Here is an 86,677-nt window from a genome sequence, read left to right on the forward strand (position 1 = left end):
CCACATCTGCCGCTGCTCCGCAGCCGACGGATGAATTCGCTGACCTGTGCTCATCGTCAATTAACACCTCGATTCGTCTTTGAAGTGTTGCATCGACGGGTTGAGCCCGCCCCTCCTTGATTTCGCTGCGGGGAACACCCAATGCCCTCGGCCCAAGAAACGCCGCGTTTTGCTGGCAGTTCAACCATTGCCGTGACGGATCGCGTCGGCGGTGTGCCCAGCGCAGCGAAATCAAGGAGGAGCCGGCTTGCCGCAGGCTGACGGCGGGGGACATTCGCGGATCAGGGCACACCGTCGGCGTGATCCCGCCCACTGGCCACAAACACGCCACGCGTCCAACGCTGCATCGCCGGTGAGCTGAGCCGTCTCAGACAGTTTCTTCATAAGCAAGCAAGAAGTCAGTTGTTCCCGTATGGGAAGCCCGTCCTTAAAGTGGTGGTTTCGCCTCGCACCATTGACTCGTACATGTCGGCTGCCCAGTCTTTCAACGCCCCTGCCCAGAATTTCGAAATCAGGCCCTTCGACGCCCCGGTCGGCGCAGAGATCGTCGGCCTCGACATCTCCAAACCGATCAACGACGCCGACTTCGCGCGCATCCACCGCGCGCACCTCGACCACCACGTGGTGGTGTTCCGCGAACAGGACGTCTCACCGGAAGCGCACATTGCGTTCAGTCGCCGCTTCGGGCCGCTCGATGTGCATGTACTGCACCAGTTCCACCTGAAAGGGCATCCGGAGATCCTCATCGTTTCGAACATCAAGGAAAACGGCGAGCCCATTGGCCTTGGCGATGCGGGCGCTTATTGGCACTCCGACATCTCGTACAAGGCCGAACCGAGCCTTGGCTCCCTGCTGCATGCGCAGGAGTTGCCGCAAGAGGGTGGCGACACGCTGTTCGCCGACCAGCACCTTGCATGGGAAGCGCTGAGCCCGGCATTGCAGCAACGCATCCTGCCGCTCAAGGCCGAGCACAGCTACCTCGCCAAGTACGAGGAACTGCGCGCAAAGAACCCGTGGCGCCCCAAGCTCTCGCAGGAGCAGATCGACAAGGTCGCGCCTGCCGTGCAGCCCGTGGTGCGCACGCATCCGGAGACGGGCCGCAAGGCGCTCTTCGTGAGCGAGCATTTCACGACGGGCATCGTCGGCCTGCCAAGGGAAGAAGGCGATGCATTGCTCGCTGAGTTGTTCGCGCACAGCGTTCAGCTGCAATTCGTCTATCGCCATCAGTGGAAGCCGCACGACCTCGTGTTCTGGGACAACCGCTCGCTCATGCACCTGGCGGCTGGCACGCCAGACCACCTGCGCCGCAAGCTCTATCGAACCACCATCCAGGGCGACACGCCTTTCTGAAGAAAAGAAAAATGAAGCAACTCACTCGCAAAACCGCCGCCTTCGTGGCCGGCCTGGGCCTCGCGCTCTCCAGCCTCGCGGCGCATGCCGAAGGGCAGATCCGCATCGCCGAGCAGTTCGGCATCGTCTACCTGCTGCTCAACGTGGCGCAGGAACAAAAGCTCATCGAGAAGCACGCGAAGGCCGCGGGCATCGATGCCAAGGTCGAGTGGGTCAAGCTCTCGGGCGGCTCGGCCGTCAACGATGCACTCTTGTCCGGCAACATCGAGATCGCTGGCGCCGGCGTCGGCCCGCTGCTCACGCTGTGGGACCGCACCAGGGGCAAGCAGAACGTGAAGGGCGTGGCCTCGCTCGGCAACTTTCCCTACTACCTGGTCACCAACAACCCGAATGTGAAGTCGATCGCGGACTTCACTGACAAGGACCGCATCGCGCTGCCCGCCGTCGGTGTGTCGGTGCAGTCGCGCGTATTGCAGTTCGCCTCGGCCAAGCTGTGGGGTGACAAGGAGTTTGCGCGCCTTGACAAGATCAGCGTTGCCGTTCCGCATCCGGATGCGGCAGCAGCCATCATCAAGGGCGGCACCGAGATCACCGGGCACTTCGGCAATCCGCCCTTCCAGGAGCAGGAACTGGCGGCGAATCCGCAAGCGCGCATCGTGCTCAATTCGTACCAGGTGCTGGGCGGTCCCGCGTCGGCGACGGTGCTGTATGCGACCGAGAAATTCCGCAACGAGAACCCCAAGACCTACCAGGCCTTTGTCGAGGCCCTCAACGAGGCGGCGCAGTTCGTCACCGCCAACCCCGAGAAGGCGGCCGACATTTACATCAAGGTGAGCAACGCGAAGATCGACCGCGACCTGCTGCTCAAGATCATCAAGAACCCGGATGTGCAGTTCAAGACCACGCCACAGAACACCTATGCGCTGGCCGAGTTCATGCATCGCGTGGGCGTCATCAAGAACAAGCCGGCGTCGGTGAAGGACTATTTCTTCGACGACGCGCATCTGGCGGCTGGCAACTGACGCGGGTCGGCGAGGTTCATGACGATGTTCAGTCCCAGCCTGCGCCTGGCGCGTGACACGGCGCCGCATCGTGTGCCCGAAACGCCGGTGCGGCTTCCCCCAAGCCGGCATGCTTTCCACAGGGAACCGGTGGCGCAGACCAGGCAATCTGCGTTGTTGCACGTCGATGGTGTGAGCCTCGAATACCGCACGCCCGAGCGCGTGGTGCGCGCCACCCACCGCGTGAGCTTTGACCTCTACGACGCGGACCGCTTCGTGTTGCTCGGCCCTTCAGGCTGCGGCAAATCGACGCTGCTCAAGGCCGTCGGCGGATTCATTGCGCCGGTCGAAGGCGAGATCCGTCTCGACGGTCGCGTGGTGACGGGGCCGGGCCCGGACCGCATCGTCGTGTTCCAGGAGTTCGACCAGCTTCCGCCTTGGAAGACGGTCAGGCAGAACGTGATGTTTCCGCTGCTCGCCTCGCGCACACTCGGGCGCAAGGAGGCGCAAGAGCGCGCGATGTACTACCTCGACAAGGTCGGCCTCGCACCCTTTGCCGACGTGCATCCGCATCAGCTGTCGGGCGGCATGAAGCAGCGCGTGGCCATCGCGCGGGCATTGGCCATGCAGCCGCGCGTGCTGCTGATGGACGAGCCCTTTGCCGCGCTCGATGCGCTCACGCGCCGAAAGATGCAGGAGGAGTTGCTGGAGTTGTGGGACGAAGTGCGTTTCACGCTGCTCTTCGTCACGCATTCCATCGAGGAGGCGCTGGTGGTGGGCAACCGCGTTGCGTTGCTGTCGCCGCATCCGGGCCGCATGCGCGCCGAGATCAACAGCCACGGCTTCACGCTGGAAAGCCAGGGTGGTGCGGAATTCCAGGCGGCAGCGCAGCGCATTCATCGCTTGCTGTTCGAAGAATCGACGACCGGCGAAACGACCGCCGAGGGCGTGGCGTCATGAGTGCCGTCCTGCATCCGCCGGTGCGCCCTGAATACGAGCGCCGGCTCGAGCCATTCACCGAGGTGCCTGTCGAGCGCACGCTGCCCTTCGCCACGCGCCTCTGGGCCCACGGCTGGCTGCGCAAGGGCTTGATCCTTGTCGTCCTCGCCGCGCTGTGGGAAGTGGCCGCGCGCTGGCAGGACAACGACCTGCTGCTGCCGACCTTTCTTGCCACCGCACGCGCGCTGGTCGAAGGGCTCGCCAGTGGCGAGCTGATCGAGAAGGTGCGCATCTCGCTGGCCGTGCTGCTGCAAGGCTATGTCGCCGGCGTGCTGCTGGCCTTTGCGCTCACCACGCTGGCAGTGTCGACGCAGATCGGGCGTGACCTGCTGGGCACGCTCACGTCGATGTTCAACCCGCTGCCTGCCATCGCGCTGCTGCCGCTGGCGTTGCTGTGGTTCGGCCTGGGGCGCGGCAGCCTTGTCTTCGTGCTGATCCATTCGGTGCTGTGGCCGCTGGCCCTCAACACCTATGCGGGCTTTCAGGGCGTGCCCGACACGCTGCGCATGGCGGGCCGCAACTATGGCCTCAAGGGCCTGCGCTATGTGCTGCAGATCCTGGTGCCGGCAGCGCTGCCGGCGATTCTCTCGGGCCTGAAGATCGGCTGGGCCTTTGCCTGGCGCACGCTGATCGCGGCCGAACTGGTGTTCGGTGCGTCATCGGGCAAGGGCGGCCTGGGCTGGTACATCTTCCAGAACCGCAACGAGCTCTACACCGACCGCGTGTTCGCAGGGCTTGCGATGGTGGTGCTGATCGGGTTGGCGGTGGAGAGCCTGGGGTTTGCGACGCTGGAGCGGTTGACTGTGCGCAAGTGGGGGCAGCAGCGTTGAGGGTGGGCGGCTTGTCGCGCCGCTGTGAGCTTGTCAGGCCGGGGTGGATTCGCTCGGCAGCAGTTCGAGAACCCGCCCATCCCCCACAAACGCTTCCCCCACCAGCATCCGGAAAGCGGCCTGCGGCTGGAACTTTTCCAACGCCAGCGTCGGCGTCAAAAACTCCATCTGCACAGCGTGCGCCTTGCCGCGCAACACCTTTTCGCCGGGCCGCACAAACCAGCGCGCCGAAAACCCGTCGCTGGCGATCACGAGTGCGCAACGGTGTTCACCCACGGGGATCGGCACGTCCTCGCTCGGCAGCTTTGCCGCGCGCAATGTGAGTTCGACCAGCGCATGCGGTTGAAAGGTGTCCGGCGCACCGAAAGTCTCAGGCTCCGGCGCGCTCGGCCGCCGCATGCGCGCGACAAGCCAGGCGATGATGTTGCCAATAATTGGCAGCCACAGCAGCATCAGCAAGGTGCCGACGTCGCGCAGCGTCGATCCCCGGGCCGCGAACTGCCGTATCAGTGCGCCCGCAACCGCGATGCACAACAGGACGATCACGATGATCCGACGGCGGATTTGAATCTTTGTCATGCACGGATCGTATCGGGCTCGCCGATCTTCGATCCGCAAGGCGAATCAGCACCAGGCCACCGGTTGTCACACCAAGCCGCTCACCCGCCAACGCTGGAACTCATTGACCAGCCGGTGCCCGCCAGACGATGTCGCGCACATTGATCTTGCGCGGGATGATGCCCAGCGACAGGAAGGTGTCGGCCAGTTGCTGCTGCTGCGCGACGTGGGCATCGGTGACCGGGCTCCACGAGAACTCGGCGCGCGCAAATGCGGCCGACCACGACTTCGCGTCGATGCCGGTGGCCTCGGCCGCCAGCGCCGCAAGCTCGTCGCGGTGCTGGCCGGACCATGCAGTGACCTTTCCGATTTCGTCGAGCACCGTGCTGAGCACCACGGGGTAGCGCGTCGCGAAATCCCGGCTGGCGATGTAGTAGGACGCGCTGGCCAGGCGCTTGTCCGTGGTGTCGGCGATCACGCGTGCGCCATAGCGTTCTTCGGCAATGGCGTAGTAGGGATCCCACACCACCCAGGCGTCGATGTTGCCGCCGTTGAATGCGGCCGTGGCATCGGCCGGCGACAGGTAGGTCGGCACGATGTCCTGGAAGCCCAGGCCGGCCGTGGCCAGGGCCTTGATGGTCACATTCTGCGCGCTGGAGCCCTTGCCAAAGGCCACCTTCTTTCCCTTGAGCTCAGCCACCGTCTTGATGGGTGAGTTTTTGGGCACGAGCACCGCATGCTGCGCCGAGGGCGTGGCCGCGGCATAGACCAGGTCGGAGCCACCGGCCTGCGCGAAGACGGGCGGCGTGTCGCCGACCGATCCGAGATCGATGGCGCCGGCACCCAGCGCCTCCAGCATCGGCGGGCCGAACTGGAACTCCACCCACTTGACGCTGGTCACGCCCAGTGCCTTCAGGCGCGTCTCGATCACCTGTTGCTTGCGGGCCAGCACCAGGATGGCCGAGCCCTTCTGGAAGCCGATCCTCACCTCCTTGGGCGGCGGGGTCTGTGCCCAGGCGGACGTGCCCGAAGCCCAGCTTGCAAGCGCCAACAGCGCGGGGGCGACGTGCCGGCGGCGCAGGCTGAATGGGAGGTCGGTAGGCAAAGGAGGCTCCTTGAAATCGATGATGAAGGGCATCGAGCGTAGGCGGGTGCCCCAGGCACCGTCCAATACGTTCTGCGTGCTTGCATATGCGTTTTTGAATCCGCGCGGTGCGCAGCCGAACCCGTGGCGCTACACGCAGGAGCCGAAGCCAATGAGCGGCCACTTCCAAGGGGCATCGCGGAGGTCGCTGGGTGATGCGGTGCCACTGGAGCGCCACTTTGCGCATAAGCAAATGCGAATTCAGTTGCGCCGGTCGCGCCGCCGGCAGTACCTTCAGCACCCCTTCATCGACTTTGGAGTTCCGCATGTCCGTACTTCCCGAAGTGCTTGCAGCCAACCAGCGCTATGTCGCCGGGTTCGGTGACAAGGGGCAATTGCCGCTGCCACCCGGCCGGCGCTTTGCCATCCTGACCTGCATGGACGCGCGGCTCGACCCCGCAAAATACGCAGGGCTTTCAGAGGGCGACGCGCACGTCATCCGCAACGCGGGCGGACGCGCGAGCGACGATGCGATCCGCTCGCTGGTCATCTCGCACAAGCTGCTGGGCACGCTCGAATACTTCGTCGTCCATCACAGCGATTGCGGCATGCTGCTGTTCACCGACGACGTCATCTCGGGCCTGCTCGAAAAGAGCCTGGAGACGGCCACCATCGATGCGCAGGGCTGGCACGACGTGGGCGCGGGGCCGGGCTCGCCGGCCGGGCGCTATGTGCGCTGGCTCACCATCGGCGACCCGCGCAAGGCGGTGCTGGAAGACGTGCAGCGCATCCGCGAACATCCGCTGGTGGCGCGCGACATCCCGATCTACGGCTACATCTACGACGTGAAGACCGGCCGCCTCGTGGAGGTTGCAGAAGCGACGGCGGCGGGGCGCGTCTCGGCGCACTGAGGCAAAGACGGATTGCTTCGTTGCTTGTGCGGAGCGATCCATCTGCGTGGAGCCCAACGAAAAGCGCATCTGCAAACTCGCATTCGTTCGTTGGCCTGCGCGCGGCGGCTGCGCAGAATGGCCCATCGCAGATCACAACGCCTTGCTCATCATGTCGCTTTGCAATCCTGCAGTCCCGGCCCCGAGCGCCCTTGGGAAGACTGAATTGACCCCCGCCGTGCGCGCCCGACGCGTCATCGAACTGACGACGGCAGCCTGGGAGATTGCGCCGGCTTCGCCACAAGAGGTGGCGCGACGTGCGCCCCATGGCTATGTGCCGGCGCGGATCTTGCGGCGTATTCGGGCGGCGGTGGCCGCGCCGCCCAACCGGGCGCTGCTTTCTCATTCCTGGTGAGTGTTGTTTGTCTCCTCGTCGTTCCAGAGCGACGATTGCGGGCCCCTCGGGGCCTGTTTTTTTGACGGTACGAGCAGCGCAGGTCGCGCGGGCGGAAACAGGCGGCTGCGGCGAGATTCGTGGGCGCAACGCCGACTGCTCCTACAACGCATGGGCCCGCGTGCTGACGCCAGAGAAGCTCCCGCCTGCCACCATCCGTATGACTCGCCGCCTCCGCAAGGCATGGGCGCGCAAGACCGACAGATTTCAAGCAAAGAGGAACCCTGATGAATTCGATCCCCAACCACGCGACCCCCACCATCGCGGATGACGTCAGCACGGTCATCGACGACGATCAGGTGATCGCCAAAACGCTTCCCGTCATCCGGTCGACTTCGACCGCGGGACAGATCAAGGATCAGCTGAACCACGCGCTCGACGTGTCAAGGGGCTACGTGACCGACAACCCCGTGCACGCCGTGTTGATCGCTGCCGCCGGCAGTGCCGTGCTGACGGCGTTGCTGGTGATTTTCATGCGCGGCGACGATGTAGGCGCCGCAGACTTCGCGGGCTAGCCGCACGCCAACGCGGAAGATTGGAGTGGCGAGCAATCAGGCATGCGTGGCAAGATACTCGCGCACCCTTTCCGCATTCGGTCCAATCGCAAGGACAGCGCGGCGCAGGTCAACTTCAGTGCAGGCGAGGGATCTGCACCAAGCTGCGACTTGATGCGGATCGTCGAGCGCGATTTGCGCCTGCTCAGCCGCGCTCGTGACGGGAGTTGCAGGCTGGCGGGGATCTTCGGTCATGGCGTTGTTCCTCGGTCTTCGAGCTTCGGATATCAGTCCGAAGCTCATATCTCCGTCGCGTGCTTCAAATGGGCCTTCAGGGTCGGGAGCGTCGCGTCGATCCACGCCTTGATGTCGGGCGTGCGCGTTGCGCGACTTGCCGACTCGAAGAGCTTGATGTCGGCCTCATGGTCCTTCAGGCCTACTTCCTGGCGGAATGCGGCGTCGAAGTTCTTGCCCGAGAGGGATGCAAGCCGGTCAAGGGTCGCTTGCTTGTCGGCAGGCACCTTGTCCGGCAGCGGGTAGTTGTGACTGACCGATATGGCCTTCAGGCCCTCGAGTGCCTTCGCATGGTCGCGCGCCAGCATGCCGGCGAATTCCTTGATGCGCGGGTCGGTGGCGCGGCTGGAGGCGAGCTTGGCCGCCTGGATTTCGAAGAGGTTGCCGGCCGCCGCCTTCGTCACGAAGGAACGGTCGGCCTTGCTGATGCGCGCCGGCGCCGATTTGGTGAGCCCTTCGCCTTCCGGATTGTTGTTCCGCGCGCCGGGCTCCTGCTGCGTCGTGCGCTGGCTCGGCGCAGTGCCTTCGGCGGCATTGACAAGGCTTGAAGGCAACAGGGCGATGGCGCCAACCACCAGCGCGAGGCACAGGGGACGATGAGATGTGGTCGCATGCTTTTTCATGCGACCGAGTCTGGTCGCATGCTTTTTCATGCGACCGAGTCTTTGACGCGCAATACGTCCGCAGTGTGGGACAACGCGCCTTGAGAACCCGGAATTTGCAGTATTCGGTCGTAGCGCAATTCGTGCGGCGTTTCAGCTGAAGTCCCGCTGATGACAGCCCTTCAGGCCGCAAGCCGTTTCGGCGCCTCCACCGCATCCGCTTCCCGCGCCCGGCGCGCGTCGTAGCTCTTGACCTGCGCGTAGGCCACCGGCAACAGCAGGGTGTCCGCGGTGGACCAGCGCCCGCGCCGCAGCAGGTCACCCAGGATGTGCTCGCCCTCGGTCGGTGCACCGCGTTCGATGTCCTGGAACATCGAGCCTGTCAGTCCCGAGCCCGCCGTGCTGAGCGCCGAACGCGTTCGCGCAATCGCCTGTGCCCGCGGCGCATGCGCGTTGAAGGCGGCGATTCGGCAGCACTCGTCCAGCAGGTCCAGCGCCAGGTGATGCGCACCGGCGCGCACGATGTCGCCGACGTTGGCGCGCAGCAGGGCGGTGATGCCGGCCAGCGCGGCGATGTGGATCCATTTCTCCCACATGTCCTGGACGATTCATCGCTTTGCCGCGCGTCGAATCGCGCTGCGGCGAAAGCCCGTGATATCCGTCCGATACGCGCGGTGCGCTCGCCGTCGAGTTCTCCGAAAAGCATCGTGTGTTCCGTGCCCGAATGCTCTACTTCGCCATCTTCGTCGAGCGCCGCTGCGATGACGCACGCGCCGCCCAGCACGCTGCGCCGACCGAAGCGCTCCACCAGCAGGTCGAGATGACGCATGCCGTTGAGCAGCGGCAAGATGGCCGTTTCTGGCCCGACGGCCGGGGCAAAAGCGGTCATGGCATGTTCGAGGTCATAGGCCTTGCACGCGACCATCACCACGTCGTACGGCGACTTGATCTGGTGGGTCAGCACGGCAGGCGGCCGCGGCAAGTGCAAGTTGCCCGCAGGGCTGCGGACCACCAGGCCGTTCGAGGCAAGCTGTGCTGTGCGGTCGGGCCGCAGCAGGAAGGTGACGTCGTTGCCGGCATGCAGCAGGCGGCCGCCGAAATAGCCGCCCACCGCACCTGCGCCCACCACAAGAATTCGCATGCAGCGTTCCCCTTTGCCCAGGTTCAGAAGGCCGGCACCAGAGAGCCGTTGAACCTGGTCTCGATAAAGGTCTTCACCTCCGGCGAGTGGTAGGCCTTGACCAGTTGCTGCGCCCATGGCTTGTCCTTGTCGGCGCGGCGTACCGCGATGAGGTTGGCATAAGGCCCCTTCGGTGATTCCTTGATTACCGCGTCTTTCGCGAGCGACAGGCCCGCCTTTTCGGCGTAGTCGTTGTTGATGGATGCAATGGTCAGGTCATCCAGCGAGCGCGGCAGTTGCGCGGCGTCCAGCGGCACCAGCTTGAGTTTCTTCGGATTCGACACCACGTCGAGCGGCGTGGCGTTGTTGTTCCTCACTGCTTCGGGCTTGAGCGTGATGAGCCTGGCTTCCTGCAGGAGCAGCAAGGCGCGGTTGCCGTTGGACGGATCGTTCTGGATGCCGACCGTCGCACCATCAGGCAGTGCGTCGATCGACTTGATCTTGCGCGAATAAAAGCCCAGCGGCGCCGTGATGGTCAGGCCCACCGGCACGATGTCGAAGCCGCGCGCCTTGTTCTGGTTGTCCAGGAAGGGCTGGTGCTGGAAAGCGTTCGCGTCCAGGTCGCCGGAAGCCAATGCCGCGTTGGGCAACTGGTAGTCGTTGAACACGATGACGTCGAGCGTCAGGCCGTCGCGCGCAGCCACCTTCTTGACCACTTCGAAGATCTGTTCACCGTTGCCGACGGAGACGCCGACCTTGACGGCCTTCTTCTCCTGGGCATGAAGGGGCAGGGCGGCAGCGATGAAGAGTGAGAGGGCGGTGATGGCGGTGCGGCGGCGAAAGGGCAGGGACATGTTGGGCAAGGCAAGTGAATGGGGAGTGACCACTTTGCCTGGCGCCGGCGTGCGCGTGAACGAAGATATTCGCGCACCGATATGCGAAAAATGGCGGTGCTCCCTCGGGCCATCTTTCGGCTGAAAGCCACCTGTAGCACAGCGGTGCTACAGTCAGCCGTTGAAGAAGGGCCACTCCATGCCAACGACGACCATCCGGATTGACGACAGCCTCAAGGACCGTATTGCCATCGCTGCCGAGCGAGCCGGTACGACGTCGCACGCCTTCATCGTCGATGCCATCGCGCAAACCGTGGCACGAGTTGAAGCCGATGAAGAGCTTCATCAAATCGCTGACAAGCGCTGGGCGAAGGTCTTGGCCACCGGAAAGACGGTGCCTTGGGACGAAGCCCGCAAATACATCGTCGGCCGGGCACGCAAGGAGCCCGTCTCCAAGCCGGCACCGCGAAAGATCGGCACCTGAGGCTTTGGATGACGCGAATTGAGCTTGTGCCAGAGGTTCTGGGGGATTTTGATCGCTTCGTCGAGCACATGGAGCGCTTCGAGGTCCCGGACGCCGCAGCTCGTGTGGGTGAAATCTTGCAGGCCATCGACATCCTTGTTCACAGCCCGATGATCGGACGGCCGGTGAAAGGTGGAAAGCGCGAGTTGCTGATCGGCCGGGATTCGCGCGCCTACGTGGCCCTGTACAGGTACGTGCCTGAAATCGATATCGTGTTCGTGCTCGCCCTGCGAAGCCAGCGCGAAGCAGATTTCAAGCGCTGATCCTGATCGTGCGCACGCCTTATGCGCTGACCAAATAAGCACCGGCCAATTCCGTCGTTCCCTTTGCGAAGGTGGCTTCGCATACTCGCGGCTTTGCCCGGCCTGCACAGCGCAGGACCGCACGTTCATGACTTCCCATTCATCCGCCGAAGCACCACCCAGCAGCACCCATCCGGTCATCCGACTCGAATCCGTCAAGAAGTCCTTCTCACTCCCCAACGGCCAGGTATTCGACGCCGTACGTTCCCTCTCGCTCGACATCCACGAAGGCGACATCTTTGGCCTCATCGGCAAGAGCGGGGCGGGCAAGTCGACCTTGCTGCGCCTCATCAACCTGCTGGAGCGTCCCGACGCCGGCAAGGTGCTGGTGGCAGGGCGCGACCTCACGACCTTGTCGCGGCGCGAGTTGCGCGACACGCGCCAGTCGATCGGCATGATCTTCCAGCAGTTCAACCTGATCCAGAACGCGACGGTGTTCGACAACGTCGCCTTTCCGTTGAAGATCCACGGCCGCCATTCGCGCGAAGAGATCCGCGCACGGGTGCGCGAGTGCCTCGAACTCGTCGGCCTCGCGGAGAAGATCGACAGCTATCCGGCGCAGTTGTCGGGCGGCCAGAAGCAGCGCGTGGCCATCGCCCGTGCACTGGCGCCTCGGCCCAAGGTGCTGCTGTGCGATGAACCCACCTCGGCCCTCGACAGCGAGACCACGCGTGCGTTGCTGGAGACGCTGCGCGACATCAACCAGAAGATCGGCGTGACCATCGTCATCGTGACGCACGAGTTGTCGGTGGTCGATGCGCTGTGCCGCCATGTGGCCATCCTGGAGCAGGGGCGGCTGGTCGAGCAGTTCGAAGTCGATGCGCCATCGGAAGAACGCGCTACCGCGCTGGGCCGCGAGATCGACGAACTGGTGCGCCGCCGTGGGGAGCGTGATGCGACGGGGACACGCATCGTCGCCCGCAGCGCGCCACGACACGCGCCGGCACGGCCCATTGCAGCATCGAACGGAGTGGCCTATGCCTGAGAACATCGCAGCCATCCTGCCCGAGCTGGGCGTTGCCGTGGGTCAGACCTTCCTGATGCTGGGCATCGGCCTCACGGCCGCGCTCGCCATCGGCGGGCCGCTGGGCATCCTGCTCTTCCTGCTGAGCCCCGGCCAGTCGCTGGAGAACAGGCCGGTGTTCCTGGTGCTCAACTGGATCGTGAACACCGTGCGTTCCTTTCCGTTCATCATCCTGCTGGTGGCGCTGGTGCCGTTCACGCGGGTGATTGCGGGCACCTCCATCGGCCCGCTTGCCGCTGCCGTGCCGCTGTCGGTCGCGGCCATTCCCTACTTGGCGCGACTGGTCGACCAGTGCTTGCGCGACGTGCCGCGCGGCGTCATCGAGGCGGCCCACGCGATGGGTGCATCCGAGCTGCAGATCATCTGGCGCGTGCTGATCGTCGAGGCGCGTTCGGGCTTGGTGCTGGCATTCACGGTGCTGTCGGTGAGCTTTCTTTCCTATTCGGCCATCGCGGGCGTGGTGGGCGGTGGCGGCATCGGCGACCTGGCGATCCGCTATGGCTACTACCGCTTCCAGACTGACGTGATGGTGCTCACCGTGGCGTTGCTCGTCGTGCTCGTGCAGATCCTGCAGTTCGTCGGCAACACGGCGGCGCGTCGGCTCGACAAGCGTTGAAAAACCCCGGCGGCCTGCGCGCCGCCATCCCCTGATTTCACTTCTGACTTCTCCATGAAAACTTCGATCATTCGCCGTTCCGTTCTCGTCATCTCCCTGGCCGCGTTGTCGCTCGGCGGCCTCTCGTTGCACGCGCAGGCCCAATCGGCCGGCAAGAAGGATCTCGTGATCGGCGGCACGGCCGGCTCCAACATCGACCAGCTCAAGGCCGGCATCGTGCCCATCCTTGAGAAGAAGGGCTACAAGATCAAGCTCGTCGAGTTCAACGACTACGTGCAGCCCAACCAGGCGCTGGCCCAAGGCTCGCTGGATGCCAACTTCTTCCAGCACCGCGTGTACCTGCAGAAGTTCGCGACCGACCAGAAGCTCGACATCGTGGAACTGGTGCAGGGCCCGATCGCGCCGCTGGGCATCTACTCGAACAAGCGCAAGACGCTGGCCGAGGTGAAAGAGGGCGACCGCGTCACGCTGCCAAATGACCCGAGCAACCTCGCGCGTGCGTTGGTGCTGCTCGAGCAGAACAAGCTGGTGGCGCTCAAGCCCGGCATCGACCCGATCCGCGCGACCGAGAAAGACGTGGCGGAGAATCCGCACAAGCTGAAGTTCATCCCGCTGGAAGCGGCCCAGCTGCCGCGTTCGCTGGGTGACACCGACTACGCCATCGTCAACGGCAACTTCGCCATCTCGTCCGGCCTGAAGCTCACGGAAGCCGTTGCGCTGGAGAAGACGCCCGACTACTACCTCAATGTCGTGGCGGTCAAGCGCGCCGACAAGGACACGCCGTGGGCCAAGGACCTCGTCGAGGCCTATCACTCGAAGGACTTTCGGACGGTGGTGGACAGTAAGTTCCAGGGCTATGCGAAGCCGACCTTCCTGCAGTAGGGCGACACGCTGGACCTTGCGCGAACGCACGGTGCCAGCATCGAGTTCGAAACAAAAGCACGAGATGTGGATGCTGCTGCACGCCCCGCGGTGCTGGCCGAGACAGCCTGAGGCTCAACGCCGGTTCACCACTTCGGATGAACCGGCTCGAACACCGGCCGAAACAGAAAGCGCCGCGCAATTTCGCCATATCCGCGGTAGTAGAAGTGACCATTTCCGCGCAGCACTTCGGCGCGATGCTTGCGGAAGTAGAGCGGGATCTCGTACCAGGGCATGCTCGGCGCGCGGTGGTGCACGTGGTGCAGGTTGTTGTAGAGGTACATGAGCCCGACCCACCAGTTCGACTCCACGATGGCCACGCGCGCATGCGGCGTGTCGCTCCAGCGGTGTTCGGTGAAGCTGCGCAACAGGCCGAGCATCATGCCGGGATAGACGAAGCACAGCAGGTAGGTCGCGACCGGCATGCCGCCCACGCCGGTGACAAGGGCCAGCACGCCCGCCACGCCGAGCGCATGGACCAGCCACATCCACACGTGCGAGAAATCACCGGATCGCAGGCGCAGCAGTTCGCCACGCGCCAGCGTGCAAAGGCGCAAGACCGGCCCGGCCAGCAGGCGGAATGACAGCAACTGGTTGGCGCAGTACAGGCGCCGCCGCAGCGGCCCGTAGCTTTGCCACGCCGGCGCGGAGTGGTAGTTGCTTTCGGTGTCCTTGTCGGGATGCGTGAGGTGGAAGTTGACATGGTGCGCGCTGTGCCCCCGGTGGTAGAGCGCATAGGGCAGCCACAGGTTGAGCGGCGGCCACACGATGGCCCGGCGCAGCCAGCGCGGCAGGTTGCGCATGGCGTGGATGCTCTCGTGCTGCAGGGAAGAGTGCAGTTGCGCAACATAGCCGCCGAGCACGAAAAGCAACCAGCCCGGGATCACCGCATGCCACCAGACAAGCGCGGCCCACGCGCCATAGCACGCGGCTGCCAGCACCAGCGTCGGCGCTTCGTAGTGGCGCCACCAGGCGAGTCGTGCAGGGCGGGCCAGGCGCGAGGAAGAAATGGATGCGGTCGTCATGTGCGAAGAGGGGAGACGCGAGAAAGGGTTGGCGATTCGCGCGAAGCTGCGCGGGCTCGATGGTAGGAAGACCTGCTCCGCTTGCATGCGACCGTTGCGCATGTGGATATGCGCAAATCGCTCGACCGATTTGTGCCATCGCCCCTAGAGTTCGCATGTGCTTGAATTCGATGAACCCGCGACCACGGCCACGCGCCGCCAAGGGCCGACGCGCGCCATCGGGCCCGAGACCTTGCATGCGCTGCTGCTCGGCGATGACGAACTGGCACTGCTCGACGTCCGCGAGGCGCGTGCCTTTCATGCGGGGCATTTGAACCTTGCGCGCTCGGCGCCGTTGAGTTCCCTGGAGTTGCAGGTCGGCGCCTTCGTACCGCGCCGTGCCGTGACGGTGGTCCTGTACGACGATGCCGGTGAGGCGGGCGCCGCCGCCATGCGTGCCGCGGCGCTGCTGGAGCGATTGGGCTATGGCGATGTGAGGCTGCTGCAGGGCGGTCTGCGCGCCTGGACGGAACATGGCCTGCCGTCGATCGACGGGTGGAACACGCTGGTCAAGACTTTCGGCGACCTCGTGCGGAAGCGCTACGCCACGCCGGTGCTGCCCTTGGCCGAGCTTCATGCCCTGCGAGAAAGCAAGTCGCCGCTTGCGCTGGTCGACGTGCGTCCGGCCGATGAGTTCGCCTTCCTGTCCATCGAAGGTGCCCGCAATCATCCTGGCGTCGAGTTGGCGCTGCGCGACTTCTCCAGCGCTGAGAAAGATGCCGAGCCCTTGTGGGCGATCAACTGCTTCAGTCGCACGCGCGGCATCTTGGGGGCCACCACGCTGTCGGTGCTCGGTCACCCGCGTGCCGCATTCGTCGAGGAGGGCGTGATGGCCTGGAGCCTTCGCGGCGGGGCCGTAGCGAGCGCAGCCCGCGCCTTGCCTGGCCTGACGCAGGCACCGCCCGAAGTGCTCACACAGCGAGCCGGTCAACTGCGCGCGCGAGCCGGTATTGCCACCATCGACGGCGTGCAGCTGGAACGTTGGCGCGCCGATCCGTCGCGCACCCTCTACATTTTCGACGTGCGCCCCGAACCCGGCGCGGCCAGTGCCGCCGCGGCCGATGTGCGCCATGTGCCGGGCGGGCAGGTGCTCATGCATTTCGAACAGCTCGTTGGCACGCGCAACGCACGCTTGGTGCTGGTCGACGATGCGCACGGACTGCGCGCTGCAGTGACGGCCTTCTGGTTGCAACAGTTCAACCAGTGCGAGGTGGCTGTGCTCGACGGCGAGGCACCGCCGTGGTCTGCCCGAGTCGATGAGGAACGACATGTCGATGAACCGGCAGTGCGAGCCGTCGGCGCCCACACCTTGCGTGCGTGGCTTGCGAAGGGCGATGCCGTCGTGGTGGACGTTGGCCCCAGTGAAGACTTCGAGCGCGGCCATATCGTCGGCGCGCGCTACCTGCTGCCCGCTTCGATGTCGCCGCTCGCGCCGCTGGTCACGCGGGGCCGCAAGCTTGTCTTCACATCGCCCGATGGTGCTGCAGCGCGCATCGCGGCGCAGGAAGCAAGACGCGAGTGGCCCACGGCAGTGAATGCGTTCTGGCTCGAAGGCGGCACGCAAGGCTGGGTTGGTTCGGGCGGGCTCACGACATCCAGCTATACGCCGCAAGACCTGCTCACGCCCTTTGATGACGACTGGGGATCGACGATGCGCGTCGGGCCTTCGCGCCGCGAAGCCGTATGGCGCGAATACCTCACGTGGGAGCGCGCGCTGTCAGACCGCGTGGTGCTCGACCCCACCGTCCGCTTCAAGCTGCTCTATCCGCCAATCCAGCGCTGAGATTGCATTGACGCGCAGGCGCGAACAGCAGGTTCACGCAGGCTTCAACAGCGTGCGGCTAATGCGCGGCACTCGCAATGGCTTCCGGCCGCGAGCTATGCGCCAGCAAGGCGGCAACGGCATCGTCCGGTACGACCTCGCCTTCGTCACCGCTGGCCGCACCCAGCGCCTCTTCAACCACGGAACGCGGCAGTGTCGGCGCAAAAGATTCGATGAACGAGTACACGTAGTTGCGCAGATAGGTGCCGCGGCGCACGGCCAGCTTGGTTTCGTTGATGCCGAACAGGTGGCCCGCATCGATGGCGCGCAACTGCGTGTCGCGTTCCGCCTCGAAGGCGATGCCGGCGACGATCCCCACCCCCATGCCGAGTTCGACATAGGTCTTGATGACATCCGCGTCCATGGCGGTGATCGCCAGATCCGGCTGCAGGCCGGCCTGCGCGAAGGCATTGTCGATGCGCGTGCGGCCGGTGAACCCGGAGTCGTAGGTGACCAGCGGATACGCGGCCAATCGCTCGACCGTGAGCGGTCCGTCCAGCAGTGGATGGCCAGGTGGCGCAATCACGGAATGCGTCCAGCGGAAGGAGGGCAGGGCGACCAGTTGCGGGTAGTCGCTCAAGGCCTCGGTCGCGATGCCGACGTCGGCTTCGCCATCCAGCAGCATCTGCGCAATCTGCTTGGGCGAACCCTGCCGCAAGTGCAGCCGCACGCTGGGGAACCTGCCGCGAAACTCCTGCACCGCCATCGGCAGTGCGTAGCGCGCCTGCGAATGCGTGGCCGCGACCGACAGCAGCCCATCTTCCTGCGCGAGAAACTCACGGCCGGCCTGGCGCAGGTTGTGGCTCTCCAGCAGCACCCGCTCGATGATGGGCAACAGGTGGTCGCCCGGCGCCGTCAGCCCCGTGAGGCGCTTGCCGGCGCGCGAGAACAGGGCGATGCCCAGTTCGTCTTCGAGTTCGCGGATCTGCCGGCTGACGCCGGGCTGGGATGTGTGAAGCGCATTCGCCGCTTCGGTGAGGTTGAAGCCGCAACGCACGGCCTCGCGCACGGATCGCAGTTGTTGGAAATTCATTGAAAGCCAGACCCATAGCAGTTCCATCTGGAACACAGTGGCTGATTCTGGATTCGCAGCTTCGATTCGCGAACTACCGATTCGTTGCTTCCAAATAAGCGAATCATCTGAGGGGTTGGCGCATATCTGTTTACCGGATATGCATGCGACCAATTCGATGCGTGGGCAGGTGCGGTTCCCGATAGCATTTTTGCGATCGGCGCGCATCCATTGCGCCACAGCGAGAGCCTGCACTTGTCCCTTCATTCACAGCCGAAAGCTTCAGTTGCCGCACCCCGGCACGCAGCCGCGCACCGCCGATGCGCCAAGCGGTGCGCATCGTAGCAATGGGAGTCGTCGCATGCGCTTTCGGGTCCGCTCTTTCACCGATCACTTTTCTCCATCACAAGGACTTCTCATGACAACACTTCGCCTGGGCGACATCGCTCCCAACTTTACGCAAGACTCCAGCGAGGGCCCCATCGACTTCTACGAATGGGCGGGCGATTCGTGGGTCGTGCTCTTCTCGCACCCGGCGGACTTCACGCCGGTGTGCACCACCGAGCTGGGCAAGACCGCGTCCCTGGGCGCCGAATTCGCCAGGCGCGGCGTCAAGCCGATTGCCGTGAGCGTCGATCCGCTCGACAAGCACCACGAATGGATCGGCGACATCAACGACACGCAGAACACCACGGTGAACTTTCCCATCCTGGCGGACGCCGACCGCAAGGTTGCCAACCTGTATGACCTGATTCATCCGAATGCGTCCACCACGGCGACGGTTCGCAGCGTCTTCATCATCGATCCGAAAAAAGTGATCCGCACGACCATCACCTATCCGGCGAGCACCGGGCGCAACTTCGACGAGATCCTGCGCGTGATCGACTCGCTGCAACTCACGGACAGCCACAAGGTGGCCACGCCGGTCAACTGGCAAGACGGTGATGACGTGGTCATCGTGCCGAGCCTGCAGGACCCGGCGGAAATCGCGCAGCGCTTTCCGAGGGGGTACAAGGCGGTGCGGCCCTATTTGCGCATCACGCCGCAGCCGAACAGGTGAGCGCTTCAGTGCCAGTTCATCGCGTTCCCGGCGCCGGCTCCCTGCGCGCATAGAACTCGGCGACCTGGGTGATTTCCTCGGCCGTCATCGGACGCACCATGTTGCGCATTTGCCCATGGCTGTCGTTGCGCCGCGCGCCTGAAGCGAAAGCCTTCATCTGGCCGAGCAGGTATTCCCTGGGCATGCCTTCCAGCCACGGTGCACCGATCTTGTGATCGATGCCGCCATGGCAGGACACACAGGGAACGATGTTGCGCATCGGGTCGCCCACGCGCACCAGCGCAGGCGCGCCGGGTTCGTCGGCGCGCACCGGCTGCGCGCGTGCCTTGGGCAGCGAGTCGTAGTACGCCGCGATGTCCTGGATGTCGCGGTCTGACAGTTTCTGGGCAATGGTCTGCATGAAGGCGCTGGAGCGGGCGCCGTTCTTGTAGTCATGCAACTGCTTGATGACGACCTCCGGATATTGCCCGGCCAGGTTCGGCGAATTGCCATCGCTCATGCCTTGCGCCCCGTGGCACATGCTGCACTGCTGCACCGCGATGGTCGCGCCGCGGCCGACCGAATCGCCAGCGCCCGAGCGCGTCATGTCGCTCGTCAACACGACATTCGTCGTTCCCTTGCTGGCCTTTGGCCACGTCGTCCCGGTGTCCCATTGGTTGGGGACGCCAGCCGCGCGGCAGATGCTGTCCCAAAGGCCTTTTGCCGTGAAGTCTGCATGCACCGACGGTAGCCAGACGAAGCCAACGAGTATCGAGGTCGCGGCGAGCGCAAGCAGGCCGAGTACGCTCCTGCGAAACCAGGGATTGCGCCATGCGTAAAGGCCGGGTTCCTGCATCACCGTCCCCCGATGGGAATGGCAGGCACCGAAGTGCCCTTCAAGGTCGCCAGTTGCACGATGGGAAAGCCGTAGTTCACCACCGTGAGCGCAATCATCAGCGACACCCACAGGCCAAAGCCGTTCAAGGCCAGCACAGGGGTCTTCGGCATGTGGACTGCCGTGCTGAAGGTGTAGGGTGCAGGCGTGGTTTCGCTCTTGCCCGCGCGCGCAAGGATGTAGATGAAGATGAAGGCGGAGATCACCAGCATGAGCCCACCGATGGTTCCTGCGACCAGTGTCCATCCCTGTCCGGCCAACGCAGGGTTGGTGAAGTCGAAGTACGCCATGCGCCTCGGCATGCCGAGCAGGCCGACCCAATGCCACGGGAAGGTCATCACGATCATCCCGACGAACCACAGCCAGAGCTGTGCTTTGACCAGCGAGGCGGGCAGCGCCTTGCAGCCCGTGAGCTGGGGCCACAGGTCATAGGCCACCATGAAATACATGATGACGATGGCACCCGCAAAGATGAGGTGAAAGTGCCCTGTCACCCACTGGGTGTTGTGGATCGTTTCGTTGAGCTGGAAGCTCATGTTGATGAGGCCGCCCGCGCCGCCGAAGCCCAGCATGATGAAAGAGAAGGTGACAGCCAGCATCATCGGATTGCCCCAGGGCAGCGCCTTGACCCAGCCGAAAAGTCCCTTGCCGCCGCGCAGCCGCGCAGCGATCTCGACCGATGCAACGATCGTGAAGACGGTGAGGAATGTCGGCACCGCCACCATCGCCGTGAACACCGCATGCAGGAACTTGAACCCTGCACCCACTTGCGGATCGGCGAAAAGATGGTGGATGCCGATCGGCATCGAGAACACGAGAAACAGCACGAAGGCGACGCGCCCCATCGTGTCGCTGTAGAGCCGCCCGCCGATGGCCCGGGGAACGATCGTGTAGAACGCGATGTATGCCGGCATGAGCCAGAAATAGACGATGGCGTGCAGGGTCCACGAGAAGAAGACGCGCGCCAGGCCTGCGTCGATGGTGTCCTTCAAGCCCAGCGCGGCCGGAAGGATCAGGAACAGAATCTCGATGGCAGCACCGACGGAAGTCCATGCCCAGAGATAAGCCCCGGCCACATTGCCGAACATCGCCAACGGCACGGGCTTGCCCGGATTTTTGGACTTCCACGCCTTCAGGTTCACCGCCATCAGTGCCACCCAGATCCATGAGCCCACGACGACCAGCACGACCCCGAGGTAGTAGAAGGGGCTGCCGATCATGGGTGGATAGAAGGTGAACAGCACCGAGGCACGCCCCAGCGCGATCGGCGTTGCCGCCATCACGGTGCCGACGATGGCGAGCCAGAAGCCGGCCCACGCCCAGCGCAATCCGACCAGCGGTTGCTTCAGCGACAGCTCGACGATGGCGTAGCCAAAGCCCATCGCCACCAGGGTCGGCAATACATAGCCCATGACCGTGCCGTGGCCGGTCACCGAGCGGTAGTAGTACTCGGGGTCGTTCACCCACGCGCTGAGCGGGCTGCGCACGTACATCTGCCACTCGCCGAGCACGATGGCGGCCGCGAAGGCCACGAAGGCAATCCAGAAATGCGCGAGCACGAGTCGTTTAGCGAGGAACACAGCTCATCCTCTCTCCGCCTTTGGCCTTGGCGAGGAATTCTTCGGCCGCCATCACCTGCACGCGGCCCCACATCCCTTCATGTCCCGTGCCGCAATACTCGTGGCAGGGCATGACGCGCTCGCCCGCCTTGTCGAAGGTGGCGGTGAAGGTCGCGACAAAGCCGGGGATCAGCATCACGTTGGCGTTGGTCCTGTCGACGAGAAAGCCGTGGATGGCGTCGGTGCTGGTCGCGCGGAAGGTGACCGGCACGCCGGCCGGCACGACCAGGCATTGCGGCTCGAAGGAGTACTGCTGGGCGATCAGGCGAACCGTGACCTTGCCGTCCGCGCTCACCGTCGTGCCCAGGTTGTTCTCGACGAATTCGCCCTCCACGTGAAGCTTTCGCGGGTCGATGGTCTCCACGCGCGAAGGCGGCATCGACGCCCAGTGAACGCCCGTGAAAATGATCATTGCGAGCAGCATGACGATGATGAGGACGACAACGATCGCCCAGCGTCGCTCCGCCTCGACGGCGACCGCTTCGGACGCATGGGGAGCGCCGGTGTCCATCGAGGTCACTGGATGGCCCCTCGCGGCAGGAAAACGAGAAAGTAGAAGATGACGAAGATCGCCACGACGATGAAGGTGGCAAGCCCGGCCACCGCAAATGCGCCGGACGGTCCGCGCCGCAGGATCTCCTCCACGCGCTCGTCTTCGTCCGCGAGACTGGGTTCGTTCGCTGCGGCGGAGTCCACGTCATGTGTTGCCATCGTGCGGGCCTCGTCTATTCCGGAATGAGCGGGCGCAACTCGCTGATCTGCGCCGGTGCCACGGGCGTCCCGCTGTTCTCCCACGCCACGCGGATGTAGGTCACCACAGCCGCGACTGCATCGTCGTTGAGGATGTGGGAGAAGGGTGGCATGCCGTGGGGCTGCGGGTTCTTCTTCGTGCCGGGTGCATAGCCGCCGTTGAGCACCATGCGGATCGAGTTCACCGGCGACGACATCGTGATCGACTGGTTGCCGGCCAGCGGCGGGTAGGCCGGTGGGTTGCCCTTGCCCTCGCTGCCGTGGCACATGGCGCATTGCGTCGCGTAGATCTTGCGGCCCAGTTCCATGACATTCGGGCTGACCAGCCGCGCGCTGCTGGGCGGCGGCGCTTCCGAATCCCGCTGCGGCAGTTCCTTCAGATAGACCGCCATGGCTTCGACGTCCGCATCGCTGAGGTATTGAAGGCTGTTGTAGACCACCTCGGCCATCGGCCCGTACACGGTCGCCCGATGCGACACGCCGACTTGCAGCAAGTCGGTGATTTCCTTGATGCTCCAGTTGCCGAGGCCCGCCTCGCGGTTCGACGTGAGCGAGGGCGCATACCAGTTCTGGTTGGGGATCATCCCGCCCTCGAACTCCTGCGACGTCTTCGAGCCGCCGAGCCGGTTGATCGCGGTGTGGCACATCGCGCAATGCCCGAGGCCTTCCACCAGATAGGCGCCGCGATTCCATTGCACCGATTTGCCCTTGTCCGGGACGTACTCACCTTCCTTGAAGTAGAGCGTGCGCCAGCCGATGAGCAGGTCGCGCTGGTTGAAGGGAAAGCGCAATTCGTGCGGACGGTTCTTCTGGTTCACCGGCGGCACCGACATGAGGTAGGCATAGATGGCGTCGGAGTCCTCGCGCGTGACTTTGGTGTACGAGGCAAAAGGCATCGCCGGATAGAGCAGGGTGCCGTCGCGCGAGAGGCCGCTGTGCATCATCCGGTAGAAGTCGTCGGCCGTCCATTTGCCGATGCCGGTCTCATCGTCACCCGTGATGTTGGGTGCGTAGAGGTTGCCGAAGGGCGTGGGCATCGGCCGGCCGCCCGCAAACTGCTTGCCGCCGGGGTTGGAGTGGCACGCGACGCAGTCGCCGGCGCGCGCCAGGTATTCACCCTTCTCGATGGTCTGGGTCGTCGGGTCGGTGGCCACCGCGCCGGGGACGACCGGCAGGTAGCCGGGCATGAAGTACGCGATGCCGCCAGCGATGAGCAGCGCCACGACGACCGCGGCGACCAGCAGGTTTCTGGTGCCTTTTCGCATGGCGGCTACATCTGGCTGCCGCAAGACAGCGGCATGCGTTGGAGGTTGGCCTTGCCGGGCGACAAGTCGGTCGGCGGGTCTTGCGTGGCAAGCCAGCTGGCCACCGCATGGACATCAGCCTCCGACAGGCGATCCGCGATGCGCTTCATGCAATCCGGCTGCGCTGCTTGCCGGTTGCCCGTGCGCCACCGCGTGAGCTGCGCGACGATGTACGACGATCGCAGGCCGACCAGACCCGGAATGCCCGGCTCCATGCCGGTGAGGCCCGGACCATGGCAGGTGATGCACGCCGGCACCTGCTTGCTTGCATCGCCCGAGATGGCCAGCGTGGAGCCGCGCTGGATCACCTCCGGCCCGGCCGCATTCGGTTGCTTGGCTTCGAAGGCCGGCCGCTGCTTGGCGAAGTGCTCGGCGATCTCGCGCAGATAGGCGTCCGGCAGATACGCCACCAGGTAGTTCATGGGCGGGTACACGCGCTTGCCATCGCGAAATGCCACGAGCTGGTTGTACAGATAAGCGGCCGGCTTGCCGGCTATGCGGGGAAAGTACGCGTTGCTCGTGCCTTGGCCGCTTTGCCCGTGGCAGGTGACGCAGCCCTGCATGCGTGCCTCCATGGAATCGACGCTCTTGAAGGCAGGAATCGCTGAATTGTCTTGTGCACTGGCCGCAATGGCCCAAGTGAACAGACTCGCCGCGACCAACGTCTCGACTGCCCATCTGGATGTGCGGCCGGGACGGCGCGGAAGTCGACGGTCAGTGGGCGTGGGGCGCCCTTGGACCGCGAGATTGGCGGTAGCCATCATTTGCTCGCATTGTTAGCCGAGGGTGGAGGGGCGTCAATTGCCGCTGATCGGCCCAATGAAAAAGGCCGTCAGCTGTTTCTCCTGACGGCCTTTGAATTCAAATGATGGTCGGGGCGAAAGGATTCGAACCTTCGACCCTCTGGTCCCAAACCAGCCCGCACTTCAATTAGATCAAGCACTTAGGGCATTTTTGTCTACGGCAACCAATGCTTTCTGGGCGAGCTGCCCAATGGTGAGTTTTTCGCGCGTAGACACCTTTTTAGCGTCTGGCCAAGTCACCTCCCGTTCAGCGAGCGGGCGATCGCGTAGCGGGGTTCTGCGCTAAGGCTGACGGCTTTCAGCGATGCGGCAGCAGGTCGTCAATTCGGCTGGCCGGCTGCGTTGGCAACCGCTCGAGAACGTCCTTGAGGTACGCATATGGCTCGTGCCCGTTGTTGCGCGCCGAGCGCACTAGGCTCATGATCGCCGCCGCCCGAATGGCTGCGCGCAAGCTGCCGGCGAACAACAAGCTCGATCTGCCCAGCGCTATCGGTCTGATGTGGTTGACGATCCGAACCAGCGCACTCCAGGGCACCCAGTCGATCCATCTCATCGAGAACCTCGCGCTTGCGCGTCTTCTTCGTCGACAAATTCAGGCTCAGCCCGAGCTGATCGAGGGCGTCACGCGGTTGGCAAACATGGTTCAGATCAGGCGAGGGATGGGCCTGTTTTTTGCAGACCATCCCTAGTTACCATTCATCGAACCGACCCTTACCATGTGACTCGCGTTCATAGCGGAATGAGGAACATGGAGAAACCGAAGAACAGATTGCCGTCCCCAAAACTATTGGGCAACCGGATCAAGCCTCCGACCGGCAAGAACCCGTGGAACTCGTTGGAGGCTGCCAAGCTGATGGCGGCCATGTTCGTTCCGCTTTCAGTCGCCTTCGCAACCCTCGCTATCAACTTCAACTTGCGAAAAGTCGAAGAAGCGAGGCAAAGGGACGCTTTCTTTGCCGAGTATGCAGAAGCCGTCGGAACCCATGCCACGGCGGTCGATGAGTTTGTGGTGTGGGCAATCCTCTACTACGAAAAAGCGAGCGAAACCGATCGATCAGCTCGAGCGGCAACCATGGCGGCGGCCGACCGAGTCTATTGGTTGCGCAGCCACCCGAAATTGCAACGACAAGTTGAACGATTGCTCGAAGAGAGCAAATCAGCTTTCGCCACCGAAGCCATGCGGGAAGCAACCGCAGTACGAGAAGCTTCAAGTTGGTGTCTAAACGGCCGGGACGCGGCGTCGAATTTCACTGTCGAGACCAAGTGCAGAGCCCTAGTTGAGCGAGCTAGAACCTGCTCGAGAGTGAGTATCGAATTGGTCTCGGAACTTAGTCGGAGGGGGGAAGTGAGCGACCGGGCAGTAGCCTCGATTGTCCGGAAGCCCATCATCCTTTTGTGCGCAAGTCAGGAAAGTGATAGCGCTATGCAGAAGAAGGCAGGCGAAGTGATTAAGGGGGAAGCGCCTGGCTGAAACGATTGGGCATTCGGATACGCCACAGTCTCCCCAAAGTCACTTAACGCACGGATGAAGAAGGCCTCCCGTGAGCCCTTTGCTTTCGCAGGCGACATTGTCTAGCAGAAGCACAGGACATCCCCCAAGTCCAAGCAGCCCAGATGAACCTCCATTGCCATCTCCAAGGCGGCTCCAGGAAGGCTGCACTTCGCAACGAGTTCACGTGGCTTGTGACCACCGGCGCTCGGGCCTATGGGGCCACGACGAAAGTCCTGCGTCGCTCTGTATCGAATGCGACCCATGGGGTGCCTTTCGGGCCATATCGCCGGCGGCTTTCGGTCACCTCGCCCATTTGGGGCGCACTCATTTCTTAGCGCGTGGCGCTGACCTTTTTTGCCTTCTTGTGGCGGATGTAGTCGGCCGTTTGCGTCTGCGTCGAGTGGCCTCCCATGCCCTGCGCATCCTTGATATCGCGTTTGTCGTCCACGTCCGTCAGCGCCTTGGCGCGCAGATCGTGAAAGTGCGCATTCTGGACGCCGGCGCGATCGCGTGCGCGCGTCCACGCGGTACTCGCGCCGTCATAGGTGTACGGCTTGCCCTTGAGCGTGGTGAAGACGTGTGTGATGCTTACGGGCTTGGCCTTGCCCTTGGTTGTCGGCTGCGGAGGCGGGTTCTTCAAGCGCGCAACCACGTCGCGCAACTTGGGCGTCCATTGGATCAGCACGCGCACCTGAGTGCTGTCTTCGAGCTTCGACGGCTCGAACAGGATGCCGTCCTTGCCGATCTGGCTCCACTGCAGACGCAACAGGTCACCAAAGCGTTGGCCAGTCAGGTAGGCCATGTCGATGAAGCAGCATAGCGTGTGCCCTGCTCGGGTGCGCTGGCCGTCCTCGCCGTAGTTCGCGGCCACCTTGATGCGGCGCAGCTCGCTGTCGGTGATGTAGCGCGTACGGGCCTTCACGGTCATGGTGGGGATGGAATCAACCGGGTTGCTGCCGGCCTTGCGAAGGCCTTTTGCCTCGGCGAAACGCATGCGCTCGCGCAGCGCGGCCCGGTAGGCGTTGTAGCTCCGCGGCTGCTTCGCCCAAGTTGCGAGGAATGTGGTCACGTCGGGCGGCTCGATCTGCCCTGCGCGGAAGTCGCGGAAGGCGTTGGTGATGGCCTTGTTGTGGGTGCGGTCGTCGGCTTGAGTCTTTTCCGAATGCTTGGAGCCGACTTCAAGCATCCAGTGCGCGACCAGCGTGGGCATCATGTCCTCCAGGCCGCTCTTGTCGGTCGTGAGTTCGGCGAGCGCGAGGTACATGGCAGGCACGCCGGATTTCACGCGACAGAGCTTGGTCCACTTGCGCTTGCCGTCGATTGTTGCGACGTGCCAGTAGGTGCCGTGCTTGATCGACACCAATGGAGGAAGGGTCCTTTTCTTCAACGTGCGCTCCTTACTTGAGGCCGTGAATATGCGTCGTTGGCTGGCATGTTGCCCCCTGCGCATACGGCTTCGTAGTGGGGCCGCTCCAGGATGATGGCGCCGGTGGTGGGCGACCGCCGGGCACGGTAGAAGCCCTGACGGCGCAGCTCGTCGAGTTGCTCGGATGCCCGGCGATAACCGGTCAGGAGTCGCAACTCGGCGGGCTCCAGGATGGCGTTCGGTCGATCGTTCATTTGGTCTTGATGGGCGTGTCGGTCATAAGCAAGTGCGACATGGTGTTAACTCAACGTGGGTCGGGTGGCCGGCGCCGGGTACAGGTACTCCGGCTCGCCGTCGCCTTGGTCATCGGGCAGCAGCTTCATGCCCTGGCACTGGCCTTCTTCGGTCTCGCCGCCGGATCCATCGCGTCCCGTACGATCGCGGTCATGGCCTTGATGGCCAGGGCGTCCCCGTTGCCGGCCCGGCTGGAGATGTAGCGGCGTACAGCCGGCACGTGGGGGGGAACGGCTTCGCGAACCTGATCGGCAAGAGCTGGAGGGCGCTCGAAGATCCATCGAAAACGCGGCACAGCATCCAGCCCTGTGAGGCGGCGATCGCCGCCTCATCCGGTGTAAATAGATCTAAATTAGACATTAGAACGCATGGGCGAATTAAGGCCCCGAAGGGCCGAAGAGATGAAAGCTGGTTGGGTCCTCAGGTTTGCCTGATCGAGATGACGCAGTGGGGCATCGTGATGGTGATCACTTTGCCTTCCTCGGTGATCATCAGCGCCGCCCGGTCGGCAATGATGTGCGGGGCGTACTCGATGCCACCGGTCTTGGCCTGGGCCGCGGCGCCTTTCTTGCCGGACTGCTTCCACTCGTAGGTATACCTAGCGCGGGACGTCTCAGTTTTCGCCGCGACATGGCGGATCACTAGGCCCTTACGCCACAACCCTCCCAGATAGTCCGACACCCGGTTCGGCGAAGCGGCGTGCGCCTTCACTTCCTTCATGTCGAACAGCTGGTTGCAATCCATCGGTTCGCCGGACTCTTTGAGGATTTTCGTCAGGACCGGGAACAGTCCGTCTTCGGTGTAAGGCATTGGTGCTCTTTCTTGCGTAGTGATTGATGTGCCAAGCGCTCCTTCATCTAACGACGCCTGACAGATCAGGCAGCGATAGTACCCAAGCCAAACGCGCACCATAGGGAGTTCATCCCCACAATCGCACGATCCATCGAATTTAGAAGGAGCCTTCTCTTTACGACGGGCGGCCGCAATCCCGGCCTCGATGCATCCTACCGGCCGCTGTAGAAGTCGGCGATGACGTCGCTCACGTACTTGGCGTGCTCGGTGTTGATGGTCGCGAGCTGGGTCTTCAGGTCGGCCTTGGCGGCCTTGCGTTCAGCGGGGGTCAGGGCCGGTGCGGCCTTAGCTTTTGCCATGGAATTTCTCCTTGAGTTGGCGGTTGTAGGAAATCTCATTGAGCCGGACGGCCCGTGCGATAAGCCGCTCGATGACGGAGCGGCGTCGCCTCGTGGTGCTCTCCAGCTGGAGGGCTTCGAGCACCTGTTCGTGCGTCAAGTCGTTCAGCACGGCAACCAGCGCTGGAAACGAATCCAGCGCGCGCGTGACCTGCCAGGACGCTTTGACGGTCACGTGCATCCCTTAGCGGCGGGCAGCCACCGCCTTGCGCGCAGCGGGGCGTGCAGGGGCCTTGGCGGGGGCTTGGGTGCGCTGGGTGAGGTCGGGCTCGGCGTTGACCATCTCGCGCGCTTCTTCCTGGCGGGCGAAGTGCACCGCGACGTTCTCGTTGGGCTGCGGATCGCCGAAGCGCAGCGTCGGGTAGTCAGCGTTGGGGTCCAGGCTCACCGTGGTGACGACGCCCACCGGCGAGGTGCCGATGGTGCGCGCCACGTTGTTGACGTAGCCGTCGAAGCTCTTGAGGCCCGTGGGCGAGACCTTCAGGGTCCACATCGGGGTGTCATCGTCCGCATCCGGGGGCAGCACGGCGAGCATGCGCACGTTCTTGCACGCCTTGCCGTTGCCGGCCGAGCCGAACACGTTCATCGGGCAGGCGCTGCAGCCGTCGGGCGACTGGTTGGCCGGCGAGTTCTCGCTGGGGACCAAGGTCTTGGGGTTGTCGCCGATCGCAAAGCAGACCGGCGGGACGATGTTGTCCTTATCGAAGTTGTTCTCGTAGAACTCGTTGCGCGACGCGAAGTCCACGATCACGAGATCGAGCGGGCCGGCGGTCTTGGTGCCGTCGGGCAGGAGAAATTCCTTGCCCTTCATGCGGATCATGTTGCCCGTGGCAGGCTGGGTGCGGCCTGCCATGAGCGCGGCTTGCGCCTTTAGCATGTCCTGGATGTTGACGACGGAGGTGGAGGCCTTCTTCACGGCAACCGCGGTGCTGGCGGTGGTCGTGGCCTTCAGGGGCTGCGAGGTCTTGGGCTTCTTAGGGGTGGCGGTGGCCATGGTTTTTCCTTCGTGGGTGGGGATCAGGCGGCGCCCGAGTTGGAGCGCAGGTTCAGGCGGCGCTTGGTGAACGCCTCGGTGCCGGGCAGGGGCTTCAAGCCATCCTTGGTGAGCTCGCGCCAGGCGGGGTCCGCGACGCGGCGTTGCAGCAGGTGGCCGGCTTTGTTCTTGTGGATGTAGGCGTGGAAGGCGTCCCAGTCGATGACGTTCGCCACCACCGTGCTGGTGATGGATACGCTGGCCTTGGAGCCGCTCGCCTTGTCCATGCCCTGGGCTTTCATCTCGGTCATGAGGCGCTCTTCGATCGAAGCGATTTCGTCTTCGATCTTCTTGGTTTCGGTTTCGAGGTCGCGCTTCTTTTCGCGCAGCTTCCACATCCAGTCGATGCTGCCACCGATGGTCGGTTCCCCCCTGAGGCGCTTGGCTGCGCGCTTGTTGCGTTCTTCAACGACTGCGTCCATGTGCATGTCCTTTTACTGAATGAATCATACTGCTATCTAAGATAAATCTAACTGCGAAGTTAGATCACGGCACAAGGGAGAAACCCTCGGTGGCTTCTTCCTCTTGCTCTTCGGCGTCCGGGTCCACCAGCTCTTCGGCGTAGCAGTCCAGGATGATTTCGACGACCTTGTCATCGCTGGTGAGGTAGTCGTGCTCCTCCTCCAGGTCGTGGTACAGCTCGCGCATCAGGGCGCGGCACGCCTCGATGTACTGCTCCTCCAGCACGCGGTACTCGATGCGCTCCAGCAGCTGCTGGAAGGCGTGGTGGCGAACCGGGTCCTTCTCCGCGTCGATGACGTTGCAGGGGTCGAGGTCGAAGTTCGCGTCGACGCTGTGCTCGTGGCAGTAGTTGTGGCCGCTCGCGCGGCGCTCGATCTTGAAGGTCCAGCCCGGCCAGTCGCCGTCGCCGCTGGCCATGGCCGCCAGGAGCAGGTCGGTCTCGCCCACGTGGTTCAGGAACAGGCGCCAGTTGTCGATGCGGCCGGTGAAGCTGGCGCCGTCGCCCTGGCTCCAGAAGCCCGAGAAGCGGATGTCGTTCACACCAATGCCGATGTCGGCGCAGTCCACCTTGAAGTCCTCGTACAGGTGCTCCCACCACTCGAAGTGCTCCACCTCGATGTTGCGGTACTTCTCCAGCAGCTTGTCCTGGCGATACTTGGACAGTGCGAGCCAGCGCGGATCTTCGAACGCAACGGAGGTCATGGGGTGCCTTTCATTTGCTGTAGTTCACGTCGAACCCGCCTTCGGCGTTCAGGGGCTGGTCCAGGCACTAGGGCAGGGCTTGGTCATGCACTTGAACATGTGGTCGAAGGTCTTCTGGGCCTGCGCAGCCTTGGGGTGACCTCGGCGGTGATTGCTTTCATGCCATCTCCTTGGTGATGGTGCCGAACAGGTCCAGCAGGTTGGTCATGCGTGCGTCTTTGGTGAGCATCGCGTCGTAGACCTTCTCGTCGATCGTGCCGGGGGCGACGATCACGATGTTCTCGGTCTTCTGGGTCTGGCCGATGCGGTGCTGGCGCTTGGAGCCCTGCTTGAAGATCTCCAGGTCGTAGGTGGGGCTGGACCAAATCGTGGTGTTGCCCTTCGTGAACGTGTAGCCGTGCGCCGTCGACTTGGGGTGCGCGAAGAGCGTCTGGTACTTGCCCAGCTGGTAGGCCGTGACGATGCGGTTGCGTTCCGCATCCGACACGGTGCCGTCGATGACAGCGAAGGAGATGCCGCGCTTGGTGGCTTCCTTGACAAGGAAGTCCTTCTGGTGCGTCCAGTGGAAGAACACCAGCGAGTGCGCGCGCTGCTCGACCAGGTCGAGGATCAGCTCGTAGCGGCCAGTGTCCACCAGGTGGTACTTGCCCTCGCTCTCGTAGACGGCACCCGAGGCGATCTGCAGCAGCTTGGTGGCCACCGCCGCGGCGTTGATGGCGGTGACCGTGGCGTGCGCAGGGATCGGCACGCCGGGGACCACGCCGGGGCGCAGCAGGACCTTGTTGGTCAGGCGCGCGGCCGCACTCGCAGCGGTGTGCTTGTGCAGCGTCATGATCTGCGTGGCCTCCATCTGCGCGTAGGCCGTCATCTGCTTTTTGGTCAGGTTGTAGGGCACCGTGTACTGGTGCAGCGCCGGGATGTCCACGCAGTCCTCGAACTTGTGGCGGATCACGATGTCCGACAGCAGCCCGAACACGGCCTCCTCGGCACCTTCCTTGTCTTCCCACTGCACGGCGCGCGGATCGCGCCCGACCTGGCGCGGCGCGCACACGCTGCCTCGAAAGCCGTAGAAGCTCGGGCCCAGGCGGTGGCCTCCGTCCAGCAGGTAGACCTGGTGCCACACGTCGGTGATGGAGCGCCCGTTGGGGGTGCCGGTCATGCCGGCGCGGTACGTGAAGTGGCACGCGATCTTGGCCGCCGCCTTGGAGCGCTGGCTGGTGTGGTACTTGTAGGCGGTGATCTCGTCCACGTCCAGCGTGTCGAACTTCACGAAGAAGTTTTTCTTCTGCTTGGCCAGCCACACGGCCGCGTCCAGGTTCGTCACGTACACGTCGGCGTCCTCGGCGAACGCCTCGGCGCGGTTGTCGGCGGTGGCCACCACGACCTTCATGTCGGGGGCGAACTTCTTGTAGTCGTTGAACCAGACGCTGGTCAGAAGCGACTTGGGGGCGAGGACCAGCGCGCAGCCGCCGCCCTTGCGACGGCGCCGGGCGAAGGCCAGGATGCGCACCAGGGTCTTGCCGGTGCCGGGGTCGGAGGTGTCATAGACCACCTCATTGGCCGCGGAGAATTTCAGCGACAGTTCTTGATGTGCGAACGGCGTCACTGTAGGCGCGACGCGCTTGAGCATCGAGGGCTTGGTCTTGGGCGATGTGGAGGGCATTGTGGAATTCGCCATGGGGGTGGGTCGGGTCGAAGTGGGCGAGGTCGGGCCAGGTGCCGGTCAGGCGTGCGTAGGCGCGCCGGCGCTGGATTTCGGGCTTGGCGACGCGCACGAGGCGCCGCCGCTGCTTGCTGTTCATGGGGGTTCCGAGCAGGAGAGGGGAATGGGGGTGGCCGGCTGTGCGTTCCTTGCCGGCCGCAAGGTCGAGGAGTGGGCTTGCCCGAAGAAGCGCTGTCGCCAGGCAGGCAAGCCCCCTGGCCACTTCGCGACGCACCGCTGGGCAGCCAGGTCAGCAAGTCGCCTGGCTTACGTTTTCTTCACGCCCACCGCGCAGTGGTTGGTGCCCCAGGGTCCGTACGCGCACCACTTGCACGAGAACACGTTGGGGTTGGGCGGAAAGGCCGTGCAGCTGGTGAGCTCCACGCCCTTGATGTTGAAGTTCTGCCGGAAGCGCAGCCCCTGCATGCGGGTGAACACGCGATCGGTGACCTCGTCCTGGTCGAAGTACCACAGGGCCGCATGCACGCGCTCCAACTGGGGGTAGCGCAGGAACGCCACGAGCTGGTAGAGGTTCAGCTGCTCCGCGTGCTTGACCTCGTTGCCGAACTTGCGCCCGGTCTTGTAGTCGATGACGGTGGCCTCGGTGGGCGAGTGAAAGACGATGGCGTCGAGCTTGAGCCGCAGCCAGGCGCCTTTCCACTCGGTCACTTCCCAGTTGGTGTCCATGCCCCACTCGCCTTCCAGGGACACGGCGCCCTCGGCGTAGAGCATGCGCAGCCAGTCCAGGCGCGAGCCGAAGAACTTGTCCGCCTCGGGGCAGAGGTCATCGCTGCGGCCCGACACGTACAGCTCGCAGTTGTCGTGCACGCGCGTGCCGCGATCGTTGGCGTGCTCGGTCTTTCCTGGGGGCAGGGGGCGCTCGGGCTCGGGGATCTTCTGGTCATGCTTGAGCCAGAACATCTTCTTGCACGTATCGAAGTCGCTTCGTTTGCTGAAGCTCCAGGACGGGACCATCGGATTTACCTTCGTTAGATCGAAGTTAGAATTTAGATTAGAAAGCGGTCAAGTTGACGCCGGGGTGGGGTCGGGCAACCCCCAGGGTGCGTCGTCCCAGCCCGGCAGGAGGCGGTCCTCGACCACGCTCGGGTGGCCCACTTGGGCACGCGCGAGCGCAGTGATGGATTGGCTCAGCTTGTAGGCCTTGGTCGCCTCCCAGTCCGGGCGCTCGCAGCTTTGGTAGTCGTAGCAGTGGCTGGCCTTCAGGATGACGATCGGCGCTGGCAGGTCGGCCACCGGCTTGAACACGAAGCCCGTGCACTTGGCGCGCTCGTTGTAGCGGTAGTTCACGGAGCGCACGTTGCCGCGGAACAGCTCGTCGGCCGTGGCCTGCTCGGCGCCGGCGGCGATGATCCCGTGCGCGAGCGCGAAGCTCACCAGGGTGTTGATGTGGGTGTCCGTCACGATCCAGCGCTCATGGGGTTCTCCTTCAGTCGTAAAGGCAGTCAATTGTTCGGCTGACCGGGCACAGCTCGTAGCCTTCGTCGCCGAAGTCTGAATGTTCGGCGTCGTTTTCTTCCTCGCCGACGCGGGACCAGGCCCCATTGAAGGCGGCTTCGGGGGTGCCCTCGTCGGCGCCGTCTTGCACCCCCTCGAAATGGGAGTACAGCGCGTTCATCATCTTGACGTCCTCGAAGTCGGGATACCACTTGACGTCACTGGCGGCGTACTTCAGGACCAGCAGTTGGTCGGGGTCGTCATCGGACTTGGGGTAGATGTGCTGGATCTCCCTGAAGAGCTCTTGTTGTTCCTTGCCCATCGGGAAGCACATGCGGAAGGCGGCGAGCTCGCGCTTCATCGCCTCGGGTTCGCCGGCCAGCATGTAGACGACTTCGGAGCGGTAGCCCATGTCAGCTCTCCTCGGGCAGCTCGATGCCGTCCAGCTTGGAGGTGCGCAGCAGCACGTTGTGCAGCTTGGCGATCTGGCGTTGCAGCTTCTTGACCTGCGCCGGCGGGGGCGGGCGCGTGTACGCGTTGAAGTAGTAGTTCATCGTGCCGTCGCAGCCGTGCGCCTGGCGCAGGGCCGCGAGCGCGATCTCCGCAGCTGCGGTCTTGTAGGTGTGTCCGCCGATCAGGGGCATGGTGGTTTCCTCGGGTGGTCGGACGTGCTTGCCAAGCCCGAACATGAAATCAAAGTGGTCCTCGAGCCACTCCTCGCTCTTGCCGGGGTGGTCGGCCATGGCATCACTCCGGTGCTTGTGTTGCGAAGTCCGCCAGCTCCAGCGCGCGGTTCATCGTGAAGCGGAACTGCCCCACTTCGCCGCGCACGTCGAGCGCGGAGGCGCAGCCGTTCTTGTCGAGCTCCATGCGCTGCTCGGGGTCGAAGCGCTTCGTGCGCTCTTCCTGCATGCCCAGGAACAATTGCGTCGTGCGGCGCGTGAAGACGAAGCCCTCGGGTTCGTTGCCGCCCGAGACGGTCGAATGCGTGACGCGAGAGCCGTTGACGAAGACGTGGTCCGCCGTCTCGACGGCTTCGCGCAGGGCGAGGGTGATGGCCATGTCAGGGTCCTTCCTTCTTGGGCAGCGCCTCGCCGAGCGCCCAGTGGTAGCCGCCGGCGCTCGACATGACCAGGGGCACGACGTGGCGCGGCGCATAGTGGCAATGCGGGCAGCGGTAGGTGCGCCCGGGCTTGTAGTCCCAGCTGTAGTCGTCCGCGGCGATGCCCAGCGCCTCGAAGATGTTCACCGGCTGGTTGCAGCCCGGGTTCGGGCAGGGCGAGGGGTGCGAGTGCATCACCACGATGTAGCGGTGCTGCTGCTCAATGCGCCCGAGCAGCTTCGGGTCCGTCGCCAGGAGGTCGGTATTTGTCTTCACACCTTGATCCGAATCGTTTCGCCAATGGGCCCCTTGACGTCCGTGGTGGCGCACCACAGGACGGGGAAGTCCACGTGCGACGGAAAGCCGCCGTACATGTCGGTGAGGTAGACCAGGCACTCGGGCTCGTGGCCCTTGTCGCGCAGCCAGTTGAAGGGAGGGTTGAAGTCGGTGCCGCCACCGCCGTGCATGTCGAAGTGCAGCACGTCGTTCGCGCCGAACTCGTCCACGTGGTTCACGCGCGCGTCGCAGTAGATGACGAAGAGCTTCTCGGGGCGCACGGTGGCGTGGATCGCGGTGATCTCGCCGCCGAAGGCCGTGAGGGTGGGCTTGTCGATCGAGCCCGAGGTGTCGATGGCCACGGCCATCACGCCCATGTTCTCGCTGTACAGGGTGGGCAGGTAGAAGCCCTGGCTCAGGTGGCGCTTGTTGGGGCGCATCCAGCTGTAGTCGTTCTTGGAGATCTGCGTCACGAAGCGCTGCAGCTGCTCGCGCCAGTTGACCTGCGGCGCGGTGAGCTCGTCGATGAAGCGCTTCATCGCATCGGGCAGGGTGCCCTGCGCCTTGGCGGCCTGCGCGGCCTGCACGGTGGCCACCTTCCACTCGACGTCCTGGAGGTCCTGGTCGGCCGGGTCGCCGTCCATCACGTCGCACAGCGAGTCGTCGTCGCCGTCGTCACCGTCGGGCAGGAGGCTGTAGATGTGGTCGGCCGACATGTTCTTGAAGGCCGGCTCGATGAGCCAGCCCTTGCCCAGCTCGAAGCCCGAGTCTTCCAGCACCTGGTTGATGACGTAGTCGCCGGCGCTGTTCCACTTGCCCGGGTTGCGCCCGTTGCGCCGTCCGATGTGCTCGAACACGCAGTGCATGACCTCATGCGCGAGGGCCGACTTCGTGACGGCCGGGGTCATCGACAGGATGAACGGGGGGTCGTAGAAGACGCGCTTGCCGTCCACCGCCAGGGTGGGCGTTTTCTTGCGCGCGATCAGGCGTGCCTTCATGTCCTCGGGCATTTCCTTGAGCTCCAGGCGCAGCGCGAGCATGCCGAAGAAGCCGTGGTCCAGGATCAGGCCGGAACGCGCGTGGGTGATCTGCGTGAGGGATTCTCGATTCATGGGTTTTTCCTTAGATCGTTTCACGTGAAACGTTAGAACTTAGATTAGTTGGCGAGCTTGAGCTTGCGCGCCTTGGCGAACACGGCCTCCGCGGCCTTGATGGCGGCGGTGAGCTCGGGCCCGGGTGTCTCGGGGAAACTCATCAGCGTGGCGGCGTTCCACACGGTGTCGTGGAAGTGCAGGCGTTTCGGTTCGGGGTCTTTGGCGGGCATGTCCTCGCGACCCGTTGCAGGTCGATCATAGAGCGAAGATAGAAGTTAGAACAAGAGGCCCTAGTTGTCGAATCAGATGGGCGCTTGCACCAGGGCGCGCTGCACTCCACTCGGGGTAGTGCGCGCGCAGCAGCAGCGTGATCTCGTCGATCTCTTCCTGGCGCGGTTGCAGGCAGTTGTAGCGCGGGTTGTTTCGCTCTTGCATCAGGCCGTGAGCTCCAGCTCCATGCCGTCTTGCTTGAAGACGGCGCCGGGGTTTGCCTTGGCGAAAGCCAGTGCGGCCGGGCGGTCCGTGGTGTCGTACACCACGGTTCCGTTCACCTCGACGGTGAAGACCCGGTCGTGGAAGTCGTCGCTCTGCGCGAAGAAGGCGGCGGAGACTTCCTTGAGCTTGGCGACGAACTCTTCGTCGGAAGCGTTGAGGTTCTGCGCCACCCACACGCCCACGACCTCGGTCACTTCGTAGGCGTACACGCCCGGGAAGTCCTGCTCCTTGTCGAGGGTCTTGAGGTAGTCGTACACGAGCACCGCCTTCTGGGCGCACAACTCGGTCAGGGCCATGTGGCCGCCGATCTCGTCCAGCATGCCGGCGTTGCCGCCGCGGTTCATCATGTTCAGGTAGCTGTCGGCGCCCTGCACCAGGTAGACCGCATTGAAGGCGACCTCCCTGGCGAGGTCGTTGGCATCGTCGCGGTTCATGCGTTCTCCGCCGCAAAAGGCATGTTGGCCAGGATGGCGTCGGCCGCGTCGGCGATCTTCTTGCGCGCATCGGGCGAGTCGCGCAGGGTCTGCGGATCGACCAGCATCGCGGCCACTTCCTGTTCGAGGCGCGTGATGTCCGGGTCGTTGGTGATGTTCAGGCCCGACAGGACGCCCACCAGGTCGCGTGCGTTCTCGATCAGGGTGTCGTAGATGCGCGGCTTTTCCTTGCTGCAGGTCTCGCTGATGCGCTTGACCACCTCCTGCACGCGCGAGTAGCAGTCCTTGACGGCCTTGGCCTGGCGCTGGCTCACGGCCTGCGTGATCGACTTCTGGATCTCGTCCTTGGCGTCCTCGGCCAGGTCGACGCGGAAGTCATGCGCGGCGGGCACCGGCATGAACTCGATGTCGATCGAGAACTTGTCGGCGATCTCGTAGGCCTTGGGGTAGTCGTCGGGCTTGAACATGGTGTTCAGGCGCACGCTCGCGTCCTGCACGAGCCTGGGGTAGATGGCCAGGAAGTCCTGCACGCGCTTGCTGAACTCGGCCTTGAACTTGCGGATCTCGGCGCTGTACTCCATGAAGAGCATGGAGGGGAGGAGCCGCTGGCCCTTGTCGGTCCACGGCAGCGTGCGCTGGTAGTGGTAGGTGCGCAGCTCACCGGCGAGCTTCATCAGCGGCTCCAGGTGGGCCTTGTCGATGAGCGCCTTGTTGAAGCGCCCGGCGTCGTGCGCGCCGTGGCTTTTCTCGACCTCGGCCGAGACTTTCTTGTCGTGCTTCTGGGCGGTCCAGATCGAGATCGACAGGTCCGCAAGCATTGCTTTGGCTTGGATCATTTGCTCTCCTTCGGGTTGTAGGTTTCGGGTTTGCGACGGCCCATCAGGCGCTCCACCGCGTACCACTGGCGGAACTCTTCGAGGATCTCGGGGTGGTTCAGGCAGTTGGCGATCGGGTAGGTGTAGGCGCGCTGGTTGCGTTGGCGCCAGGCCACGAACGCGGTGGACATGTCCGGGGTCCAGTTGGGGATCGGGCGGCTCATCGCGTGAGCCTCTTCTCGCCCCAGTACCGGAGCCAGTCTTCCCACTGGTTGAAGGCCAGCGGCACGCCCTTCTGCGCGAGCTTGCGGCAGCGCTTGTAGTCGTGCTCGACCATGTCGACGTGGCGCGTCACGCAGTAGTCGGCCACGAACGCGTTCCAGGCGCGCAGCAGCTCCAGCGCGCGATCGAAATCCATCGGGGCGGTCATTGGGTCAGCCTCCGGTAGGCCTTGTAGGTCTCGAAGTCGGCCAGCAGCACCTTGGCGGCCGGCATGCCCTTCTGGGCGTCCTTGCGCACCTCGTCCAGCGGGTAGACGAAGTCGTTCCACAGCTCTTGCTCGCGCTTTTCCTTGGCGCGCTCGCGGGCGTAGCGCTGCCAGAAGTCGGTGCCCGCCAGGATCGGGATCTGGATCATTTGCCGGTCAGCCTCTTGATGGCGTAGTGCACCTCGAACTGCTCGCGCCAGTAGGCGAAGTTGTCCGGGAAGTTGGCGATGAAGAAGTAGTCATTGGGCGGGCGGTGCGCTGTTGGGACGCCGGTGATGTTCACGCTCTGGGCCCAGCGCTTGTACGCCCGTGCCTTGCGCAGGTAGCCAGTCGGATCGCTTGCGGGTGTGGTGTTCATCGCGTCATGCGCCGGTAGGCGAGTTCGGTGCGAAAGCGCGTCATCTGCTCGATGCCGTCGGCCAGCCCCGCTTCCTCGCGCGCTTGCGCAAGGGCGATCTGGAAGCCCGCCGTCTGCGCGCCCATGAGCTGGTTCCACACGCTGCAGTGCTCGGTCTTGTAGACGCCGGATTTCAGGATGTCCAGGGCGCGCGTCGTGAGCCAGTTCTCCCCGTGTGCGATGGCAGTGGCCACGTCGTGGTTCGACGGGTTGCCGGGCATGGTGAAGGGCTGGTCCACGGCGTGTCCTTACATCAGCACCGCTTGGTTTTCCGCCACCCACTTCGTGAAGGCGGTGGTCTGCGCGACGTCGGGCTTGGCCAGCAAGGTCGAGCGCAGGAAGAGGACCTGGTACTCGGTGGTCATGCGGGTCACGTACTTCAGCACGCGGTCGACGTTTTGCGGCGTGGTCTTCTTGTCGAGGGCCGTGCAGATGGCGTACATGGCGGCCGGCGAGGAGGGCAGGTCAGTGCGTTCGGGCGCGATCAGGATCTGGTCGATCGAGGGCAGGTCCTTGGCGAGCTTGACGAAGGACTGGAACTCCGCGGCCGCGCCGTCGCCCACCGTGCCCTTGATGAGCTCGAACTCCACCAGGGGGTCGAGCTTGGAGTCGTAGATGCGGTCGACGAAGGCCCAGGTGCGGGGCGTCGGGAAGGCGCGCGGGTTCTGTGTCGCGTCGAATGCGTGCAGCAGGTTGGGCCGGAAGCGCATGAAGGCGCGCAGCATCGGCGAGATGTCGTGCTTGGTGGCCCAGTCGTACCAGTCGTCCATGTTGACGTCGAAGTCCAGGTGCACGAAGCGGTTGGCCAGCGGCGCTGGCTGCGCATGCACCACGCCGCGGTCGGTGGCGCGGTTGCCAGCGGCCACGATGGTCCAGTTCTTCGGGAGCACGTAGTCGCCGATGCGGCGGTCCAGCGTGAGCTGGTAGCCGCCGGCCTGCGTGGCCTGCAGGGCGGTGTTCATCTCGTCCAGGAACAGCACGCCGTAGCTCTCGTTGGCCACGACCTTGTTGCCCTTCTTGACGTGCATGGGCGGCAGGAAGTTGGGCGGCACCCATTCCATGACGTTGAGCTCCTTGTTCACCACGGGGAAGCCCTTCATGTCCACCGGGTCCATCAGCGACAGGCGCGTGTCGCGCAGCTCGTACTCCATCTCGGCGGCGATCTGGCGCATGACGTCGGACTTGCCGGCGCCGGGCGGGCCCCAGATGAAGCAGGGCTGCTGGATGGCGATCAGGTGCTTGACCGCGCTGATGATTGACGAAGGCTTCATGTGTCCACCTTAGATAGAAGTTAGAGGTTAGATTAGAAAGGACAGGGCGCACCTTGCGGGTGTGCTTGCGCCCGGGGTTCGCCCAGGAGCTCGTCCCAGTCCCGGCGGATGCAACCACCGGAGCCGGGGCGATGGGGGAAGTGGTAGCCGTGGCCGCAGTCGCACACCTTGTGGCCGGTCTTGGCAACGTGCTTGAGCATGGCGATCCAGCTCACGCGCCGGGTGCGGCATTCGGGGCATCGGACCATGGCAGCTCCTCTTGCTGGCCCCACATACCGGGCCAGTGGTTGTTGGACTTTCGGATGTTCTCCACCAGGGGCAGCACGCACAGGTTGTTCTGCACGTGCAGGCCGCACACCAGCGGATGGTTCATGGGCACGATGTGGTCCATGCTGTACTGCACGCCCGTCTCCAGGGTGAGGAACATGCGCGCCTTGTAGAGGTAGCTGACGGCGCCGCGGTCGTACCAGGGCGGGCGGCGGCTCTCCACCATGTCGCGCCGCTCCTGGCCGTTGTGCGGCTTGGGGGCGCGGCGCTTGGGGGTGGGTGCGAACAGGGGCCCTGAGCAGTGGCCGTCGAGCCCGAGCTCGAACTGGATCACTTACTTGAAGTGGCGGTGGTCGGGGCCGTAGGTGATGACGTACACGAGGCCGCCGCCGGCTTGCGCGTTGCGTGCGTCGCGCTCCTTGCGGGCATCGGGTTTCGCACTGAAGAAGAGTTCGGCGACGGGCTTGTTGGTGCGGGTGTCGCGCAGTGCGAACAGACGAAGTTTCATGGAATCCACTTGTAGAAATCGAATTAGATCGAAGTTCGATATTAGATCACGGCTTGGGCCGAAGCGTCCTTGGGGCTTGGCGTGACGGCCATGGCGTTGTTGATCGAGGGTGCCAGGTCGACCACCTGCTGGCACCGCGCGTCGGACATCGTGATGTGGCATTGCGCTTTGGGGAGGCCCATCGCCTTGGCCAGCATCACGTAGGCGGTGCGACAGCAGGAGCGCAGCAGCCAGATGCAAGTGCGAGCCGCCATTGAACCGTAGCTTCCACGATCACGACGTCCTGGGCACTCGATCAGCGCGCGGTCTCGCCTTGGATCCCATTAGACGGGGTCCTTGATCTGGGCGAAGACGCCCTGAAAGCGTCGGTTGCTCGCTGGATGGACCTAAGGGGTATCCGGATAGCTCCAGCTTCGGGCAGCACTGGATGCGCACACCCCAGCGCAGGTGGTCGGTGACGAACAGTCGGCGCGGGCACTCTTCACCGTGCGACAAACCAGCCGTTCACGTGTCGGCCTACTGCAGAATCTGGCGACCTCAAACGAAGCAGTTGGGATCCGATCTCGCGGCATACGAAGTAATGTTCGCACTGATTCTGGAGCGTGCCGCTTCGCCCGTCCCGGCCATCGATGTCGCAGAGAGCCAAAAGTCGGAGAGTCGGGCGACTCAACACATTTGTGGACGCGAGACGTCGCGGATTTGCGCTACCTTGAGAAAGGTGAACGCCGAAACTTCAAATAGCGGATAGCCTTCTGCCCGAGCGTGTACGCTATCTCTTCCGTCGTGCTTTTATGGAAGAATTGCATCCCATTTGCGGTGCCTGTGGTGGTCCACTCTAGGGCAATTCGGAAGGTGCCATGCCCCTTGGCGGCGAAAGCATGGAACGAGCCGCGACGGCAGCGAGCTCCACAAAGTGACGCCAATTTTGACACATTCAGCGCCAGTGCTTCGTCCGTTAGCCCCAATGAGCTAGAGTTTGCGCTATGACAGGAACTGGGATACCGCTCCTTGGGCTCAATCCCACATGTTACTGGTGGGCACTTAAATCACGAAGAGCGTGCGTTTAGTTGTGCGTCGTTAGACATGGTCGGAAATATGAGGGTCTCGTAAATGTCGACACCTGAAGAACTGTTTAGGCGATACACAGATGTTCTCGAAACGGGGTTTCGAGATCGATTGCAAAGCCTAGAGGCAACTGCAAACTCTCTCGAGGCAAGGATCCAATTGGAGGAAAGCTCTCGCGCCCAAGCGATTGCCTCCGAAGTCAAATCAATCAAAGAAGAGTTGGAAGGGCGTTTGCGTATTTGGGAGCGTTGGATCATTGGCATCGCCATCCTCTTCCTCGGCGGAACCGGCGCGGCTCTCTATACGGCCGCTACGCAAGAGGCCACTCGCAGAGCCATAGATGAAGCGCGTACGATGGTGTCGAGAGAAATCAATAAGAGAACTGAGGAATTCGATAAATATCAAACTGCTGCGCGTGATAGCGCCGCACAAACGGCTAGCAAGGCTGAAACCGCAATCGAGGTGACGAAAACTCGCTCTCTACAAGCCCAACAAGAAATTGATCGACTGCTGGCACGGACTGACGCGGTAAATATTGATCAAATTAGGAAGCTGAATAGTTTGCTCGGAGGTTTGCAAAACAATTTCGATAACTTGGCAAGGAAGCTAGCAGACGATCCGTCGTGGCAACGTTCAATAGCAGGTCGGCTCGATCCGTTGCCCGCCGGTGCAGTCGTCCTCTTCAGTGGTGCCGGGTGCCCGCAAACTGGAGGATGGAAATTGGTGGAAACTCTGAAGGCGGCGGGTCGGGTCGCTTGCTTACGGGAACCCGGCTGAAGGAAGCTTTCGTGGAAAATCAAACAACAGCGGCGGAAACGCCCATTAAAAATAAAACACTCACTCCGCCGCGCGGGCTATGGTTTGCAGGTATTGCAATCATTGCGCTGATCGCTGCTTTCCTTCTCGGAACACTAAATGGAGGTGCGCTATGGAAGTATGTCCAGGGGGCGGTGCCATCGCCCATAGTCTTAAATACTGCGGAGTTGACTCGCGACATGGAAATCGGGGCACTTGATCGCGACCTCGAACTCCCAGAGACGATCGTTACGAACGGATTTGCCTTACATCTGCGTGGTCGCCACGTCACTAGCAAGCACGGGACGGTACTAATTACTTCTTATAAGAATAGCGCCTCTGATGGTGGGGCGGGAGAACGCGGGCAGACGGGGCGAGATGGCGGTATTGGACAAGATGGACAGACGGGCGCCCCGGGAGGTGCCGGAACTGACGGAAGGATGGGTGCCACGGCGGGCGATATCTCAGTCGTCGCGCAACGGATAGATAGCAATTTAAGAATCGCGAATGGAGGTCAAGATGGAGGCAAGGGAGGCCGCGGAGGTGATGGTGGCGACGGTAGTAATGGAGGTCAAGGGTTGCCGTCTAAGAGTGGCGTGGGATTTCTTGGGCTTGGCAATTGCGAATCCGGTCCAGGTCGGGGCGGCGCCGCGGGACGAGGTGGTGACGGTGGACGCGGCGGAAATGGTGGGAATGGCGGGTCTGGCGGCGCCGTCAGGGTGGACGTCCAAGAGCCGCTGCGGGTTCGATTGGAGATTCTCAGTCGTGGTGGCGCGGGTGGTGCCTTGGGCTCGGCAGGCGCGCCGGGTAACCCTGGATCGGCCGGTGCCGAGGGCGCAGCTGTCGGCTATTGCCGCTCAGCAAGCAGAACTGGCCCCACCGCCGGACCAGGAAATCCTGGTCTAGATGGGAAGCCAGGAGAAAATGGTCGAAGCGGCAATATCCAACTTCGCGTTGACGGTAAAGAAGTTGTCGCGGAGGGCTCGTTCTCCAGGTGATATTGGAGTGCTGCGGCGCCTCGGGGAAACTCCGTAGACTCATTCACCGCGCTGATTTGTTTGGCTACCGGCCGAAGCGGCATGGAGCCGCTGAATGCACCCTCACGAAATACTTGAGCCAACTCCTAGACCGGGGCAGCGACGGTGTACGTGGTGCACGGCGTATGTGGCCGGTGAGGGTCCAGAGCGGCGGCGAGCGGCCTCTCTCTGACAGGCACATTGAATAGCTGGTGATGGCCAATTGTGTTGAAAAACTCGGAGGCAACACCGTCTCGTGCTTGATTTCGACCCAAGAACCCTCGGTGATGCGTGGGTGCTCCGCAGGACCAGCCTCAATGGAAATCCCGGTAGAGACCCGTTGCGCGGCTCTGACGGCCATCGATGCATCACGCGGGCGATGCGACTTGCAATTGGGTCATGACGCGCGTCCTGCCTCAAACGAGTTTTTCAACACAATTGGCCGTCAGCCTGCGCAATCTTCGCCAACGTCCTTAAGTCGCCGGCCCGGCGCCCATGACGCCGCGATTGCTTCTGCTACACCTGCTACTTTTACTGCGCACGCGGGCTTGAGACGGCGAGCTGTCGCAGCAGTAGCAGTAGCACCACATCGGACGGGCGCGTCGCGAGCACGCAGCCTAGGTCGCGGGCGGTTTGAATGACTCGGTCAACGAGCGCATGCGCGCCAGTTCGATCGAGGTGGTCTTTGCCGCGGCCGGTGAAGCGCGTCCGACGTTGTATGGCGCCGAAATCCCCCCGCACACCAGACGCAGTGTCGGCAGTCCCACGACGTTGCTGGGATGCGTTTCGCGGTTCGTCATGGCCTTGATCGTACGCGTCACCGGCGAATCCACAGCGATCCTTTCGTACCGCGTTTGTCACGGCGTGCACGGCGGGGCCTGTGTGCGCCCGTCCTAGCATGACGGCCCTGGGCGGTGAAGTGCATGCTGCTACTCGGTCCGCCCGAAGATCTCGCCTTGGCCTCCCCGTAAAGCTAACGCCATCGCTCTCGGCGTCCCTGAACGCGCTCGCGGCGTCCCCCGCTTGCTGCATCTGGCCACCCTGAAAGGTGCGCGGGCGCCGCGTTGGCGTCTCGGCTTATCATGGAGGCGCGCGCCCGTGATGAGCGGGACGTTTGCAAATACCTGCGGGTCAGCCAACGATCAGGACGAAGCATTACGGCATGCACTGCGACTGTAGGCAGCAAACGGCACCTTCGGGTGCCGCTTGTCTTTTGCTGACCAGCGGCGGGCGCCTGCGGCTCCGCGGGCTCCCGCCCCTGTCCACGCGAAACGCGCTGTGCTCGCTGCCGCAGGGGATGCGGCGCACCACCTCCTCGGGGGCGTAGCGCACGATCTCCACGAACCAGTCCTTGCGGAACGGCGCGGTGAGCGCGTGCTCGGCGATGACGGCGCGCAGCGGGTCGGTGCGCTCGCCCAGGACCTCGTGGGGGGTGGGCAGGTTGTTCAGGTCAGCCATGGGCTGTCACTCCTACGGGGGTTATGCCGCCAGTTTTTTGTGCCTGGCGGGCTTCAGGGCCTTTGGTGGCGCGGCCACCGGGAAATGCTCGGCCTGGTACTTGGCGAACTGCTTGAAGTCCTTCCAGTCCGCCTTGGCGCCGTTCACGCTCTTGGGCGGAATCCACACCACCTTCAGGTGCATGCGGTGGTGCTTGAGCAAGGACGTGAACTTGTGTGGCGAGCTGGGCATGCCACCCACCACGTACTCGAACATGGCGCGCAGTTCCTCGCGCGAGATCGAGCACGAGCCGTTGCTGGTGTCGGTGCGGGTCAGGATGGTCTTGAGCACATCCTTGTAGTCCTCCACCTTGTTCTTTTGCAGCGCGTTGCGCTCGTAGCTCTGGTCGGCCGGCAGCTGCTCCAGGAAGAAGCCGAAGTTGCCTTCGATGAGGGCGTTGGCCACCGTGTCCACGCTGAGCTCGGAGATCGAGATCATGGTGTCGCGGTCTTCGGTGTGCAGCACGGTGCGCGCCTTGGGGATGTCCAGCGGGTAGAACGAGAGGTAGTCGTGGAAGGCCTGCAGCTCTTTTTCCAACTGCTCGATCTCCGCGTCGGAGATCACGAGCTTTGCTTTCTGGTACTTGGCCACGTTGAAGCGCCGGTCGTCCTTGTCGATGGACACGGGGTCGCTCATGTTCGAGGCGAAGATCCAGTTGGTGTAGTTGCGCGCTTCCTTGGGGGAGGCGTACATCTCGCGGATGGTGATGAACTCCTCGGTGATGAAGTTCTTGAGGTTGGCCATCACGCCGCGTTCGTTCTGCAGGGCCTTGGTCTGCACCTCGTCGACGAAGACAATGAAGGACTGGCTCATGAAGCCGTTGTACTTCTCGTTGAACTCGTCCATGCGGCGCGCGGCCGTGTGGTGCAAGCTAAAGAGCGGGCGCAGGATGTTGTTCATCATGATGCCCTTGCCGGTGCCGGGCACGCCGTGCAGCACCCAGGCGGTCTTGGTGCGGTCCCTCTGCTGGACGATGAAGGCCAGCCAGTTCATGAAGTGCTCGGTGATGGCCTTGTCGCTGCCCAAGGCGTTGTGGATCACCTTGGCGATGGTTTTGGGGAGCGTGCGGCCCTTCCTCGCAGGCGCTTTCATGTAGACGCTGGGCTGGAAGGTGTTGATGGTGCGGTTGCCTAGGTCCACGCGCACGTTGTCGTGCGGATCGAACCCCATCGTCCACTCCGGGATGAAGCTGCCCAAGCGCAGGCCATTGTCCTCGGCGAAGTCGCGCAGCTGTGTCTCCGAGCGTGCGGTGTAGACGTCCAGCAGGTCGGTGGCGCTGTTGTAGGTGCCGCGCCAGTAGGCGCTGGTGGCGCGGTCGCAGAACGCCAGGTACATGAGGCCGCTGGAGCTCGTGCGTGTGGCCTTGGTGCTGATGTTCGCCCAGTAGTCAGGCAGGAGTTCCTTGGTGAGGTAGCCCGGCTCGCCCTTGAAGTTGAGGATGACGTCCGGGTTGTTCTCGGGGTGGTAGTAGGCCCAGCTGTCCCCGCCATTGAGGTTGAAGTACACGAACCCGCGCTCGGCCTTCATTTCGGTGATGGTGGCCTCGTCGGGCTTGTTCATCACTTCCTGGCCGTGCTTGACCTGGTAGGTGACCTTCTTGACGGCCAGGCCCGCCGCCTTGCGCAGCTCGGTGATGCGTGCATGGGTGAGCACGCGGTTGCGCTCGACCGAGTTCACTGCGCTGGTCAGGCTCAACTTGTCGCTCTTCTTCTTGACCGGCAGGATGCGCGGCCGCCCAGCGAGCGGATCTTTCAGGCCCTTCAAGTTCGGGGGCGCGATGTAGATCAGCTTGTCGTTCTGGCAGGCCGAGACATCGAGCGGCCAAGACAGGGTGTTGCCCGTCTTGGTGAGCGTGAGCGCGTCCGCGAGGAGCGGGACTTCGAGGTTCTTCTGGATGAGCCACTGCTTGAGCAGGGGCGCAGGCATCGCCTGGTCCAGCAGCATGAACACGTGGGCACGGATCTTCTTGGAGCCGATGCCGTGCCCCGCGGACCACTGCACGATGTACGAGACATCCCCGAGGCCCAGCTCCTTGAGGAAGGCGTCCACGGTCAGGGGCTTGCCGTTGTGCTGCTCCGGCAGGCCATCGAGGTCGAGCACCAGGACCTCGGTGGTGTCGTTCGAGTTGGTGGAGCCGGCCCGTGACTCGGCCACCAGCGGCCGGGCGATCGAACCCTTGAGGAAGCAGTGGCCCTTGGCGGCGTGGGCGCGCAGCAGGGCATCGAAGTCGGCCAGGTTTTTGCACGGCCTGGTGTGCGAGGTGAACTCCCACACGAAGGGATACGGGGTCTTGGTGAGGGCGCCTTTGGCGTCGACGCTGTACGATTTGGTGAGAGGCACCGAGGCCTCCAGAAAATTCAGGAACATGTGAGAGTGGCTAATAAGATCTAAGTTAGATATTAGAGCACGGGCTCGGCCACAAGGCTGGATGGTGGTTTCCCTCTATCTACCCTCTACTCTTACTACCTTATAAAACAAAACAATTAGAAGTAAAAATAGATATATAGAAGAGTAGTAGATATAGAGGAAGTTTGGTTTAGAGATCGTGACGCGTTTTCGTAAGGCCCATCCTTCTGCCCATAACGTCCCCCGCGATGCCTGGCCTTCCGGCCAAGCCTGCGCTCAGGCGCTCGTGCCTGCGTCAGCCTGCTGCTGCGCGACCACGAAGCGCGGCGATTTCAGCACGGTCTTCAATTCCTTGTTGACCTTCATCGCCGTCATCGAGATGTCGTCGGCTTCACGATCCGTGAGGTTCGTGTTGTCCTCGCTGAACTCTTCCGCGCGATCGGCGCTGGTCATCGCGTGCTCGATGAGCGCGCGCTGCGTGTCGATCGACATGTTCCAGAACTTCAGTTCATCGCCCGGTGCGCGTGCCGACATCTGGCGTGCGTTCTTGAACATCTCGTACACCGCACCGGACTGGCCTTCGAGCGTGAGCCCGATGTCCTTCAGCCGCAGCTCCTTCACGCGCACCTTGCGCTGGATCGCGCGTGCCTTGTCCTCCTCGTCGAGGCCAAAGGCTTCCGCCCGGCGTTCGGTGTTCTTCACCATGCGCTCGCGCACCTCGGGCTTGAGCTTCATCTTCACCTCGGCGTAGAACACCGCGTCGATGTCCGGGATCTCGTAGATCATCGGACGGCCGCGGAAGTCCGTGCACAGTGCCACCAGTTCCGCGGCCATGTTGTGCGCGGCCTCGCGGAAGTACCAGCATTCACCGATCAGGTCGATGTCGGTCTGGCGCGCCGTGCCTGCGGCCTTGAAGCAATGCTCGGCGAACTCCGCCTCGCGCAGCGCGATGTCCAGTTCCGACAGGCTGTCGATGCCAGCGCGTGCTTCCAGCGCGTGCTCCCGGACGTACTTGAACAGCGAGCGCGAGGCCTGCTGCATCAGCGTGTCCAGCTTCCAAGCAAGGCCCTGCGCCATCTGCCCGGCCACCTCCGGCTGGGGCAGCGTGCGGATGTACTCGAACAGGTCGAAGTGCGACACGGAAAACGAACGTGGATCAGTCATGAGAAAACTCCTAGTGCTATGTTGAACGAACAAACGAAAAAACCGGCGTAACGCTGGGCCGGTGACGCGAACCGATGGATTGACGTGTGCCGGTTGTGCCTCGCGCACCCGCTAGTTAGGCCGACGCAATGCGCGGCCAGTCATCGGGGTGTGGAGTCGGCTTGAAGTAGCGCGTGTGCAGCGGTCATGCACGGCTCGCGAGATGGACAAGCGAGCGAGGGGGGAGGGGAGCGCCGGCGCTTTCAGCCTGCGTGCGGTGGTCTTTCAGCGTAGCCACCAACGCGTCGGGATCGGAAGGGTTGGATGTGTTGCCCTTTCAGTCGGTGGAGCCAAGGCGCTCCAAGATGATTCGCTCGGCCTCGGCCTCGGTGCAGTCGAGGAGCTCTGCGAGGTGCAGCGTCTTGGCCCGCAGCACCGCGTACGGGTCGGGCGTGCTGATGGCCTCGTCGAACGCGTGCTTGTCTTCCTGCGACAAGCGGCTGTAGGCCGTGGTGCGCGGCTCGTACTGCACGGCGCGTGGCCGCGGCCGGATCGTCGTGACCTTGATGCCTTTCATGTCGCTCTCCTTTCAGGATGCGTTGAAACAGCAACGCCACTCGATGAGCAGCGTGATCTGGCGCATCTGGTGTTCGCTGCGCGAGCCGCAGTCGAACCAGAAGCTCTCGCCCTTGTCGCTGGTGGCGTGCAGGCGATGGCCGCTGTAGTCGACGTACCAGTGGTACGGATCGGCGTCAGGGCCGCGGCTGACCTGCGCGCCGTCCGGCAGGTCAGCGCGGTGGAAGTGGACCTGCATGCCCATGGTCAGTCCTCCTCTCGCTCTTCCCAGCGCCGGATCTGGCGCTCCTGTGCGTCATCGACCTCGTTGTCCTCGGCGCAGCCATCGCAGATGGCCCGTGTGGGCCATTCCCCGTTGTTGCGCCGGTAGACCTCGACGTCGTTGCGCCGACATTGCGTGCATGTGATCCATCCACGCTGCTCCAGTCGTGATTGCGGCATTTCTGCCCTCCATAAACCAAAGGGCAAGATCGCCCGCACAAAGCGGGAAGCCCGGGCAGCTTGCTGCCCGGGGTTTTCTGGGCCTTGGGTCAGGCCCAGCGCCAAAACGCACGCGCGATGCGTACGATGAAGGGCGTGCGCTTGCGCCGGCGCGCGATGGTTTGCAGCACTGCGATGCGATCGTCCTCGTCCTGCAACACACCGGCGTTGCGGTCCTCGTGCGCCCTGTCACGGCGCAACTGCGCGAGTTGCTGGTGCAGGGCCTTGCTCATGGCACTCTCCGTGCGAGCGAGATGATGGCTTGCAGCATCAGCCAGCAGGTGATGGAGCTCACTGTGCCCACCCCGATGGTGAGCGGGTAGCCCCAGATCTGCGCGCACGCGTAGATGCACGCGACGCTGGTGACGACGGACATGACGGCGTACATCACCACGATGCTCCAGAACATGAGCAGCCTGTGCAGCTTGCTCGACGGCGTGCGGCGAAGGCGGGCGAGCCGCGCCATCACCGCGGTGTATTCACGGCGGGTCATATCAACTCCTTGCGTTGGTAACGGATGAGACCGGTCGTGTACTGCGTACCGACGATGGTCCCGAAGAGCTTCTGGGCCATGGCCACGGTGGCGATCGAGCTGATGAACGCCAAGATGGCCGACATCGTCCCGATCAACGTGCCCCAATGAATCGCGAGGTTCGCGGCGAGGAACGCCACGTGCACCGCGGCGCACGCCCCGTGGCTGCCGAGCACGCGCAACCGCGTACGCGGCGCGAGCGTGCTCAAGAGCACGAACTCGAACGCGATGTTCATGAGCCCGAAAACGAGCACGGCTTCAATCATCATGAGTGCATCTCCATAGTGCGGGGTTGAGAAGATCTAAGCGCGTTCGCGCTTAGATCTTCGATTACTGCGTGACGCGGACGACCCGGTTCACGCGGCTGCCTTGGATGCGCTCACGCATCCACTGATCGCCGTTGCGATCGGTCCAGTAACTGCGCTGCGGCGTGTCACCGGGGGTGGGGGGCGCCGGGTGGCGCGCGACCAGCTTGGCTTCGCGCAACTCCCTGAACGCCTTGACGGCCAAGGCGAGGCGCGCATCGCGCGCCGCGACCGCGGCCTCCAACTCGACGATGCGGGCCTCGGCGGCCACCAGCGCTTCAGACTTACGTGCCATGACGACTCTCCTTCAGGCCCACAAGGCCCATGATCTCCAACGGGGGAGCCAGCCCCCGGCAGGGGGCTGGCGGCGAATCACGCGCGCGCGGTGCGACGCGTGACGGTGACAGCGACAGGCTGCTGGCGTTCCGCCAGCAGCTTGGCGCGGTGCTTGGCCAACTCCGCGGCCTTCGCGGTGTAGCCATCGGTCGTGCCCTCGATGAGGTCCTGACCGAAGCGCCCGGTGCCTTGCGCGCAGCGCAAGGCGCCGTGCGCTGCGTACGCAGCCGACTTACCGATGGCAACGCCGAGCTTTCCACCAATGGTTGAGGTGCTCACGATCTGTCTCCTAGATGCCGAGCGAAACTGCTCAAGGCACGCGGGAAACCCGGGCAGCTTGCTGCCCGGGGGGATGCACAAGAGACTCCTTTTCGGGGCGCTGTGAACCCGAATCCGAACCCGGGGCCGCGCGCGAGCGCAGGCCCCAAGGGAGGCTCACGCCGGCATATCCGCCAAAAATTTTCTAAAAAATTTTTCTTCGATCTAAAATAGATCGAATGGGCACCACCGCCAGCCAGAAACGCGTCAAGGTCACGAAGACGGCGTCCGCCGTGGCCAAGCTGCGCGAGTCCAACCGCACCAACACCTGCGCCGGAGCGGCGACGGTCGACGTCAACAAGCCCCTGACGGCCCAGCAAAAGGCCTTCGCGGTCGCGGTGGGGCAGGGCGACTCCGTCCCCAACGCGATGGCCCGGGCGGGCTTCACCACCGCGACCAGCTACGGCTACCGCATGGTGCAGATGCCCAACATCCAGGCCGCGATCGCCGCCGAAAAAGAGAAGTTCGAGGTCGACAACACGCTCACCCGGCGCGCCGTGTTCGAGATGCACAAAGAGGCGTTCGACATGGCCAAGCTCATGAGCGAGCCGGCCACCATGGTCTCCGCGGCGCGCGAGATCGGGAAGATGGCCGGCTACTACGAGCCCGTGAAGCGCGAACTCAACATCAACGTGCAGGGCAACGTGATGCTGGAGCGCATGAATTCGATGAGCGATGCCGACCTGGTGCGCCTCATCCAGCAATCCATCAGCACGGGCGCGCCCCAGCTGCTGGCCGACGACTCCGACGACTCCGACGACACCGACGACGAGGAAAACGAATGAGCAAAGAGACCGGCTGCACCCTGTGCGGCAGCTTCAGCCACAGCCGATCTCCCTTGGCCATGTTCGAAGCGCTGCTTTCGTCGCCGCGCGATCGTGTACTGAGTCTGGGCGTGACTGTGTCGGCGCAGTGCAACCATATGGACGCCCGTGAAGTTGCTCACTTCGCCATGATGCACCGTTCCGAACCAGCGCAAGCTGCTCTATGTGGCGCTGACCAGAGCCAAGCGAGCGGCGATGCTGATTCAGTTGAACGGAGCAAGGGGAAACTGAAATTGGTGTTGAAGTGCTCGCACTCGAAGCCGTGTTGTCTCGGCGCGATCCGGCTACAGCGGCCAACATGCGGTACTTGCAATCGAACCACATCATCAAAGCGATCTTCGTGTTGTTCTGCCTCGTCGGGGCCAATCTCTGTGTTGGCTTCCGTCACAAAATGGCACCGGGGAAGACAATTCACGGCGCGTATCGACCCGCATTCCAGGAAGTCGACTGACGGCCAAGAGCGGCCCTTCGTCGCTGACTCACAACAAGCCAATCGTGTGCACACTGACCGACTTGACGCTATCGGAGCAACGCGGCGGCGCCTTGCTGCTTCGTTGCTCGGTTCGCTCCCTCAAGTTGCTCCATCTCGGCCACATCGCGCTGAACCATCGATGAGCACCGTGCCCACAAGGCCTGCACGCGCTTCGATACCTGGAGGCGGACATCCCTGAGGTGCCCCTTCAGGGTCCCATAACTTGGGCTCGCGCCGCGGGGTTGCTCAGCTCCAGCCGCCAGGGCCAGTGGGATCTCGAGCGACTCTTCATACTTCAGCGCTTCTATGTTGCGAGGCAAGCTTTCATTGATGATCACGTCGATCCTCCATTCATCGACGCCATGCGGCGTTATCCAAAAATCAAGCAGTTGGAGTGCCCGTATCAATGCTCGTGCATCCGCTGCAGGATAGGCGCATCGGCGGACCGCATCGCGCACAACCGCTTGAATCGCGGGTCTCCAACGATTCAGATCGCTGGGTGTTAACCCCAAGCTTCTCTTGGGGCTCTCAACAACCTGCGAGGTGGGCGGTTCCTGGACGAACCCGACTTGAGCTGATTCCATTTGCACCATCAGACCTTCATTGAACCTCAGTTCGTGGGCAAGGGCACGTGCAGCTCTAGAGGGATCCGCAACGGTTATTTCGTCTTCCAGCGGAAGGGCGCGATTCAGTGTCAGATACGCCTCCTGAAGCGAGCCATCCAGGCACGCATCGGCACATGTCGTTGGCCCGGCGACCGCATCGGCACCTAGCCGCATCCCGCTGAGCCTCAGGACGATAGGAGTTGCTTCCTCAATTCGTAAGCGCAGCTTCTCGGCCCGGTCGAGGTTTGATGTCTTGGCCTGCGCCTCGAGCATCGAGGTCTGGTTCCAGATGACCCAAGTCTGAGCCGCCAGCAGCAGCGTTGCCAAGACCGATCCGATGACGATCATGGTCCGCGGAAACAGCCAGGCGAAGGCGAACCCTTTCACCGCCGCTATTGACACTGGCTTGCCACCCTTTCCGGCCTCGATCACCTCGGTAAGAAGGGTCGCCGTCGCGCGGCCTCGATTGGTCTCGCGCTCCTTCATCTCCTGCCGCAGGGTTTCGGCCTCGACAGCCCACGGGAACTGCGCGTCGCAGTGGCCGCAGGCTTTTGCCCCTGGTGTGTAGGGGGCACAGCAGTAGGGGCAGGTGGCGCGGGTCACGGCGCTTGGCCCCGCACAGCGCGCACTGGGACGCAAGAGACGCGGTGCAACATGGAAGACCCCAAAAGTTCGGCGTGCCGCAATGGTGCATCGTCCATCTCAAGTGCACAACCTTCAGGTTGGCGACAGCGCGATCAGTGACTCGTAGTAGTCGGCGTTGGCGCAACCGGCAATCCGCCATTGCTGGCCACGAACGGGATGGGCAGATCCTTCGGCGTCACGATCGGCTTGCCGAGCGCGGCGGCGCGCCCGTGAGCATCCGCTTTGGAGAGAGTCGAACTTCGGCTTGGGGCCCAAGTGCGTCGTTCGCTTCGCGAGGCACTGCGTCGCCCCCTTATCCCTTGGTGCGCTTGAAACGTTCTGCCGGGATAGCACCCTTTCGCTTCACCTTCACCCAGTCAGCCGACCGCACACCTGGCCGGTAGCCACTGTCGGCACGCTTGGCGACAAGCCTCTCCTGCTTGAGCTCTTGGACAACGTAATCGAACATTTGCCGGGCACCCTCCTCGAAGTGACCCACGACCAGCACGCTCTGTGGTGACGGGTGCAACAGCTCGCGCAAGCGGGCCTTGCGGACGAAGAGGCTCGCCAACGATCGGATCACCGTTGTCCACGAGTAGATCGAACACGCAGTAGACCACCGCCAGGCCCTCGACCCACTTCCGACGCTTTGCGCGTTCCTGCAACAGGTTGAAGTCACTGCGGCCGATTTCATCAAGCACGCAGACTTCGCCGTCCGCTACATAGGGACCTCCTGGCACCTTGGCCGACTTTGACCAATCTCAGGGAACCAAGTGGTTGCACGGGCGCCATTGCGCGTCCGGAGGGTGCATTTGCCATTCCCAAACATCGCTGTGACCCTGTGCCCGTCGAATTTGATCTCGTAGAGCCACCCTGCTTCGTCGAGGTTCAGCGGGCGTTCATCAAGCAGCATGGGTGGGAATTCATCGAGCGTCATCGCTCAACCATGCGGGAAAGTCGCGTTCTTCGCTGTCAGAAAAACGCGGAAGATGACCCATGCCGTCCCGAGAGTATTGGATTCAACGTCTGCAGGCGCTCGCAGCAGCTGAGCGTGCGCTTGGCCCGCATCGTGCCCACCTGTTGGAGACTCACATGGCAGACGATCCGAAGAAAACCGCCCTTGATCGCAAGCTCATCGCCCTTGGCGAGGAGCATGAAGTCCGATCGTGGACGGAATCGCTCAAATGCACCGAGGAAGAACTACGCGCCGCAGTCAAGGCGGTCGGCAACTCCGCTGACAAGGTGCGCGAATACATCAAGGCGAAGTAGCCGATAGGGGCAAGCATCCCTTCCAATCTACTGGGTGCGCGTCCATTCTGCGGCGCTCAATGCAAGTCGGGCGCCGACGGCGCGATTGGGCCCGTACCCAGCCTTCCTTGATCAACGGTGAGGGTGCGCGTCAACCAGATCGCCCCGTGCTCACGGGCTCACATGAGAACGCGACCCGCGTGCGCATCGTCGATGAACTGCGCCGCATCGCAGACGACGGCAGCGTGGATGACCCCGCCGCCATCAGCGCGTACCTCAAGGCGCTGGAGGGCGGATAGGGCCAGCATAGGGGGCGTGCAGATCGTGCGTAATTCCCTCTGCCCGCGAGCCAACGAGCCCAGCCGGAGGGCTTCGCTTGAACCGCTTCTTCGGCACCGCCCCTCGGCGCTTGGCCACCACCCCCTGGAGAGAAACTCCTATACGGCGACGTTGAAAAAGCGGCGGCCCCTACGCCATCCCGCGCCTGCGGCAGCGCCACCTGCGCAGCGCCCTTCAGCCCTCGGCGCCATTGATCAAGCAGCGCTCAACCATCAGCACAGTCTGGTTGACACAGGCTGAGCGCAACGCGGTGTGCTTGCTCCATGGATAGCGCCTGTTGAGCAAAGCAGCCTGCAGGTATCCCAACTGAGCGATGAACACAAGATCCTCTGCAATCTTCAGGTGGTCAGCACCCGCGCCGATTTCGGCCGCAAATTCGGTTGTGGTGCGTCGAAATAGGCTTCTCAGTTCGACAAAGATGCTCGCCTGGTTCGCACCGGCCTTCTCGGACTTGTGGGCCCCATGCTGCGTCAGGAACACGAGACGGTATTCATCCGGGTGCGTCTCGTAGTAGCGCAGGAAAGCGTCGATGTACGCCCTGAGGCGCGCCCGCGCTCCTGCCTGCTTTCCAATCGCTCGAGCGACCGCCTTGTACAGGTCCTTGAGCACATGCTGCCAAAGCGCGCTCAAGAGATCCGCCTTGTCGGTGAAGTAGTGGTACGGCGTCATGGCGGAGATATTCAGGCGCGCCGACAGGCCGCGCATGGACACCGCGTCAAGGCCGCCCTCGGAAAAGAGGGCCAGTGCCGTCTCGGTCAGCGTCGTACGCATTCGCTGAGCATCGTCCTCATTGCCACGCCTGACACGAGGCAAGGCTACAAGCATCTCGGGGCGGGAAATCTTGGGCATCGTCGTTGCGCAGAGTCTAGGGCGGACGTGGGATACGGCGCGTCGCAAATCGGACAAACCCGTAAGTCTTACACCTAAGTTTACGTGTATGAAACAAAATGTATTCTTGTCCCGCTTGCGTTAGTGCAGGCCGTTAGTCCCCGTAACGATTGCAAATGGAGACAGAAATGTTCTTGAAGGCTTTTGGTTTTCCGCTCGTCGTGCTGGCCAGTGCGGCCGTTTTGACTGCATGTGGTGGTGGCGGCGGTGGTGGCGACAACAAGGCGGCCGCCCAGACGCTTGTCCAGGCCCCGCCTGCCGCTGGCCCCGAAGGCTTCTACAAGGGCAAAGCCGGCACGGCAGATGTGACTGGTGTCGTCCTTGATGACGGTCGCAGCTACGCGATATACACCACCCCTGACCGCGCTGACCTTGGCGGAGTCGTGATCGCCCGTGGAAGCGCCTCGAACGGAACATACACGAGCACTGTGGCGAAGGACTTCGTTGTGGAGCAAGGGGTCCGCAGCGGTTCGCTCACTGCCAGCTACGTTGCGAAGACCTCGTTCAATGGCACCTTTGTTTCCGGCGGCAAGACGACCCAGTTTACGGGCACGTACAGTACCGACTACGAACTGACCCCCTCCCTGGCCGCCGTAGCTGGGGTGTATGACTTCGCGCTCATGGCCTCGGAGGGCTCCGTCGGAAGTGGCGTTGTCACAGTCACTTCTGCAGGCGCCCTGTCCTCAAGCGAGCCTGGCTGCTCCACCAGCGGCACGGTGCAGCCCAAGTCGAAGGGCAACGTGTTCGACATGACCTGGACCTCCACGGGTGTCAACTGCCTTTTCCCTGGGGTGACCCTGTCCGGAATCGGCATCTACGACGCTGGCCGGAAAGCCTTCTTGACCATTGTCCACAACGCCGACATCACTTCGGGAACCTTGGCCGCCGGCATCAAGCGGTGACATGGCTTTTCTCTGTCAAGTGGGCAGCGCGAATTCTTCGACGAAGTAGGCGGTTGATCGGAGCCGATTGCCTGTTTCGGCCCTAGTTCGTTCGCGCCGTGCGGGCCACGGTCGTCGTGCTGTGCGCGCTCGTGGCGCCGGATTGCGTCTGCCAACTCGACACAGGGCACCCCACAAGGTCGCGCGTTCTGTTGCTTGCCGAAGCCAATGCCAAGGACGAGCCGCCCCTGGTCACCTCCGAGGCGACCCATTCAGGGTCGCGGCGGTCGTGGGAGCCATCGGGCGAGTCGCCCTACCGTGGCTCGGCGCGGTGATCCTGGCCCCCGTGGTGTCGGCCAGCGCCCTGCTGGACGGCCCCGACAAAGGGGAGGCCGCGCAGGCCGCCGCCGATTCCGTGAGCGACGCCACCGCCCAAGCGGAGGCGCGCTTCCACCCCCACCCGTTCCTTCCCTCACTTGACAACCCGGAGGCGCCATGACCGCGCAATCAAAGCAGCCACCTGCTGCACCACTGCGCCCGCCCGCATGTGAAGGTCGAGGATCTTGAGTTCGCGCTGGAGGCCGGCGAGGCGATCCACATCGAGGCGCGCCGCATGGCCCCTGAGCCCAGCGCATTCTCGCGGCTTCTCGCGGCTTCTCGCGCCGGCCATCCTCACCGTGTGCGGCCCCATGCCGGGCAATATGGCTTGCTGAGCGACAGGGTCAAAGCGCGAGATGCGACATGAAAGTGCTGGTGGTTGACGACTCCGTGGCAGTTCAGAAAAGCTTCGGCGCGCTGCTGCACGCGGCACCAGGCGTCTTTGTCGTCGGCTATGCAGAAGACGTGGCTGGTGCGCTGGCATCCATCGCCTCGAACGCTCCGGACCTCATCGTCCTAGACGCAAACTTGCGGGGACAGGACCGTGGACTCGACGTATTGCGTTACGTCAAGCAGCACCGCCCGGAAATCAAGGTGGTCGTGCTTTCGCAGTTTGCCTGGATTTCCGTGCGCAAGAGCTACATCGATGCCGGCGCCCTTGCGTACTTCGACAAGGGACTTGAATTCCAGCAGGCGCGGGACTACATCGCAGACCTCGCGAATGCTGAGTCCGCTGGGGCGTCCGGGCTAGAGAGTTGACCCCCGGTTCGCCCATGTTCTTGGAACTGAAAACTCGACCTTACTGAGGGCCCACACCTGGCTTTCCTTGATCAACGGTGGGTGTGCGCGTCAACCAGATTGTCCATGCCCATGGGCTCAAGCACGAGATCGCAACCCGCGCGCGGATCTTTGATGAGCTGCGCCGCATTGCCGACGACGAAGGCGAGGTTGACCCCGCCGCCGCGATCGGGCGTACCTGAAACGGCTGGAAGCCGAGTAGGGCCGGCGAGGGGGCGGTTCATCTTGACGCAACAATGTCAAAGTCGCTTCACGGCCATGAGCAGTCCTCGGGTCGCGCCGGTCGTCCGGCAGGTCGAGACTGAGTGCTGTCTTCCGAAATTCGCTGGCTAATGACAGCTGTCGCAGCAACCTGACATTCGGCGTTCTTCGTCGCGACCGACTGGTCTACTTCGGAACTTGACCTTCGCCGAAATCATCGAGGAAATCGGAGTTGGGGACGGTGAGCAAATCTCTGGCGCAGAGGTCTCCAAGGACGCCGTCGCGTACGAAGGGCTGCTTCCCAAAATCGCGAAATGGCGTTCAGGGCCCATTGCTGTCTGACAAGATGTTGCGATCAACGCCCGCCGTGCAAGCCAAAGCCGTCGTTCGGCGTTGCAGTTCCGGGGTTGCGCCCGATCGACGAACGACCGTCCCCACACGGGTGGTCGCTGCACAGGGCTCCGCCGCAAATGCTGGGAGCATTGGGGCCGCTACCACCGCACCTTGATACCGAGCGAGGCCTGGACGGAGAACCTGACGCTTGCGTCGCCGCCGATGTCCCACAGGTGGCCGATCTCACCGTAGAGGCTGCTCGTGGGCGTCAGTGCCAGCGTGGCGCCGGCGGCCACCTCGGCGGCGCTGTAGCCGCTTGCGCTTTCGATCGGGATGGACCCCGCCGGGCCAATGAAGTTGACCACGTCCCCGCCGTAGCTGGCGCGGTACAGGTTCACGCGGGCGTAGGGCTCCAGCCGACCGGCGCCGGTGGCGATGTCGCCCTTGATGCGCAGACCCAGGCGCCCGATCCAGCCGTCGGCGGCGTCCTGGTGAACCTGCGCGCCGCTGAGCACCATGTCGTCCACGTTGCTGTGCTGCCAGGCGATCTGCGCCTGCGGTTCGATGCTCCAGCGCTCGCTGAGCGCGAAGGGCTTGCCCGCCTCCACGGAAGCCGTGAAGCTGCTGGCCTTGCCCGAGACGTTCGGATTGCCGTCGGGGCGCATGGTGAAACGCTGGCTGCCGCCCTGCAGCACGCTGTCGACGTACAGGCCGCTCGCGTCCATCCAGGTGGCGTACCCGCCCAGGTAGCGCGATTGCAGGTCGTTGCGGCCCACGCGGGCGGTGATGCCGCGGGCATTGCCGGTGACGTCGGCGGCGCCATCGAGATAGCCCACATAGACGCCGGCGCGCCAGTAGCCGCTGGCCCACAGGTCGGTGCCGGCCTGCAGCCCGCTCACGTGCCCCTCGGCCTGGACCTGGGCGACGCCCGGTTGCTGGATGTCCAGGTCGGTGTAGACCACGCGGCCCCATGCGCGGCGTGTGTTGAATGGCGCGCCTTGCTGCGAGTCCGGTCCCTGGGCCGACGGGGCCTCGTCGCCGATACGCCGATGCAGGTTGCCCAGTATCGCGAGGTCGCCCTGCCGCAGTTGCGCCGGCAAGGCCGCCAGCAGCGGGACTTCCGCGCGGAAGGTTGGCAGCGGTTCCGCTGTCGGCACTGGCGGTGCGGTGGAGCGCAGGTACCAGTTCTCTCCAGCGCCCTGCGCGTCGGCGGCGTAAAGCCGGTATTCATAGGCGCCGGCGTCCACATGGCCGTTGGCCAGGCTGAAGGCGCTGCGGGTCGTTTGCGCGGTGGTGGTCGCGCCGTTGAGTCCGCTCACCACTTCGATGCCGTTGCCCGTGGTGAGGGCGCCCAGCCCGCCCAGGTTCGTGATCTGGATCGAGGTGTTGCCGCTGGCGCTCGCCGCTGGACCGTCGAGCACCAGGCGGTCGCTCAGGCTGCCATCTGCGCCCAGTTGGGTGCCCAACCGCAGCAAGCTGTGGGCGATATAGGCCCCGGTGACCGTGAGCGTGCTGCCCGCGGTGGCGCTGACCAGGCTCACCGTGCCGGCGTTGTCCAGCGCCGCCACGCGCTGGTTGAAGCCACCGGTATGGAGCGTTGCGCCTTGCGCGACGATGTGGGCCGAGTTGGCGCTGAAGGCATTGGCCGAAGCTGCGCGCAAGGTGCCGGCGGCGACCGTCGTGGCGCCGCTGTAGGTGTTCGCGCCCGACAGCACGGTGGTGCCCGTACCGGTCTGGCTCACGCCACCGCTGCCCGAGATGACGCCGTCGAAGGCATGGAAGTCGTTGCGGTTGAAGGCGAGCGTGCCGTTGTTGTTCGTGACGTTGCCGGTGATTGATCCGGTGGCACCGCCATCGCCGAGTTGCAGCGTCCCGCCCGAAATGGTCGTGCCGCCTGTGTAGGTGTTGGTGCCTGTCAGCACGGTGGTGCCCGGGCCGTTTTGCTGCAGCGCGCCCGCGCCCGAGATCGCGTTGCTCACGGTGCTGGTGTCACTGCGGTTGAAGGCGAGGAAGCCGTTGTTGATGACGTCGCCAGCGCCCACGGAGCCAGCGCTGCCGCCATTGCCGACCTGCAAGGTGCCCGCGCTGATGGTCGTGCCGCCTTCGTAGGCGTTGTTGCCGGCGAGAACCAGCGTGCCGCTGCCGAGCTTCGTAAGCCCGCCGCTGCCATCGATGGTCTGCGCGATCGTGGCCGTATGGCCGTTGGTGTCGATGCGGCCGCCCGGGGCATCGAAGGTGACGGGGCGCGTGGCCGCAACGCTCAAGTCGGCGTCCGCGCGCAAGGTGCCGCCGCCGAATTCGAGGGGGCCACTGGGTGCGCCCAGATTGGCATCGGTCGAGACTGCCAGCACGCCATTGCCCAGGAGGGTGCCGCCCGCGTAGCTGTTGGCGCCCGCGAGCACCAGGGTACCGCTGCCGCCCTGGGTGAGCATGCCAAGCCCGGAAATGGGGCCGGTGAGGCTCAAGGTCGTGCCGGCTGCGGGCGCAAAGGTGCCGCCGTCGCTGCCCAGATCGACGCTGCGCGCGCTGCCGAAGCTCGCACTGGTGACCAGCGTGCCCTTGTTCAGGCTGAGCCCGCCGCTGGCTGCGCCGAGGTTGCCGTCGGCGCCAACCTGCACCGAGCCGCCGTTGATTGCGGTGCCACCGGAATAGGTGTTGGCGCCACCCAGCACCAAGAGGCCTGTATCGGCACTGACCAGCCGGGTTGCCCCACTCGCGCCGTCGACGATGGGTGCGTTGATGGTGGCGGTGACGAGTGGATCGACCCGGATGATAGTCACCGGCTCGCCCGCCAGTGTGAAGCCGCCGCCCTCGATCGTGTAGCCAGTGGTCCGGAACTCCATGCCCTCGAAAGCGATGTTCTGGCCCAGCGTGACGGTCCCGGCGATGCCCTGGAAGACGGCGAAGCCGCTTTGCCAGGGCGCGTTGACCGTGCCGGCCGCGTTGGTCCAGTTGGTGGTTGTGGTGTTCCATGTCGACGTGCCGCCATCGACCGCGTTGTTGGACGTGGTGTTCACGCCGTCCCAGTACTGCAGCGCAAAGCCACCCGACTGGACGATCAGGTTGACTTGGCCTGGCGTCGCGGTGTCGACCAGGAAGTCGCTGCTGACAAAGCGTGCGGGCAGCGACCCCGTGACCGCGAGTCCGTTGTCGGTGAGCGTGCCGCTGTAGTTGAACACGCGATAAGTGCCAGGCGACATGCCGCCAAGATTGGCAAGGTTGAGCGTGCCGTCGAGCGTGAGGTTGACGGCCACGTTGGTCAGGTCGTTCTGGGTTGCGCCGACCTGCCCGGGAAGGCCCAGCTCGTAGTCGATCTGCGAAGCGGGATTGAGCACCAGCGTGCCCACGTTGAAAGTGCCCGGGCTGTTGCCCGGTGAAAGATGGCCGCCATCAGCCACGTTGACCTGCCCGGCCACCGTGCCGGTGCCTCGCAGCGTCGCGCCGGTGTTGATCTGCGCGCTGCCGGCGACTGTGCCGTTGACCGCCAGCACGCCGGCGTTGACGCTCGTGAGGCCTGTGTAGGTGTTCGAGCCGCTCAGGGTCAGGATGCCGTTGCCGGCCTGGGTCACGGTGCCCGTGCCGCTGATGACACCACCATACGTGCGCGCGTCGCTGCGACCGTACACCAGCGCCCCGTTGTCGACGATGTTTCCGGTGATGGTGCCGCTGGTGCCGCCGGCACCGATTTGCACGGTGCCTGCGCTGATGGTGGTGATGCCGGCATAGGAATTGGCGCCGGTGAGCGTCAGCGTGCCGGTGCCCGCCTGGGTCAGCGAACCGGTCCCGCTAACCACCCCGCCGAATGTGAGCGCGTCTGCCCGGTTGAAGGTCAGCGCGGCGTTGTTGGTGACGTTGCCAACTATCGAACCACTCGTTCCGCCATTGCCGAGCTGCAGGATGCCAGCCGAGATCGTGGTCCCGCCGGTATAGGTGTTGGTGCCAGTCAAGACTGTCGTGCCGGTGCCGTTCTGGCTGACCGCGCCGCTACCGGAAATGACGCCGCTGAAATCGAGCGTGTTCGAGCGGTTGAACGCCAGCGTGCCGTCGTCGATCACATTGCCGACAACACTCCCCGTCGTGCCGCCATTGCCAATTTTCAATGCCGCTCCACTGGCAATCGTCGTACCGCCGCCGGCGCCACGATTCGTTAGCGCGCCGGTCATGGTCAGCGTGCCGCGCTGAATGCTGGTCGCAGCGGCGGTTGTCCCGGTCGTCGTAACCGCGCCACTCAGCGTCCAGGCGGTGCCGGCCATCACTAGGCTGTTCAAGCCCGTGATAGTGCTGTCCTCGCTGCCTGTCCCCTGCATCTGCAGGACGTTGTTCGCGCCGGTACTCGATACATCGCCATTGAGCACTGACCCCGTTCCGAGCGTGAGCGTATTGCTGCTGCCGGTGATCGAAACGGCTACGCCGCCGCTGCCACCGATTGTTCCGGCGGTGAAGATGCTGTTGCCACTGTTCCCGACCAACACACCGGTGACCCCGCTGATTACGCCGGAATTGTTGATCACGCTGGAGGAAGCGCTGCTGTCAAAAAGGATGCCTGCGGTTGGAGCCGCCGTCGCCGATCCGAGGATCGTGCCCTCGTTATTGATGGTTGTGGCAGCCCTGAGGTTGTAGACACCCACCCCGAAGTCATGGTGACCTGTGCCGGACACGATGGTGGCGCCGGCATGGTTGTTGATGGTCACCGTGCCGGTGGTATCCAGCCAAATGCCGTTCGGCGTCGTGAGGATCGCGCCGCTGTTGATGGTGCCGAAATTCTCGACCGTTCCGCCGGACGATCCTTCGTAGCTGATCGGTTGGCTTACCCTGGCGCTGACGTCGCCGAAGTTGGTGATGTTGTTATTGGGGCCGCCACCCCTGAATACCACGCCATAGGTGTGCCCGAGTATCTGTCCTGTACTCTGGTTGACCAGCGACCCGTTGGCATTGAAGCGGAATGCGGCGGCAAAACCCTCGGTGGAACTGTTGACTGTTCCTCCGTTTGTGAAGGTGACAGGCGCAATACCATTGATGATCAGGGCGTCCCCGGTCGTGGAAGACACGCTCGTGCCCGGATTCAGCCAATAGGCGGTGTCGGTCGACAGGGTCTGCGTGGATGTGCTGGGGCCGACGATTGTCTGGGCCTGTGCGGGCGCCAACACTATTGTGAGAAGCGCGACCGTGAGCAATCTGGACGAGACAAGTTTGCCTCCGGCCCGTGCCGGCGACGCCGTCCCGCGTCGCGGTCCGACCGAAAGCAGTGGTTCGCACCCCATATCGGCTGTTGCAAATGTCGATTTTTGGGGGCCCCGTGCCAGTTCGGAGATCGCCACCCACGCCCGATGGACGGCAATCCAGACCACCCGATATGTTGCGTTCATCGTCCTGTCCTCCAAAGCGTTGTTATCAAGGCACTGCGGGGGTCTGGATGGAACGATAGGGCGTCGCAACCGTGCTTGAGGCTAGCCAATCAACATGGCGATGCCTGTGACTGAAGACATGGCGCGCAAGCGCGTGCGCATGGGTATAGCCATTAGTGCACCGCGCGATCGAATCCCAATACCAGACTACCGCCTCTAGAACGCCGTTTCAACAACAATTTTCGAGAAGGCCCGTGCTGGAGCCGGTCCGCCGGCCGGGCACTGATATGGCGGTGGTTCCGAAACCTTTGTTTCCAAGAAGATGGACGCCCCGCCGTCCAAAGGTTGGCCAAACATCCCGAAGAGTCGCGGCCGGGCAAGGCTTGCGTGGTGAACGTCGGTCAGCTGCTGCGGCGGTTGCACGCAATCCACCAACCTAGATGACACCTAGATGCGCCCAGGCTGAAAGCGGGACGCACCGGCCGTACAGTTTTGCCTGCCGGCCAATGTCCACAAACAGTTTCGAACCGGAAGGTCGATTCAACTGCCCGGGCGACCGGTGATGGCCGGAACCGTGAGTGCGCAGCTAATCCAGGAAGCAGGCCCTCGACTGAAGGCGCTGCGCATCATGGCAGCCCTTGATCGTCCGAGACGACTGCTTCGAGCTCCCGAACGCGCATCCTAGGCGGCCCTCAACTTGATGGGAGTCCATCATGGCATCCAATCTCAACGCCCCTCATCGCGAGCCGTGGAACAAGGGCAAGATCGTCGGGCAGAAGGCTCCGTTCAGGATCAAGGACATCTGGGCACTCCGAGTGCGCCTCCAAATGGAGAGCCGAGTGCGCGAGCTTGCCCTCTTCAATCTGGGAATTGACAGCAAGTTGCGTGGCTGCGACCTCGTCAGTCTTAAGGTTCGAGACGTCTGCCACGGCGACCAGGTAGCAACTCGCGCCGTAGTGATGCAACACAAGACCCAGCGCCCTGTTCAGTTCGAGATAACACCGGTAACGCGGGAAGCTGTGCAGAAGGGGATCAAGCAATCCGGGCTGAAGTCCGAGGATTTCTTGTTCCCAAGCCGCGTCCACGCCTCACCGCATCTGGGCACACGGCAATACGCACGAATTCTTGAGGGCTGGGTCGAGGAACTTGGTCTTGATCCCGCCGAGTACGGCACGCATTCGATGCGGCGAACCAAGGCAACGTTGATCTACCGCCGTACCAAGAACGTGCGCGCCGCGCAGTTGCTGCTTGGCCATGCCAAGCTCGGGTCGACGGTGAGATACCTCGGCATCGAGGTGGACGACGCCCTGGAGATCTCCGAGCAAACTGAGATTTGATCTGGCGGCAATCAATCGGGCACGCCGTCGATCGCAGAGTTCAGCGAAGCGATCGGATTTGCCCGCCTGTCCAGAAGCTGCGGGCGGGGCGTATGGGCATCATGCTGTGATACGGACACGTTCTTTTTCGTCGGCACGCGCGCCCGATGCGCGGCGGCTTCGTCACTTGAGCTGGACCTGTCACGCTCGATTCCGAGCGGTCCGTGCTCTGGAACCTGGCGGTGATCCTCGGCGGGGACACCAGCTTCAGCATCAGGCTGGACCTATAGATGACGGGAACGGCAGCTTCGCGTTCCAAGACCGATCGGTCGACGCCTGCAGCACCTACCTGGCGGGCGACGCGCCAGCGACCGCCTCCTCCGTCTCGCGCAAATGCCTGTCCATCAAGGCAACGGCCAGCGGCGCGTCCCGGCGCAGCACGGCATCAAGGATCTCCTGGTGCTCGGCCTGCACATCACGCACGATAAGGGGACCCTTCAGGCGGATCTTACGATAGCGCTGCGAGTGATCGACGAGCTGGTTCCAGAAGCGAAGTAGCCATTGCGAGCCGCACGCGCCGACCAATGCGGCGTGAAAGCGCCGGTGCTTGGCTTCCCAGTCCGCGGTCGCCGCCGCCGGTGCGCCGGGTTCCGGCAGCGGGGTGCGCGTCAACACGTGCAGCGCTGCCATGACTTCGGCTTCCCATACAGCATCGCCGCGTTCGATGGAGGCGCTCAGGCACAGGCGCTCGATCTCCCGGCGCGTCCTCATCAGATCGGCCAGCTCGGCCGGCGAGGCTTCCAGCACACGGGCACCTCGATGCGCTTCCATGGCCACAAGGCCCTCGCTCGCAAGCCGCGCCAAGCCTTCGCGGATGGGCGTCAATCCCAGCTCGAAGCGCGTTTCCAAATCGGCGACCCGCAAGCGCTCGTTGGGCGTCAGTTCGCCCTGCAGGATTTCCTGCCGCAGGCGCTGATAGGCGCGCTCGGTGCGCGAGCCGGCCTCGGAGGCCGCACCTTCTACTTCATTTTGTTTCATAAGAGCAATGGGTACTTATGCGATGAGATAGATTTTATAAAATATCGTAAATTTCATGCACTGATCATTCACTCAGTGCTGATGGCCCGGTTTTGAGTCCGTGCCGCGATCTTCCGGTCAGAGGGATTGGGGGAGCGCACCCAAGCGCCTATTTTGCAAATTTCTTTCCATTTCATGAACAAAAAAGCGACATTGCTTGCCTGTACCTTCGCATTGACCGCCGGATCCACCTCGGCTCAGAGCGCACTCACCACCTACGGCCTTGTCGATCTGGGCTTCGTTCACGAGAGCGGAGGGCCTAACGGCGCCAGCGTCAACAAGCTGACCAGCGGCGTTCAATCGGGCTCCAGACTGGGTTTTCGCGGTGCGGAGGACCTCGGTGGCGGCCTGCAGGGCTTCTTCATTCTGGAGATGGGCATCAATGCCGACACCGGCGCGCTGGGCCAAGGAGGCTTGGCTTTCGGTCGCCAGTCGGTGGTGGGGCTGAAGGACAGCGCCCTGGGCAGCGTCATCTTGGGTCGGCAGTACACGCCAGTCGCGAACATCCAGACCGAAACCGATCCGTTCACCACCGGCCTGGCGGGTGACTCCGCGAACCTCATTTCCCCTGGAGGCTTGGGCGGCAACAACCGCATGGACAACACTTTGCGCTACGTCTATACCCACAGCAGCGGGTTCTCGGCCGACGCCGTCTACGGCTTCGGGGAGGTGCCCGACAGCAACGCCAAGCGCCAGTACGGCGGCGCCATCGGCTACGTGTCGGGCCCGATCTACGCCAAGCTGGGCTACGCCAACGTGAACGTCGCCCAGAATGTTCCAGCCAAGATGACCTTCCTGGGCGCAAAGTACAACTTTGGCGTCGCGACGGCGCACTTCAACTATGTCTGGAACAAGGGTTCGGCGGTGTTTGGCCTGGTCAACCCCGACTCGCAGGACCTCATGGTCGGCCTCACGGTGCCCATCGGAGCGCACCAGATCATGGCCTCGTACATCCACAAGGACGACAAGACCGCGGCCAACAACGACGCCAAGCAGATCGCCCTGGGCTACCTCTACTACCTGTCCAAGCGCACCAACTTCTACAGCTCGGTTGCACGCATCGACAACAACGCCGTCGCCGGCGCCCCGACGGGCTTCTACCGCGTTGGGAACGCGACCGAGCAGGGCCTGGGCGACAAGGCTTTCAACGCAGGCATTCGGCACGTGTTCTGAACGAAGCCGGGCCACACATTGGGAGAAACATCCATGATCCATGCAGCATCGACGACGCGCCGCGTCATCAAGGAATTCGGCATCCAAGCCGACTGATTCCGATGAGCCAGTACATGAACGCCATAGGGCCGAATGCTCCGACGCTTCCCGCCCAGCCGCCGCTGCCCTTTGCCGCGGCGCAGGACTACGAGGAACTGGTGCTAGGCTGGGCACGGACCCAGGTGCTGCCGGACGACGTCGTCGCCATGCGCGACCGCGCCTACGGGCCGGACCTGATGCAGCGCTATGACACCTATCGGCGTCGTGACTTGCGCGACGCGCCGATCCTGGTCTTCTGGCATGGTGGCGGCTGGACCAACGGCTACAAGGAATACGTCAGCTTCATGGCCGACGCGGTGACGCGCCTGGGCATGGTGCTGGTGGCCCCCGGCTACCGTTTGGCACCGGAGCATCCGTTGCCCGCAGGCTTTGACGATGCGCTGGCAGCCCTGCGGCATGTCATCGACCATGCAGGCGAACTCGGCGGCCGGCGCGATCGCATCTATCTGGCCGGCCACTCGGCCGGTGGTCATCTGGCGGCACTTGCCGCGTTGCGCCAGGCCGATGCGCAACGCGCCGGCGTCGACACAAGCGCCATTCGCGCCTGCCTGCCGATCAGCGGGATCATGGACCTACACCATCCGCAACCCGCACCAGGCAGCATGGAGGAGCGCATCTACACCATGGTGCTGGGCGACGCCTTCGACGATGCCGCCATGAGCCCCTTGTGCTGGACGGCCGAAAACCAGCTGCCCTTCCTGCTGAGCTTCGGCGATTCAGACAGCGAGCGTGTCGCGCGCTCCAACCGGCGCATGGCGTCCCTGCTTGCGATGCAGGAAGGAACATGCCGCCTGGACATCGAGCAGGACATGGATCACTTCATGACGCACACGCGCCTCCGGGACCCGGCAGCGCCGTGGTACCAGCGACTGCAAGCCATCGTTCAGGAGACCCTGCCATGAAAGTCGTCGATGTCGGCCTGCCCCCGCTGGGCCAACCCTTCTCGTGGGCGGTTCAGGCAGGCGGGCTGCTGTTCACCACCCATGGCCCAGTGTGCCAGGACGGCTCGATCGACACCGGGCCGATCGAGCGGCAGGCCCGACTCACCCTGGAGAACCTGCGCCGCGCCGTGCACGCCGCGGGCGCCCGGATGGGCGATGTGGCGCAGGTGCTCATCTACCTGACCGATGCCGGCGACATGGCTGCCGTGGACGCGGCGTACAGGGAATTCTTCTCGGCGCCCTATCCCAATCGATCCAGCGTGGTCGTCCAGGCGCTGGTGGTGCCTGGCATGCGCATCGAGATGGTTGCCTACGCAGTGGCCAGCGGCTAAAGGTGCGCACGAAAGCGACTGTGCTGCGCTTCCCATTTCGGCAAGCCGTATCGGCCCTGCCACAGAACAGGCCCGTGGCCGGGCCTTCAACTTTGGTATTTGCAAGATCTTTCTTAATCCCCCCGATTCACAATCCGGAAGCACCCATGACTAATAAACAGTTCAGCACAACACGCCGATCACTGGCAGCGCTCGTCGCCTGCGCGACGCTCGGTGGCGCAGCATTCCTCAGCGAGGCCCATGCCGAGGGCTACCCCACCAAGCCCATCACCATCGTGGTGGCCTATCCGGCGGGCGGTGACACCGACGTGCTTGCCCGCGTGCTCGCGGAGAAGCTGAGCACCCGTCTCGGGCAGCCGGTGGTGGTTGACAACCGCACCGGCGCCGCCGGCACCATCGGAACCGCGTATGTCTCCAAGGCCAAAGCCGATGGCTACACCCTGCTGATGGCGCCCAACACAATCGCCATCACGCCGCATGTGCTCAGGGGCGTGACAGGGGCAAACGTTGATCCGACCACAGACCTGACGTCGATCGCCCAACTCGGCAGCCAGTCCCTGTTCGTCGTGGCCACCACCACGAGCGGTGTCAGCAACGTCAAGCAACTGGTCTCCAAGGTGAAGGAGGGAAAGATCACCTCTTATGCGAGCCCGGGCAACGGCTCGCCGATGCACATCCTTGGCGAACTGTTCGACAAGTCGGCCGGCGTGAAGATCACCCAGGTCCCCTACCGCGGCAGCATGCCGGCCGTCGCCGACATGGTCGGCGGCCAGTTGCCGATGATGTACACGACGCTCGGCCCGGTGGCGCCACACATCAAGTCCGGAAAGCTCGTGCCCTTGGCGGTGGCAGACGCAAAGCGCTCGCCCTTCCTGCCCGATGTCCCGACGCTGGCGGAGCAAGGCTACAAGGGGGCCGAGGTCGGCGCGTGGCAGGCGTTGATGGGGCCCAAGGGGATGCCCGCCGAACTGGTTGCCTTGCTCAACCAGCAGGTCAACGAGATCCTCAAGATGCCTGACGTGATCGCCCGCATGGAAAACATCGCGCTCTCTCCCGCCGGTGGCGACCCCGCCAAGCTCGCCAAGCTGGTGGCCGACGATTACGTGCGCTACGGGAAGATCGTCAGCGAGTTCGGCATCAAGGCCGATTGAACCGCGGCGCTGACCAGGATTACTTCATGACCACGCTGATTACAGGTGCCGGCATCATCGGATGCCACACGGCCCGCATACTGGCCGACCGAGGCGAGGACGTCTTGCTGCTGGATCTGCGCCCGGCGCGCGAGGCCATCGCGACGATCGTGAACAGCCCGAGGGTGCACGTCGTGGAGGCCGACGTGGCCGATTTCGCGCAGCTGTCCGATCTCGTTGTCGCGCACGGTGTTCGGCGCATCGTGCACACCGCTGCCCTGCTATCGACCGCGATTCGTGCGAATCCGCGCAAGGGCATCGAAGTCAATGTGATGGGCGTGGCGAACGTGCTGGAGTTGGCACGTCAGCACGCGCTGGAGCGGGTGGTCATCGCCAGTTCGACCACCGTGGGCTATCCGACCTTTGGCGAGTTCGATGGACCCGCCTTTCCCGAAGACTTCGCGCTCAGGTCCATCAGCCATCGTCCGGGCTCCATCTATGCGGCGACCAAGGTCACCGCAGAACACCTGGCGTTGCTCTATCGCGACCTTTACCGCGTGAGCACGGTATCACTGCGCTATGCCGCTGTCATCGGTGGCTGGCGCGGGCCCGGGACGTCGGTGCCGGGACGGGTGCTGTCATCGCTGGCGACGCCCGCTTCCTTGGGGCAGGTGTCGGTCATCGAGGACCCGTACGTCGTCTGGCGCGGTGGTGAAGAATTCATCGACGCGCGTGACTGCGCCATCGCCAATGTGGATGCGCTCGACGCGGCCGATCCCGCGCAAGGCGTGTACAGCATCGGACTCGGCCACCTCTGCAGCTTCAAGGACTTCGAGCAGGCCGTCCGTCTGCTGTATCCGTCCTTGCAGGTCGAACTGCGCATCGAACCTCAAGGTGGCTTTGCAGGGTTTCCCCACGTGCGCCATGCGGCCTCCGACATCAGCGCTGCAGCGCGCGAGCTGGGCTGGCGCCCCTTGTTCTCGCTGGCCGAGTCGGTCGCGCATTTCGCACCGCTATGCACGACGTCGACGCCGTACAGCTGACAGTCGGGGCTACCCGCCCCATTCAAAACGAACTCTCAGGGGACGTTTCCATGATCAATCAACCCCCTTCAAAGGGCAGCCTTCCGGTCGCCTGCGTGACCGGCGCCGCACAAGGCATCGGCCTTGCCACGGCCAAGCGCCTCGCGCAAGACGGCTTCCACGTGGTGGCCATCGACCGCTCCAGGGACCAACTGGAGGCTGAAGTCGCGACCTTGGTCGCGCAAGGCCTGGCGGCCGAGGCCGCCGCGCTCGACATTTGTGACCGCGTCGCCGTCATCGAAGCACTCGATCGGCAGCCGCGCGTGGACGCGATGGTGTGCGCGGCTGGCATCTACAAAGATGCTCGCCTTCTCGAACTCACCGACGAATCCTTCCGGCGGATGCTCGAAGTCAATGTCATGGGCACCTTCATCCCCGCACAAGAGGCAGCTCGCCGCATGCGCGCGGGCAGGCGCATCGTCACCGTCTCCTCGCGGGGAGCCCTGGGCGGCACGCGCTTCGCCCACTATGTGGCATCCAAGGCCGCGGTGGTCGGACTGACGCGCGCCATGGCCATGGAGTTGAGGGATGCGCAGATCGCGGTGAACTCGGTAGCACCCGGCTTCACCGACACGCCGATGACGCGCTCTGCGCCTGAGGAAATGTTCTCGGCTTGGGAGCAACAGGAGCCTTCCGGCAAGGCCGCGAGCCCGGACTTCATTGCAACGCCATCACCTTCCTGTGCGCGCCGGGCACGCAGTTCATCACGGGCCAGACCTTGTACGTGGACGGTGGAAAATCGCTCGGCGCACTGGGAATTTGAATCGCAGTGGGCACGATCACCTCAGCGGTCACCCCTCTGCGTCAAAGCAGTGCTCGGGAACGTGCGCGTTCGTGAACTGCCGTCCCGATCACAGCGAAACGCCACCTGAGGTCCGTGACACGCCACCACTGCCCACCAGATCTGACACAGTCAATTTCTCTCGCGGCGGGGCGAACACCACCTCAACAAACTTGATACGAACTTCACGTTCCTTCAGATAAGCAATTGCCCCGTTTCTCGCCTTGGGCGCGACGCGCTCGTCGCGGTTGAATGCACTCTTCATTCCAACACTCCCACACCCCCTTTTTTCAACTTTACCTGGACCCGATCGCTCCATGTCGAGCGGCCCTGCCGGGATGACACGCGCCATGGACACTCAACTCGAAACCACATCCGTACCCGCGCGCCAGCGCATCGAATCCTTGCGCTCGCAGATGTCCGAACTGAACGACAGCGCCCTGTTCATTTCCGGCGCTGACGCCGATGAGCGCTTCTGCGTGGACTTCAGCGGAGGCCGCGGTGCGCCGCTGGCCGTATTGAGGCCTGCGTCGCCGGACCATGCGGCGCGGGCCGTAAGGGCTGCCCACTCGCTTGATTTGCCCATCGTCATCCAGGGTGGCATGACGGGCCTCGTGGGCGCCGGTGTGCCGCAGGCGGGCGAGGTGGTGCTGTCGCTCGAGCGCCTGAACCTCATCGAGGAGATCGACGAAGCCAACCTCACCATGACGGTGCAAGCCGGCGTGAAACTCCAAGAGGCGCAACAAGCCGCGGAGGCCGTGGGACTGATGCTGCCGATTGACATCGGCAGCAAGGGCTCGTGCCATGTGGGCGGCGTGGTGGCCACCAACGCGGGCGGCAACCGGGTGCTGCGCTTTGGCATGGCAAGAAGCTCGGTGCTCGGCATGGAAGTGGTGTTGCCTGACGGCAGTGTTATTCGCCATTTGGGCAAGGTGATGAAGGACAACGCCGGCTATGACCTGAAGCAACTCTTCATCGGCAGCGAGGGCACGCTGGGCGTCATTACCCGGTTGGTGTTTGCCCTCCAGCCCTTGCCGCGCTCTCGCCAGACGGCGCTCGTCAGCGTGCAGAGCTTCGCTCAGGCCGTGGCGCTGCTCAAGCACGCCCGCCACCGGCTGGGTCCCCGTCTCACCAGCTTTGAAGTCATGTGGCGGGACTTCTTTGACACCGTCACCACACAACTGCGAATCGGCCGCCAGCCCTTTGCCGAACCCGGCTCGCACCTGATCCTTTTGGAATCGATGGGGCAGGATCCGGATGCCGACGACGAGCGGTTCAATGAAACGCTGGGCGACTTCCTGTCGGTTTCGGAGGGCGCGGACGCCGTCGTGGCGCGCTCCTTGGCCGAAGCGGCCGAGTTGTGGGCCATTCGCGAGTCGTCCGGAGAGGCCGCGGCGGCAGTGAGGCCCTATGTTGGCTTCGACATCAGCCTCCCGATCGGTGCGATGGACGACTGGGTGCGCCAAACCCACGAGGGCCTCGCCGGCATCGGCATCGACAAGGTCCAGACCTACGGCCACCTGGGCGACGGCAACCTCCATCTGGTGGCGGGCTACGGCAGCGACCAGCCAGACATGAAGTCGCGCATCTATGACTTGGTGCATGCATCCGTCGGCGCACTGGGCGGATCGGTGTCCGGCGAGCACGGCATCGGCTTCTTCAAGAAGTCGTACCTGGCGATGAGCCGTTCAGACGAAGAGATCGCGCTGATGCGCGCCATCAAGCGGGCCATCGACCCACGCGCCTTGCTCAACCGCGGCCGGGTTTTCGACCCGGCCTGAACGCCAATCAGGCGCGTCTTTTTTCTTTTCCTACTCACAAAGGTATCGACATGGCATTTCGTTTTTCCCCCTCCTTGGCGCGCATGGCGCGCCACGTCCTGGCCGCCGGCGCGCTGCTCGCCGCAGGTCTTGCATCGGCCGACGACGGAAAACCGATCCGCGTGCTGGTGGGCTTTCCCGCCGGTGGCGGAACCGACGTGGTGGCGCGCCTGCTATCCGACAAGCTCAAGGACGAACTGGGCACCGCGGTGGTCGTGGACAACCGGCCAGGCGCCGGCGGACAGGTGGCTGCACTTGCGCTGAAGAGCGCGCCGGCAGACGGCAGCGTTTTCTTCCTGACCAATGATCACACCGTCTCCATCGTCCCCCTCGTCATGAAGAATCCGGGCTTCAATACGGCCAGGGATTTCGCGCCCGTGGTCGGCTTCGCCAGCTACGCCAGCGTTCTGGTCTTGAGCGCTGGCACGCCCGCAAAGGACTTCAAGGAGTACGTCGCCTGGGTGCGCAAGGAAGGTGGCAAGAGCAGCGTTGGCATCCCTGCGCCGGCCTCGCTGCCGGAGTTCATAACGACATCCATCGGCAAGAAGAACAATCTGGACTTGGTGGCCGCACCCTATCGCGGCAGCGCCCCGATGCTGGCCGACATGATGGGCAACCAGATCCCTGCAGGTATTTCGGCGATCAATGACTTCGTCGAGTCACACAAGGCCGGCAAGATCCGCATGGTCGCGGCGAGCGGAAAGACGCGCCCCAGCCTGTTCCCGGATGTCCCCACGTTTGGGGAACTCGGCATGGTGGGCTTCGAGAATTCTCCCTTCTATGCGGTGTATGCACCCGCCGGCACGCCTTCTGCGGTCATCGATCGATTCTCCGCCGCCATGAAGAAAGTCCTCGAGATGCCCGCGGTGCGTGAACGTATGACCGCGTTGGGCCTGACAATCGAGTACCTGAACGCCCCGCAACTGGCGGCGCGCGAGAAGACTTATTCCGAAGCCTGGGGCACGCTCATCAAGGCCAGCGGCTACGTGCCGCAGTGATGGGCGGTCGCCGTCGTCTCGACCGGGCAGCAATCACATCGAAGCCCGACTCGACCTTGCCGTGGCGATAAGCGACAGATAGACTTAATCCTCACCATCGCAACGGTGAACGGAGGAAGTCATGAACGTCAGCCTTTTTGTTGTCTGTGCCGTGGCCCTAACAAGCTCGCAACTTGCACTCGCGCAAGATGCAGATGCACCTGCAAGCAGATCGCGGGCCGAAGTTCGAGCCGAAGCCGAACTTTGGAGCGAGGCGGGCCTAGCGGAAATCTACAGAGGCAACATGGGGCCTGAGGTAGTCTTCTCTCCACAGTTTGAACAGGCGCTGCGAACCTATGCAGCCTTGCGCGCATCGCCGCGCTATCAAGAGCTCGTACGCAAGCTGAGCGGCGCCCCGGGCTGAGCCGGGCGGCGCGCACGCGCGCTCGTCCTCCTTGTCATCTTGCGAATTCGATGTTGACGGCGATTGCCGCCGACTTAGCCCTGCGCGGGCCGGCGGCACGCAACGCAAAGCAACGGACCATCCCGCCTGTTCGTCGATCGCATCTGCCCCGTGCCAAAGCGGTCGGCGCTGTTTGACACGTTTGCCCGCTACCAGCGTACCTCTACGCCAAGCGAGGCCTGCACCGAGAACTTGACCGTCGCTTCGCCGTCGATGCTCCAGAGGTGCCCGATCTCACTGTAGAGGCTGCTCGTAGGCGTCAGCGCCAGCGGCCACCTCGGCGGCGCTGTAATCGCTCTCGCTTTCAATCGATAGCGTTTTCCGCCCGGCGACGAAGGTGACACTCAAATGACAACAGAAATGTCAAGCTGTTCGCTTCGGGATCGAGTGCAATTTGCCGGCTCCGAAGTCGGCGGTTCCATGCTTCGTCTTGTGCGGCTGTTGCACGATATGGGCGAGCAGCCGATGCTGCACATCACGGCCTATGTACCGCGGGGCGCAATCGTATCCTCATGGAGATACCGGCTGCCAGAGCGCCGGGCAGATCGTTCACGATCCCAGCAGTAGTGCGCAGGAGTCGCTCCGCCGCTCGCATGCAGCCGAATTACGACTGCACTACCTTGTGACCGGCCGTAGATGATGCGGGCGCCTTCAAACTTGGAAGACCGGAATCTGTCGACCAGCGTGAATTCGACCCGCGCCCGGGAACAACCGCAATCGCTGCGAAGGCGCAGTTCGTGGCCTCGACCTCAAAGGCCGTAACGGGCCCATCAGCGACTTACGTGGCCCAGCTCGATGCTGAGGGAGGGCGTGATGAGAGATGGATCGGCAAAGGCAGCAATCGGCGGCTATAACCCGACGTAAGACAACTGCCGCTCCTTACGTGACACGCAATCACACACCCATCGCGCTTGGCTCGCGCTTCGGACGCCTCATCGTCGAAGCGCTGGTGGAGGGCGGGCCGCGCCATCGCTACAGCTGCGTGTGCGACTGCGGCAACACCGCCCCCAGCGTGCGAGCGGCCTACCTCAGGAAAGGCGTCACCCGGAGTTGCGGCTGTCTCCAGGAGGATATGTACGCAGGCCGCAGGGCCAAACCTCCAGCCCTGGCTATTGGCAGCACCTACGGTCGCCTCACCGTGACGGGCGCCTACAAGCGAGACCACCAGGGTCTCTGGCACTACCACGTGAAATGCGAGTGCGGCACGATCAAGACAGTGCGCGAGGACAACCTCAAGAGCGGCAATACCTCCAGCTGCGGGTGCGCGAAGCGGGGATCACGCACCCACCCGAGAGGCAGCGCTGAAAGCGCCATCACCTACATCTTCATCGCATACAGGCGCGGCGCGCTCCGGCGCGGCCACCCTTGGGAACTCACGCGCGGGCAGCTGGCGGCGCTGATCGTGGGCGACTGCCACTACTGCGGCGCACCACCAGCCACGCTTAAGAAGACTACGCTGGGCCCGTTCCTGTGGAACGGCATCGACCGGCTGCAGAACGACCAAGGCTACGCACCCGCCAACCTTGTCACCTGCTGCCGCACTTGCAACACTGCGAAGAACACCATGACGGTGGAGGCCTTTGCGCATTGGGTGCAGCGCATCGCCAGCAAGGTGCATCACTGGCATCCGACATGAAAAGGCGGCAATCGGGCGCCAGGAACAGCCATTTAATCTGGATGCCAGAAAGCGGCCGCTCGACGCCGCTCTCGACCCTTCGGCGACATCCAGATCGAGCCGCCAGAAAACTGCCGCTCGGACCTCATGCAGGGTCGCCCGAAGGAGGACAAGCACCAGAGGGCTGATGCCTAGCTTCCGAAATGCCCCGGTCGGAAAACGGTCGAACACGGAGGCCTCGACGATCAAGGGGGAAGACGGGTAATTGCTTCGAAGGTTGCGACGTCGTTGTAGTAGCGGCGAACGGTCCAGACGAGGAAGCCCGGCGGACTCCAATCCTGCTGGCGTTGTTCGTTCGACATGCCGAAGATCGGAATGCCAAGCTCCTTCGCGACGGCCGGCACCCCGAACAAATCAAGCAGTCCTCGACCCGCGTCTTCTTCGCCGAACCTGAACGGCCTGAAGAGCCCAACTTCCGGTAGCGGACCTATGCCGATGGGATAGGCAAGCATTACCGCGGAGCTCGTGGCATCGTCTAGGGCCGACGGTAGCCACGCAAGCCACTCCCAGGCCGGCGTGAGCGCCTCCAAAATCTCGTCGGCGTCAATATCGATCAAGATGCTTAGCGGCATGCCGCCGAGCACGGCGAGCCAGGGGCCACATTCTTCGCGAAACGACCGCGACATCACCTTGCCGGACAGCTGCACCCGACATGGCGACATGCTGCCCAACCACAAGAGGCTCGAGGGCTCATCGATCAGATGAACCTTTAGGCCGATGCTTTCGCCGTTACCGAGATAGCATTGCTGCTGCAGATAACACACCGTTCGATCGGGGTTCGCGGCATCGAGCGCCTCGGAATCAACGCCTGCATGATTGCGCAGAAAATCGTCTTTCAGTTCGATCGTGACGGGCATGTGCCCTTCGGCACGAGCGATACGTTGGTAAGCCGCCCAGTCCTCTTTGATGTTCGCCAGCACAGTGATGCTCGTTTCGCGAGGCGATCCCAGCACGATGCGGTCACCGATGGACGAGCTATCCCGTACATTCGCGTCCGGCGGTGAGACGAGATTGCTCAACCTCTTCTGCAGAAAGGTGTCGAAGAACTGAGGCACTGATTGACCTGAAAAGTTGATGGTGTCAGCTATGCGCCATGGTGCCACTTGCAATGCACCACCCTCGAACGCCAACGCGTACAACGCATATGTCCCAAACGAAGAATGCAGTGCTTGAGCGGCCAAGACCGGGACCAAAAGGTTTCGACCGATAGTCCCATTTGCGTAGGATATGTTGAGCGGCCCCGATAGACAGCTCAGCCGGAAATCGTTCGGATCAAAGAAGTTCGAGAACTCCGGCGCATTCGAGTGGCTGAGGTTCAATATGGGATCGTGAAGAAATCCGATCCCGCTTTGCTTCTTGTGGTGTAGCAATGCCTGGATGTTGGAGACGATCTCGTAGAGAGAGACATCCCTCATGAGGTGTGCCAATCCATCTACCGGCGTAAACCTCATCCGCGAAACGGCCTCGAATTCAAAGTAATCGCCGATCGGGATGAAGTCATGATCCGTAGAGGTCCGTAGTTCAGCGGTCGATTTCAGGCGCTCACGATAGTCGAGGAAAACCTGCCGGCTGTTTGTCCAGCGGTCGTCGATATCCGCCAAGGAAATCAGACCTGTTGCATTCACGGCGTCGATCAAATCTCGAAAGCGGAGCGGAGGGCACCAGTCGACAGATGTGAGTGTTTCGTTTGATGGCGGCGCGACGGGAAAGTAAACGTCCAAAGCAAGGTCCACGCAAATGAGGACCGAGACATAGAACGATTGCACGCCACGGCCTTGCATCGCCTGCGCGAATTGATCGTCACTGCTCGTCTTATACAGTTCGCGTAGAGCGTAGTGTATGGCTGCGTAGTAGGGCGTCGCTTGCAGATCGGAAAAGCGCTTCGTTCGCTCGGCCTCTGAGTGCCCGAAGTTGTCGAGGTAGAAAACCTCAAACAACACAGCCTGCGATTCCAGAAGCTGCTCTGTCGAGATCGCATCATCGAATGCCGGCCACGCGCCAGATAGCAGCGACGGGGATTCGTGATCAGCTCGGCCGTCGCGGCGATTGAGCAAACAGTTTGCGATTCGACCGATGAGATCGTTGTCTTCGACCCAATGTCTGGACTCGTCCGCGTAATAAACGCTGCGCTCCAATAGATCATAGGCGACAGCCCATTCGATCGGCGCCTCGGGACTGCGCGAATTGAGGATCTTCCCGAGGATTGCTTCATAGTCGAAGAGCGCGCCGCCAGGCGCGGGCGAAAAGCGGTCGGCAATTCGTTCTGCAGAGTTTGGCAACTCGCTTAAGGCCAAGAGGATCTGATGGTCTCGTTCCGACCGCAGTCGGTTCAGGAAGCTGCCGAAACCGGTTGCGATGTACTGCGCCCAGTGAAAGTTCTCGTGCGCCGACGCCCAAATTTGGTCATTGACACGCCCGCGCAGACTTTCCTTCCACCGGCGCGAACGCATCTCGAAGTCGGCGTCATTTTCATGACGCGACAGGCAGGAATGAGAATCGAAAGCGGCGTCTCGTCCACCGAACCCCGTAGACCGTCGCATGCTGGGCTCGCACTGGTCCGCTCAACCTATTCCGTCGGGGGAGCCTGCTCGACTTGCGGATTCTTGTCGGCGAGTTTCTTTTTCACCAGTTGCATAACCAGATCGTGCGTCATGCCCGCCGCAAGGTGCGCCGTGAACACGATCACGAAATATGTGAACGGCTCCATGCCTTGTGTCTTCCGGCGCGATGAGGTCTTTGCGCCCGAGATGTCCTGAATACTCAGCGACGGATCGATTTCGGCAAGGCGGGCTCGGATGTCCGCCTCGGTCATCGTATCCACTCGGACTCGTACTTGCATGGTCTAGCCTCCAGTTGCCGACTGTTAGCACGTTCTTTGGCGCGTGCACCAGCCTTGATCAATCGCAAAAACGTCACCCGCTGCGCGCGCACTTTGCGAGGCGAGTCACCATAGCCGTTCGGCCCACCCGTTCTCATGCTTCGGGGAGCCCGGCAATGACTCCGGAGCCTCGCTCGCAATGCTGCGGCGGGGACCCCGCCTTGTCAAGCGGCGCCAGGAACACGTACCTCCGCCTCGTCAGAGGCGCAGGAAACTGGGCAGACCTACGTGGCCGTGGGCGCGCAGTGCGCCTTAGGGGAGTCAGCTCAGATGGCCCCGGCGGTGATCGTGAACTATCGCCCCTAGGAATGCCGAACATGGCCAAGTTGCTTGAAGAGATTCATCCGGGCGACATCCTGCTCGACGCGATGCCGGAAAGCTGCCCGAGGCCAGCGACAGGAAGTGGCCGTCAGCAAATTTGGCGAAGGTCAGCTTCTCGTGTCGCTGAAGGACCGTGTCGGGCCCATCAGCGACTGACATGACCCAACTCGATGCTGCCGGCCAGCAGCAGAAGAGGTACAACAAAAACAAGGGTTTGCGTTAAAGCTGCATCGACGCATCGACACGATTAGGGCTTGGGGATGGCCGGCGTACGGGTTCGAGTGGGTGCGTCGCTGACGTGTGGCGGGCTGGTCGCGGCCGCAAGCCCGTGCCGCCGCTTTGCGCAGGTTATCGTCGTCCACTTGGTCGAAGCCGCTGCCATCTTTGTAGAAGTGCTTGTTGTGGAGGATCTGCATCTGGTCGCCGTAGATTGAAGAACTCCCCCGGGGTCAAGGACCGGTCAGGAGTCGCAGGTCAAGAGCCGGACGTTTGCTACTCGACGACCCGCCTTCGCCGGCGCTGCGCGCGCACCTCGCTGTTCTTCACCCAACGATACACGCCTTGGCTCAGGATCAGGATACCGGCGGCAGCACGCAATGCCTTGTACGCGATATGCACGGCGCGGGCGATCAGGAATAAGAGGGTCATTCGCTCTCCAGTTGTACGACGGTCTCATCCCAGGACCGGCTCGTGATGACAAGGACGTTGCCCTGCGACTTGTCAAACGGGTCAACGGGGAAGCGGGACACGATGCGCCCGCACTCGCGCATTCCCGTCCGGTTGGTTCGGACCTCTCGCGGGTACAGGTTGCCGTGATCATTGATGGCGTGCCGCGCGATAAGGTCCAACGGCATTCGGCCCAGCGCCGCTTTGGCCGCGGCTGTGATGTGCAAGGAACCCAGCAGGAAGTTGGCGAACACAAATGCTCCTTGGTTGCGGTCTCATTGCGGCTGCACTTGGGCCCTACCAACTGAAAACGAATAGGCTGTCAGTTGGTTGCCGTCCGCGGGAAGTGCCGCCAGCGAATGCCCGTTTGTGCGCACGTGCTGCAGCAGCCGCGCCATCACCGTATGGGACAGCAGCAGGGCGCAAGCGGCTGCCACGTTGGCGTCCTGGCGCACGTTGCGCAGGGTGCGCTTCTTGATCATGCGCAAGGCGAGGTCAGCACCACCGCGGCCGCGGTATCCGCGCGGCCGGCCGCACGCGCGGAGCGCACCCAATAAGTGCGCCGCACCGATTTACAACGGAAGGCACTCGATGAGGCTGCAACCCAAGTTCAAGTCGCGCAGCGTGATGCTGCTGGTGCTCGCGATTCTCATGAGCTCGTGCAGCAGCAAGCCGCCCGCTACGCCGCCGCCGCCCGTGCAGCCAGCGCGCGTGCCGCCGCTCTCGAATCAAGCGCGGCAGGGGTCGACCCCATTGGAGTGTTCGCCGAGCTGCTCGGCCGCGCTGACGCGCGAACGGGAAAGTTGGCTGAAATTGCTGACCGTGCCCGAGTAGCTGGTCTGCTTTGCGAGCGCAGTTATGACGCACTCATTTCGCCAGAATGACCGGCAAATCGAGAGACGAAAAGCAGCGCGTAGAAACGTAGCCGTGAGGTGCTACTGGAAAGGTCTGGTCATACATTGGCGAAGCACTAAGCCAGTGCTGAGATCAGACATATGGAATTACGATCGCCTGCAACTTCCCATCTGAGCGGAAGCGAATCGTGATCTCTAGCAGCAAGGGCAACCAGTCGTCGCCGATGAGCTTGTCGCAGGTGCCTACCTTCATTGACGAGTTAAGGGGAGCCGCGTCTACAGCTTGGGAAGCTGCCGTTCTACCATTGAACTGCACCTGCAGACCGTGCGGACTCTACTGTGGAGCGAGCGCTGAGCAGATCGTACGTCCCGGCTGTGGGGGGCACGATGTTCGATCGCTCGCGAGCACCGCGACCCTGACCCGGTTGCCTTGGCGCGCTTCATTTTCTCGGTCCGCGCCAATCTACCGTCGACGCCCCGTATGAACACCGCGAGGAACGCTAGGTCCGAAATTCCCCGTCCGGGTTGACACACGCCGCAGCTCCTTTTGTGCTGGCGTTTCTCCGATTAATTCGATCCCATGGGCTTCAGCCTGCATGCGGACGTAACCGCGTAGGACGGGTTCGTGGTATGAATACCATCCCCTTCGGTTGAACCTTGAGGGCACCAAGACTTCACCGCAAGACTTGCCTTTAAGTTTGTGGATGATCGCCCTAAAGCCCGCAGAATCCAATGTTCTGATCCCAAATGGATCACGCTGCTTCATCACATACTGATACGACGTGAAAATATCGTCCAGAGTGCGATCCAGGTAGTCCGAATCCGCCGTCGCCCAAAAGACTTCCTCAAAATCATCACTTCGGTGATGAACGGCCAGTTCATACGGTCGGCGGAGCTCAGCATTGATGCTCTCGATCGCGTCCTGAAGGGCTCCGACATAGTGCTCGCGCTCAATCGTGGTAATGATCTCTGGGGCCTCGTAGATGCGCCATAAGAGCTTTTCAGTCAACAGATGAACGTAGTACGGATAGCCGTCACTCACCGCCGCGATGCGGACGCATACCTGATCGTCCAGTTCGACCCCGAAGGCGTTTGCCGCCTTCCTGGCAATATCCCACCTCGCGTCCCAACTGAGCTTCGGCAGTTCAATGGTTTCAAACTGACGGATCGCCGAAGGGTGCCCGACAAGCAATTTCTCCAGTGTCTTGCCGACGCCGGTAAAGAAGAAAGTGATGCCGATCTTCTTATCACCGACGTACTTCACGAGATCAGAGAAAGCAACCTTGTCGGCATCGTTGGAGAGGCGGTCAAATTCATCTAGGACGACTATAGGTCGCTCTGAGTGGATCGCCGCCACTTCACGCAGAACTTCTCCCGCATCCGCGAGCGTATGGATTTCCGTGTGCAGGTCATGCAACGACGTTTCGGAAGATGCGCCGACCTTGAGGAAGCGATATTCGATGCCGATGTTCTTCGTTACTTTCGTCTTACGTAAACGGCTGGCATTGAGGGCCTGATATCCGATGTTGGCAACGATGCTCTTGTACGTCGCATCGGGCGAGCACGACACGTCGATGTAAGTCGCGTCCGAACTCTGACATTGGTTCGCAGCAGCCGCAGCCAGCGAGGACTTGCCAACCCCACGATCACCATAGATGAATACATGGCGGCCGTCTGCGAATAGCGCCTTTTCAATCCGGGCCAGTTCCTTTGTACGCCCTTGCAACTGCTCGACGCTCTGTATGGGTCTAGCTGGCGAAACCAACTGGTTTAATTTCACCCCAAAGTCATTCCGTTCAATCTCTGTTGGAATCATCTTGTCTTTCTGGATGGCGTTTCATCAATGTAGCAGGAGGAACGGTCAAACTAGGGACTTCGCGGTGAGCGACGACGACATCCGGATCCTCAAGCGCATCCGGAGGGCCTCGAGAAAATGAAGCGCGCCGAAGCAACCGGATCAGGGTCGCGGTGCTCGCGAGCGATCGAACATCGTGCCGCCGGCGGCATTCGGCATATAGCAGACCTCAGCAAAGACCCGTCGGACGACGATGACAGAAGTCGCCAGCGGCTGTGCCGGTGGCGCGCTCGCGCCGCGACAAATCCCGGCTACGCCCAGCCTGGTCGACCAAAGTACGGGCCGAGCAGCGCTGGTATCCGGCGCCTGAAGCACATTGCATCTTGAACTGGTCGAACGCTTCCACCAGTCCGATTAAAGAACGATGGCACTGATGGATGAGCGGAAAATGCGCTTTTCGAGTGAGCGGACCCGATATTCGCCAAACATGGAGCGAATCGCGATCTCGGATCAGCGCCCGGAAATGAGGCACCAGATGAATCTGTGTTGGTTGCACGTCTCAGACTTCCACTTTCGCAGCGGCGACACGTACGACAGCGATGTCGTTTTGCGTGCGTTGATCAAGTCCGTACGCGATTTTCGCAACGCCGGCCGGCGCTGCGACCTGATATTCGCGACCGGCGACATCGCGCAGTCGGGCAAGCCGGCGGAGTACGCGCAGGCAACCCGCTTCTTCGACGCGTTGCTTGATGCGGCAGGACTCGACCGGGGTTGTTTGTTCGTCGTTCCGGGCAACCACGACGTCGATCGCGGGCAAGGCATCGGACTGGCGCGGACGCTCGCCTCGCGTGAGGATTCCGACGCCTACTTCGCCCCGGAGGTCCCCAAGCCTCACTTGAGCCAGAAGCTTCGCGCTTTCAGCCAGTGGTATGGGCAGTATTTTGCCGGCATTCGGCGCTTTCCCGAAACATCGAGCTGCGGGCCAGTGGCACTCGTGCAAGTGCACAATCGTCCCATAGCGGTGTTGTGCCTCAACAGCGCACTGTTTTGCCAGGATGACAACGACCACGCTAAGTTGGTTCTGGGCCGCCGATGCCTCGATGATGCTCTCAGAGAGCTGCAAGCACATACGGCCGACTTCAAGCTCGCTCTGGTCCACCATCCGCTCGACTGGTTCAGCGACATTGAGCGGTCGAATATCAAGGCAAGCCTGCAAAGCGAGGTCGACGCAGTGTTGCGAGGTCATCTGCACGACACCGACGTAGACATCGTCGCTTCGCTCTCCGGCACGACGATGCATCTCGCCGCCGGCGCCGCATATCAGACGCGCAAGTGGCCCAATCGGGCGCTATACGTAACGCTCGAGGACGGTGGATCGCTGCGCGTATTTCCAATCCGCTATGAGGACAGCCCAACGGAACACTGGACTGTCGATCCGAGCGTGTTTCCGCATGACCGTGGATATGAGCGGCGATTGCCAAGCCCCAGGGCTTTTCCGGCATCTCCGGTTGCGTCTACGTCACAGCCCGAGCGGCAAGAGCCAACGCGTTTCCTTAGCAACATCGAGGCACGCGGCGACCTTCCATTTCTTGGCCGCGACGACCTCTTGGACGCCGTTGCGTATGAACTGACGAGCGCAAACGCCGACCGAGTCGTCGTTCTGCACGGACCGCCTGGCGTGGGCAAGAGCGAGCTCGCGCGCGAGTACGCGCGACGTAGCCGCGACCGGTATCCGGGAGGCCGCTTTTTCATCAACGCTGGCGCGGAGCTGGTCGACCTGGCGCGCATCGGCGCCAACATCCTCGGCTTGAACTTTCCACCCGGTCTGCCCCTTGCTGATCGGTGCGACCGAACGTTGCTGTCAATGCACAACGCCGCGACGCTACTGATCTATGACAACCCGTCGTCCAAGCGAGCCATCGAGCAATGGCTGCCTCGCAGCGGTATGCCGTGCCATGTGCTGGTGACGACCAACAACGATCGCTGGTGTACGGAGTGGCCGAGTTTGCTGGTGCCTCCGCTGTCACCCGCGAGTTCGCTCGAACTTGTAGAGAAAGTGGCTGGAGCGGTGGTAGCCGAGCGTTTCGGGCGGGATCTCGCTGCGCTGGCTGGTGGGCTGCCGGTGCAGATCGTGCCGGCGTCGCGAGTGCTGGCGTACGAGGAACGTCGTGGGCGACTGGACGTCGCCACGCTGAACGTGACGCCGGAGGCGAGCGGCAGCTTTGATCTCGTTCTCCAAGCGCTCGATGCGCCGGTCCGGCTCCTGCTGTACGCGGCAGCGTTCCTCGCGCAGCAACGCATCGTCCGCGAAGAGCTGTTCCGCCATCTGGAACCGGTGTACGCCGGCGGTCGACCCGAATTCGACCGGCAGCTCGACGTGTGCCTCGATCTGCACCTGCTGGACGGTGGCGCCGAAATGCGCATGCACCAGCTCTTCTGTTCTTTCTTAGCGCAGCGATCCACGCAGGATCAGGCGGTGGCTGCCAGCTTGCGGGTGGTTCGGCAACGGCAGAGGGAGCGCCTACTAAGCTTGGCGCGGCAGCTTGATGTCACGCCGACGGACGCGGAGCGGGGCGCTCTGATCCTGAGTTATAGGCTGGCTCCGGCAGACTGGGACGGCGAACTTCGCATGACGGCGGATGAACAGCATATGGTGGGAAGTGGTCTCATCGCGATAGGGAAGTTCAATGAGGCGCGGCCTTGGTACCAGCGCGCGGTCAAGGAAAAGGAACAGGGCGACGTGCATGGCCGCGTCGATCACGAAAGCCTGGGCAGTAGCCTGCATCAAGTCGGCGACTGCCTGTCGAGCGTCGGCAAGTTCGACGAGGCGCGGCCTTTGTATGAGCGCGCGGTCAAGGAAAAGGAACAGGGCGACGTGCATGGCCGCGTCGATCACGAAAGCCTGGG

General features: G+C 63.2%; 105 protein-coding genes and 3 pseudogenes. 36 read left to right on the forward strand and 72 right to left on the reverse strand.

Annotated features, from left to right (window positions below; genetic code table 11):
• The coding region (locus QTI66_RS32455; RefSeq protein ID WP_286564496.1) for a hypothetical protein at positions 1-274 on the reverse strand (274 nt) is incomplete at its 3' end.
• A 191-nt stretch (positions 275-465) separates the two neighbouring features.
• On the opposite strand from QTI66_RS32455, the gene QTI66_RS32460 reads away from it, so the two are divergent.
• Genes QTI66_RS32460 through QTI66_RS32475 form a run of 4 tightly spaced genes read left to right on the forward strand, consistent with a single transcriptional unit; the run spans position 466 to position 4,180 of the window.
• Positions 466-1,350, forward strand: coding sequence for a TauD/TfdA dioxygenase family protein (locus tag QTI66_RS32460; RefSeq protein WP_286564497.1), 885 nt, complete (start codon positions 466-468; stop codon positions 1,348-1,350).
• A gap of 11 nt (positions 1,351-1,361) precedes the next feature.
• Complete coding sequence (locus QTI66_RS32465; RefSeq protein WP_286564498.1) at positions 1,362-2,372, forward strand: ABC transporter substrate-binding protein; 1,011 nt, start codon at positions 1,362-1,364, stop codon at positions 2,370-2,372.
• Between the two features lie 18 nt (positions 2,373-2,390).
• Entirely contained in the window at positions 2,391-3,311 is a 921-nt protein-coding gene (locus QTI66_RS32470) for an ABC transporter ATP-binding protein (RefSeq protein WP_286564499.1), read from the forward strand.
• On the forward strand, positions 3,308-4,180 hold the full coding sequence (locus QTI66_RS32475; protein ID WP_286564500.1) for an ABC transporter permease: 873 nt from the start codon (positions 3,308-3,310) through the stop codon (positions 4,178-4,180). Before QTI66_RS32470 ends, QTI66_RS32475 begins: the two co-directional genes overlap by 4 nt.
• A gap of 33 nt (positions 4,181-4,213) precedes the next feature.
• Here QTI66_RS32475 and QTI66_RS32480 read toward each other — a convergent pair whose 3' ends face one another.
• Both QTI66_RS32480 and QTI66_RS32485 read right to left on the reverse strand, forming a co-directional pair.
• The gene (locus QTI66_RS32480) at positions 4,214-4,726 is read right to left on the reverse strand and encodes a hypothetical protein (RefSeq protein ID WP_286564501.1); all 513 of its coding nucleotides are present in this window, start codon (positions 4,724-4,726) and stop codon (positions 4,214-4,216) included.
• 133 nt (positions 4,727-4,859) lie between these two features.
• Complete coding sequence (locus QTI66_RS32485; RefSeq protein WP_286564502.1) at positions 4,860-5,843, reverse strand: sulfonate ABC transporter substrate-binding protein; 984 nt, start codon at positions 5,841-5,843, stop codon at positions 4,860-4,862.
• A gap of 305 nt (positions 5,844-6,148) precedes the next feature.
• On the opposite strand from QTI66_RS32485, the gene QTI66_RS32490 reads away from it, so the two are divergent.
• Together QTI66_RS32490 and QTI66_RS32495 are read left to right on the forward strand one after the other, a co-directional pair.
• The gene (locus QTI66_RS32490; protein WP_286564503.1) at positions 6,149-6,733 is read left to right on the forward strand and encodes a beta-class carbonic anhydrase; all 585 of its coding nucleotides are present in this window, start codon (positions 6,149-6,151) and stop codon (positions 6,731-6,733) included.
• Positions 6,734-7,393: 660 nt separating this feature from the next.
• Complete coding sequence (locus QTI66_RS32495) at positions 7,394-7,681, forward strand: hypothetical protein (protein ID WP_286564504.1); 288 nt, start codon at positions 7,394-7,396, stop codon at positions 7,679-7,681.
• 36 nt (positions 7,682-7,717) lie between these two features.
• Here QTI66_RS32495 and QTI66_RS39695 read toward each other — a convergent pair whose 3' ends face one another.
• From QTI66_RS39695 to QTI66_RS32510, 5 genes and pseudogenes are all read right to left on the reverse strand, one after another.
• Positions 7,718-7,963: a DUF3606 domain-containing protein gene (locus tag QTI66_RS39695; protein ID WP_353506253.1), complete on the reverse strand. Its 246-nt coding sequence runs from the start codon at positions 7,961-7,963 to the stop codon at positions 7,718-7,720.
• Positions 7,960-8,577 carry a DUF4142 domain-containing protein gene (locus QTI66_RS32500; RefSeq protein ID WP_286564505.1) on the reverse strand — a complete coding sequence of 206 codons (618 nt, stop codon included), beginning with the start codon at positions 8,575-8,577 and terminating at the stop codon, positions 7,960-7,962. Before QTI66_RS32500 ends, QTI66_RS39695 begins: the two co-directional genes overlap by 4 nt.
• Before the next feature lie 161 nt (positions 8,578-8,738).
• A complete protein-coding gene (locus QTI66_RS39700; protein WP_353506254.1) occupies positions 8,739-9,152 on the reverse strand; it encodes a ketopantoate reductase C-terminal domain-containing protein in 414 nt (137 codons plus the stop codon).
• A gap of 149 nt (positions 9,153-9,301) precedes the next feature.
• A pseudogene (locus QTI66_RS39705) lies at positions 9,302-9,814 on the reverse strand (2-dehydropantoate 2-reductase N-terminal domain-containing protein); the annotation flags it as partial.
• Positions 9,721-10,530, reverse strand: coding sequence for a MetQ/NlpA family ABC transporter substrate-binding protein (locus QTI66_RS32510; protein WP_286564506.1), 810 nt, complete (start codon positions 10,528-10,530; stop codon positions 9,721-9,723). The pseudogene QTI66_RS39705 and the gene QTI66_RS32510, both read right to left, overlap by 94 nt.
• 178 nt (positions 10,531-10,708) lie before the next feature.
• Between QTI66_RS32510 and QTI66_RS32515 the strand changes: the two genes are divergently transcribed.
• The 5 genes from QTI66_RS32515 (at position 10,709) to QTI66_RS32535 (ending at position 13,856) form a co-directional block, all read left to right on the forward strand.
• Positions 10,709-10,993 carry a CopG family ribbon-helix-helix protein gene (locus tag QTI66_RS32515; RefSeq protein ID WP_286564507.1) on the forward strand — a complete coding sequence of 95 codons (285 nt, stop codon included), beginning with the start codon at positions 10,709-10,711 and terminating at the stop codon, positions 10,991-10,993.
• Positions 10,994-11,001: 8 nt separating this feature from the next.
• Positions 11,002-11,295 (forward strand): type II toxin-antitoxin system RelE/ParE family toxin, encoded by a 294-nt coding sequence (locus QTI66_RS32520; protein ID WP_286564508.1) that lies wholly within the window; start codon positions 11,002-11,004, stop codon positions 11,293-11,295.
• 127 nt (positions 11,296-11,422) lie between these two features.
• A complete protein-coding gene (locus QTI66_RS32525) occupies positions 11,423-12,319 on the forward strand; it encodes a methionine ABC transporter ATP-binding protein (RefSeq protein WP_286564509.1) in 897 nt (298 codons plus the stop codon).
• Positions 12,312-12,974: a methionine ABC transporter permease gene (locus tag QTI66_RS32530; protein WP_286564510.1), complete on the forward strand. Its 663-nt coding sequence runs from the start codon at positions 12,312-12,314 to the stop codon at positions 12,972-12,974. The genes QTI66_RS32525 and QTI66_RS32530 overlap by 8 nt, the downstream gene beginning before the upstream one ends.
• Before the next feature lie 54 nt (positions 12,975-13,028).
• Positions 13,029-13,856, forward strand: a complete 828-nt coding sequence (locus QTI66_RS32535; RefSeq protein WP_286564511.1) for a MetQ/NlpA family ABC transporter substrate-binding protein — start codon at positions 13,029-13,031, stop codon at positions 13,854-13,856.
• Positions 13,857-13,981: 125 nt separating this feature from the next.
• Here QTI66_RS32535 and QTI66_RS32540 read toward each other — a convergent pair whose 3' ends face one another.
• Positions 13,982-14,920, reverse strand: coding sequence for a fatty acid desaturase (locus tag QTI66_RS32540; protein ID WP_286564512.1), 939 nt, complete (start codon positions 14,918-14,920; stop codon positions 13,982-13,984).
• A 157-nt stretch (positions 14,921-15,077) separates the two neighbouring features.
• Here QTI66_RS32540 and QTI66_RS32545 point away from each other — a divergent pair, with 157 nt between their 5' ends.
• Positions 15,078-16,742 (forward strand): rhodanese-like domain-containing protein, encoded by a 1,665-nt coding sequence (locus QTI66_RS32545; RefSeq protein ID WP_286564513.1) that lies wholly within the window; start codon positions 15,078-15,080, stop codon positions 16,740-16,742.
• 58 nt (positions 16,743-16,800) lie between these two features.
• Here QTI66_RS32545 and QTI66_RS32550 read toward each other — a convergent pair whose 3' ends face one another.
• Positions 16,801-17,814: a CysB family HTH-type transcriptional regulator gene (locus QTI66_RS32550; RefSeq protein ID WP_286564514.1), complete on the reverse strand. Its 1,014-nt coding sequence runs from the start codon at positions 17,812-17,814 to the stop codon at positions 16,801-16,803.
• Between the two features lie 397 nt (positions 17,815-18,211).
• On the opposite strand from QTI66_RS32550, the gene QTI66_RS32555 reads away from it, so the two are divergent.
• The gene (locus tag QTI66_RS32555; protein WP_286564515.1) at positions 18,212-18,853 is read left to right on the forward strand and encodes a peroxiredoxin; all 642 of its coding nucleotides are present in this window, start codon (positions 18,212-18,214) and stop codon (positions 18,851-18,853) included.
• 16 nt (positions 18,854-18,869) lie between these two features.
• Here the strand turns inward: QTI66_RS32555 and QTI66_RS32560 are convergent, their stop codons facing one another.
• From QTI66_RS32560 to QTI66_RS32590, 7 genes and pseudogenes are all read right to left on the reverse strand, one after another.
• Positions 18,870-19,688, reverse strand: a complete 819-nt coding sequence (locus QTI66_RS32560; protein WP_286564516.1) for a c-type cytochrome — start codon at positions 19,686-19,688, stop codon at positions 18,870-18,872.
• Entirely contained in the window at positions 19,688-21,307 is a 1,620-nt protein-coding gene (locus QTI66_RS32565; RefSeq protein ID WP_286564517.1) for a cbb3-type cytochrome c oxidase subunit I, read from the reverse strand. The genes QTI66_RS32560 and QTI66_RS32565 overlap by 1 nt, the downstream gene beginning before the upstream one ends.
• Positions 21,294-21,857 (reverse strand): cupredoxin domain-containing protein, encoded by a 564-nt coding sequence (locus tag QTI66_RS32570; protein WP_286564597.1) that lies wholly within the window; start codon positions 21,855-21,857, stop codon positions 21,294-21,296. Before QTI66_RS32570 ends, QTI66_RS32565 begins: the two co-directional genes overlap by 14 nt.
• A gap of 5 nt (positions 21,858-21,862) precedes the next feature.
• Entirely contained in the window at positions 21,863-22,057 is a 195-nt protein-coding gene (locus tag QTI66_RS32575; protein ID WP_286564518.1) for a hypothetical protein, read from the reverse strand.
• Between the two features lie 14 nt (positions 22,058-22,071).
• A complete protein-coding gene (locus QTI66_RS32580) occupies positions 22,072-23,361 on the reverse strand; it encodes a c-type cytochrome (RefSeq protein ID WP_286564519.1) in 1,290 nt (429 codons plus the stop codon).
• A gap of 5 nt (positions 23,362-23,366) precedes the next feature.
• Positions 23,367-23,963 carry a c-type cytochrome gene (locus QTI66_RS32585; protein ID WP_353506255.1) on the reverse strand — a complete coding sequence of 199 codons (597 nt, stop codon included), beginning with the start codon at positions 23,961-23,963 and terminating at the stop codon, positions 23,367-23,369.
• 538 nt (positions 23,964-24,501) lie between these two features.
• Positions 24,502-24,714, reverse strand: a pseudogene (locus QTI66_RS32590) (transposase domain-containing protein); the annotation flags it as partial.
• On the opposite strand from QTI66_RS32590, the gene QTI66_RS32595 reads away from it, so the two are divergent.
• Both QTI66_RS32595 and QTI66_RS32600 read left to right on the forward strand, forming a co-directional pair.
• The gene (locus QTI66_RS32595; protein ID WP_286564598.1) at positions 24,623-24,892 is read left to right on the forward strand and encodes a hypothetical protein; all 270 of its coding nucleotides are present in this window, start codon (positions 24,623-24,625) and stop codon (positions 24,890-24,892) included. The pseudogene QTI66_RS32590 and the gene QTI66_RS32595 overlap by 92 nt on opposite strands.
• Before the next feature lie 59 nt (positions 24,893-24,951).
• Positions 24,952-25,674, forward strand: coding sequence for a hypothetical protein (locus QTI66_RS32600; RefSeq protein WP_286564521.1), 723 nt, complete (start codon positions 24,952-24,954; stop codon positions 25,672-25,674).
• Between the two features lie 352 nt (positions 25,675-26,026).
• On the opposite strand, the gene QTI66_RS32605 is transcribed toward QTI66_RS32600, so the two are convergent.
• Positions 26,027-27,082: a tyrosine-type recombinase/integrase gene (locus QTI66_RS32605; RefSeq protein WP_286564522.1), complete on the reverse strand. Its 1,056-nt coding sequence runs from the start codon at positions 27,080-27,082 to the stop codon at positions 26,027-26,029.
• Positions 27,079-27,315, reverse strand: coding sequence for a hypothetical protein (locus QTI66_RS32610; protein ID WP_286564523.1), 237 nt, complete (start codon positions 27,313-27,315; stop codon positions 27,079-27,081). The genes QTI66_RS32605 and QTI66_RS32610 overlap by 4 nt, the downstream gene beginning before the upstream one ends.
• A gap of 39 nt (positions 27,316-27,354) precedes the next feature.
• On the opposite strand from QTI66_RS32610, the gene QTI66_RS32615 reads away from it, so the two are divergent.
• Positions 27,355-27,558 (forward strand): hypothetical protein, encoded by a 204-nt coding sequence (locus tag QTI66_RS32615; protein ID WP_286564524.1) that lies wholly within the window; start codon positions 27,355-27,357, stop codon positions 27,556-27,558.
• A gap of 217 nt (positions 27,559-27,775) precedes the next feature.
• On the opposite strand, the gene QTI66_RS32620 is transcribed toward QTI66_RS32615, so the two are convergent.
• The 27 genes from QTI66_RS32620 to QTI66_RS32750 form a co-directional block, all read right to left on the reverse strand.
• On the reverse strand, positions 27,776-28,165 hold the full coding sequence (locus QTI66_RS32620; RefSeq protein WP_286564525.1) for a hypothetical protein: 390 nt from the start codon (positions 28,163-28,165) through the stop codon (positions 27,776-27,778).
• 194 nt (positions 28,166-28,359) lie between these two features.
• The gene (locus QTI66_RS32625; protein WP_286564526.1) at positions 28,360-28,506 is read right to left on the reverse strand and encodes a hypothetical protein; all 147 of its coding nucleotides are present in this window, start codon (positions 28,504-28,506) and stop codon (positions 28,360-28,362) included.
• Entirely contained in the window at positions 28,493-28,720 is a 228-nt protein-coding gene (locus QTI66_RS32630; protein ID WP_286564527.1) for a hypothetical protein, read from the reverse strand. The genes QTI66_RS32625 and QTI66_RS32630 overlap by 14 nt, the downstream gene beginning before the upstream one ends.
• Before the next feature lie 9 nt (positions 28,721-28,729).
• Positions 28,730-29,539 (reverse strand): hypothetical protein, encoded by an 810-nt coding sequence (locus tag QTI66_RS32635; RefSeq protein ID WP_286564528.1) that lies wholly within the window; start codon positions 29,537-29,539, stop codon positions 28,730-28,732.
• A gap of 23 nt (positions 29,540-29,562) precedes the next feature.
• A complete protein-coding gene (locus QTI66_RS32640) occupies positions 29,563-30,000 on the reverse strand; it encodes a gp33 family protein (RefSeq protein ID WP_286564529.1) in 438 nt (145 codons plus the stop codon).
• A 64-nt stretch (positions 30,001-30,064) separates the two neighbouring features.
• The gene (locus QTI66_RS32645) at positions 30,065-30,742 is read right to left on the reverse strand and encodes a DUF8835 domain-containing pootine (protein WP_286564530.1); all 678 of its coding nucleotides are present in this window, start codon (positions 30,740-30,742) and stop codon (positions 30,065-30,067) included.
• Between the two features lie 157 nt (positions 30,743-30,899).
• Positions 30,900-32,405 (reverse strand): SNF2-related protein, encoded by a 1,506-nt coding sequence (locus QTI66_RS32650; protein ID WP_286564531.1) that lies wholly within the window; start codon positions 32,403-32,405, stop codon positions 30,900-30,902.
• A 306-nt stretch (positions 32,406-32,711) separates the two neighbouring features.
• Positions 32,712-33,419, reverse strand: a complete 708-nt coding sequence (locus QTI66_RS32655; protein WP_286564532.1) for a PD-(D/E)XK nuclease family protein — start codon at positions 33,417-33,419, stop codon at positions 32,712-32,714.
• 48 nt (positions 33,420-33,467) lie between these two features.
• Positions 33,468-33,866, reverse strand: a complete 399-nt coding sequence (locus QTI66_RS32660; protein WP_286564533.1) for a hypothetical protein — start codon at positions 33,864-33,866, stop codon at positions 33,468-33,470.
• A gap of 25 nt (positions 33,867-33,891) precedes the next feature.
• Positions 33,892-34,311, reverse strand: a complete 420-nt coding sequence (locus QTI66_RS32665; protein ID WP_286564534.1) for a hypothetical protein — start codon at positions 34,309-34,311, stop codon at positions 33,892-33,894.
• Between the two features lies 1 nt (position 34,312).
• Positions 34,313-34,642, reverse strand: coding sequence for a hypothetical protein (locus QTI66_RS32670; protein WP_286564535.1), 330 nt, complete (start codon positions 34,640-34,642; stop codon positions 34,313-34,315).
• A 4-nt stretch (positions 34,643-34,646) separates the two neighbouring features.
• On the reverse strand, positions 34,647-34,961 hold the full coding sequence (locus QTI66_RS32675; protein ID WP_286564536.1) for a hypothetical protein: 315 nt from the start codon (positions 34,959-34,961) through the stop codon (positions 34,647-34,649).
• A 1-nt stretch (position 34,962) separates the two neighbouring features.
• Positions 34,963-35,277 carry a hypothetical protein gene (locus tag QTI66_RS32680; protein WP_286564537.1) on the reverse strand — a complete coding sequence of 105 codons (315 nt, stop codon included), beginning with the start codon at positions 35,275-35,277 and terminating at the stop codon, positions 34,963-34,965.
• Positions 35,274-36,389, reverse strand: a complete 1,116-nt coding sequence (locus QTI66_RS32685) for a vWA domain-containing protein (RefSeq protein WP_286564538.1) — start codon at positions 36,387-36,389, stop codon at positions 35,274-35,276. The genes QTI66_RS32680 and QTI66_RS32685 overlap by 4 nt, the downstream gene beginning before the upstream one ends.
• 44 nt (positions 36,390-36,433) lie before the next feature.
• Positions 36,434-36,601, reverse strand: coding sequence for a hypothetical protein (locus QTI66_RS32690; RefSeq protein WP_286564539.1), 168 nt, complete (start codon positions 36,599-36,601; stop codon positions 36,434-36,436).
• Positions 36,602-36,805: 204 nt separating this feature from the next.
• On the reverse strand, positions 36,806-37,300 hold the full coding sequence (locus QTI66_RS32695; protein WP_286564540.1) for a hypothetical protein: 495 nt from the start codon (positions 37,298-37,300) through the stop codon (positions 36,806-36,808).
• Entirely contained in the window at positions 37,297-38,136 is an 840-nt protein-coding gene (locus QTI66_RS32700; RefSeq protein WP_286564541.1) for a hypothetical protein, read from the reverse strand. The genes QTI66_RS32695 and QTI66_RS32700 overlap by 4 nt, the downstream gene beginning before the upstream one ends.
• On the reverse strand, positions 38,133-38,339 hold the full coding sequence (locus tag QTI66_RS32705; RefSeq protein WP_286564542.1) for a hypothetical protein: 207 nt from the start codon (positions 38,337-38,339) through the stop codon (positions 38,133-38,135). The genes QTI66_RS32700 and QTI66_RS32705 overlap by 4 nt, the downstream gene beginning before the upstream one ends.
• A complete protein-coding gene (locus QTI66_RS32710; RefSeq protein ID WP_286564543.1) occupies positions 38,336-38,545 on the reverse strand; it encodes a hypothetical protein in 210 nt (69 codons plus the stop codon). Before QTI66_RS32710 ends, QTI66_RS32705 begins: the two co-directional genes overlap by 4 nt.
• Complete coding sequence (locus tag QTI66_RS32715) at positions 38,542-38,751, reverse strand: hypothetical protein (RefSeq protein ID WP_286564544.1); 210 nt, start codon at positions 38,749-38,751, stop codon at positions 38,542-38,544. Before QTI66_RS32715 ends, QTI66_RS32710 begins: the two co-directional genes overlap by 4 nt.
• The gene (locus tag QTI66_RS32720; protein WP_286564545.1) at positions 38,748-38,960 is read right to left on the reverse strand and encodes a hypothetical protein; all 213 of its coding nucleotides are present in this window, start codon (positions 38,958-38,960) and stop codon (positions 38,748-38,750) included. The genes QTI66_RS32715 and QTI66_RS32720 overlap by 4 nt, the downstream gene beginning before the upstream one ends.
• Positions 38,957-39,238 carry a hypothetical protein gene (locus QTI66_RS32725; RefSeq protein ID WP_286564546.1) on the reverse strand — a complete coding sequence of 94 codons (282 nt, stop codon included), beginning with the start codon at positions 39,236-39,238 and terminating at the stop codon, positions 38,957-38,959. Before QTI66_RS32725 ends, QTI66_RS32720 begins: the two co-directional genes overlap by 4 nt.
• Positions 39,239-39,247: 9 nt before the next feature.
• Positions 39,248-40,270, reverse strand: coding sequence for an ATP-binding protein (locus tag QTI66_RS32730; RefSeq protein ID WP_286564547.1), 1,023 nt, complete (start codon positions 40,268-40,270; stop codon positions 39,248-39,250).
• A 32-nt stretch (positions 40,271-40,302) separates the two neighbouring features.
• On the reverse strand, positions 40,303-40,518 hold the full coding sequence (locus QTI66_RS32735; protein ID WP_286564548.1) for a hypothetical protein: 216 nt from the start codon (positions 40,516-40,518) through the stop codon (positions 40,303-40,305).
• On the reverse strand, positions 40,482-40,871 hold the full coding sequence (locus QTI66_RS32740) for a hypothetical protein (protein ID WP_286564549.1): 390 nt from the start codon (positions 40,869-40,871) through the stop codon (positions 40,482-40,484). Before QTI66_RS32740 ends, QTI66_RS32735 begins: the two co-directional genes overlap by 37 nt.
• A complete protein-coding gene (locus QTI66_RS32745; protein WP_286564550.1) occupies positions 40,872-41,045 on the reverse strand; it encodes a hypothetical protein in 174 nt (57 codons plus the stop codon).
• 41 nt (positions 41,046-41,086) lie between these two features.
• Positions 41,087-41,299: a hypothetical protein gene (locus QTI66_RS32750; protein WP_286564551.1), complete on the reverse strand. Its 213-nt coding sequence runs from the start codon at positions 41,297-41,299 to the stop codon at positions 41,087-41,089.
• 856 nt (positions 41,300-42,155) lie between these two features.
• Between QTI66_RS32750 and QTI66_RS32755 the strand changes: the two genes are divergently transcribed.
• Both QTI66_RS32755 and QTI66_RS32760 read left to right on the forward strand, forming a co-directional pair.
• Entirely contained in the window at positions 42,156-42,887 is a 732-nt protein-coding gene (locus QTI66_RS32755; RefSeq protein ID WP_286564552.1) for a hypothetical protein, read from the forward strand.
• A gap of 525 nt (positions 42,888-43,412) precedes the next feature.
• Positions 43,413-43,811, forward strand: coding sequence for a hypothetical protein (locus tag QTI66_RS32760; protein ID WP_286564553.1), 399 nt, complete (start codon positions 43,413-43,415; stop codon positions 43,809-43,811).
• 727 nt (positions 43,812-44,538) lie between these two features.
• Here QTI66_RS32760 and QTI66_RS32765 read toward each other — a convergent pair.
• The 12 genes from QTI66_RS32765 to QTI66_RS32820 all read right to left on the reverse strand — a co-directional run bounded on the left by QTI66_RS32765 (position 44,539) and on the right by QTI66_RS32820 (position 51,415).
• Positions 44,539-44,742 (reverse strand): hypothetical protein, encoded by a 204-nt coding sequence (locus QTI66_RS32765; protein WP_286564554.1) that lies wholly within the window; start codon positions 44,740-44,742, stop codon positions 44,539-44,541.
• A 334-nt stretch (positions 44,743-45,076) separates the two neighbouring features.
• Positions 45,077-45,379 carry a hypothetical protein gene (locus QTI66_RS32770; protein WP_286564555.1) on the reverse strand — a complete coding sequence of 101 codons (303 nt, stop codon included), beginning with the start codon at positions 45,377-45,379 and terminating at the stop codon, positions 45,077-45,079.
• A 21-nt stretch (positions 45,380-45,400) separates the two neighbouring features.
• A complete protein-coding gene (locus tag QTI66_RS32775) occupies positions 45,401-47,758 on the reverse strand; it encodes a primase-helicase family protein (protein WP_286564556.1) in 2,358 nt (785 codons plus the stop codon).
• A gap of 282 nt (positions 47,759-48,040) precedes the next feature.
• A complete protein-coding gene (locus tag QTI66_RS32780; RefSeq protein WP_286564557.1) occupies positions 48,041-48,928 on the reverse strand; it encodes a hypothetical protein in 888 nt (295 codons plus the stop codon).
• A gap of 316 nt (positions 48,929-49,244) precedes the next feature.
• On the reverse strand, positions 49,245-49,484 hold the full coding sequence (locus tag QTI66_RS32785) for a hypothetical protein (RefSeq protein ID WP_286564558.1): 240 nt from the start codon (positions 49,482-49,484) through the stop codon (positions 49,245-49,247).
• A 12-nt stretch (positions 49,485-49,496) separates the two neighbouring features.
• Complete coding sequence (locus tag QTI66_RS32790) at positions 49,497-49,727, reverse strand: hypothetical protein (RefSeq protein WP_286564559.1); 231 nt, start codon at positions 49,725-49,727, stop codon at positions 49,497-49,499.
• Positions 49,728-49,729: 2 nt separating this feature from the next.
• Positions 49,730-49,924 (reverse strand): hypothetical protein, encoded by a 195-nt coding sequence (locus tag QTI66_RS32795; protein ID WP_286564560.1) that lies wholly within the window; start codon positions 49,922-49,924, stop codon positions 49,730-49,732.
• An 89-nt stretch (positions 49,925-50,013) separates the two neighbouring features.
• A complete protein-coding gene (locus QTI66_RS32800) occupies positions 50,014-50,196 on the reverse strand; it encodes a hypothetical protein (protein WP_286564561.1) in 183 nt (60 codons plus the stop codon).
• Entirely contained in the window at positions 50,193-50,456 is a 264-nt protein-coding gene (locus tag QTI66_RS32805; protein ID WP_286564562.1) for a hypothetical protein, read from the reverse strand. The genes QTI66_RS32800 and QTI66_RS32805 overlap by 4 nt, the downstream gene beginning before the upstream one ends.
• On the reverse strand, positions 50,453-50,764 hold the full coding sequence (locus QTI66_RS32810; RefSeq protein ID WP_286564563.1) for a hypothetical protein: 312 nt from the start codon (positions 50,762-50,764) through the stop codon (positions 50,453-50,455). The genes QTI66_RS32805 and QTI66_RS32810 overlap by 4 nt, the downstream gene beginning before the upstream one ends.
• 61 nt (positions 50,765-50,825) lie before the next feature.
• Positions 50,826-51,095, reverse strand: a complete 270-nt coding sequence (locus QTI66_RS32815; protein WP_286564564.1) for a hypothetical protein — start codon at positions 51,093-51,095, stop codon at positions 50,826-50,828.
• Between the two features lie 77 nt (positions 51,096-51,172).
• A complete protein-coding gene (locus QTI66_RS32820) occupies positions 51,173-51,415 on the reverse strand; it encodes a hypothetical protein (RefSeq protein ID WP_286564565.1) in 243 nt (80 codons plus the stop codon).
• Positions 51,416-51,633: 218 nt separating this feature from the next.
• Here QTI66_RS32820 and QTI66_RS32825 point away from each other — a divergent pair, with 218 nt between their 5' ends.
• Positions 51,634-52,239, forward strand: a complete 606-nt coding sequence (locus QTI66_RS32825) for a terminase small subunit (RefSeq protein WP_286564566.1) — start codon at positions 51,634-51,636, stop codon at positions 52,237-52,239.
• Between the two features lie 558 nt (positions 52,240-52,797).
• Here QTI66_RS32825 and QTI66_RS32830 read toward each other — a convergent pair.
• Positions 52,798-53,958 (reverse strand): hypothetical protein, encoded by a 1,161-nt coding sequence (locus tag QTI66_RS32830; RefSeq protein WP_286564567.1) that lies wholly within the window; start codon positions 53,956-53,958, stop codon positions 52,798-52,800.
• A gap of 334 nt (positions 53,959-54,292) precedes the next feature.
• Positions 54,293-54,550, reverse strand: coding sequence for an ATP-dependent DNA ligase (locus tag QTI66_RS32835; protein WP_286564568.1), 258 nt, complete (start codon positions 54,548-54,550; stop codon positions 54,293-54,295).
• 521 nt (positions 54,551-55,071) lie between these two features.
• Between QTI66_RS32835 and QTI66_RS32840 the strand changes: the two genes are divergently transcribed.
• Positions 55,072-55,248, forward strand: coding sequence for a DUF3606 domain-containing protein (locus QTI66_RS32840; RefSeq protein WP_286564569.1), 177 nt, complete (start codon positions 55,072-55,074; stop codon positions 55,246-55,248).
• 146 nt (positions 55,249-55,394) lie between these two features.
• Positions 55,395-55,526 carry a hypothetical protein gene (locus tag QTI66_RS32845; RefSeq protein WP_286564570.1) on the forward strand — a complete coding sequence of 44 codons (132 nt, stop codon included), beginning with the start codon at positions 55,395-55,397 and terminating at the stop codon, positions 55,524-55,526.
• 214 nt (positions 55,527-55,740) lie between these two features.
• On the opposite strand, the gene QTI66_RS32850 is transcribed toward QTI66_RS32845, so the two are convergent.
• Positions 55,741-56,337, reverse strand: coding sequence for a TetR/AcrR family transcriptional regulator (locus QTI66_RS32850; RefSeq protein ID WP_286564571.1), 597 nt, complete (start codon positions 56,335-56,337; stop codon positions 55,741-55,743).
• 245 nt (positions 56,338-56,582) lie between these two features.
• Between QTI66_RS32850 and QTI66_RS32855 the strand changes: the two genes are divergently transcribed.
• On the forward strand, positions 56,583-57,356 hold the full coding sequence (locus QTI66_RS32855) for a hypothetical protein (RefSeq protein ID WP_286564572.1): 774 nt from the start codon (positions 56,583-56,585) through the stop codon (positions 57,354-57,356).
• Between the two features lie 720 nt (positions 57,357-58,076).
• Complete coding sequence (locus QTI66_RS32860; protein ID WP_286564573.1) at positions 58,077-58,472, forward strand: response regulator transcription factor; 396 nt, start codon at positions 58,077-58,079, stop codon at positions 58,470-58,472.
• A 71-nt stretch (positions 58,473-58,543) separates the two neighbouring features.
• Here the strand turns inward: QTI66_RS32860 and QTI66_RS32865 are convergent, their stop codons facing one another.
• The 3 genes and pseudogenes from QTI66_RS32865 to QTI66_RS39710 all read right to left on the reverse strand — a co-directional run.
• Positions 58,544-58,735, reverse strand: coding sequence for a hypothetical protein (locus QTI66_RS32865; protein ID WP_286564574.1), 192 nt, complete (start codon positions 58,733-58,735; stop codon positions 58,544-58,546).
• A 468-nt stretch (positions 58,736-59,203) separates the two neighbouring features.
• Positions 59,204-64,189 carry an autotransporter outer membrane beta-barrel domain-containing protein gene (locus tag QTI66_RS32870; RefSeq protein WP_286564575.1) on the reverse strand — a complete coding sequence of 1,662 codons (4,986 nt, stop codon included), beginning with the start codon at positions 64,187-64,189 and terminating at the stop codon, positions 59,204-59,206.
• A gap of 144 nt (positions 64,190-64,333) precedes the next feature.
• Positions 64,334-64,411, reverse strand: a pseudogene (locus QTI66_RS39710) (ESPR-type extended signal peptide-containing protein); the annotation flags it as partial.
• 692 nt (positions 64,412-65,103) lie between these two features.
• On the opposite strand from QTI66_RS39710, the gene QTI66_RS32875 reads away from it, so the two are divergent.
• On the forward strand, positions 65,104-65,727 hold the full coding sequence (locus tag QTI66_RS32875) for a tyrosine-type recombinase/integrase (protein ID WP_286564576.1): 624 nt from the start codon (positions 65,104-65,106) through the stop codon (positions 65,725-65,727).
• A 324-nt stretch (positions 65,728-66,051) separates the two neighbouring features.
• On the opposite strand, the gene QTI66_RS32880 is transcribed toward QTI66_RS32875, so the two are convergent.
• The gene (locus QTI66_RS32880; RefSeq protein WP_286564577.1) at positions 66,052-66,744 is read right to left on the reverse strand and encodes a GntR family transcriptional regulator; all 693 of its coding nucleotides are present in this window, start codon (positions 66,742-66,744) and stop codon (positions 66,052-66,054) included.
• Positions 66,745-66,918: 174 nt separating this feature from the next.
• On the opposite strand from QTI66_RS32880, the gene QTI66_RS32885 reads away from it, so the two are divergent.
• The 6 genes from QTI66_RS32885 to QTI66_RS32910 all read left to right on the forward strand — a co-directional run bounded on the left by QTI66_RS32885 (position 66,919) and on the right by QTI66_RS32910 (position 72,412).
• Entirely contained in the window at positions 66,919-67,956 is a 1,038-nt protein-coding gene (locus QTI66_RS32885; protein WP_286564578.1) for a porin, read from the forward strand.
• A 113-nt stretch (positions 67,957-68,069) separates the two neighbouring features.
• Entirely contained in the window at positions 68,070-68,957 is an 888-nt protein-coding gene (locus QTI66_RS32890; protein ID WP_286564579.1) for an alpha/beta hydrolase, read from the forward strand.
• Positions 68,954-69,328: a RidA family protein gene (locus QTI66_RS32895; RefSeq protein ID WP_286564580.1), complete on the forward strand. Its 375-nt coding sequence runs from the start codon at positions 68,954-68,956 to the stop codon at positions 69,326-69,328. Before QTI66_RS32890 ends, QTI66_RS32895 begins: the two co-directional genes overlap by 4 nt.
• A gap of 146 nt (positions 69,329-69,474) precedes the next feature.
• On the forward strand, positions 69,475-70,479 hold the full coding sequence (locus tag QTI66_RS32900) for a Bug family tripartite tricarboxylate transporter substrate binding protein (RefSeq protein ID WP_286564581.1): 1,005 nt from the start codon (positions 69,475-69,477) through the stop codon (positions 70,477-70,479).
• Between the two features lie 26 nt (positions 70,480-70,505).
• On the forward strand, positions 70,506-71,501 hold the full coding sequence (locus QTI66_RS32905; protein WP_286564582.1) for an NAD-dependent epimerase/dehydratase family protein: 996 nt from the start codon (positions 70,506-70,508) through the stop codon (positions 71,499-71,501).
• 50 nt (positions 71,502-71,551) lie between these two features.
• A complete protein-coding gene (locus QTI66_RS32910; RefSeq protein WP_286564583.1) occupies positions 71,552-72,412 on the forward strand; it encodes an SDR family NAD(P)-dependent oxidoreductase in 861 nt (286 codons plus the stop codon).
• Here the strand turns inward: QTI66_RS32910 and QTI66_RS32915 are convergent.
• Positions 72,392-72,673, reverse strand: a complete 282-nt coding sequence (locus QTI66_RS32915; protein ID WP_286564584.1) for a hypothetical protein — start codon at positions 72,671-72,673, stop codon at positions 72,392-72,394. The two genes, QTI66_RS32910 and QTI66_RS32915, sit on opposite strands and share 21 nt — an antisense overlap.
• Here QTI66_RS32915 and QTI66_RS32920 point away from each other — a divergent pair.
• The 4 genes from QTI66_RS32920 (at position 72,672) to QTI66_RS32935 (ending at position 77,217) form a co-directional block, all read left to right on the forward strand.
• Positions 72,672-74,102 (forward strand): FAD-binding oxidoreductase, encoded by a 1,431-nt coding sequence (locus QTI66_RS32920; RefSeq protein WP_286564585.1) that lies wholly within the window; start codon positions 72,672-72,674, stop codon positions 74,100-74,102. The two genes, QTI66_RS32915 and QTI66_RS32920, sit on opposite strands and share 2 nt — an antisense overlap.
• 50 nt (positions 74,103-74,152) lie before the next feature.
• A complete protein-coding gene (locus tag QTI66_RS32925) occupies positions 74,153-75,139 on the forward strand; it encodes a Bug family tripartite tricarboxylate transporter substrate binding protein (protein WP_286564586.1) in 987 nt (328 codons plus the stop codon).
• Positions 75,140-75,260: 121 nt separating this feature from the next.
• On the forward strand, positions 75,261-75,542 hold the full coding sequence (locus QTI66_RS32930) for a DUF4148 domain-containing protein (RefSeq protein WP_286564587.1): 282 nt from the start codon (positions 75,261-75,263) through the stop codon (positions 75,540-75,542).
• Positions 75,543-76,464: 922 nt separating this feature from the next.
• Positions 76,465-77,217: a hypothetical protein gene (locus tag QTI66_RS32935; RefSeq protein ID WP_286564588.1), complete on the forward strand. Its 753-nt coding sequence runs from the start codon at positions 76,465-76,467 to the stop codon at positions 77,215-77,217.
• Between the two features lie 224 nt (positions 77,218-77,441).
• Here the strand turns inward: QTI66_RS32935 and QTI66_RS32940 are convergent, their stop codons facing one another.
• The 5 genes from QTI66_RS32940 to QTI66_RS32960 all read right to left on the reverse strand — a co-directional run bounded on the left by QTI66_RS32940 (position 77,442) and on the right by QTI66_RS32960 (position 81,603).
• A complete protein-coding gene (locus QTI66_RS32940; RefSeq protein ID WP_286564589.1) occupies positions 77,442-79,796 on the reverse strand; it encodes a hypothetical protein in 2,355 nt (784 codons plus the stop codon).
• A gap of 26 nt (positions 79,797-79,822) precedes the next feature.
• A complete protein-coding gene (locus tag QTI66_RS32945; RefSeq protein ID WP_286564590.1) occupies positions 79,823-80,077 on the reverse strand; it encodes a hypothetical protein in 255 nt (84 codons plus the stop codon).
• Positions 80,078-80,947: 870 nt separating this feature from the next.
• Entirely contained in the window at positions 80,948-81,103 is a 156-nt protein-coding gene (locus QTI66_RS32950) for a hypothetical protein (RefSeq protein WP_286564591.1), read from the reverse strand.
• The gene (locus tag QTI66_RS32955; RefSeq protein ID WP_286564592.1) at positions 81,100-81,375 is read right to left on the reverse strand and encodes a hypothetical protein; all 276 of its coding nucleotides are present in this window, start codon (positions 81,373-81,375) and stop codon (positions 81,100-81,102) included. Before QTI66_RS32955 ends, QTI66_RS32950 begins: the two co-directional genes overlap by 4 nt.
• A 21-nt stretch (positions 81,376-81,396) precedes the next feature.
• Positions 81,397-81,603: a hypothetical protein gene (locus QTI66_RS32960; RefSeq protein WP_286564593.1), complete on the reverse strand. Its 207-nt coding sequence runs from the start codon at positions 81,601-81,603 to the stop codon at positions 81,397-81,399.
• Between the two features lie 109 nt (positions 81,604-81,712).
• On the opposite strand from QTI66_RS32960, the gene QTI66_RS32965 reads away from it, so the two are divergent.
• Entirely contained in the window at positions 81,713-81,955 is a 243-nt protein-coding gene (locus QTI66_RS32965) for a hypothetical protein (RefSeq protein WP_506555399.1), read from the forward strand.
• 483 nt (positions 81,956-82,438) lie between these two features.
• Here QTI66_RS32965 and QTI66_RS32970 read toward each other — a convergent pair whose 3' ends face one another.
• Positions 82,439-83,791 (reverse strand): AAA family ATPase, encoded by a 1,353-nt coding sequence (locus QTI66_RS32970; protein ID WP_286564595.1) that lies wholly within the window; start codon positions 83,789-83,791, stop codon positions 82,439-82,441.
• Between the two features lie 403 nt (positions 83,792-84,194).
• On the opposite strand from QTI66_RS32970, the gene QTI66_RS32975 reads away from it, so the two are divergent.
• A partial coding sequence (locus QTI66_RS32975) for a metallophosphoesterase (protein ID WP_286564596.1) occupies positions 84,195-86,677 on the forward strand: 2,483 nt, incomplete at its 3' end.

Source organism: Variovorax brevis, assembly GCF_030317105.1.
GTDB classification, from domain to species: domain Bacteria; phylum Pseudomonadota; class Gammaproteobacteria; order Burkholderiales; family Burkholderiaceae_C; genus Variovorax; species Variovorax brevis.

Excerpts from the sequence above, each read along its gene's own strand:
- QTI66_RS32460 (WP_286564497.1), top strand. The coding sequence starts at position 466 with ATGTCGGCTGCCCAGTCTTTCAACGCCCCTGCCCAGAATTTCGAAATC.
- QTI66_RS32465 (WP_286564498.1), top strand. The coding sequence starts at position 1,362 with ATGAAGCAACTCACTCGCAAAACCGCCGCCTTCGTGGCCGGCCTGGGC.
- QTI66_RS32470 (WP_286564499.1), top strand. The coding sequence starts at position 2,391 with ATGACGATGTTCAGTCCCAGCCTGCGCCTGGCGCGTGACACGGCGCCG.
- QTI66_RS32475 (WP_286564500.1), top strand. The coding sequence starts at position 3,308 with ATGAGTGCCGTCCTGCATCCGCCGGTGCGCCCTGAATACGAGCGCCGG.
- QTI66_RS32490 (WP_286564503.1), top strand. The coding sequence starts at position 6,149 with ATGTCCGTACTTCCCGAAGTGCTTGCAGCCAACCAGCGCTATGTCGCC.
- QTI66_RS32495 (WP_286564504.1), top strand. The coding sequence starts at position 7,394 with ATGAATTCGATCCCCAACCACGCGACCCCCACCATCGCGGATGACGTC.
- QTI66_RS39695 (WP_353506253.1), bottom strand. The coding sequence starts at position 7,963 with ATGAGCTTCGGACTGATATCCGAAGCTCGAAGACCGAGGAACAACGCC.
- QTI66_RS32500 (WP_286564505.1), bottom strand. The coding sequence starts at position 8,577 with ATGAAAAAGCATGCGACCACATCTCATCGTCCCCTGTGCCTCGCGCTG.
- QTI66_RS39700 (WP_353506254.1), bottom strand. The coding sequence starts at position 9,152 with ATGTGGGAGAAATGGATCCACATCGCCGCGCTGGCCGGCATCACCGCC.
- QTI66_RS32510 (WP_286564506.1), bottom strand. The coding sequence starts at position 10,530 with ATGTCCCTGCCCTTTCGCCGCCGCACCGCCATCACCGCCCTCTCACTC.
- QTI66_RS32515 (WP_286564507.1), top strand. The coding sequence starts at position 10,709 with ATGCCAACGACGACCATCCGGATTGACGACAGCCTCAAGGACCGTATT.
- QTI66_RS32520 (WP_286564508.1), top strand. The coding sequence starts at position 11,002 with ATGACGCGAATTGAGCTTGTGCCAGAGGTTCTGGGGGATTTTGATCGC.
- QTI66_RS32525 (WP_286564509.1), top strand. The coding sequence starts at position 11,423 with ATGACTTCCCATTCATCCGCCGAAGCACCACCCAGCAGCACCCATCCG.
- QTI66_RS32530 (WP_286564510.1), top strand. The coding sequence starts at position 12,312 with ATGCCTGAGAACATCGCAGCCATCCTGCCCGAGCTGGGCGTTGCCGTG.
- QTI66_RS32535 (WP_286564511.1), top strand. The coding sequence starts at position 13,029 with ATGAAAACTTCGATCATTCGCCGTTCCGTTCTCGTCATCTCCCTGGCC.
- QTI66_RS32540 (WP_286564512.1), bottom strand. The coding sequence starts at position 14,920 with ATGACGACCGCATCCATTTCTTCCTCGCGCCTGGCCCGCCCTGCACGA.
- QTI66_RS32550 (WP_286564514.1), bottom strand. The coding sequence starts at position 17,814 with ATGAATTTCCAACAACTGCGATCCGTGCGCGAGGCCGTGCGTTGCGGC.
- QTI66_RS32555 (WP_286564515.1), top strand. The coding sequence starts at position 18,212 with ATGACAACACTTCGCCTGGGCGACATCGCTCCCAACTTTACGCAAGAC.
- QTI66_RS32560 (WP_286564516.1), bottom strand. The coding sequence starts at position 19,688 with ATGCAGGAACCCGGCCTTTACGCATGGCGCAATCCCTGGTTTCGCAGG.
- QTI66_RS32570 (WP_286564597.1), bottom strand. The coding sequence starts at position 21,857 with ATGGACACCGGCGCTCCCCATGCGTCCGAAGCGGTCGCCGTCGAGGCG.
- QTI66_RS32575 (WP_286564518.1), bottom strand. The coding sequence starts at position 22,057 with ATGGCAACACATGACGTGGACTCCGCCGCAGCGAACGAACCCAGTCTC.
- QTI66_RS32580 (WP_286564519.1), bottom strand. The coding sequence starts at position 23,361 with ATGCGAAAAGGCACCAGAAACCTGCTGGTCGCCGCGGTCGTCGTGGCG.
- QTI66_RS32585 (WP_353506255.1), bottom strand. The coding sequence starts at position 23,963 with ATGCAGGGCTGCGTCACCTGCCACGGGCAAAGCGGCCAAGGCACGAGC.
- QTI66_RS32595 (WP_286564598.1), top strand. The coding sequence starts at position 24,623 with ATGATCGCCGCCGCCCGAATGGCTGCGCGCAAGCTGCCGGCGAACAAC.
- QTI66_RS32600 (WP_286564521.1), top strand. The coding sequence starts at position 24,952 with ATGGAGAAACCGAAGAACAGATTGCCGTCCCCAAAACTATTGGGCAAC.
- QTI66_RS32610 (WP_286564523.1), bottom strand. The coding sequence starts at position 27,315 with ATGAACGATCGACCGAACGCCATCCTGGAGCCCGCCGAGTTGCGACTC.
- QTI66_RS32615 (WP_286564524.1), top strand. The coding sequence starts at position 27,355 with ATGGTGTTAACTCAACGTGGGTCGGGTGGCCGGCGCCGGGTACAGGTA.
- QTI66_RS32620 (WP_286564525.1), bottom strand. The coding sequence starts at position 28,165 with ATGCCTTACACCGAAGACGGACTGTTCCCGGTCCTGACGAAAATCCTC.
- QTI66_RS32625 (WP_286564526.1), bottom strand. The coding sequence starts at position 28,506 with ATGGCAAAAGCTAAGGCCGCACCGGCCCTGACCCCCGCTGAACGCAAG.
- QTI66_RS32635 (WP_286564528.1), bottom strand. The coding sequence starts at position 29,539 with ATGGCCACCGCCACCCCTAAGAAGCCCAAGACCTCGCAGCCCCTGAAG.
- QTI66_RS32640 (WP_286564529.1), bottom strand. The coding sequence starts at position 30,000 with ATGGACGCAGTCGTTGAAGAACGCAACAAGCGCGCAGCCAAGCGCCTC.
- QTI66_RS32645 (WP_286564530.1), bottom strand. The coding sequence starts at position 30,742 with ATGACCTCCGTTGCGTTCGAAGATCCGCGCTGGCTCGCACTGTCCAAG.
- QTI66_RS32650 (WP_286564531.1), bottom strand. The coding sequence starts at position 32,405 with ATGCCCTCCACATCGCCCAAGACCAAGCCCTCGATGCTCAAGCGCGTC.
- QTI66_RS32655 (WP_286564532.1), bottom strand. The coding sequence starts at position 33,419 with ATGGTCCCGTCCTGGAGCTTCAGCAAACGAAGCGACTTCGATACGTGC.
- QTI66_RS32665 (WP_286564534.1), bottom strand. The coding sequence starts at position 34,311 with ATGGGCTACCGCTCCGAAGTCGTCTACATGCTGGCCGGCGAACCCGAG.
- QTI66_RS32670 (WP_286564535.1), bottom strand. The coding sequence starts at position 34,642 with ATGGCCGACCACCCCGGCAAGAGCGAGGAGTGGCTCGAGGACCACTTT.
- QTI66_RS32675 (WP_286564536.1), bottom strand. The coding sequence starts at position 34,961 with ATGGCCATCACCCTCGCCCTGCGCGAAGCCGTCGAGACGGCGGACCAC.
- QTI66_RS32685 (WP_286564538.1), bottom strand. The coding sequence starts at position 36,389 with ATGAATCGAGAATCCCTCACGCAGATCACCCACGCGCGTTCCGGCCTG.
- QTI66_RS32690 (WP_286564539.1), bottom strand. The coding sequence starts at position 36,601 with ATGCCCGCCAAAGACCCCGAACCGAAACGCCTGCACTTCCACGACACC.
- QTI66_RS32695 (WP_286564540.1), bottom strand. The coding sequence starts at position 37,300 with ATGAACCGCGACGATGCCAACGACCTCGCCAGGGAGGTCGCCTTCAAT.
- QTI66_RS32700 (WP_286564541.1), bottom strand. The coding sequence starts at position 38,136 with ATGATCCAAGCCAAAGCAATGCTTGCGGACCTGTCGATCTCGATCTGG.
- QTI66_RS32705 (WP_286564542.1), bottom strand. The coding sequence starts at position 38,339 with ATGAGCCGCCCGATCCCCAACTGGACCCCGGACATGTCCACCGCGTTC.
- QTI66_RS32710 (WP_286564543.1), bottom strand. The coding sequence starts at position 38,545 with ATGACCGCCCCGATGGATTTCGATCGCGCGCTGGAGCTGCTGCGCGCC.
- QTI66_RS32715 (WP_286564544.1), bottom strand. The coding sequence starts at position 38,751 with ATGATCCAGATCCCGATCCTGGCGGGCACCGACTTCTGGCAGCGCTAC.
- QTI66_RS32720 (WP_286564545.1), bottom strand. The coding sequence starts at position 38,960 with ATGAACACCACACCCGCAAGCGATCCGACTGGCTACCTGCGCAAGGCA.
- QTI66_RS32730 (WP_286564547.1), bottom strand. The coding sequence starts at position 40,270 with ATGAAGCCTTCGTCAATCATCAGCGCGGTCAAGCACCTGATCGCCATC.
- QTI66_RS32735 (WP_286564548.1), bottom strand. The coding sequence starts at position 40,518 with ATGGTCCGATGCCCCGAATGCCGCACCCGGCGCGTGAGCTGGATCGCC.
- QTI66_RS32745 (WP_286564550.1), bottom strand. The coding sequence starts at position 41,045 with ATGAAACTTCGTCTGTTCGCACTGCGCGACACCCGCACCAACAAGCCC.
- QTI66_RS32750 (WP_286564551.1), bottom strand. The coding sequence starts at position 41,299 with ATGGCGGCTCGCACTTGCATCTGGCTGCTGCGCTCCTGCTGTCGCACC.
- QTI66_RS32755 (WP_286564552.1), top strand. The coding sequence starts at position 42,156 with ATGTCGACACCTGAAGAACTGTTTAGGCGATACACAGATGTTCTCGAA.
- QTI66_RS32760 (WP_286564553.1), top strand. The coding sequence starts at position 43,413 with ATGGAGGTCAAGATGGAGGCAAGGGAGGCCGCGGAGGTGATGGTGGCG.
- QTI66_RS32770 (WP_286564555.1), bottom strand. The coding sequence starts at position 45,379 with ATGGCTGACCTGAACAACCTGCCCACCCCCCACGAGGTCCTGGGCGAG.
- QTI66_RS32780 (WP_286564557.1), bottom strand. The coding sequence starts at position 48,928 with ATGACTGATCCACGTTCGTTTTCCGTGTCGCACTTCGACCTGTTCGAG.
- QTI66_RS32785 (WP_286564558.1), bottom strand. The coding sequence starts at position 49,484 with ATGAAAGGCATCAAGGTCACGACGATCCGGCCGCGGCCACGCGCCGTG.
- QTI66_RS32790 (WP_286564559.1), bottom strand. The coding sequence starts at position 49,727 with ATGGGCATGCAGGTCCACTTCCACCGCGCTGACCTGCCGGACGGCGCG.
- QTI66_RS32795 (WP_286564560.1), bottom strand. The coding sequence starts at position 49,924 with ATGCCGCAATCACGACTGGAGCAGCGTGGATGGATCACATGCACGCAA.
- QTI66_RS32800 (WP_286564561.1), bottom strand. The coding sequence starts at position 50,196 with ATGAGCAAGGCCCTGCACCAGCAACTCGCGCAGTTGCGCCGTGACAGG.
- QTI66_RS32805 (WP_286564562.1), bottom strand. The coding sequence starts at position 50,456 with ATGACCCGCCGTGAATACACCGCGGTGATGGCGCGGCTCGCCCGCCTT.
- QTI66_RS32810 (WP_286564563.1), bottom strand. The coding sequence starts at position 50,764 with ATGATGATTGAAGCCGTGCTCGTTTTCGGGCTCATGAACATCGCGTTC.
- QTI66_RS32815 (WP_286564564.1), bottom strand. The coding sequence starts at position 51,095 with ATGGCACGTAAGTCTGAAGCGCTGGTGGCCGCCGAGGCCCGCATCGTC.
- QTI66_RS32825 (WP_286564566.1), top strand. The coding sequence starts at position 51,634 with ATGGGCACCACCGCCAGCCAGAAACGCGTCAAGGTCACGAAGACGGCG.
- QTI66_RS32840 (WP_286564569.1), top strand. The coding sequence starts at position 55,072 with ATGGCAGACGATCCGAAGAAAACCGCCCTTGATCGCAAGCTCATCGCC.
- QTI66_RS32850 (WP_286564571.1), bottom strand. The coding sequence starts at position 56,337 with ATGCGTACGACGCTGACCGAGACGGCACTGGCCCTCTTTTCCGAGGGC.
- QTI66_RS32855 (WP_286564572.1), top strand. The coding sequence starts at position 56,583 with ATGTTCTTGAAGGCTTTTGGTTTTCCGCTCGTCGTGCTGGCCAGTGCG.
- QTI66_RS32860 (WP_286564573.1), top strand. The coding sequence starts at position 58,077 with ATGAAAGTGCTGGTGGTTGACGACTCCGTGGCAGTTCAGAAAAGCTTC.
- QTI66_RS32865 (WP_286564574.1), bottom strand. The coding sequence starts at position 58,735 with ATGAACCGCCCCCTCGCCGGCCCTACTCGGCTTCCAGCCGTTTCAGGT.
- QTI66_RS32875 (WP_286564576.1), top strand. The coding sequence starts at position 65,104 with ATGGCATCCAATCTCAACGCCCCTCATCGCGAGCCGTGGAACAAGGGC.
- QTI66_RS32880 (WP_286564577.1), bottom strand. The coding sequence starts at position 66,744 with ATGAAACAAAATGAAGTAGAAGGTGCGGCCTCCGAGGCCGGCTCGCGC.
- QTI66_RS32885 (WP_286564578.1), top strand. The coding sequence starts at position 66,919 with ATGAACAAAAAAGCGACATTGCTTGCCTGTACCTTCGCATTGACCGCC.
- QTI66_RS32890 (WP_286564579.1), top strand. The coding sequence starts at position 68,070 with ATGAACGCCATAGGGCCGAATGCTCCGACGCTTCCCGCCCAGCCGCCG.
- QTI66_RS32895 (WP_286564580.1), top strand. The coding sequence starts at position 68,954 with ATGAAAGTCGTCGATGTCGGCCTGCCCCCGCTGGGCCAACCCTTCTCG.
- QTI66_RS32900 (WP_286564581.1), top strand. The coding sequence starts at position 69,475 with ATGACTAATAAACAGTTCAGCACAACACGCCGATCACTGGCAGCGCTC.
- QTI66_RS32905 (WP_286564582.1), top strand. The coding sequence starts at position 70,506 with ATGACCACGCTGATTACAGGTGCCGGCATCATCGGATGCCACACGGCC.
- QTI66_RS32910 (WP_286564583.1), top strand. The coding sequence starts at position 71,552 with ATGATCAATCAACCCCCTTCAAAGGGCAGCCTTCCGGTCGCCTGCGTG.
- QTI66_RS32920 (WP_286564585.1), top strand. The coding sequence starts at position 72,672 with ATGGACACTCAACTCGAAACCACATCCGTACCCGCGCGCCAGCGCATC.
- QTI66_RS32915 (WP_286564584.1), bottom strand. The coding sequence starts at position 72,673 with ATGGCGCGTGTCATCCCGGCAGGGCCGCTCGACATGGAGCGATCGGGT.
- QTI66_RS32925 (WP_286564586.1), top strand. The coding sequence starts at position 74,153 with ATGGCATTTCGTTTTTCCCCCTCCTTGGCGCGCATGGCGCGCCACGTC.
- QTI66_RS32930 (WP_286564587.1), top strand. The coding sequence starts at position 75,261 with ATGAACGTCAGCCTTTTTGTTGTCTGTGCCGTGGCCCTAACAAGCTCG.
- QTI66_RS32940 (WP_286564589.1), bottom strand. The coding sequence starts at position 79,796 with ATGCGACGGTCTACGGGGTTCGGTGGACGAGACGCCGCTTTCGATTCT.
- QTI66_RS32950 (WP_286564591.1), bottom strand. The coding sequence starts at position 81,103 with ATGACCCTCTTATTCCTGATCGCCCGCGCCGTGCATATCGCGTACAAG.
- QTI66_RS32960 (WP_286564593.1), bottom strand. The coding sequence starts at position 81,603 with ATGATCAAGAAGCGCACCCTGCGCAACGTGCGCCAGGACGCCAACGTG.
- QTI66_RS32965 (WP_506555399.1), top strand. The coding sequence starts at position 81,713 with ATGAGGCTGCAACCCAAGTTCAAGTCGCGCAGCGTGATGCTGCTGGTG.
- QTI66_RS32970 (WP_286564595.1), bottom strand. The coding sequence starts at position 83,791 with ATGATTCCAACAGAGATTGAACGGAATGACTTTGGGGTGAAATTAAAC.